General features: G+C 32.1%; 108 protein-coding genes (2 of these 108 cut by a window edge). 27 read left to right on the top strand and 81 right to left on the bottom strand.

Annotation, left to right across the window (positions count from 1 at the left end; all coding sequences use genetic code 11):
• Positions 1–72: the 3' end of a CvpA family protein gene (locus DK442_RS11920; RefSeq protein ID WP_109436109.1), read on the top strand. 435 nt of this gene lie to the left of the window's left edge; 72 of the gene's 507 nt are visible here — the last part of the coding sequence; its start codon lies off the left edge, out of view; it ends in the stop codon at positions 70–72.
• An 18-nt stretch (positions 73–90) separates the two neighbouring features.
• Here the strand turns inward: DK442_RS11920 and DK442_RS11925 are convergent, their stop codons facing one another.
• The 4 genes from DK442_RS11925 to DK442_RS11940 form a co-directional block, all read right to left on the bottom strand.
• Positions 91–1956: a SulP family inorganic anion transporter gene (locus DK442_RS11925; RefSeq protein WP_109436110.1), complete on the bottom strand. Its 1866-nt coding sequence runs from the start codon at positions 1954–1956 to the stop codon at positions 91–93.
• Positions 1957–2072: 116 nt separating this feature from the next.
• On the bottom strand, positions 2073–2699 hold the full coding sequence (locus DK442_RS11930; RefSeq protein WP_109436111.1) for a carbonic anhydrase family protein: 627 nt from the start codon (positions 2697–2699) through the stop codon (positions 2073–2075).
• A 28-nt stretch (positions 2700–2727) separates the two neighbouring features.
• Positions 2728–4308 carry a SulP family inorganic anion transporter gene (locus tag DK442_RS11935; RefSeq protein ID WP_109436445.1) on the bottom strand — a complete coding sequence of 527 codons (1581 nt, stop codon included), beginning with the start codon at positions 4306–4308 and terminating at the stop codon, positions 2728–2730.
• Positions 4309–4457: 149 nt separating this feature from the next.
• Positions 4458–4781 carry a hypothetical protein gene (locus DK442_RS11940; protein ID WP_109436112.1) on the bottom strand — a complete coding sequence of 108 codons (324 nt, stop codon included), beginning with the start codon at positions 4779–4781 and terminating at the stop codon, positions 4458–4460.
• Positions 4782–5066: 285 nt separating this feature from the next.
• On the opposite strand from DK442_RS11940, the gene DK442_RS11945 reads away from it, so the two are divergent.
• Positions 5067–7691, top strand: a complete 2625-nt coding sequence (locus DK442_RS11945) for a glycoside hydrolase family 2 protein (RefSeq protein WP_109436113.1) — start codon at positions 5067–5069, stop codon at positions 7689–7691.
• Between the two features lie 96 nt (positions 7692–7787).
• The gene (locus DK442_RS11950) at positions 7788–8189 is read left to right on the top strand and encodes a hypothetical protein (protein ID WP_109436114.1); all 402 of its coding nucleotides are present in this window, start codon (positions 7788–7790) and stop codon (positions 8187–8189) included.
• A 50-nt stretch (positions 8190–8239) separates the two neighbouring features.
• Here DK442_RS11950 and DK442_RS11955 read toward each other — a convergent pair whose 3' ends face one another.
• The 9 genes from DK442_RS11955 to DK442_RS11995 form a co-directional block, all read right to left on the bottom strand.
• Positions 8240–8542, bottom strand: a complete 303-nt coding sequence (locus DK442_RS11955) for a DUF1330 domain-containing protein (RefSeq protein ID WP_109436115.1) — start codon at positions 8540–8542, stop codon at positions 8240–8242.
• Positions 8543–8664: 122 nt separating this feature from the next.
• The gene (locus tag DK442_RS11960) at positions 8665–9414 is read right to left on the bottom strand and encodes a tetratricopeptide repeat protein (protein ID WP_109436446.1); all 750 of its coding nucleotides are present in this window, start codon (positions 9412–9414) and stop codon (positions 8665–8667) included.
• A gap of 12 nt (positions 9415–9426) precedes the next feature.
• The gene (locus DK442_RS11965; protein WP_109436116.1) at positions 9427–11196 is read right to left on the bottom strand and encodes a BatD family protein; all 1770 of its coding nucleotides are present in this window, start codon (positions 11194–11196) and stop codon (positions 9427–9429) included.
• 45 nt (positions 11197–11241) lie between these two features.
• Positions 11242–12144: a tetratricopeptide repeat protein gene (locus tag DK442_RS11970; RefSeq protein WP_109436117.1), complete on the bottom strand. Its 903-nt coding sequence runs from the start codon at positions 12142–12144 to the stop codon at positions 11242–11244.
• A 6-nt stretch (positions 12145–12150) separates the two neighbouring features.
• Positions 12151–13185 carry a VWA domain-containing protein gene (locus DK442_RS11975; protein WP_109436118.1) on the bottom strand — a complete coding sequence of 345 codons (1035 nt, stop codon included), beginning with the start codon at positions 13183–13185 and terminating at the stop codon, positions 12151–12153.
• An 88-nt stretch (positions 13186–13273) separates the two neighbouring features.
• Positions 13274–14278, bottom strand: coding sequence for a VWA domain-containing protein (locus tag DK442_RS11980; RefSeq protein ID WP_109436119.1), 1005 nt, complete (start codon positions 14276–14278; stop codon positions 13274–13276).
• A 2-nt stretch (positions 14279–14280) separates the two neighbouring features.
• Complete coding sequence (locus tag DK442_RS11985) at positions 14281–15945, bottom strand: LPXTG cell wall anchor domain-containing protein (protein ID WP_160114146.1); 1665 nt, start codon at positions 15943–15945, stop codon at positions 14281–14283.
• Positions 15946–15989: 44 nt separating this feature from the next.
• Positions 15990–16856: a DUF58 domain-containing protein gene (locus DK442_RS11990; RefSeq protein WP_109436121.1), complete on the bottom strand. Its 867-nt coding sequence runs from the start codon at positions 16854–16856 to the stop codon at positions 15990–15992.
• 69 nt (positions 16857–16925) lie between these two features.
• On the bottom strand, positions 16926–17927 hold the full coding sequence (locus tag DK442_RS11995) for a MoxR family ATPase (protein WP_109436122.1): 1002 nt from the start codon (positions 17925–17927) through the stop codon (positions 16926–16928).
• Between the two features lie 252 nt (positions 17928–18179).
• Here DK442_RS11995 and DK442_RS12000 point away from each other — a divergent pair, with 252 nt between their 5' ends.
• The 3 genes from DK442_RS12000 (at position 18180) to DK442_RS12010 (ending at position 20915) form a co-directional block, all read left to right on the top strand.
• Positions 18180–18938 (top strand): SDR family NAD(P)-dependent oxidoreductase, encoded by a 759-nt coding sequence (locus DK442_RS12000; protein WP_109436123.1) that lies wholly within the window; start codon positions 18180–18182, stop codon positions 18936–18938.
• Between the two features lie 85 nt (positions 18939–19023).
• Positions 19024–20160 (top strand): ATP-binding protein, encoded by a 1137-nt coding sequence (locus tag DK442_RS12005; RefSeq protein ID WP_109436124.1) that lies wholly within the window; start codon positions 19024–19026, stop codon positions 20158–20160.
• 26 nt (positions 20161–20186) lie between these two features.
• The gene (locus DK442_RS12010) at positions 20187–20915 is read left to right on the top strand and encodes a metallophosphoesterase (protein WP_109436125.1); all 729 of its coding nucleotides are present in this window, start codon (positions 20187–20189) and stop codon (positions 20913–20915) included.
• Between the two features lie 450 nt (positions 20916–21365).
• On the opposite strand, the gene DK442_RS12015 is transcribed toward DK442_RS12010, so the two are convergent.
• The 3 genes from DK442_RS12015 to DK442_RS12025 form a co-directional block, all read right to left on the bottom strand.
• Complete coding sequence (locus DK442_RS12015) at positions 21366–21896, bottom strand: tetratricopeptide repeat protein (protein ID WP_160114147.1); 531 nt, start codon at positions 21894–21896, stop codon at positions 21366–21368.
• Positions 21897–22039: 143 nt separating this feature from the next.
• Positions 22040–23437, bottom strand: a complete 1398-nt coding sequence (locus DK442_RS12020; protein WP_109436447.1) for an RtcB family protein — start codon at positions 23435–23437, stop codon at positions 22040–22042.
• A gap of 11 nt (positions 23438–23448) precedes the next feature.
• A complete protein-coding gene (locus DK442_RS12025; RefSeq protein ID WP_109436127.1) occupies positions 23449–24744 on the bottom strand; it encodes a PcfJ domain-containing protein in 1296 nt (431 codons plus the stop codon).
• Positions 24745–25397: 653 nt separating this feature from the next.
• Here DK442_RS12025 and DK442_RS12030 point away from each other — a divergent pair.
• A complete protein-coding gene (locus DK442_RS12030; RefSeq protein WP_109436128.1) occupies positions 25398–26537 on the top strand; it encodes an SPFH domain-containing protein in 1140 nt (379 codons plus the stop codon).
• Positions 26538–26591: 54 nt separating this feature from the next.
• The gene (locus tag DK442_RS12035) at positions 26592–27698 is read left to right on the top strand and encodes a DNA helicase PriA (RefSeq protein ID WP_109436129.1); all 1107 of its coding nucleotides are present in this window, start codon (positions 26592–26594) and stop codon (positions 27696–27698) included.
• A 5-nt stretch (positions 27699–27703) separates the two neighbouring features.
• Here DK442_RS12035 and DK442_RS12040 read toward each other — a convergent pair whose 3' ends face one another.
• From DK442_RS12040 to DK442_RS12085, 9 genes are all read right to left on the bottom strand, one after another.
• Complete coding sequence (locus DK442_RS12040; RefSeq protein ID WP_109436130.1) at positions 27704–28198, bottom strand: hypothetical protein; 495 nt, start codon at positions 28196–28198, stop codon at positions 27704–27706.
• A gap of 73 nt (positions 28199–28271) precedes the next feature.
• Positions 28272–31961, bottom strand: coding sequence for a T9SS type A sorting domain-containing protein (locus DK442_RS12045; RefSeq protein ID WP_109436131.1), 3690 nt, complete (start codon positions 31959–31961; stop codon positions 28272–28274).
• 327 nt (positions 31962–32288) lie between these two features.
• Complete coding sequence (locus DK442_RS12050; RefSeq protein ID WP_109436132.1) at positions 32289–32753, bottom strand: hypothetical protein; 465 nt, start codon at positions 32751–32753, stop codon at positions 32289–32291.
• 63 nt (positions 32754–32816) lie between these two features.
• Complete coding sequence (locus DK442_RS12055) at positions 32817–36503, bottom strand: T9SS type A sorting domain-containing protein (RefSeq protein ID WP_109436133.1); 3687 nt, start codon at positions 36501–36503, stop codon at positions 32817–32819.
• Positions 36504–36587: 84 nt separating this feature from the next.
• Complete coding sequence (locus tag DK442_RS12060; protein WP_109436134.1) at positions 36588–36959, bottom strand: hypothetical protein; 372 nt, start codon at positions 36957–36959, stop codon at positions 36588–36590.
• Positions 36960–37038: 79 nt separating this feature from the next.
• Complete coding sequence (locus tag DK442_RS12065) at positions 37039–38427, bottom strand: trehalase family glycosidase (protein WP_160114148.1); 1389 nt, start codon at positions 38425–38427, stop codon at positions 37039–37041.
• A gap of 103 nt (positions 38428–38530) precedes the next feature.
• Positions 38531–40084 carry an aldehyde dehydrogenase family protein gene (locus DK442_RS12070; RefSeq protein ID WP_109436136.1) on the bottom strand — a complete coding sequence of 518 codons (1554 nt, stop codon included), beginning with the start codon at positions 40082–40084 and terminating at the stop codon, positions 38531–38533.
• A gap of 159 nt (positions 40085–40243) precedes the next feature.
• On the bottom strand, positions 40244–40780 hold the full coding sequence (locus DK442_RS12075; RefSeq protein ID WP_109436137.1) for a 3-hydroxyanthranilate 3,4-dioxygenase: 537 nt from the start codon (positions 40778–40780) through the stop codon (positions 40244–40246).
• Positions 40781–41459: 679 nt separating this feature from the next.
• Positions 41460–42383, bottom strand: coding sequence for a nicotinic acid mononucleotide adenyltransferase (locus DK442_RS12085; RefSeq protein ID WP_109436448.1), 924 nt, complete (start codon positions 42381–42383; stop codon positions 41460–41462).
• A gap of 123 nt (positions 42384–42506) precedes the next feature.
• Here DK442_RS12085 and DK442_RS12090 point away from each other — a divergent pair, with 123 nt between their 5' ends.
• From DK442_RS12090 to DK442_RS12110, 5 genes are read left to right on the top strand one after another with little or no spacing between them, the layout of a single operon-like run.
• On the top strand, positions 42507–43502 hold the full coding sequence (locus DK442_RS12090) for an NAD(P)H-dependent glycerol-3-phosphate dehydrogenase (protein WP_109436139.1): 996 nt from the start codon (positions 42507–42509) through the stop codon (positions 43500–43502).
• A 41-nt stretch (positions 43503–43543) separates the two neighbouring features.
• Positions 43544–44005 (top strand): nuclear transport factor 2 family protein, encoded by a 462-nt coding sequence (locus DK442_RS12095; RefSeq protein ID WP_109436140.1) that lies wholly within the window; start codon positions 43544–43546, stop codon positions 44003–44005.
• A gap of 9 nt (positions 44006–44014) precedes the next feature.
• The gene (locus tag DK442_RS12100; RefSeq protein WP_109436141.1) at positions 44015–44473 is read left to right on the top strand and encodes a nuclear transport factor 2 family protein; all 459 of its coding nucleotides are present in this window, start codon (positions 44015–44017) and stop codon (positions 44471–44473) included.
• Positions 44474–44479: 6 nt separating this feature from the next.
• Positions 44480–45331, top strand: coding sequence for a sulfurtransferase (locus DK442_RS12105; RefSeq protein WP_109436142.1), 852 nt, complete (start codon positions 44480–44482; stop codon positions 45329–45331).
• A gap of 34 nt (positions 45332–45365) precedes the next feature.
• Positions 45366–46469, top strand: coding sequence for a glycoside hydrolase family 3 N-terminal domain-containing protein (locus tag DK442_RS12110; RefSeq protein WP_109436143.1), 1104 nt, complete (start codon positions 45366–45368; stop codon positions 46467–46469).
• Here the strand turns inward: DK442_RS12110 and DK442_RS12115 are convergent.
• The gene (locus tag DK442_RS12115; protein WP_160114149.1) at positions 46466–47089 is read right to left on the bottom strand and encodes a DsbA family protein; all 624 of its coding nucleotides are present in this window, start codon (positions 47087–47089) and stop codon (positions 46466–46468) included. The genes DK442_RS12110 and DK442_RS12115 overlap by 4 nt on opposite strands.
• A 69-nt stretch (positions 47090–47158) precedes the next feature.
• On the bottom strand, positions 47159–48034 hold the full coding sequence (locus DK442_RS12120; protein ID WP_109436145.1) for an SDR family oxidoreductase: 876 nt from the start codon (positions 48032–48034) through the stop codon (positions 47159–47161).
• A 150-nt stretch (positions 48035–48184) separates the two neighbouring features.
• Between DK442_RS12120 and DK442_RS12125 the strand changes: the two genes are divergently transcribed.
• Positions 48185–48517, top strand: a complete 333-nt coding sequence (locus DK442_RS12125; RefSeq protein WP_109436449.1) for a helix-turn-helix domain-containing protein — start codon at positions 48185–48187, stop codon at positions 48515–48517.
• Between the two features lie 12 nt (positions 48518–48529).
• Positions 48530–48928 carry a nuclear transport factor 2 family protein gene (locus tag DK442_RS12130; protein WP_109436146.1) on the top strand — a complete coding sequence of 133 codons (399 nt, stop codon included), beginning with the start codon at positions 48530–48532 and terminating at the stop codon, positions 48926–48928.
• A 21-nt stretch (positions 48929–48949) separates the two neighbouring features.
• Here DK442_RS12130 and DK442_RS12135 read toward each other — a convergent pair whose 3' ends face one another.
• Entirely contained in the window at positions 48950–49300 is a 351-nt protein-coding gene (locus DK442_RS12135; protein ID WP_109436147.1) for a hypothetical protein, read from the bottom strand.
• Positions 49301–49439: 139 nt separating this feature from the next.
• On the bottom strand, positions 49440–49745 hold the full coding sequence (locus DK442_RS12140) for a helix-turn-helix domain-containing protein (protein WP_109436148.1): 306 nt from the start codon (positions 49743–49745) through the stop codon (positions 49440–49442).
• Between the two features lie 173 nt (positions 49746–49918).
• Here DK442_RS12140 and DK442_RS12145 point away from each other — a divergent pair, with 173 nt between their 5' ends.
• The 5 genes from DK442_RS12145 (at position 49919) to DK442_RS12165 (ending at position 53685) form a co-directional block, all read left to right on the top strand.
• Positions 49919–50788, top strand: coding sequence for a GyrI-like domain-containing protein (locus tag DK442_RS12145; protein ID WP_109436149.1), 870 nt, complete (start codon positions 49919–49921; stop codon positions 50786–50788).
• A gap of 70 nt (positions 50789–50858) precedes the next feature.
• Positions 50859–51044: a hypothetical protein gene (locus DK442_RS12150; protein WP_109436150.1), complete on the top strand. Its 186-nt coding sequence runs from the start codon at positions 50859–50861 to the stop codon at positions 51042–51044.
• Positions 51041–51925 carry a sterol desaturase family protein gene (locus tag DK442_RS12155; RefSeq protein WP_109436151.1) on the top strand — a complete coding sequence of 295 codons (885 nt, stop codon included), beginning with the start codon at positions 51041–51043 and terminating at the stop codon, positions 51923–51925. The genes DK442_RS12150 and DK442_RS12155 overlap by 4 nt, the downstream gene beginning before the upstream one ends.
• Complete coding sequence (locus DK442_RS12160) at positions 51922–52275, top strand: SnoaL-like domain-containing protein (protein ID WP_109436152.1); 354 nt, start codon at positions 51922–51924, stop codon at positions 52273–52275. The genes DK442_RS12155 and DK442_RS12160 overlap by 4 nt, the downstream gene beginning before the upstream one ends.
• Positions 52276–52356: 81 nt before the next feature.
• The gene (locus DK442_RS12165) at positions 52357–53685 is read left to right on the top strand and encodes a DUF6624 domain-containing protein (RefSeq protein WP_109436153.1); all 1329 of its coding nucleotides are present in this window, start codon (positions 52357–52359) and stop codon (positions 53683–53685) included.
• A 9-nt stretch (positions 53686–53694) separates the two neighbouring features.
• Here the strand turns inward: DK442_RS12165 and DK442_RS12170 are convergent, their stop codons facing one another.
• Together DK442_RS12170 and dprA are read right to left on the bottom strand one after the other, a co-directional pair.
• Complete coding sequence (locus DK442_RS12170) at positions 53695–54540, bottom strand: tetratricopeptide repeat protein (protein ID WP_160114150.1); 846 nt, start codon at positions 54538–54540, stop codon at positions 53695–53697.
• Positions 54541–54702: 162 nt separating this feature from the next.
• Positions 54703–55806, bottom strand: a complete 1104-nt coding sequence (dprA, locus tag DK442_RS12175) for a DNA-processing protein DprA (protein WP_109436155.1) — start codon at positions 55804–55806, stop codon at positions 54703–54705.
• A gap of 143 nt (positions 55807–55949) precedes the next feature.
• Between dprA and DK442_RS12180 the strand changes: the two genes are divergently transcribed.
• Positions 55950–56954, top strand: coding sequence for an SPOR domain-containing protein (locus tag DK442_RS12180; protein WP_109436156.1), 1005 nt, complete (start codon positions 55950–55952; stop codon positions 56952–56954).
• Between the two features lie 170 nt (positions 56955–57124).
• Positions 57125–57637 carry an acyl-CoA thioesterase gene (locus DK442_RS12185; protein WP_109436450.1) on the top strand — a complete coding sequence of 171 codons (513 nt, stop codon included), beginning with the start codon at positions 57125–57127 and terminating at the stop codon, positions 57635–57637.
• A gap of 5 nt (positions 57638–57642) precedes the next feature.
• Here DK442_RS12185 and fabF read toward each other — a convergent pair whose 3' ends face one another.
• From fabF to DK442_RS12280, 20 genes are all read right to left on the bottom strand, one after another.
• Complete coding sequence (gene fabF, locus DK442_RS12190) at positions 57643–58890, bottom strand: beta-ketoacyl-ACP synthase II (RefSeq protein ID WP_109436157.1); 1248 nt, start codon at positions 58888–58890, stop codon at positions 57643–57645.
• Positions 58891–58940: 50 nt separating this feature from the next.
• A complete protein-coding gene (locus DK442_RS12195) occupies positions 58941–59489 on the bottom strand; it encodes a TetR/AcrR family transcriptional regulator (RefSeq protein ID WP_109436158.1) in 549 nt (182 codons plus the stop codon).
• Positions 59490–59604: 115 nt separating this feature from the next.
• Positions 59605–60834, bottom strand: a complete 1230-nt coding sequence (locus DK442_RS12200) for a murein hydrolase activator EnvC (protein WP_109436159.1) — start codon at positions 60832–60834, stop codon at positions 59605–59607.
• The gene (locus DK442_RS12205; protein ID WP_109436160.1) at positions 60831–61607 is read right to left on the bottom strand and encodes a DUF4292 domain-containing protein; all 777 of its coding nucleotides are present in this window, start codon (positions 61605–61607) and stop codon (positions 60831–60833) included. Before DK442_RS12205 ends, DK442_RS12200 begins: the two co-directional genes overlap by 4 nt.
• 6 nt (positions 61608–61613) lie before the next feature.
• Positions 61614–62957: a lipopolysaccharide assembly protein LapB gene (locus tag DK442_RS12210; protein WP_160114151.1), complete on the bottom strand. Its 1344-nt coding sequence runs from the start codon at positions 62955–62957 to the stop codon at positions 61614–61616.
• A 66-nt stretch (positions 62958–63023) separates the two neighbouring features.
• The gene (locus DK442_RS12215; protein ID WP_109436162.1) at positions 63024–64040 is read right to left on the bottom strand and encodes a sugar phosphate nucleotidyltransferase; all 1017 of its coding nucleotides are present in this window, start codon (positions 64038–64040) and stop codon (positions 63024–63026) included.
• Positions 64041–64214: 174 nt separating this feature from the next.
• Positions 64215–64649 (bottom strand): dUTP diphosphatase, encoded by a 435-nt coding sequence (dut, locus tag DK442_RS12220; protein WP_109436163.1) that lies wholly within the window; start codon positions 64647–64649, stop codon positions 64215–64217.
• Between the two features lie 30 nt (positions 64650–64679).
• Positions 64680–66131, bottom strand: coding sequence for an oligosaccharide flippase family protein (locus DK442_RS12225; RefSeq protein ID WP_109436164.1), 1452 nt, complete (start codon positions 66129–66131; stop codon positions 64680–64682).
• 49 nt (positions 66132–66180) lie between these two features.
• Positions 66181–66672: a hypothetical protein gene (locus DK442_RS12230; protein ID WP_109436165.1), complete on the bottom strand. Its 492-nt coding sequence runs from the start codon at positions 66670–66672 to the stop codon at positions 66181–66183.
• A gap of 150 nt (positions 66673–66822) precedes the next feature.
• Positions 66823–67329: a hypothetical protein gene (locus DK442_RS12235; protein ID WP_160114152.1), complete on the bottom strand. Its 507-nt coding sequence runs from the start codon at positions 67327–67329 to the stop codon at positions 66823–66825.
• Positions 67330–67491: 162 nt separating this feature from the next.
• On the bottom strand, positions 67492–68352 hold the full coding sequence (gene atpG / locus DK442_RS12240; protein WP_109436167.1) for an ATP synthase F1 subunit gamma: 861 nt from the start codon (positions 68350–68352) through the stop codon (positions 67492–67494).
• 42 nt (positions 68353–68394) lie between these two features.
• Positions 68395–69975, bottom strand: coding sequence for a F0F1 ATP synthase subunit alpha (gene atpA, locus DK442_RS12245; protein WP_109436168.1), 1581 nt, complete (start codon positions 69973–69975; stop codon positions 68395–68397).
• Positions 69976–70049: 74 nt separating this feature from the next.
• Positions 70050–70577: an ATP synthase F1 subunit delta gene (atpH, locus tag DK442_RS12250; protein WP_109436169.1), complete on the bottom strand. Its 528-nt coding sequence runs from the start codon at positions 70575–70577 to the stop codon at positions 70050–70052.
• Between the two features lie 6 nt (positions 70578–70583).
• Positions 70584–71084: a F0F1 ATP synthase subunit B gene (locus DK442_RS12255; protein ID WP_109436170.1), complete on the bottom strand. Its 501-nt coding sequence runs from the start codon at positions 71082–71084 to the stop codon at positions 70584–70586.
• Between the two features lie 97 nt (positions 71085–71181).
• Entirely contained in the window at positions 71182–71373 is a 192-nt protein-coding gene (atpE, locus tag DK442_RS12260) for an ATP synthase F0 subunit C (protein ID WP_164974874.1), read from the bottom strand.
• Positions 71374–71404: 31 nt separating this feature from the next.
• Complete coding sequence (gene atpB, locus DK442_RS12265; protein WP_109436171.1) at positions 71405–72481, bottom strand: F0F1 ATP synthase subunit A; 1077 nt, start codon at positions 72479–72481, stop codon at positions 71405–71407.
• A gap of 122 nt (positions 72482–72603) precedes the next feature.
• Positions 72604–72981 (bottom strand): hypothetical protein, encoded by a 378-nt coding sequence (locus DK442_RS28220; protein WP_160114153.1) that lies wholly within the window; start codon positions 72979–72981, stop codon positions 72604–72606.
• A gap of 66 nt (positions 72982–73047) precedes the next feature.
• Positions 73048–73311: an AtpZ/AtpI family protein gene (locus DK442_RS28610; RefSeq protein ID WP_235010951.1), complete on the bottom strand. Its 264-nt coding sequence runs from the start codon at positions 73309–73311 to the stop codon at positions 73048–73050.
• Positions 73247–73699 (bottom strand): polymer-forming cytoskeletal protein, encoded by a 453-nt coding sequence (locus tag DK442_RS12275; RefSeq protein ID WP_109436173.1) that lies wholly within the window; start codon positions 73697–73699, stop codon positions 73247–73249. Before DK442_RS12275 ends, DK442_RS28610 begins: the two co-directional genes overlap by 65 nt.
• 25 nt (positions 73700–73724) lie before the next feature.
• Entirely contained in the window at positions 73725–76373 is a 2649-nt protein-coding gene (locus DK442_RS12280) for a lipopolysaccharide assembly protein LapB (protein ID WP_109436174.1), read from the bottom strand.
• Positions 76374–76699: 326 nt separating this feature from the next.
• On the opposite strand from DK442_RS12280, the gene DK442_RS12285 reads away from it, so the two are divergent.
• On the top strand, positions 76700–77356 hold the full coding sequence (locus tag DK442_RS12285) for a DUF3592 domain-containing protein (protein WP_109436175.1): 657 nt from the start codon (positions 76700–76702) through the stop codon (positions 77354–77356).
• 50 nt (positions 77357–77406) lie between these two features.
• Here DK442_RS12285 and DK442_RS12290 read toward each other — a convergent pair whose 3' ends face one another.
• The gene (locus tag DK442_RS12290) at positions 77407–78102 is read right to left on the bottom strand and encodes an ABC transporter ATP-binding protein (RefSeq protein ID WP_109436176.1); all 696 of its coding nucleotides are present in this window, start codon (positions 78100–78102) and stop codon (positions 77407–77409) included.
• Positions 78103–78109: 7 nt separating this feature from the next.
• The gene (locus DK442_RS12295; RefSeq protein ID WP_109436177.1) at positions 78110–79582 is read right to left on the bottom strand and encodes a DUF5687 family protein; all 1473 of its coding nucleotides are present in this window, start codon (positions 79580–79582) and stop codon (positions 78110–78112) included.
• Between the two features lie 105 nt (positions 79583–79687).
• Between DK442_RS12295 and DK442_RS12300 the strand changes: the two genes are divergently transcribed.
• The gene (locus tag DK442_RS12300; protein ID WP_109436178.1) at positions 79688–80740 is read left to right on the top strand and encodes a ferredoxin--NADP reductase; all 1053 of its coding nucleotides are present in this window, start codon (positions 79688–79690) and stop codon (positions 80738–80740) included.
• A 37-nt stretch (positions 80741–80777) separates the two neighbouring features.
• Here DK442_RS12300 and DK442_RS12305 read toward each other — a convergent pair whose 3' ends face one another.
• The 3 genes from DK442_RS12305 to DK442_RS12315 all read right to left on the bottom strand — a co-directional run bounded on the left by DK442_RS12305 (position 80778) and on the right by DK442_RS12315 (position 83608).
• On the bottom strand, positions 80778–81836 hold the full coding sequence (locus DK442_RS12305) for a glycosyltransferase family 9 protein (protein ID WP_370444659.1): 1059 nt from the start codon (positions 81834–81836) through the stop codon (positions 80778–80780).
• Entirely contained in the window at positions 81823–82431 is a 609-nt protein-coding gene (locus DK442_RS12310) for a DUF4254 domain-containing protein (protein ID WP_109436180.1), read from the bottom strand. The genes DK442_RS12305 and DK442_RS12310 overlap by 14 nt, the downstream gene beginning before the upstream one ends.
• Before the next feature lie 256 nt (positions 82432–82687).
• A complete protein-coding gene (locus DK442_RS12315) occupies positions 82688–83608 on the bottom strand; it encodes a DUF6427 family protein (protein WP_255412227.1) in 921 nt (306 codons plus the stop codon).
• A gap of 125 nt (positions 83609–83733) precedes the next feature.
• Between DK442_RS12315 and DK442_RS12320 the strand changes: the two genes are divergently transcribed.
• Positions 83734–83964 (top strand): uracil phosphoribosyltransferase, encoded by a 231-nt coding sequence (locus DK442_RS12320; protein WP_109436182.1) that lies wholly within the window; start codon positions 83734–83736, stop codon positions 83962–83964.
• A 118-nt stretch (positions 83965–84082) separates the two neighbouring features.
• Here the strand turns inward: DK442_RS12320 and purD are convergent, their stop codons facing one another.
• From purD to DK442_RS12365, 9 genes are all read right to left on the bottom strand, one after another.
• A complete protein-coding gene (gene purD / locus DK442_RS12325; protein ID WP_109436183.1) occupies positions 84083–85354 on the bottom strand; it encodes a phosphoribosylamine--glycine ligase in 1272 nt (423 codons plus the stop codon).
• A 106-nt stretch (positions 85355–85460) separates the two neighbouring features.
• Positions 85461–86702, bottom strand: coding sequence for an O-antigen ligase (locus tag DK442_RS12330; RefSeq protein WP_109436184.1), 1242 nt, complete (start codon positions 86700–86702; stop codon positions 85461–85463).
• A gap of 212 nt (positions 86703–86914) precedes the next feature.
• Positions 86915–88267, bottom strand: coding sequence for an exopolysaccharide biosynthesis polyprenyl glycosylphosphotransferase (locus DK442_RS12335; RefSeq protein WP_109436185.1), 1353 nt, complete (start codon positions 88265–88267; stop codon positions 86915–86917).
• Between the two features lie 6 nt (positions 88268–88273).
• Positions 88274–89254, bottom strand: coding sequence for a UDP-glucuronic acid decarboxylase family protein (locus DK442_RS12340; protein WP_109436186.1), 981 nt, complete (start codon positions 89252–89254; stop codon positions 88274–88276).
• A 1-nt stretch (position 89255) separates the two neighbouring features.
• Positions 89256–90569, bottom strand: a complete 1314-nt coding sequence (locus tag DK442_RS12345; protein WP_109436187.1) for a UDP-glucose/GDP-mannose dehydrogenase family protein — start codon at positions 90567–90569, stop codon at positions 89256–89258.
• The gene (locus DK442_RS12350; protein WP_109436188.1) at positions 90566–91717 is read right to left on the bottom strand and encodes an MraY family glycosyltransferase; all 1152 of its coding nucleotides are present in this window, start codon (positions 91715–91717) and stop codon (positions 90566–90568) included. Before DK442_RS12350 ends, DK442_RS12345 begins: the two co-directional genes overlap by 4 nt.
• A gap of 55 nt (positions 91718–91772) precedes the next feature.
• Positions 91773–92966, bottom strand: a complete 1194-nt coding sequence (locus DK442_RS12355) for a glycosyltransferase family 4 protein (RefSeq protein WP_109436189.1) — start codon at positions 92964–92966, stop codon at positions 91773–91775.
• A gap of 9 nt (positions 92967–92975) precedes the next feature.
• Positions 92976–94562, bottom strand: a complete 1587-nt coding sequence (locus DK442_RS12360; RefSeq protein ID WP_109436190.1) for an alginate lyase family protein — start codon at positions 94560–94562, stop codon at positions 92976–92978.
• On the bottom strand, positions 94544–96664 hold the full coding sequence (locus DK442_RS12365; RefSeq protein ID WP_109436191.1) for a bi-domain-containing oxidoreductase: 2121 nt from the start codon (positions 96662–96664) through the stop codon (positions 94544–94546). Before DK442_RS12365 ends, DK442_RS12360 begins: the two co-directional genes overlap by 19 nt.
• A 164-nt stretch (positions 96665–96828) precedes the next feature.
• Between DK442_RS12365 and DK442_RS12370 the strand changes: the two genes are divergently transcribed.
• On the top strand, positions 96829–98622 hold the full coding sequence (locus DK442_RS12370) for a chitobiase/beta-hexosaminidase C-terminal domain-containing protein (RefSeq protein ID WP_109436192.1): 1794 nt from the start codon (positions 96829–96831) through the stop codon (positions 98620–98622).
• A gap of 131 nt (positions 98623–98753) precedes the next feature.
• Here the strand turns inward: DK442_RS12370 and DK442_RS12375 are convergent, their stop codons facing one another.
• The 15 genes from DK442_RS12375 to DK442_RS28615 form a co-directional block, all read right to left on the bottom strand.
• Complete coding sequence (locus tag DK442_RS12375) at positions 98754–99872, bottom strand: glycosyltransferase (RefSeq protein WP_109436193.1); 1119 nt, start codon at positions 99870–99872, stop codon at positions 98754–98756.
• A gap of 250 nt (positions 99873–100122) precedes the next feature.
• Positions 100123–100989: a hypothetical protein gene (locus DK442_RS12380; protein ID WP_109436194.1), complete on the bottom strand. Its 867-nt coding sequence runs from the start codon at positions 100987–100989 to the stop codon at positions 100123–100125.
• 84 nt (positions 100990–101073) lie between these two features.
• Entirely contained in the window at positions 101074–101838 is a 765-nt protein-coding gene (locus tag DK442_RS12385) for an AglZ/HisF2 family acetamidino modification protein (protein WP_109436195.1), read from the bottom strand.
• 3 nt (positions 101839–101841) lie between these two features.
• The gene (hisH, locus tag DK442_RS12390) at positions 101842–102456 is read right to left on the bottom strand and encodes an imidazole glycerol phosphate synthase subunit HisH (RefSeq protein WP_109436196.1); all 615 of its coding nucleotides are present in this window, start codon (positions 102454–102456) and stop codon (positions 101842–101844) included.
• The gene (locus DK442_RS12395; RefSeq protein ID WP_109436452.1) at positions 102453–103592 is read right to left on the bottom strand and encodes an N-acetyl sugar amidotransferase; all 1140 of its coding nucleotides are present in this window, start codon (positions 103590–103592) and stop codon (positions 102453–102455) included. The genes hisH and DK442_RS12395 overlap by 4 nt, the downstream gene beginning before the upstream one ends.
• A gap of 91 nt (positions 103593–103683) precedes the next feature.
• The gene (locus DK442_RS28225) at positions 103684–104190 is read right to left on the bottom strand and encodes a hypothetical protein (RefSeq protein ID WP_143917663.1); all 507 of its coding nucleotides are present in this window, start codon (positions 104188–104190) and stop codon (positions 103684–103686) included.
• Positions 104191–104984: 794 nt separating this feature from the next.
• Positions 104985–105839, bottom strand: coding sequence for an FkbM family methyltransferase (locus tag DK442_RS12405; RefSeq protein ID WP_109436198.1), 855 nt, complete (start codon positions 105837–105839; stop codon positions 104985–104987).
• A gap of 37 nt (positions 105840–105876) precedes the next feature.
• Complete coding sequence (locus DK442_RS12410; protein ID WP_109436199.1) at positions 105877–106857, bottom strand: glycosyltransferase family 2 protein; 981 nt, start codon at positions 106855–106857, stop codon at positions 105877–105879.
• Between the two features lie 17 nt (positions 106858–106874).
• Positions 106875–107717 carry an NAD-dependent epimerase/dehydratase family protein gene (locus DK442_RS12415; RefSeq protein ID WP_109436200.1) on the bottom strand — a complete coding sequence of 281 codons (843 nt, stop codon included), beginning with the start codon at positions 107715–107717 and terminating at the stop codon, positions 106875–106877.
• Between the two features lie 120 nt (positions 107718–107837).
• Entirely contained in the window at positions 107838–108926 is a 1089-nt protein-coding gene (rfbG, locus tag DK442_RS12420) for a CDP-glucose 4,6-dehydratase (protein ID WP_109436201.1), read from the bottom strand.
• A complete protein-coding gene (rfbF, locus tag DK442_RS12425) occupies positions 108920–109690 on the bottom strand; it encodes a glucose-1-phosphate cytidylyltransferase (RefSeq protein WP_109436202.1) in 771 nt (256 codons plus the stop codon). Before rfbF ends, rfbG begins: the two co-directional genes overlap by 7 nt.
• Positions 109691–109738: 48 nt before the next feature.
• Positions 109739–110776: a glycosyltransferase family 4 protein gene (locus DK442_RS12430; protein WP_109436203.1), complete on the bottom strand. Its 1038-nt coding sequence runs from the start codon at positions 110774–110776 to the stop codon at positions 109739–109741.
• 82 nt (positions 110777–110858) lie between these two features.
• On the bottom strand, positions 110859–112172 hold the full coding sequence (locus DK442_RS12435; RefSeq protein WP_109436204.1) for an oligosaccharide flippase family protein: 1314 nt from the start codon (positions 112170–112172) through the stop codon (positions 110859–110861).
• A 17-nt stretch (positions 112173–112189) separates the two neighbouring features.
• Positions 112190–113149, bottom strand: a complete 960-nt coding sequence (locus tag DK442_RS12440; RefSeq protein ID WP_109436205.1) for a hypothetical protein — start codon at positions 113147–113149, stop codon at positions 112190–112192.
• Positions 113131–114057, bottom strand: coding sequence for an O-antigen ligase family protein (locus tag DK442_RS28615; RefSeq protein ID WP_370444662.1), 927 nt, complete (start codon positions 114055–114057; stop codon positions 113131–113133). The genes DK442_RS12440 and DK442_RS28615 overlap by 19 nt, the downstream gene beginning before the upstream one ends.
• Between DK442_RS28615 and DK442_RS28620 the strand changes: the two genes are divergently transcribed.
• Positions 113972–114385, top strand: coding sequence for a hypothetical protein (locus DK442_RS28620; protein WP_167571897.1), 414 nt, complete (start codon positions 113972–113974; stop codon positions 114383–114385). The genes DK442_RS28615 and DK442_RS28620 overlap by 86 nt on opposite strands.
• On the opposite strand, the gene DK442_RS12450 is transcribed toward DK442_RS28620, so the two are convergent.
• Positions 114345–115343, bottom strand: the 3' portion of a protein-coding gene (locus DK442_RS12450) for a hypothetical protein (RefSeq protein WP_109436207.1). Its footprint extends 390 nt past the window's final position; the window shows 999 of its 1389 coding nt (coding positions 391–1389); the start codon falls outside the window, past its right edge; its stop codon occupies positions 114345–114347. The genes DK442_RS28620 and DK442_RS12450 overlap by 41 nt on opposite strands.

A 115343-nucleotide genomic window follows, 5' to 3' on the forward strand; every position in this document is an offset into this window, starting at 1 on the left:
GTTCGTAAACTAGCTCCTATGGTATTGCCTAGTATTTTAAAAAACACCAATAACAATTCTCAAGAAAGTTAATACGATCTGTATTAGGTCTTAAGAACTTGTAGAATCTTCTTCAATTGCATTGTTTAAATAGGCAATACAGGAGTCAAAATCTTTGAATACACGATCTTCAGGTATTAAATCTGGTACTATATCAATATTTTTGGCGAGATATAATGGTTGTTGCTGGATACCAACAATATGAGTTTTAACTCCTTTTTGTTCCAGACCAAAAATAATCTCTTCTAAAGTATACACCCCGGATTGATCCATATAAGGAACTCTATCCATTCTTAAAATTACATATTTTGCTGTTTCTGGGATTTGCATTGCTAGTTGCTGAAGTTCACTTGTAGATCCAAAAAACACAGGGCCATTAAGATGTTTAATAAATATATTTTCTTTAAGTTGCTTGGGTATATTAATCTCATCTTTCCATACGCTCTCTTTCAAATTATTACCTTCCAGACCCTCAAGAGATTCTACTTTGGATTTACTTGCAGTAACATCTCCCATTTTTTTCATAAACATTAAGGAAGCAATGACCAAGCCTATACCTACAGCATAAACTAAATTCCAAAAAACCGATAAAACTAAAACAATGATCATAATAGCCACTTCAATCTTTGGCATGTGCGGCATGGCTTTAAGTCCTTTATAATCCATCACTCCAATACCCACAGTAATTAGAATTCCTGCCAAAACTGCTGCCGGAATCTGAGATGCAACTGGCCCAAGAGCCAGTAAAACTATCAGTAGTAAAACACCTGCTATCATTCCTGATAATTTTGTTTTTCCACCTGCATTAATATTTACCACGGTTCTAATTGTAGCTCCTGCTCCCGGTATTCCGCCAAAAATTGCAGCAATACTGTTCCCAATCCCTTGTCCAATTAATTCTTTATTTGGCTTATGCTTGGTTTTAGTCATATTATCTGCTATCACAGAAGTCAACAAAGAATCAATTGCCCCTAAAAAAGCAAGAGATAAGGCTGTAAAGATATATGGCGTTACGGATGATAAGCTAAATTCTGAAAATATAGATAGATTAGGTATTGGAAATCCGCTAGGTATCTCTTCTATTGGTCTATATTTTAATCCAAAACCATAGGCTACTCCAGAAACTATAACCAAGGCAACCAATGTACTAGGTATTGCGGTGGTAATGCGTTTAAAACCATAGATAATAACAATAGTAACCAGACAAAGAATAAGCTCTAAATAATTAATATTAGACAATGCATTCGGCAAACTCTTTATAGCTCCCATAACTCCTGAGGCAGCGTTGCCTGCAAGAGTCACAGCTTCAAGATAAATTTCATCATGTGATATATTCTCTGCTCTTTTAATCGTTTCTTTAAAATCCTCAAGCACAAGAATACCTTCTCCTGCTTCATCTTTTAGAATTTTATTCAAAATCACCTCTTCTGCCTGTGGTTTGAATTGATTTACAAAAGCCTCATCTTCTTTTGGATAATAACCAAAAGCAGGTAAAAGTTGTGTAATTAATATCATAACTCCAATAGCGGTCATAAAACCCGAGACCACTGGATAAGGTATATATCTGATATATTTTCCTATTCCTATTGCTCCTAGACCGATCTGAATTATTCCTACCATCAAAAATATAGTAAGAATCGCTGGTAATGCTTTTTCAACATTTCCATCATTAGCACCTATTATACCAGCAATAACCAACATACTTACTGCTGTCATTGGCGCTGTCGGACCAGAAATCTGAGTATTTGTTCCTCCAAAAAGTGAGGCAAAAAAACTAATAAAAATTGCCCCATATAAACCCGCACTAGGACCTAATCCAGAAGATACCCCAAATGCTAGTGCTAATGGTAAAGCCACTATTCCAGCTGTTAATCCCCCAAAAGCATCTCCTTTAAAATTGCTAAAAAATCCTTTCATATATTCCTTTTTACTCTTTGTCCTTATAATAATAGTAAAACTATCAAAACAAATATAAAAAAAGTCAATGCATAAAGCATTGACTTTTTTTGATAAAACTTTAAGATTTGTTGTTCTTAGAAAAAGGTGACTTTTCCGTTGCTTATATCATACATTCCACCTACGATTAATATTTCTCCATTATCTTCCATGTCTCGAAGCACTTCGCTTTCTTTTCTAATATTGTCAATAGTCATATGAACATTTTTTACTGCTACTTCATTTACAAAATCAATATTCTTAGATGTTCTTAATGAAGTATCTTCTGGTTCTACAACTGCTTTAACTGCTGGTTTAATTTTACTGATTAGTGCAGTTAGATTACCTAGTTTTGCATCATCACAAGCTCCTTTTACAGCTCCACATGCAGTATGCCCCAAAACCAACACTAATTTGGTTCCTGCTAATTTACAGGCAAATTCCATACTCCCCAAAATATCCTCATTTACAAAATTTCCTGCAACTCTTGCGCTAAAAATATCTCCAATCCCTTGATCAAAAATTAATTCTGAAGATACTCTGGAATCAATACAGCTTAAAATTGTGGCAAATGGAAACTGACCACTTTTGGTGTCTGCTACTTGTTCTAACAAGTCTCGGTCAGATTTCATTTTTTTCTGAAATCTTAAGTTTCCTTCTTTAAGCAATTCTATCGCTCCTTTTGGAGTTACCATTGCTTGTGTTTCTTTAGTATATGCTTTCATGAATATAAAAATTTACGTTTGATTTGATTTAAACTGATTTTGGCCTAAGGTTAAAAAACTGGATATAACTATCAGGGTTTTCAACAGTACCTCGCTCAGAAATTAGCTTTATATCAATATTTTTATTCTTTGCTTTTTCAGAAAAATCCTCCAAAATTTCAATAATATCATTATCCAAATATCTTGTTTTCCTTACATCAAGAGTAAGATAAGTGTCTTCTGGTAATTGATCCAGTTCTTTTAAGATTGCTCCTTTATTAAAAAAAGTAACCTCTTCTGCTAGAGTCATAACAATTTTATGTTTTCCATTACTCTTATCTTCAATGTGCAAGAAATGGGAATTTTGATAACTTTTAATTAAAATTACTACAATTCCAACCATTAATCCAAGTCCAATTCCCATCAAAAGATCTGTAAATACAATCCCTATTACAGTAACAGTAAAAGGTAAAAATTGCTTCCAGCCCAGTGCAAACATCTTTTTAAACAATGACGGCTTTGCCAATTTATATCCTACAACAAGTAATACAGAAGCCAAAACCGAAAGAGGAATCATATTAAGCAACCTAGGTATTAAAATTACTGAAATGAGTAATAAAAACCCATGAATGATTGCAGACATTTTAGATTTTCCCCCGGATTGAATATTTGCAGAACTACGAACAATTACCTGAGTAATAGGTAATCCTCCTATCATTCCTGAAATAATGTTTCCAGTTCCTTGTGCCAGTAATTCTCTATTGGTAGGTGTCACATTTTTATCCGGATCAAGCTTATCGGTAGCCTCAACGCACAATAATGTTTCTAAACTTGCCACTAAAGCTATGGTAAATGCAGTAATCCAAATGTTTGGCTGAAAAATCACTTCAAAGTTAGGAAAGCTAAATTGACCCAAAAATGACGATACATCTTCGGGTATTGGAACACTAACCAAATGATTTGAAGAGATTCCCAGACCAGAACTATCTTTAGTTAAAACATAAAAAATAATACCTACGGCTACTGCAACCAATGGTCCTTGTACCAATTGAAAAATCCTGGCTTTTTTGACTAACACTTTATCCCATAATATGAGTATCCCTAAACCTAAGGCAGCTACTAATGTAGCACCTGGACTAATAAAGTTAAAAGAATTAATTATTTCTGAAAATGTATTCTCACCATCTATCTGGAAAAATGAGAAATCTCCTTCGGGATCAGAATCATAACCAAAAAAATGAGGAATTTGCTTTAAGATTATAATAATACCAATACCAGTAAGCATTCCTTTAATTACCGAAGAAGGAAAGTAATATCCAATAATCCCTGCTCTTAATAACCCAAATACCAATTGTATTATCCCTCCCAATACGACAGCCACTAAAAAGTTTTCATATCCACCTAATTCACCTATTGATGCAAGTACAATCGCTGCCAATCCAGCAGCAGGTCCACTAACACCTATTTTGGAACCACTTAAGGCTCCCACAACAATCCCTCCAATGATTCCGGCTATCAAACCAGAAAAAAGAGGAGCTCCACTAGCTAACGCAATACCCAAACATAATGGTAACGCTACAAAAAATACTACAATACTTGCTGGTAGATCATTTTTTAAATTCTTAAAAATGTTCATATTTATATAAATTAATTGCTCTTGTTAATCAAAATGATTAAAAAAAACTTGAGTAAAATTGATTTGATGTCATTTAAAACTGAAAAGACGTATCCCTAATAATCGAAAAGCTCGATTTTAAACATATAAGTTATCGTAAATTGCTATGAATATTTAGGTGGCGGTGTCTTATGTTCTAGATATACCAAAGAATTCAAAATATAAAACTCTGGATATTGTTTTATAAATAAATCTACCAAAGTAGCTTCTTTATCATCATAAAACTGCGAAATTTTGTCTTTTTCTTTGTGATCATCCTTCTCAGAGCTTTCCTTCTCTTTTTGTTCTGAATTATCACTCTCTTCAAGCACTACAGAAGTTTTATCTTCACAAGTGTAGAAATTGAATAATCCAACACTGTAATTGGTCATACTTAAAAGAAAACCAAAAACAATTAAAATTTTAGCTATTTGAAGTTTAGTTGTCACTATACAAAATTTTAAAATACTAAAATAACAGTATTACTTTCAAAAGTTGTTAAATGAATTGTAAAATTATTTAACAAATCTAGAACTCTATCGCACAAAATAGAGAAAAAGGAATGTATAAATAAATCATATGATTCTCGTTACAAAACAAATGTATTTTTGTAGTTGATTATGGTTTTAGAAATCAAACCAAAAAGGAATGAATAGAAAACTAATTACAAAATAGTATTAAGCCATAATTATAAGTATCTTTTTGCGCACAACAGATTATATGAAACTCGCTATATGAAAAAATATACGCTAAACTCAAGAGTAATACTCTTTACTATGATATTAATTTCTGTATGGGGATGCGGAATCGATTCTTCTGTTTCTGTAATTGAATTAAATAAAAATTGGAATTTCAAATCATCCACCGATACTCAATGGAATACTGCCAGTGTTCCTGGGACAGTGCATACTGACCTTATCACTCTTGGTAAAATAGAAGATCCCTATTACCGATTAAACGAGCACAATCTACAATGGATAGATAAAGAAAATTGGGAATATCAAAGCAATTTTAAACTTTCTAAAAACGATCTTGATAAACAACATATAGAATTAGAGTTTTTAGGTCTTGATACATATAGCAAAATATATCTTAATGATTCTTTATTACTCCAAACAGATAATATGTTTAGAACATATACTAAAGATGTAAAATCACTATTAAAAATTGGAGATAATAAACTACATATTCTTTTCGATTCTCCTATAAAAAAAGGAATTAAAAAATATGATGCTTTACCCTATAAAATCCCAGTATCAGATAATGATTTGTCAAAAATAGGAAAGGTCGAAGATGAAAAACAAGTAAGTATATTTACTCGAAAGGCAGGTTATCACTTTGGATGGGATTGGGGTCCACGCCTAGTGACTTCAGGTATATGGAAACCAATAAAGCTAAAAAGTTGGAACCATCATAAAATCGAAGATTTGTTTATACAACAAAATAGTATCGATGAAAAAGCAATGTTAACTGCCAAAATTGAAGTAGATGCAGATCTCGAAAACAAAAAAACTAAAGTTGAAATTTTTGTAAACCAAGAACTTATAAAAATCGTTGACACTCAAATCGCTAATGGAAAAAATAATCTTGAAATTCCTTTTGAAATAGAAAACCCAAAATTGTGGTGGCCTAACGGGATGGGAGCACAAGTTTTATATGATGTAGAAGTAAAAATAACCGCCGGTTCTTATATAGATACAAAATCACATAAGATTGGATTAAGGACTATTGAATTGGTTCGTGAGCCTGACGCCGTAGGTTCTTCCTTTTATTTTAAAGTAAACGGTCATCCTGTATTTATGAAAGGCGCTAATTACATCCCTCAAGATGTATTTTTAACCAGAGCCAAAAAAGAAAATTACATCCATATTTTATCATCAGCCAAAGAAGCGAATATGAATATGTTACGCGTATGGGGAGGTGGTATTTATGAAAACGATGAATTCTATGAATTATGTGACGAAATGGGACTCTTGGTTTGGCAAGATTTTATGTTTGCTTGTGCAATGTTTCCTGGAGATTCATCTTTTTTAGACAATGTTAAACAGGAAGCCATAGACAATGTAAAAAGACTAAGGAATCATACTTCTATAGCGTTATGGTGTGGAAATAATGAAATTCTTTCTGCCTGGGAAAACTGGGGTTGGAAAAATAAAGTAATTGAAGAACAATCAAAAGAAGTTGCTGATACCATTTGGAAAGCATATGATGATATATTTCATAATGTTCTTCCAGAAGTAGTTAATATGTATGATAACAATCGCGCATATTGGCCATCTTCTCCCGGTAGTGATTTTGGAGAAAAAGAATCTTTTGAAAAAGGAGATGCGCATTATTGGAAAGTTTGGTGGGGTAAGGAACCTTTTGATAATTATAATACTGCGGTTCCTCGTTTTATGTCTGAATATGGTTTTCAATCCTTTCCCGAATTAACAACAGTAGAAAAGTATACACTTCCAGAAGATCATGATGTGTATTCTGACGTGATGAAATCTCATCAAAGATCAAGTATCGGAAATGAAACTATAGAAGAATATATGCTTAGACATTATAAGAAACCCAAAGATTTTGCAAGTTTCTTATATGTTAGTCAACTATTACAAGCTCATGGGATAAAAGTGGGAATCGAAGCGCATAGAAGAAACAGAGATCGATGCATGGGAAGTCTTTACTGGCAAATTAATGACTGTTGGCCAGTAGCATCATGGTCAAGTATCGATTACTACGGAAAATGGAAAGCATTGCATTATACTGCCAAAAAATCTTTCCAAAACATATTAATTAGCTATGAAAATAAAAAAGATACTATAAATGTATTTGTTGTTTCTGACTCCTTAAAAAGTGTTCCTGCACTATTGAATATACGTTTACTGGATTTTGACGGGAATCAAATCAAAGAATGGAAGAAACAGCTTACTATTGATGAAAATCAATCTAAAAAATATCTGACAATATTAAAAAATGATTTTCTAAAAGAAGCATCTCATAACAATGTGGTATTGCATACCGAATTATTAGTTAATGAGCATATTTTATCTGAAAACACATTATATCTATCTCCTTATAAATCACTTGATTTTCCAGATCCTAATCTAAGTTATTCTATTACTGAAGACAAGGACCATTTTAAAGTACTGCTCAAAACCCAAAAAATAGCAAAAGATGTTTTTCTTTCTTCGGATTCTAATGCCAACTTCTCTGATAATTATTTTGATATGCTTCCCAATACCGAGAAGAGGATACATATTAAGAAAAGTGATCTAGAAACTCTTGAGTCTTTTAAAAATACCTTTAAAGTAATGACGCTGATCGATAGTTATAAAAGAATAAACCATGATAATAATATAGCGAACCACTAACGACTATTTTATTTAAATTAATAACCCATAGTTCTTTTTTATTTTTTTTAGTAGGGTATTTTTAGCTTCATCTGTTTTAGGAAAAAGAAATATATTATGAAGACTATGCTTATTTGTGTTTTTGCTTTCTTTAGTTTTTTATCTAGTATTGCTCAAAACACTAATACCAATAATGGTTTTGGAAATTTCAAAAACAACGTTTACCAAAGCAAAAACTTTACGAATTTTGTTAATGCTAACCATTATAATGCTACCAATTATACTTTTGGTTCATCAACAGGTTTTTATATGCACCATGATGACTACTTTCCTCCCGTATTAAGTCAGCAAATAACATCTAACATCTTAGTAGGGTTCGATACTAATGTAGCATGTCTAAATCCTGCAGCTTCTATCATGTTGACTTCGGGTAGTCAAAACACAGCCTATCAATTTTCAACAACCGAAATAGTAGTTGGAAGTGTTATTCAGGTATTAGAAATATTAAGTTGTTTTTAGATTCTAAACTGATTTACTAATAGTGCTTTCCATAAAAACAGCTAATGTAATTATACTTTCATCCCTTTAATGAGAAAACTTGATCGAATGGATTCTTCTTTAAGGTGTAAAAAATCTTTTCTTCGTTCATCTTTGGCAAAATTTACAAAGTCAGATTCAGATTCAAATGACAAGAAATGAATTTCATATGGTAATTCATCTTCGTGAGAAATAAAAGATTCTTTAGTCGGCCTAAGTCGATAAATTAATTTCCCTTTATAATCCTTCAATAACGGGATTGCTAACTCTTCAAATTGATGAAAAACCTCTTCTTTTCCGTCTTTTACAAAAATCATCATTGTCAAATAAATCATATTTTAAGTCGGTTTAAATCTTTTCCTTAGTTGAATACAGAAGCACACCAACTAGCAAGCACACTATAACAAAATAGTAATTTATTTTTATCTAGAGCAAGTATAAGGGTTTTGAAGGGTCTTTATAATTCTTTTAAATCTGTTGCAGGTATCCATCCGATTTTTCCATCGGCCAGTTTAATTTTTTTCCAATCATTCACTGTCTCGGTGACCTGTACCTTGGTTCCTTCGTGAAGCTCAAAAACTTCCTCACTTCTTAAATTTGGTTCACTTTTGATCGTAGTTTCCTGAGCAAAAATAATGGCAAATTGATTGTTTTTATTAAAATTATACTGTTTAAAGGCAAAAAAGACTGCAAATAGACTAAAGACTAACAATAACCACGAACTCGCAAAGAATAATCGTTTTTTGGAAGATATATGAGTAGTATAGTACAAGATAAATAAAATTACAAACAAGACAACGCAAATTACAGAAAACCATGCCCATCGATCGAAGCTAAACATATTAGTAAACTTCTTAATTATTTTCGAAATAAAACCCTCAGGAATTATATCTATAGCATCTATGGTTGCTTTTTGCGCAAACGCAAGATTGTTCTTAATATCATCATCATTAGGCTTTAATTTTAGTGCTTTTTCATAATAAAAAATACTAAACCCAATATTACTTAATTTATAATGGGCATTACCCAGATTATAATATAGAGAGGCTGATTCCTGACCAGTATCCAAAATTGTTTTATACGCATCGATTGCCTCTTGATACTTCTCTTGATTATATAGTGAGTTACCTCTCTGAAAGGCCTCTTCATCCTGAGCAAGCCCAGATGTAATGATTAAAAAAATTAGTATTTCGACTATCCTTTTCATCTTCATGCCTGTTTATAATTGTTTATCTATGGTTGCAATTACTCTAGAAGCCTTATCATAATCTTGTTGCATTGCCGAGGTAGAGGATGGCGTATATCTAGCAAACTCACAACTTTCCAGTAATGCAATAAATTCTATAGTAATGGTATCTTCTACACCACGTTCTTTGAGCAATCGTTGTATACGTTCTTTACTCATTTCACTGGTCTGTATATGTAATTTTGCTTTTAGATAGTTATGTAATGCCCGTTCCATAGCAATATAAAACTCCTTTTGATTCCCCAAATTCTTTCTAGCTTCTGAAAGGTATTTACGAGCCAGTTTATCTGCTTTACGAACCCTGTTTCCGCTTACATCACTTAGTCTTTCTTGTCTCTTTTTTCCAAAGAAAAGAAATAAAGGAATAGCTAATAATGGAGCAGTTAATGATAACCAGTACGCGGTAGATTTAAAAAAGTATTCTTTTTTAATAGGTTGAAGGTTTGCATTTAATTTTAGAAATCTAAACTGGCTTCCTGTTTGGGTTACAAGTTTTTTATTTGTGCTACCTTCTGATTCAGAAGTAACCACAGTATTTCCTCCATCAGGGCCATTTTTTACACTAATTACGATTTCATCTGATGAAATTCGTTTATAGGTTTCTGTTTTAAGATCGAAATAAGAAAATGAAATTGAAGGTATCGGATATTTACCTTTATACTGAGGTACCAAAGTATAGGTATCTGATATATCACCTGCCATCCCAGTTAGATTGGTACGAACTCTTTCATTATGCTGAGGTTCATATTGTTCTAATCCATTAGGTACATTAAGTTTTGGCAAATCAAAAAGCTTTAGATTCCCATTTCCTGAAACCGATACTTTAGCATCTAATGATTCTGTAGCATCTAATTCTTTTTTATTCGTTGTTACCTTAAAGTTAAATGATCCAACTGCTCCAGAAAAATCATCTGGTTTTCCTTGTGTTGGTAATGATTTTACATTAATTGTTCTATTTCCTGCTGCAACAGTTTTATTCACTGTGGTATACAATCTACCTCCAAAAATATCTCTTCTCTTTGTTGGTACATCTACAGAAACTGTTAAAGTAAGAGGTTCTATGTTTAATTTACCTGTCTTTTGAGGATATAATACTGTTTTACGCAGGATTACATATCGATATGGTTCTCCCTTATATTCTCCGTTTTCGATTTTAAGCTGTTTCATATCAATAGCTTGACTCCAAAAATCACTATACTTTGGGCTATCTAACTCTCTCCAGTTACTCACACTAATTCTTGGACTAACATATAGTTTATATACCACTGTTATTGCCTCGTTAAGATATGGATTTGCTTTAGACACCTCTGCAATAAGATGTAAATTCTCACTGGCAACAAAGTCTGTGTCATTACCGTCTTTGGGTTTATCTACCGCACCAGTTACCTCAATTTTTAAGGGCAAGGTTTTATACGTTTGCCCATCTATTTCTATAGTTGCCTGCTTTATAGTAAAGCTCCCTCTACGCGTAGGTTCAAGAAAATAACTAAACGTTTTGGCATATGATCTTTTACCATTAATCCAAGAATTACTAATTGATTGATTAGGTCCACCCACCACTGTAAAACCAGAAAAAGAAGGAGGTGTAAAATTATCTCCATCTTTATTCATTTCAAAATCCACTCGTAACCTTTCATTTACACCCAACTTTTTCTTGCTTACTTTCGCCTCAAATTTTACCTGGCCCAAAGCAAGATGCATTGTGCTTAGAAATAGCGTTAGAAAAATTAGTTTTAACTTCATTTTTTACTTGTTTCTTCTCTGGCCAAAAAGGCCTTTTCTATATTTTTACCAATCTTTATCTGTTCTGGTCTTTGCTCCTTTTACTTTCTTGGCATTGATCTTGTCCTGCACCTTCTTTTCCTGATTATTCATGGCTTCTAGCAAGCTCTTAACACGTTCTGGTGATAACTGTCCTTGAGGGCGTGGTTGTGCTTGCTCATCCTTTGGTTTTCCTTGCTCATCTTTTTGATCTTCTCCCTTATCCTTTTTATCATCCTTAGGTTCACCTTTTTCATCTTTCTCTTTATCACCTTCATTTTCTTTTTCCTCATCACCTTTATCACCTTTATCCTTTTTGTCATCCTTAGGATCTCCCTTTTCATCTTTGTCCTTTTCTCCTTCATCACCTTTCTCGTCCTTTTTATCGTCTCCTTCTTTTTTATCTTTATTATCGTCCTTCTTGTCTTTGTCTTTATCTTTATCTTTGTCCTTATTCTTCTCGTCTTCTTTCTGTTGCTGTTCCAACATTTTCTTTGCTAACGCAAGATTATATCTAGTTTCATCATCTTTTGGATTGCTTCTCAGTGCATTTTTATACGCTTCTACTGCTTCTTTATATTTTTTCTGCTCCATATAGGTGTTCCCCTGATTATGGAATGCTTTGTGCTTCTCTGATTTGGCCGTTGCCACCTTCGCCGCTTCTGTATAACGTACAGTCGCTTCATCATATTTTTCAGAAGTATAATATGCATTTGCCAGATTATACTTTGCAGTAGGATCTACTGGGTTTTTAGCAATGGCTTTTCTATACTCTCCTTCTGCTTCAGGAAAATTACCATCATTTACCAACACTTTATTACCCGTAGCAATAAACTGATTTGCTTCATTAATAGTTTTTTCACGGTTTTCTTCCTGAGAAAAAATTATCCCAAACTGAAAACATAATATAATACTTAAAACCTTCTTCATAACTCACTATTGTTCGTTGAACAGATTTAATTTTTTAACCCAAGATGTCTTTCTTTCTAATAAGAAAATATCTAAAAACAATAATAACAACCCTGCTCCCAGAAACCACTGAAATTGATCTTTAAAATCTGCAAATTGTTTGGCTTCGAATTCTTTTTTGTCCATGTTTTGAAGAATTTCGGTCACCTCTTCTACAACTTGCTTTGTATTTCTACCCTCAATATATACACCATTTGCCTCATTAGCAATTTCTTGCAATGTTGTTTTATTTAGCTTGGTTATCACAGTAGCTCCTTCACTATTTTTCTTATAGCTTTGCACAATACTATTCCGTTTTATAGGAATTGGTCCTCCTTTTTCAGATCCCACACCAATGGTGAAAATCTTAATACCTTCTTTGGCTGCTTCTTCTGCTATAACTTTTACATTACCCTGATGATCTTCCCCATCACTTACAATAAACAGCACTCTATTGGTTTGTTCTTCGTCGTTATAATACGTCTTTGCTAACTCTATCGCTTCATAAATAGCAGTTCCCTGAGAAGAAAGCATATCGGTATTCATCGATTGTAAAAACATCTTACCAGCAGCATAATCTGTTGTAATTGGTAATTGAGGAAATGCACTTGCAGCATACGCAATAATACCGATACGATCACTCGCCAAATTATTAATAATCTGAGTTACCAATTGTTTTGATTTCTCTAACCTGTTAGGAGCAATATCCTCTGCTAACATACTTTTTGACACATCCAGTGCAAAAACAACATCCACTCCTTCCCTTTTTACTGTTTCTAATTTGGTACCTACCTTTGGATTGACTAAAGCAATAATCATACATACCAAAGCTAGACTAATCACTATTATTTTTAAAACAGACTTGAAAGTAGATTGATTTGGACTTAGTTTTTTAAGCAATGCTAAATCTGCAAACCTTTTCTGTGTTGTTTTTTTCCACACTAAAACACCTAAAAACAAAATAATTAGTACCGGAACACCCAGTAATAACCATAAATATATTTTCTCTTCTAATAAATACATATTCTTTATACTAAATCTGCACTTTAAAACAAGTACACTTCAACAACCCTTCAACAAACTCAGTGCGAAAGTTTAATATGACCAAACATTAGATAAAACTTCTAAACACTGTATATCGAAGTAAAAACTCTATAAAAATCAGAAACCCAGCCAGCAAAACAAGCGACCTAAATTTTTCTTCATAATTATAAAATTTGAACTCTTCTATATCTGTCTTTTCTAATTTATCAATTTCTTCGTAAATCTGTTCTAACTTTTTGTTATTTGTTGCTCTAAAATATTTACCTCCTGTAGCCTTGGCAATTTCTTTTAATAAATCTTCATCAATTTCTACCTGTACTCTCCCATATTGAAAAGATCCATTGGGTAACATTGCAACCGGTGCAAGAGCCATCCCATTGGTACCAATACCAATCGTATAAGTTTTTATTCCATATTCTACTGCTAATTCTGAAGCAATTTTAGGATCTATAAAACCTGCATTATTAGAACCATCGGTAAGTAAAATAATTACTTTACTTTTAGCTTTACTATCTTTTAATCTATTCACAGAGGTTGCTAACCCCATTCCTATTGCTGTACCATTTTCTAAAACATTATCATATTTTACATCTTTCATACTACTTAGTACAATGGATTTGTCGCTAGTAATCGGTGTTTTAGTAAAGCTTTCTCCTGCATAGACTACCAACCCTATACGATCATTAGGCCTATCTTTTATAAATTCTGCTGCTACCTCTTTGAGCGCTTCTAATCGGTTTGGTCTAAGATCTTTTGCAAGCATACTTGCCGATACATCAATAGACATTACAATATCAATACCTTTGGTTGTTTTGGTTTTTGTAGATACGTCTACCGTTCTGGGTCTGGCCAAAGCAGTAATGATTAGTGACAACGCAATTAATCGAATTACAAATAACAATGGTTTAAGCTTAGTCAACCAACTTCCTGAAGTTTTAAACCCTTTAATACTTGAAATTTTTAACGCTGCCTGTTGCTTATTTCGTTTCCAAACATACCATGCTATTGCCAGCGGAAGTAATAAAAACAACCAAAAAAACTGTGGATTCTCGAATGTAAAATTTTCAAACATCGTTATTTGGCATTTCTAAGTTCAACAGAATTAATAATTCGTTCGGCAACATCTTTTGCATAGCGATCTTCAATATCATATACCAAAGTGATCTGCTGGAATCCTCCATTTTCTGCAAAATTCAACATCAGATAATCATTTTTTTGTTTCTTTTTGGTTACAGGGTTTACTATTTCCAGGCTTCCGAATACTTTCACTCCTTTTGCTCCACCCAAAGTCTCATACTCTTCGTCCTTTACAGAAATGTTCTTAGCTCCTAAGGCTTCAAAACTACCTACTACTCCTTCTACCACTTTATCTAATTTTACTTCTGTAGGCTGGTTATATTGAATTGTAGTTACTACAACATAAAAGTTTCCTATTAAACTTCCGTATATAAAAGTTTCGTTTCCTTTAAGAATTTGCTTTTGCTCATCAGACATTTGATATGCATTACGAATAAGCACTTTTGGTGTTGTAATTGTAACGGGAGGAGCACCGTATCCACTTGTAATCCATTCACTCTCTGCTAATTCTTTTGTAGGGTGACCAACTAATGTATCTTTAACTACATCATAACCTTTAACCAATATAAAAATGAGTAGTGTTATGGCTACCACAGCTACTCCTCCTAAACTCCCGAAAATAATTTTCTTCTTGCGTTTTCTTTCAGCAACTGCTTTTCTATATTCTTCATCTGCTAATAGCTCCTCTTCTGTTGGTTCTGGTATTGCACTCTTTGTTTTATGAATTACCTGTTCGATAACATTACGATCTGCTTTTGCGGTAATCACATCAGGTTTGGATTTGGCAAATTTTGCCATATCAGCAGTTTTTAAAACATTCTTAAGGTCTTCAACTGTATTTTTGTCCAAATTAAGACTACCCGATTTAATCTCTTCATCAAGTCGAGCTATCAATTCATCGGTAGTACTTTCCATTGCATGGTCATACACTTCTTCATCTATATATTTACGAGCAGTATCACTTAACTGCGAATAATATTCTTTATGCGAATCTTTTTCTAACAAATGAGACTCATCAATTCTCTGAAGTGCCAATATTGCTCTTTCATAGGCCGGTAACTCATCTTCTTTATTTGCTGCACGTTTTTTTCTTCTAAACACAAAAAAAGCAATCACTCCTAATAGAAGTAATGGAATACCGATCCATAAAAGCCATTTCTTCCAATTAAAAGTAAACTTAGCATCTACATCTACCAGAGGTTTAATTTCGTACATTTTTTGCTTGGTTGTATCTACCAAAACATCCCGAACTTCTACTTTAAGAGAGTCTGTAAAGAAAACCTGATCTCCTACCATTACTTTTTGTCTCGGTATGGTATAGTGACCAGAATCGAATTGAGTTAATCCATATTCTTTAACCAGATTAAATCGTTTTCCATTTCTGGAAGTATCTATTTTTTGAGATTCGATTACTTCGAGTGGTGTAAAAGTTTGCCCTTCTGGGAAAACAACAATTTGAGTTGAGTCTACTTCAACCTGCATTCTATATCGAATCTCGTCTCCAATATCTATTGTGGTAGAATCGATCGTTGCTGAAACCTGTGCGCTCCCCTTAAACCCTATAATCAGGAAGAAAAATACTAGAAAAAACTTTCCTACCTCATTTTTGTTCGCACACAACCATGGTCGTGACGCACTAAAAAGCGGAATAGAAAATCTCATATGTATACTTCTTAATTTATAATTCGTCATTCTTAAAATCTGCCTTATCCTCTTCTTTTAAAATATCCTAATAATTTTTTTACATAGCTTTCATCGATTCTACTGCTTAGTGAACCAGCTCCGCTTCTAGTAAAGCTATCTTTAAAATAATCAACTCTCTCATGATAATATTTACTATAATTTGTACGCGTCTTTTTTGAACTTGTATTCACTAATAGAAGTTCTCCTGTTTCTTCATCTTCTACCTGTACAATTCCTAGGTTTGGAATTTCTTCTTCTCTTCTATCATACACACGTATTCCTGTTACGTCATGTTTTCCTCCAACAATCTTTAATGTTTGTTGATAATCTTCTGTCATAAAATCCGAAAGAATAAAGACAATCGCCTTTTTCTTCATCACATTCGACAAGAACTTTAGTGCATTGGTAATATTCGTCTTTTTGCTTTTGGGTTCGAATTCTAATAATTCTCTAATAATGCGCAATACATGAGACCTACCTTTTTTGGGAGGAATAAATAATTCTATTTCATCTGTAAATAAAATCAGGCCAATCTTATCGTTATTCTGAGTTGCAGAAAAAGCTAAAGTAGCTGCAATCTCGGTAATAATTCCTTTTTTAAATTGCTCTTGAGTACCAAACAATTGGGATCCCGAAACATCTACCATTAACATCATTGTAAGTTCTCGCTCTTCCTCAAAAATCTTTATATAGGGCTCATTATACCTAGCGGTTACATTCCAATCAATATTACGAACATCATCTCCAAATTGATACTGACGCACTTCACTAAAAGTCATACCTCGCCCTTTGAAGGTAGAATGATATTCTCCTCCAAAGATATGATCACTCAGACGACGTGTCTTGATCTCAATTTTTCGAACTTTTTTTAATAACTCCTTGGTATCCATTGTCTTGATTTACGATTTATGATAAAGTGATTTATGATTCGAAAATCATAATTCTAAAATCCAAAATCTCTATGGTACTTCAATTTCATTTACAATTTTATTAATGATATCTTCAGAAGTTACATTTTCTGCTTCTGCTTCATAAGTAATACCAATACGATGACGAAGTACATCATGAATAATTGCACGTACATCTTCTGGTATTACATATCCTCTTCGTTTTATAAACGCATAACATTTTGCTGCAGTAGCCAAATTAATACTACCACGAGGAGAAGCTCCAAAGTTGATTAAAGGTTTTAATTCTTCTAGTCCATATTTCTCTGGATAACGAGTAGCAAAAATAATATCAAGGATATACTTTTCTATTTTTTCATCCATGTATACTTCTCTCACTGCTTTCTGTGCAGTAAGAATCTGTTCTATCGAAACTACTGCATTTACCTGCTCAAAAGATCCTTTTAGATTTGCTCGGACAATAAGTTGTTCTTCGTCTAATTTTGGATAATCAATTACCGTTTTTAACATAAAACGGTCAACTTGTGCTTCTGGTAATGGATATGTACCTTCTTGTTCTACCGGGTTCTGAGTTGCCATTACCAAAAATGGTTTATCCAAGGTAAACGTCTCATCACCAATAGTTACTTGTTTCTCCTGCATCGCTTCCAGCAAAGCACTCTGTACTTTTGCAGGAGCTCGGTTAATTTCATCTGCTAATACGAAGTTTGCAAAAATAGGTCCTTTTTTGATCGAGAAATCATTCTCTTTCATATTAAAAATTAAAGTCCCTGTTACATCTGCCGGCAATAAATCTGGTGTAAACTGAATACGACTAAAACTACCATGAACAGCTTTTGACAGGGTATTAATTGCTAATGTTTTTGCTAACCCCGGAACACCTTCTAATAAGATATGTCCCTGACCCAATAATCCAATTAGTAATCGCTCGACCATATGTTTTTGACCTACAATTACCTTGTTTATCTCTAAGGTTAGTAAATCCACGAAAGCAGATTCTTTTTCTATTTTCTGATTGATTGAAGCAATATCAATAGCACTATTCTCTTCCATCTATTTTATTTTTTTAAAGGCGTGAATTTAATACTCATAATCCAACATTGCAAATTGTAGAAATAATTTTCGCACTCCTGTTAATTCTTGGTTAAATGTACCCCGAAAAACCCACAATAAGCACAAATTTTACAGTATATTTAAACCTCTTTTGCAAAAAATTGGACATACCAATATTCATCATTTTCATGATGAGTTTACAAAAAGACGAAATACACATAGTCGTGTTGCAAATTTTAAAACAATAAATACATGCCGGCAAAGACAGCATTAATTACAGGAGCTACTAGTGGAATCGGAAAATCTACCGCTATAGAATTATCAAAACATAACATCAATCTTATTCTTTGTGGTCGAAGACAGGATCGATTAGATCAATTACAAAATGAACTAAGCAAAACTGTTGATGTACATACATTATGTTTTGATATTAGAGATAAACAAAAAGTTTTTTCTGCGATAGAAAGCCTTCCATCAACATTCGACTCCATTGATATTCTTATTAATAATGCCGGAAATGCACATGGTCTTGATCCTATACAAACCGGAAAACTTGAGGATTGGGATGCTATGATGGATATAAACGTGAAAGGATTATTATATGTTTCTAAAGCTATCATCCCAAAAATGATCAATCAAAAATCTGGTCATATTATTAATATTGGGTCGACAGCAGGAAAAGAAGTATACCCAAACGGAAATGTGTATTGTGCCAGTAAACATGCAGTAGATGCCATCAATAAGGGGATGCGTATAGATCTTAATACACATGGCATTAGAGTTGGAGCTGTTCATCCCGGACTAGTGGAGACAGAATTTAGTAATGTACGTTTTAAAGGAGACGACAAAAAAGCCGATAATGTTTATAAAGGATTTGATCCATTAACCCCAGAAGATATTGCCGATATTATTGCTTTTGTAGTTACACGGCCTTATCATGTTAATATTGCAGACCTTATTGTTCTCCCAACGGCACAGGCAACCAGCACGATTGTAAACAAAACTTTATAATTTCTTTATTCTCATTGCATTGCTAGCCCGATAAAAATGGCTAAGTTTATCTTGGGAAAAGTCTAAATTGCTATTTACGAAAGGAATGATCAATAAACGCCTCCTTATTAAAAACCTACTTGCACATAATGACGAGAATAGTTTTTATGATAAGAAGCGTAAGCTTAATATTGGCGAAAAAGAAGGTAAAGCCAAATTCTTAAAGCATATTTGTGCACTTTCAAACTCTAATCCTAAGAACAATTCATATATCGTAATTGGAGTTGAAGATGAGGATAATCAAATTATTGGAGTTGATTTTTTTGATGATAGTAAAATTCAAAATTTAGTCAATGCATATCTGGCTAATCCCCCAATAGTAAGCTATGAAAACATTCCGTTTCCACACTTACCCAGCGACAAAGTAGTTGGTCTGGTTTCTATTAGATCTCAAGGAAATAAAATGTGCTCTCTTCGTAAAAATATATGGAAATACTACGGTGGAGCAGTTTTTTTTAGAGACGGAAGTATTAGTATGCCCAAGGTGTTTGATCTTGAGATCAAAGATGTTAATTCTGAAATTGTGAACGCCATAGAAAGCCATGCTCAAAATAATATAGAACTTACTTTGGATGGGGTCTTTCATTTCATGAACTCAAGAACAGACTACAACCCTAATTATAAGGTGTTTAAAGAATATTTTGTTGTTTGTTGGGCAGGTAAAGAAAAAAGACAAAATGGAGAAACATACTATTCACGAGTGGATATTGAGCTAATTAATGAACATGTAAAATTATTCTACTCAGAGCTGGATGAAGTAAGTATATCATTAACCGATGATCGATTTAAAATTGTAGAATATGTACAATTAGGTTTACAAGACACATTTCAGTATTACCCTTTAGAAGAAGTTGTAATTACTTTTAAAGACAATGCTAGTTATGATATAGAAAGTAAACTTCTTTTTGAACCTCCTAAGTTTGATCGAAAGACATTATTTCATTTATATAATAGCAATAATGCACTCATTGAAAAAATAAAAAATAAAATTCCGTTATCAAAAAACGAAGCAAAAGATATTGTAAATCTTCCTGCTACCTATTTGTTGTGTTATTTTAATGATTTTAGCGAAGCAAAGGAAAAACTGGAAGAAGCAAAACCATATTTAAAATCCTATAACGATACAATATATTCACTTTGCAAAGAGAGCATTAGAATATTAAGAAAAGTACGATATAGTTAATACAAATCAATAACCACAGACCAAACATGGGTAGAACCTTAGTAATTGGAGATATACACGGCGCATTAAAAGCATTAAAACAACTACTCGTCAAGGCAGACGTAAATCAGGATGACACACTTGTTTTTTTGGGAGATTATGTAGATGGATGGAGTCAAAGCGCTCCACTAATTTCATTCTTGATTGAACTTAAAAAAACCCATAATTGTATTTTTATTCGAGGAAATCATGACGAACTTTGCTATACCTGGTTAACTCAAAAAACGTATAATCCCGAGTGGATGAAACATGGTGGTCAAGCCACAATGGACTCGTATGCAAAATTATCTCAGGAAGAAATCAATGTCCATCTTCTATTCTACAAAAACTTGATCAATTATCATATAGACGATCATAATCGATTATTCCTACATGCTGGATTCACTAATCTTAATGGACCAGACAGAGAATTTTTTAGTAAATTATTTTATTGGGATAGAACTTTATGGGAAACTGCCCTTGCTCTAGATCTCAATCTTAAAAAAACCGATCTAAACTATCCTAAACGACTACTCCTTTTTAATGAAGTTTACATTGGTCACACCCCTGTTACCAGGATTAATAAAACCACACCTGTACAAGCCGCTTGTGTATGGAACATGGATACAGGAGCAGCTTTCAAAGGACCATTAACCTTAATGGATATTGCAACCAAACAATTTTGGCAAAGCGATCCTGTATACCAATTATATCCTAATGAAAATGGGAGAAACTAAAGTTTCACACTAAAAAATTCAATGTGATATAAAAATTTTGGGGATTAATTCTACATTTCATTCACAATCAAGTAGAATGACGTAATAGTTCTTTTTCGAACAAGCTAGTTCTAGTGCTCGTTAAAAAAAATAATGAAGTAGGGTATCATTTTTGATAGACGTTATTATAATAATTGCATCTTCTATATACAATAAATGATTAAAGTTTATATTCTATGAAAACAATAATAAATTTTTTAGCGTACTTAATGATGGCTTTTTCCTTAATTTTTATAATTGCATCAGAAAAATTAGGTGTACTTCAGAAATCAGATTCTAAATCAAATTAACCCTAATATTAATTTCTGAATTATTTTTAGACAATATAAGATAATCAAAAAAACAAGTAAAACAGCCTGTTATCACAATCATTTGATAACAGGCTGTTTTTACAACATATCCAAACCTATCTTATTTTTTATTCTTTTTCTTCTTCTTAGATTTTGATGCCTTCTTTACTTCTTCTTTCTTAGATGTAACTCTATCAATTTCTTTATCAAGGAAACTTCTAAAATTAGTATTTAATGCAGAACGTTTAGCTGCTTTAAAACATTTTTTAGCAGTAGTATACATCTCATACTTTTCGAATAAGATTCCTTTCAAAAACTCTAAAGATGCTTTATCTGATCCCGGAATTGTAATCCCAATATCAAGTACTCTTTCTGCTTCTTGATAGTTATTTAACAGAATTAAAAGCTCTGCATAGTAATAATATGTTGGAGTAAAGGTATGATCCAAATGCAATGCCATCTGAAAATAAAATTTTGCATTTTTATAATCGTCCAATTGCTCCATGTAGATTCTACCCATTAAATAATGAGCCCCTACGTGAGTATTATTTGCTCCGATTACATATTGTAATTTCTCAATACATTGTTCTATATCAAAAGGATAATTATCCAATGCTTGTATATACAATACTTCTTGTGTATCTATTGCCATTTTATTTGTTTTTATTATTAGGGCATTACCACTCTGCTTAAGCAGAGTGGTCGGGCTATCCGTTATATCTTTTTTACGTATTCTCGACTGCATCAAACCCACGCAAAAAAGGATGCCACTCTTATCCCTAATGCAATCTGTATTTAATTTTTATCCATTCGTACAATTTTAGGAGTAAACATTCCAACAACTTCTACCAATTCAGTCTGATTAGCCATTACTTTATGAATGTCTTTATACGCCATAGGAGCTTCATCTAATCCACCACCTAACACCGTTACTCCATGATCTCGTAACATTTTTTTGACTTCACTACCTGTGAGCATTGTTTTTGCTTTTCGGCGTGATAACCGTCTTCCCGCTCCATGTGAAGCAGAATTTAACGAAGCCTCATTTCCTTTACCCCGTACAATAAATCCAGGAGCGGTCATTGAACCCGGAATGATACCTAAAACATTTTTTCCTGCAGGAGTAGCTCCTTTACGATGCACAATCATCTCTTTGCCTTCTACTTCTTCTTTCCAGGCAAAATTGTGATGATTCTCGATGACAGTTAGCGGTCTTGATCCTAATGCCTTGGATAATCGTCTATGGATATCATCATGACAAGCAGATGCATAATCCCCTGCTAAGTTCATTGCAATCCAATATTCCTGTCCATCATGAGTATTAAGGTCTAACCATGCTAAATGCTTCGCTTCCTGAGGTAAAGGATTTTGTTTCATCGCTAATTTTGTGTAATGCTTAGCAATGTTTGCTCCTAACCCTCGTGAACCACTATGGGATAAAATACCAAGATATTTCCCTGGTGGAATATCAAATTCATTATCAGGATCAGTGATTTCTACACTACCAAATTCTACAAAGTGATTTCCTCCTCCAGAGCTTCCCAGTTGTTTAAAGGCCTTATCCTTTAATTTTTTTACTGTCGGAATTTCACTAAACCCCTTATGTTCAAAAATCTCATGCATAGGAATATTTTTATGCACCTCATAGCCTCCAAACTTACTATGATCCCGAAGCATCTGTATATATTTATCCTTATGTCCTTCTAGATAGGAAACATTAATATCATAAATACTCAAACACATTCTACATCCTATATCAACTCCTACTCCATATGGTATTACTGCATTTTCTGTAGCTAGTACACCTCCGATAGGTAATCCATATCCCGAGTGCCCGTCAGGCATTAGAGCCCCTGCTTTGGCCACTGGTAGTTTCAGCGCAGTATACAACTGGTGTTTTGCTTCTTCCTGAATCTCATTTTCTCCAAAAATAGTAAAAGGTGCTCGCTGAGTATTCAGTTTTTGAGCTTCCACTTTTACCGGTTGCATTAATTCTTCTGCGATTTTTCCCATAATACCATCTCCTATGTATTTTTCGGGAGTTTTGAGTACAGTTTTTAATCGCTGTACCACTTTGTCTTTTCGGTCACGTTTATAATGCCTTAACATGATATCAATTGCAATACTAATTACTTTTCCTTGCGGATATCCTATTGCTATGAGGTCTTTTCCTCTTAATTTTAATTTTGCCATAATTTTTAAATTTAAAGCCATTTTGAAATCGAAAGACCTTCTGCAACTGCCCATTTGCCCATAATTTCCTTTGCTTTATTACTAATTGGTTTATTAAATCTTGCTTTTGACTGCACAATCATTCTATTCGATATGTTCACCTCGATTGTTGCCAAAATCTCTTCATAATTCAATACACTTTCTTTTCTCAAAGTAAAAATAGAAGTCCTTTTCCTGTAGCAGGAGGATGCATAACTAACCACACAGTGGTTCATTCTTCTTCCTTCAATTCTAAGTTCTTTTGTACTTCTTAATTCACTTAACCTATAAGTCACTCTTTTTTCTTCTTTTCCTTCAACAACAGTCAAAGGAGAAATTGAACTTGCTTCCCAAATCAAATCCTTACCTTGTTTGGAAGTTCTGTTGATCTCAATATGCCATTGATCAGAAGCTCTCATTAATGAGGTAATAGTTCGACCTTTAATAACATAAGAATCATCTTCGTCTATACAGTGATATAAATAATCTAGCAGTTCCCCTGTTTTTTGAAGATCTAACATCGTTTGTTTCGACATAAACTGAATTACTTTATCCCAGAAAAATTCATTTTCAAAATGATTTCTGCTCAAAAAAGTATTTGCTATATAGTCCGCAAAAACCTCATCTGCTCCGTACGATAAAGACTGTGCCCATCTTAATGCCATAAAGACATTATAATCATCTGGAGCAGTTCTAAAAAAATGAGCTCCTTTTTTAGTCAGTTGAATAGGGAGTTTTAAACTTCTTATACTACCACCATTTGTTAATTCAATAAACCAACTGATCTGCTTTTTATCGCTGGTAAACCAAGTGCTATATAAGAATTTAGGAACTTCATACTTCTCAAAACAATGTTCTAATAAGGATAGTATTTGTTTATCACTGTTATGGCTTTTTCTTTTCCAAGTTCTATAATCACTTTCAAAATGATTCGTATACCATGCCATATTAAATACTACATTAATATATCGTTGTTCTTGTAGTAAACGATAGCATTTGTTTTTATAGAGAAATAATAATAACTCCTTAAATCGAGTTCTTCTCATCATATATCTCCTTCGACTCAAGTTCTTAAAATAAACATGATAATGACTCGTAAACGGCACTATTCCCTGATGATCACTAGTCCCATTAATGTAGAATTCTTCTATGATTATTTCAAATGGAATTCGTCTGACTCTCTTATGATTTTTTAAAGCTTCCTGAAGCCGAATTTCTCTTTCTGAAGCTTTTTTAATTTCATCTATTCTATTTTTTTTGGATAGATGTCTTCTTTTATATGTTCCCATGATTGTAAACTCATTGAGTATTTTTAGTATTTGTTTTTATTAAACTTTATAGCTGAAAACACACTCCCGAGTCTACAGCCAATTTTATTGACTTACATTTCGTTTCATAAAAAAATTTAAGATTAGTAGTTGATCTCATTCGACGTCTCGAAAATATTGATCCATAAAAAAACCCTGAGTTTTAATGCTCAGGGTTTCAATTTTGAAAAGTATCGTGAATATTCACTAACTACAATATCTAACCATGAGCTGCCTTTGCACTCCAGGATTTATTTGATATGTATGTAGCTTGAACATTTTTTTAGTTTTTTAGACAATGTCTTTATGACTATTGCGATGCAAAAATATTCCTTTTTTTGAAAACTCAAAATTCAAATAGTTATTTATACTCATTCTAATTCAATTATTTAGAAGATTTTTCCTTTAACAAAGTGTCAGAATTAGAAGTATACTTTGCACCATACATTCTAATTTTGATGGTTATGTACTTCTGATATTTTCAAAAAAAAACTTCACGTATTTTATATTCATCTATCATATTTATTATTTTTAATGCCATATGAAATTGTCCTAAGTTAATTAAGTGGATATTCACTTAAATTATTATAGCATATTTTGTAGTTTTAAAACACGAATTTAAAATCAACTCATCAATGGGAATTTTTGACAAAATAAAGGAAAAGCTTAGCCACGAGTTTATCGATATTATAGAATGGTTAGATTATACAGATGACACCATTGTACACCGTTTTGAAAGATATCAAAACGAAATAAAAAATGGCGCACAACTTATCGTAAGAGAAGGGCAAACCGCGGTTTTTATAAATGAAGGACAATTAGCAGATGTATTCACACCTGGAACTTATACATTAAACACACAAAATTTACCCATTTTAGCTACGCTAAAGGGATGGAAATATGGTTTTAACAGCCCTTTTAAAGCCGAAGTATACTTCGTCAACACTCATCTGTTTACTGATGAAAAATGGGGAACCAAAAACCCAATTACACTTAACGATGATCGATTTGGCCTGGTAGAAGTTCGTGCTTTCGGAACCTATGCGTTTAAAATTAGCGACGCAGGAAAATTTGTTGTTGATATCGTAGGAACGGATGCAAATTTTACCAATTTTGAAATCAACGAACACCTTAAAAGTTTAATTTCTACACGTTTTACAGACACCATTGGTGAAGCTAATCTTCCTATAGAGTTGTATGCTGCTAATACTACAGAATTATCAGAAACTTGTCTCGAAGTGATGCAACCAGAATTTAATTTTGTTGGTATTTCGTTAGAAAAATTCTTTATCGAGAATGTCTCAATGCCAGAAGAACTTAAAAAAGAAATCTTCGAATACAGTAGAATTGATAAACTCGATCTTGACAAATTAACCAAGTTCAAAACCGCGAAAGCTATCGAAGCAGCTGCTGCTAACGAAGGAGGTACAGCTGGTGCTGGAATGGGTATGGGAATGGGATTTGTCCTTGCTCAACAAATGGGAGGTATGATGAGCCCTATGGCAGGGCAACAAGCACAGGTACAGCAACAACAAAACGCACCTGTTACTCCTCCACCGATGCCTGTTCAAGTACAGTATTTTTATGCATTAGAAGGACAACAAGCCGGACCAGTTTCTTTTGATCAACTCAAAGTACTATTTGCAAACAGAACCATCAATAAAGATGTTTTGGTTTGGAAACAAGGAATGGCAAATTGGACTCCCCTAAAAGACGTTGAAGAGTTAAAGTCATTTTTAGGAGGCAATACTCCTCCTCCATTACCTGGTAACTAAGAAAACTTCTCGAAATATTTAATCGATCTTGATACATATCGGGGTAATCATTTTATGGAAGAAGAAGAAAAAAAAGCAATTTCAGAACAAAAAAGGTCCTGTGTTAATTGTGGTGCAGAATTAAAATACAAGCCTGGAACCACAAACATTAACTGCGAATATTGCGGTCATCAGGAAACCATTACACAAGATGAGGATGGGTTTAAGGAATTAGAACTTAAACCTTACCTTTCTGCTATGGGTTCTCAATCCCATTCTGAAGAGATCATGATGCTTCATTGTAAAAACTGTGGTGCAAATCAGCACGTCGAAGAGAATTACAAATCACTTCACTGTGTATATTGTACCATGCCCCTGATTATAGAGGACGCCTATAAAGAAGATTGGATTTTGCCAGGAGCTGTTCTTCCTTTTCAGTTTGACCAGAAGAAATCTCATCAGATATTTTCAAAATGGGTAAAAGGATTGTGGTTTGCTCCTAATAAACTAAAAAAAGCAGCCTTAGATCCACAAAACACCAAAGGGTTGTATCTACCTTACTGGACATTTGATGCACAATTATATGCCGATTATACGGGAGAGCGAGGAACATATTATTATGTTAGTGTCCCATATACAACAACGGTAAATGGTAAAACAGTTACAAGAACAAGACAAGAACGAAGAACGAGATGGTCACCAACAAGCGGAAATATAACTGGATTTGTAGATGATACTTTGATCAAAGCTTCACATCAACGTAATAACGCTATCCCAAAAAAACTATCACATTGGAATCTCGATGCTCTTGAGCCTTTTAATACAAGTTATCTGGCAGGTTTTGTTACTGAAAAATATACTATTCCTCTGCAAGACGGGCATCTATCTTCTACTAAAGAAGCAGAACGTATTGCAAGATCCTGGGCAAGACAAGATATTGGTGGAGATACTCAAAGGGTACACAGTATTGATATGCGTTTAAGCCAAGAAACTTTTAAGCATATCTTATTGCCGGTATATATTAGTGCATATCGTTTTAATAGTAAGAAATATAATTTTTTCATTAATGGCCAAACCGGAAAAATCTCAGGAAGCAGACCCTACTCTTTTTGGAAAATCTTCTTTTTGGTGTTGTTTATACTTAGTATTATTTTAATCTTATTGTGGTTATCTAATAAATAAAATAATTAGTTAATTACTTTAAAGCTTGAAACAACATAAGCTGTTTGGCTCATATTCCTACATAATCCTTCTTCAACAATAAAAAAGAATTCTTGGTCTTTAATAAGTTTTTGTTTTAATACTTCAAAATCTTCGGCCATGTATTTTCTTATCCCAAATGTAATTTCTTGACCTGCAGAAATCATATTTACAATTCCAGAACCCGAACCTTTAACACTATTAACTTTTACTGTTACTATAGCTTTATATGATTTCCCACAAATAGAAGCATCCTTAGTAATTTTAGCTACAGAAGCTATAAGGTGCACCGTTCCTGGGTTAATTGGGTCCTGAGAACTAATATATGTTGGTTTTTTAATAGTTGGTGTATTAACGTTAGATCCTTGGTTTTCTACTTCTTTTTTTTGATAGTTCTGTTCTTCTTTTTTCTCCCGCGTATTACCCGTTGTTTTGCAAGAAAATAAGACCATCATCAATAAAAGGTATACTACTTTATCCATAGTGGTTAAATTAAAAAAAGGAGTTGAAATTTTCAACTCCTTTTTTATATTTTTATTTATTATACTTTCAAAATTATTTTTTGATCACTTTGAATTGTGTTGTTGTATTTTGTTCATCAACAACATTTACAAAATAAATTCCAGGTGCATTACTTGTTGCATCCCAAACAAAACCAGAACTTAAATCCACTCCAGACTGTGAGTAAATTTTACTTCCCATAAGATTATACACATCTACATTAACTTTTTTACTTGTTTTTTTGTTAAGCGTATCAAAGTTAAAAGTAAACCTATCGGCAGATGGGTTAGGCGAAACTATATTATCTGATCTGGTATCAATAGTTGCTAGAGGTTCAGAAACATTAGTTTGATTAGATTCTGGATTTTGAACTGTTCCAAAAATTTGGAATATTTGATCTATAGGAATCCCTGCGAAGGCAGCACCTGCAGATGTCCAATCCAAAGAACCAAATACACCTAATTCATCTCTAAATAATGCCTCATTACCAGTAATCTCACTTTGAGCTGACCAGAACCATTGTCTTGCTCCAGGATTAAAAGCTAAGTTTACATAAATCGATATCCAATAATTTCCGCTTTCTAAAGCTACTGGTTCTGCTAGTGCCAAATTAAGTGTAGTATCATTTGGCTCAGAAATTGGGGCAATTTGCCCACTATTAAATATTTCTTGACCAGGTACACCTTCGTTATCTTGGTATATAACTACTGTAGCATTTGTAAGTGCAGGACGATTATTTGCACCTCCAAACGCTAATATCCTTTCGATATTCCACGTAGTTCCTGTAGGTACTACAAAGTCATCTGCAGACTGTATTAATGCTCCAAAATCAGGGAAAAATTGAGAAATTGTTGACGTTACGCTTGCACCACCTTGATCATAAATCGTATTAACCACTGTAATAGTAAAACCTTCGGCTACTTGTTCATTGCCAGAAGTAGCTACCAACGAAATAGTTGCTTGGTCACCTACAGTCAACTCCTCACTATATACAAGTTTAATGGTATTACCTTCAAGCGTTGCCGTAACTAAACCAGGGTTAGAATTTTCAAATTCGATATCGATAGCCTCTCCATTTGATTGAACAAATAAATCAGTTATATCAATTTCTTCTGGTGAAGCTGCAACATTATTTATATTTAAATCTAAATCATCCAATAAATAAGATACGCTTAGCTCAGATTCTGGTAATTCGTTAATAATTGGGAATCTAGCACTAAACAATCCATTACCATGAGCTGCAACTGCAATAAATCCATCTTTACGGGTAACAACTTCGTCAGTAACTGCATTACCAATTGCAAATTGTTCTTTTCTCCAAACGGTATTTTCACCCATTAACCTATTCGTATAGTAAAGCCCTGTACTTGTAGCTGCATAGATTTTTTGTAATCTAGAACCAAAGAACCCTTGACTACCACCAAAAAATGCAGTACTTCTTACCGATGGACCATTACCAGACCCGTCTCTATTCTCTTCTAAGTTACCACTAATATTGGTCCAGGTTTCACCTGCATTTTCAGTTAAAAACAGACTGATAATACCATAGTTTGAAAAAGTAATAATAACTCTATCTGAATTGGATGGATCTACATTAATATCATTAACAGTTCCTATAGGTAATCCTTTTCCAGTAGTAATATCTATAACCTCTTGATCATCAATATTTGCATTATCCATTCTGTATACACCACCTTGGTTTGTGCCATAATACAATCTGTTAGCAACAGGATATTTTGATACGTCCAATGAAGAGATTCTAGTCCCAGCTGGTGTATCAGAATTTGGTAGTTCTACCCAATTATCCTCTAATTCATCTAAATTATTATTTCTCCACATTCTATTACCAGCAGGCAAATACATAATATTATCATTATTATGATCTAGGATAAACGGAGCAATAAAAAAGAACCCTGTAGCATTAGGTGGTGTCACACCTACAGATGAAACAAACTCTCCAGCTTCATTATAATTCTGTCTAAAAATATTTCCTCGCTGAGATGAAACATATCTTGTTCTCCCTCCATCGGCTATGGCGCTATAACCTCCATCACCACCGAACAACTCTTCCCAATCAGCCTCTGGATCTGTAGAGTTGGTATACCATGTACTATTATCCTGAAAACCAGCTAATAAATCATCGCTATTCGCTTCTGGATCAAAAGATACATGATAGGGTTGTGTAGTTAAATATCCATTATTTAAAGAGGTCCAATCTACAGGTTCTGCTCCTGCATTAGTTGCAGTAATGTCTTCGGTTACTGCTACCCCTCCGTCACTACCAGTTAATACTCTATTTGGATTAGAAGGATAAAATACTAACTCGTGCTGATCAGGATGCTGATCAGTATATACAGTAACATTATTTAATGGAGAATAACCAGCTATCCAGCTTTCTTGTCCAGCTGGAGTGGTAAATCCTGTTGTGGATCTATATAAGTTAGTCCCTCCTACAAATACCAAATTAGGATCAGCTGGGCTTACCTTTACAACCATATTATACCCAGTTTGTAGATTTAAATTTCCAACTCGGCCTCCAATTGTTGTAGGTAAGTTAGCTGTAAGATCTGTCCAAGCTTCTTCTGGAGTTTCTGCAGATGCATCATATCTGTATAGTACTGCTTCATTTCCTGGATTAAGATCTCTGGTCAGAAAGTAAACGATATCTTCGTTTGATGGATCAATTCCCGCCTTAGTTCTTCCATAGGCAGGTATAAAATTTTGTGGTGTAATATTTTCCCAAGTATCTCCACCATCTACAGATGTAAAAAATCCTGCATTTGGATCTCCTTCAGAATCTATATTTGCATATAGTATTCCTGTAGAGGTTACACTAATCTCTACATTATTATCAAAACCTGATTCAAGTACTTCAGTAAAAGAGTTTCCTCCATCCTGAGATCTCAAAAGTCCGTCGAAGGTAGCTACAAATAAATCACCATTAACAGGATTTACCACCAAAGAATTTATAATATTAAAAGGCGAATTAAAAGCACCGAGGTCAGTATTAACGGTAGCTCTTAATTGTTCCCAGGTACGTCCACCATCTTGTGATTTATATACTCCACTTCCTTGATAGAAAGCTCCTGTCCCTAAACTTGCTGAGTTACCTATATCTTCACCTGATCCATAGTACCATGTAAAACTACGACCGGGTCTTGGGTCTTGTACAATAGTGGTAATACTTGGACTTTGGAAACGTCTGGTCACTTTTCGCCAACTTTGTCCTCCGTTTTCAGAGCGCCATAGCCCTCCTGAAACTCCTCCGGCAAGGATTACATTTTCGTTGTTACGATCTATAGCTAAGGCTCTTGTTCTACCTCCTACATTCCAAGGTCCTCTGTTTTCCCAATATGAAAAACGCTTAGCATTGGATGATTTAGCAATACTGTTTAATGATTGTTTTGAATCATTACCAACTTGTATTTTGCCAGAAAACTGTATTTCAGCATTTCTAATTCCTTGAGGAATTTCATTAGAATAAGGATTCTTAAGTCTTTCAAACTCGAATTCTGCACGAGCAATAGCATCATCTTCTTTGTTTATAAGTTTTCCTCCATTCTTTTTTGCTCTACTGTTATAAATCATTTTAGCTTCTTTATAAAGCTTGTGAGCATCTGGTTTAGATTTTTTTTCGTTTTCCTTTACAGAAAGTTTTGGTTGTTGCGCATTTACTGAAATAATGGTTCCAACGATTGAAACCGCCCAGACAGAACGTCTGAGATAGAATAGTAATTTTTTCATTTTTTAAGCTGATTTGTGAGTAATCCGCAAATCTAAATTAAAATTTCGACTTTTTTTCTTAAAATTTAAGGAAATTTAGCAATTTATTAGTTTTTCCTTAATAAAACCTCTAGACTTTCGGTAATAACGTGACATATATCTTCCTCGACAATAACAGGGCTATTTTAATAGTAAGAAATATAGTTTTTTAATGGACAAACCAGAAAAATTTCAGGAAGCAGACTCTATCCTTTTTGGAAAATCTTCTTTTTTTGTATTGTTTATACTTGCTGTTATTGCTTCAATATATTGGATAACTGAGTTCCTAAGCTAAAAATCTTCACTAAATTAATTTATAATCTCAAAAGTAATAATCTCATATACCGTCTTAGCAGAGTCAAAACACAGTCCTTCTCTAACTTTAAACGAAACTTTCTGGTCTTTGGCCAATTTTTGTTTAAGAGCATCAAAGTCTTTCGAATGTAATTTCATAAAAGCAAAAGTAATTTCTTGTCCAGCAGAAATCATATTTACAATGCTCGAACCTAAACCTGTAATACTTTTTACCTTTACTGTAGTAACTGCATTATACTTTTGACCACAAATGGAGATATTCCTATTTACATCTTGTATTACTGCAACCAAATGTACTGTATTAGTTTCTAGAGCATCATGATGCTTAAGATCACTAAACTTAGGTTTTTCTACTTTAGGTTTCTGTTGGCCCTTTTCTGTTTCTTTTTCTTTGGCAACACTATTTGACTTACATGAAAATAGTCCTATGAATATTAATATATATAATATTTTATTCATTCTATAGAAATAAAAAAGGAGTTGAAAATTTCAACTCCTTTTAAGTTTATCATTATTAAAAAATTAATTTTTAATAAGCTTATGAGTAGTTTTAGTATTACCATTAGTAACTCTTGCAAAATATAGTCCGGATCTTGCATTTGATGCATCCCATATTTCATTAGTACTTGCATTCTTATTTGAATATATCATATTACCAATAGCATCATAAATTTCGATAACTCTAGGTTCATTTTCATTAGATTTTAATGAGGTGTCTTTAAAATTAAATGAGAATATATCAGTGGACGGATTTGGTGCAACTGTATTCGATATTTCTATAGTAGCTAATGGCTCTTCTACAGCCTCTGGAGTTGTTGTTCCATCAGTGTCATTATTAGAACCGTAAATTACAAATATTTGATCTAGTAAAGGTCTTCCTAACGCAGCTGAAGCAGACGTCCAGTCTGTAGCTCCTGTCCCAAATAAATCAATACTATCCCTAAAATGCGATTCTTGGCCAATTCCTCCTTCTTGAGAAGCCCAAAACCACTGCGTCACATCTGGTAAAAATGCTAAATCAACATAAACAGAAATCCAATAATTTCCTCCTTCTAATACAATTGCTTCTGGAAGTACTAAGTTTAAATTAGCATCATTAGGATCAGAAATTGGAGCAATTGTCCCACTGCTATATATCTCCTCTCCAGGAACCCCGGCATTGTCTCCATATATCACAACATTAGCACTAGTTAATTGAGGCCCTCCTCTTACAGTACCAAAAGTCAAAATTCTCTCAATAGTCCATGAGGCTCCCTCAGGAATACTAAAATCATCTGCCGATTGAGCTAAACCACCAAAATCTAAAAAGAACTGAGATGGTAATGTCGATACATTTTCTTCTATTTGATTATAGATTCCTCTTTCGAAAACTGATATTGTAAACCCTTCAGCGACACGCTCTTCTCCTGATGTTGCAATAAGCCCTATTGTAGCTTCAGTCACCTCAGGAATATTTTCACTAAATGAAAGTGTAACTGTATTTCCATTTAATGTTGCAGTTACCAATTCAGGGTTAGAATTCACTAATTCAATATCAATAGCAGCTCCATTAGAACTAGTAAACAAATCTGTTACATCTACTTCTAAATCTTCTAAAGCTTCATCAAATTCTTTTACTACTCGAATATCATCTAATAAATATGCAACACTTAATGTAGGTTCTGGTAATTCATTAAACACAGGGAATTTTGCACTAAATAATCCATTACCATGAGCTGATACAGCAATAAATCCATCTTTACGAGTCTTTACCTCATCAGTAACAGCATTACCAATAACAATGGGTTCCTTAATCCAACGTGTTCTTTCTCCATTTAATCTATTTGTGTAATATAATCCAGTACTTGTCGCTGCGTATACTTTTTGTAATCTAGCTCCAAAAAAGCCTTGACTACCTCCAAAAAAAGCAGTACTTCTTGCAGAAGGACCGTTTCCTGATCCGTCAGGATTTTCTTCTAGGTTACCACTAATATTAGTCCAAGTATCTCCTCCATTAGTCGTAAGAAATAAACTTATGACACCATAGTTAGAAAATGTAATGATAACTCTATCTGGGTCAGATGGATCAACATTAATATCATTCACAAATCCTTCTGGCAATCCTTTGCCCGAAGAGATATCAATTACATCTTGATTATCAAGATTTGCATTATCCATTCTATAAACACCACCATTATTCGTTCCAAAATATAACCTATTAGCTTCTGGATACTTAGAAACATCTAGCGACACTACACTAGAACCCGCAGGAGCACTTGTATTTTTAAGTTCTACCCAGTTTACATTAGTATTTGCATTTGAAAAAAGTGGAATCTCATCTAAATCATTATTTCTCCATATTCTATTGCCAATAGGCATGTACATGATATTATCATTATTAGGGTCTAAGATAAATGGTGTAACGAATGCAAATCCACTTGCTCCAGCTGGTTGTACTCTAGTAAATGACTCAAATTCTCCAGCCTCATTAAAATTAAATCTGAATACCACTCCCCTTTGTGCAGATACGTATCGTGTTCTTCCACCATCTGCGATAGCATTATACGACCCATCTCCACTAAAATCTTCTACCCAAGGCTCAGTTCCATTTGTAGAATTTGTAAACCAAGTACCATTATCTTGAAAACCTGCTAATAAATCATCACTATTTGCATCTGGATCAAACGAAACATGATACGGTTGTGTAGTTACATATCCATTATTCAAAGAAATCCAATCTACCGGTTCTTCTGCAGAGGTAGAAGTTGTAATATCTTCTGTTACAAATACTCCTCCATCATTACCTGATAATACTCTATTTGGATTTGAAGGATAAAAAAGGAATTCATGTTGATCTGGATGTTGATCTGGATATACACTAATATCATTTAATGGAGAATATCCTGCAATCCAGCTTTCTTGACCTGCAGGAGTTGTAAATCCAGTTGTAGATCTGTAAATATTAGTCCCTCCAATAAACATCAAATTAGAATCTGCGGGACTAACCTTAACTACCATATTATATCCTCCTTGAAGGTTTAGACTACCAACATCTCCACCTATCGTTGTAGGTAAATTAGCTGTTAGATCAGTATACGCTTCTTCTGGTGTAGCTGTAGCATCATACTTGAATAAAAATGCTGGTCCTCCCCCGCTCTGATTCTGGGTGAAGAAGTATACTATGTTTTCATTAGAAGGGTCAATTTCCATCACGGTTCTACCATAAGCCGCTGGTAAAAGGTCAGGAGTAATCTCTGTCCATGTATTTCCATCTGTAGTGGTGAAGTATCCATTATTAGGGTCTCCTCCAGAACTTATAGCGGCGTAAATTCTACCTGTAGATGTAATTTCAACTTCTGTTCTGTTATCATTTCCTCCTACTAACACTTCTTCAAATGAATTCCCTCCGTTTTGAGATCTAAATACACCATCCCATGTTCCTACGTAAAGATCCCCATTTACAGGATTAATATCTATAGAATTAATAATATCAAAAGCTGAGAGCGTCGTAATATCATCATCATTAGTAGCATTAAGAAGCCTCCATGTTCTTCCTCCATTGGTAGATTTAAAAATTCCTGTACCTCCAAAAAATGCTCCTCCAGCTCTTGCAGAATTACCAGAATCTTCTCCAGATCCATAATACCAAGTATTGTGTTGACCTGGTCTTGGGTCTTGTACAATACAAGTAATACTAGGAGATTGTCTTCGATTAGTAACCTTTCTCCAGGATTCACCACCATTAGTAGATCTCCATAACCCTCCTGAAACACCACCGGCAAGGATTACATTTTCGTTTGTTCGATCAATAGCTAATGCTCTTGTTCGACCTCCTACATTCCAAGGCCCTCTGTTTTTCCAAAACGAAAAGCTCTTCGAATTTGAAGATTTTGCTGCATTGTTAAGTAATTGTTTTGAATCATCTCCTATAGCAATTTTGCTAGAAAATTCATCCTCTGCTCTTTTAATATTAGAAGGAATCGAATTTGTATTAGGATTTCTAAACCTTTCAAAATCATACTCCATCCTTTCTATGGCATTGTCACCTACCTGTTTAGGTCCTTTAAGATTGTCATGAAGTTTAGTCATCTTATAAAGTTGATGACCCTTTTGAATTTTTTTGTCTTGATTAGCCTGCGTATGAAGCTGTTGCGCATTAACTGAAATAATGGTTCCAACGATTGAAACCGCCCAGACAGAACGTCTGAGGCAGAATAGTAATTTTTTCATTTTTTTAAGCTGATTTGTGAGTAATCCTCAAATTTAACGTAAAATTTCGACTTTTTTTCTTAAAATTTAAGGAAATTTAGCAATTTATTGGTTTTTTCTTAATAAAACCTCCAGACTTTCGGTAATAACGTGACAGATATCTTCGTTGACAATAATAGGACCGTTCGTGCTTGTAGTGTATCCGGTTTTATTTACCACAATTGTATATGTTCCTTTACGCTCATAAGCACCCACAAAGACATTAGTACCTATTATATTCTCAAGGGTTTCTACATATTCATTATCAGTTGCTACTACTTCTACCCCTTCTACCAAGAAAATATCATCCATAGCATCCTTAACGGTAATTTCTAACCCTGGTCTCGCTTCTAATGTACATAATACGGGATCTTCAGTCTTATCATCATCATTACAAGACAATAAAATAATACTAATTAGTAATAAAAGCTTCCTCATCTATTTTATATTTTTATACAATAGTACTTGTATATATTAAGATGCATTTTAAAAGTTAAGGTTGCGTTCTTTTAATGTTTTAGGAAATATACTCCTTATATACTGCAATAGGGATCAATGCAGTCCATCCACAAAAATCATTTTTGGACGGCATCCCATAAGAAACCAAATCAGGAGCGTAGTTTTCCCAAAAAGTATTAGTCATTTTAAAAACCTCTGCTATAGATTGATATGTTTTTTCAGCCAGTCGTTTTGCCAATTTATCCTGACCGCAAGCTGTTAGTCCTTTTAGCACCATATAGGTGGTAGGAGCCCAAACTCCACCACGCCAATAATCTCCCCAACCTTTATAGTCAGGATCATCTGCAGAAAGAGCAGGTAATGGTGTTCGTCTTCCAAATTCTTTTGGATTCTCGAGATGGGATAGAAATTTATCCATTCTATCTTCAGGAACAATTTTTCCTAATAGTGCCCAGTACATTCCGATATGTTTACGTTGTATTTGTTTTCCAAAACCCAGATCATAATAGATTTGATCTTCTTCATTCCAACAATGTTCATTGACAGCTTTAGCAATCATACTATGAATTTCTGTATACTTATTTATATCTTCAGACGGGGCTTCAATTAATCCCGAAATAGTGTTAAGCTGGTCGGCCAGCATAGCCATTTGGCAAGAGAAATCAACAAGTCTTCCTTGTTTGTTCCATACTCCTTGTAAAGTTTTTGGGTATTCTGTGATAAACATAGTTAAGCTTTCTTCACTACTAACATTCATCTTACCGATCTTTTCTCCAAGTTCGTGGTGTGTCATTCCGTTTCCATCATTGTTCCATCCCTCTGGATAACGCTGAATGTTATCCATTCCCATTCCTAGAGTATCGGCATAAAATAGATGATCTTCTGTTTGATAAGTCTTAACAAGAAATTCAAAATTCTTTTTCAGCGTTGGATATACTTTCCGTAATCGTTTTTTATCTTTTGTAATAGAATAGATCTCAAGCTCTGCAAATGCCAGTAATGGAGGGTTTATTGAAACTGGATGTTTCTTTGACCAAAGTGGTGATCCATTATGCCGATATTCTCTACATATATACCCATCTTCATCCATTTGATCGTAAAAATTATCCAGAGCTTGGTAAACGGGAAGTTCATCTAAATGATATTTTGCAAAACATACCATAAAACAGGTATCCCAAAGGAAGATGTTCTTAGAAAAAGCAGCATCTATAAACGGTTTTTTAAAAAACTCTTCGGTATCTCCGCCTCTCACTTTTGTTTTTGTGATTTCTAGTGCACGATCATACATTTGTTTTGATAATTCTGGAGTAATTTTAAATTCTGGAGGACAATCAAGTTCCTTTTCTTGTTTGGATACACTTGTTTCTGTATTGCAAGCATAAATACCCGAAATTCCTAATAGTCCCGCACTAGCCCCTAATTTTTTAGTGAATTCTCTTCTTTTCATAATAAACCCATTTGTTTTTATGAAGTTACTAAATAGAAAATGATCAACAAAAAAGCACTCCGTGTATGGAGTGCTTTTTACTATATTATCATAAAATATCGGGCTATAAATCAAATTTGATTCCTTGAGCCAAAGGTAATTCTGTAGTGTAATTTATAGTATTGGTTTGACGACGCATATAGACTTTCCAGGCATCTGATCCCGACTCACGACCTCCACCTGTTTCTTTCTCACCTCCAAAAGCACCACCAATCTCTGCTCCTGATGTTCCTATATTTACATTTGCGATACCACAATCTGATCCTGCATGAGAAAGAAAGCGCTCTGCTTCTCTTAAGTTATTGGTCATAATCGCAGAGGATAACCCTTGAGCTACTCCATTTTGAACATCAATTGCATTTTCGATATCGCCACTATATTTAAGAAGGTATAATACAGGTGCAAAGGTTTCATGTTGTACAATTTTAAAAGAATTATCGGCTTCTGCAATTGCTGGTTTTACATAACAGCCACTCTCATATCCTTCTCCAGAAAGCACTGCTCCATCGACAACGATTTTCCCTCCTTCTTCTACTACTTTTTCTAGTGCATTTTGATATCCTTTTACAGCATCTTTATCAATAAGTGGTCCTACGTGATTATTTTCATCTAATGGATTACCTATTCTTAATTGTCCATAAGCATCGACAACTGCATTTTTTACTTTATCATAAATAGATTCATGAATAATTAATCTACGTGTAGAGGTACAACGCTGCCCTGCAGTTCCTACTGCTCCAAAAACAGCACCAATTACCGTCATTTTAATATCAGCATCAGGCGTTACTATAATTGCATTGTTTCCTCCTAATTCCAAAAGAGATTTTCCAAGACGTTCTCCTACGGTAGCTGCTACTATTTTACCCATTCTGGTAGATCCTGTTGCAGAAACCAAAGGAACTCTCTTATCCTTAGTCATCATTTCTCCAACCTTATAATCTCCATTGATTAAACAAGAAATTCCTTCTGGAAGGTTATTTTCTTTTAGGACTTTTGCAATTATGTGCTGACAAGCGATACCACAAAGTGGTGTTTTCTCACTTGGTTTCCAAACACACACATCACCACATATCCAAGCTAAAGCTGTATTCCATGCCCATACTGCCACTGGAAAGTTAAATGCAGAAATGATTCCCACAATCCCAAGAGGGTGATATTGTTCATACATTCTATGTCCCGGACGTTCTGAATGCATCGTTAATCCATGTAACTGACGTGATAATCCTACTGCAAAATCACAGATATCGATCATCTCCTGAACTTCTCCTAAGCCTTCTTGATATGATTTTCCCATCTCATAAGAGACTAATTTCCCAAGAGGCTCTTTTAGTTTTCGTAGTTCTTCACCAAACTGTCGTACAATTTCTCCTCGTTGAGGCGCCGGCATAACCCTCCATGATTTGAAGGCCTCACTTGCAGTCTGAATTACTTTTTCATAATCTGCAGCTGTAGTAGTTTCTACAGTACCTATTAACTCACCATCTACCGGAGAATATGATGAAATTTTCTCTTCGGAAGAGAACCAATCAGAACCTGTAGATGTTCCTTTATTATGATTTGAAACACCTAATTGCTCCAGTGCTTTTTCAATTCCGAAATCTAATATTGCTGTTGCCATGATATGTTGCTTTTTGAAAAGGTAAAGATACTGTCTTTTACAGATAAATTAAATTTTGGTCGATTCTAAAGTTGATTTTGAATGATTTTTCAAAAAAAAGGCTTCAAAAAAATCAAATTAATAATAAAATACAAGAAGCCTAATAAATTTGACTTCTCATTATTCAGATACAAATCGTTTGTCCACAGACATTATAGTTCCACAATTATCACAAGTTCTTAAATCTTCATCTCCATAAAAATGTTTGAAATGTTTTAAGAAATCCTTTTCGATATCATCAAGCTTAAAATAAACATCATGTAATTTTGAATTACAATTGTCGCAGAACCATAATAACCCATCTTCTGCTTCTAGATCTACTCGTTTTCTTTCGATCACCAAACCAATTGACCCTTCATGACGAACCGGAGAATGAGGAACTTTGGCAGGGTGTAAATACATATCTCCTGGACCAAGACTCATTGTTTTCTTTTCTCCATTTTCCTGAATATGAACTTCGATATTACCTTCTAATTGGTAAAAAAGTTCTTCTGTCTCATTATAATGATAATCTTTTCTAGCATTAGGTCCAGCAACAATCATTACGATGTAATCACCAGCTTCTTTATATAAGTTTTTATTCCCAACAGGAGGTTTTAATGTATCTCTGTTTTCCTCAATCCACTGATTAAGGTTGAACGGTTTTTGAATTGCCATATATGCTACTTTTTTAGGAATATAAAAATAAGGAATTGGGACGGAATTTGATTCGTTTAATTCGACTTGATTAACTCTTCTTTTTATTTATAATTTTTCTGAATGATGTAACCAATATATATGCTATAATATGTGAAACTGCATTTATTGAACTTATCAACCATATGGGTTCTTCTAAAATTGGAAAAAAATTTCTAGGATCTTTGGTGCCATTTCTAAAAATGAAAATAGAAATGCTTGATAAGCATATTGACAAAATAACATATCCGATTTCTGGTATTTTTATTTTCTGTTTTCTATCTAAAAAATATCCCAATAATATTGCTAAAAAAGAAAAAAGACTTAGTAGCATCATAACGAAAAAAAATAGAATCCATACCTGAAAATAATTAAAAATATAGGAATATAGTGATGGAAATAATAATAGATGAATAAATGAAAAATAAAATATGTCTTCCTCTTTCTTCATAAAAACATTTGGCTTATGATATGAGTAATTCTAAAATTGTAAGACAGGCTTAATCTATATATAGTTACATGTTTTATTTCATTTTATGATATGTACTTCAGGAAGTGTGGTTAAAAAGAAATCGCTCAAACAAGATTTATCTTGTAGAGCGATTCCCAACTAAATAACCAACCAAAAAGTTTAATATTGTTTAAGTGCTAACCTTACTTTTTATTTTGTAAGCTTCATAAAGTCAGCTTTTTTAATTCTTTTTCTCTCATTCTGAGTAAGTTTACCCTTCTCAGCACTCTTAAACTGTATATGTCCTCTACCCACAAATCGGTATACAGTTTCAGAACTTGGATGAAACAATTCTATCTTGTTGTCATTGATAACGGATAATTCAAAGAATTCATTGTCCGGAGAATCGTAATCAAGTGTTAAAGTTTTCCTATCTAAAGTGTTAATAATGTCATTAATCTCGTAATGACCGCTATAATCGTAGAAGATATCATTAATCGGAATTCCATTTGCATCCTCAGAACTTTTAAAATTTTCTCCTGCTCCGAAATATTCGAACTTTAAATAATTTTCATTATCAAACTCATTCAATACCCCAAACTCACTTGTAAATATTTTTTCCCATGTTTCATATTCCTGAAGGAAATAATGAATATTATCATAAAACACCTGATCATAATCAAAACCATTACGCTGATAACCAACAAGGTAATAACTTGTATTTGTGACTCTATCGTATATTTCTATCTCATCGTCTGCAAATTGCGTAACTTCAAGCTCATACACTCCATCAATATCATGAGCAATATCCAAATTCATTCGAAAAGTATCGTAAGAGCCAACATCCAATCCAAAGCCATTTCCGTTATTTCCTAACCCTACCAAGTTATTATTGGCAAAAAATGTTCCGTTCCTAAAAGAAACTGTAAATGCCTTTTGTAAAAATGGGATCTCACCCGTTCCTTTTGTACGTTCTATATCTACATACCAAATCTCATAAGTGCTCAATACTGTATTCAAACTAATTACAGGTTCTTCTATATAAACATCTTCTTCGACAACTACCTCTGCAACGCAAGAAGTTAGTACCATTGAACCTAAAAAAATAACCGAAAGTAATTTTAACGTCTTCATAAGCTGTGTGTTTTCAATTTCATTTATGAAGAACCAAAACATGTGCCAAACTTATAATAAATTGATTATCAAGCTTTTATTTTGAAATGTATTTTCCTTATTTTTGACGCCTCAATCTTTTTTATGGAAAAAAATCCGAAATTTGCAGTCTTAGGTGGTGGTAGTTGGGCAACTGCTATTGTGAAAATGCTTACCGAAAATCTAAATGAAGTTGGTTGGTATATGCGAAGTGTATATGCAATAGAACATCTCAAAAGACAGCAACATAATCCTAGCTATTTAAGTTCTGTAGAGTTTAAAACCGAACAACTTAATCTAACTAATGATATTAATGAAGCAGTAGTAAATGCAGATTATTTGATTTTTGCAATCCCTTCTGCATTTTTACATAGTGAACTCGAAAAACTTACTTCTTCTCTAAAAGATAAAGTTATTTTTTCTGCCATTAAAGGAATCGTACCCGAAACCGGATTAATCGTAGGAGAACATTTTCATGATACATATGCAATTCCTTTTAACAATATTGGTGTAATCACAGGACCATGTCACGCAGAAGAAGTAGCACTAGAGCGTTTATCGTATCTAACGATTGCCTCTAATGATGAAGAAAAAGCCAAAATCATGGCCAATCATCTAAGCAGTTACTATATCAAATGTAAAGTAAGTGATGATATTATTGGTACAGAATATGCCGCTGTATTAAAGAATATTTATTCTGTTGCTGCTGGTATTGCACACGGACTTGGATACGGCGATAATTTTCAAAGTGTTTTAATGAGTAATGCGATTCGTGAAATGAAACGTTTTATCAAAAAAATACATAAAATGAAACGTAATATTAATAATTCGGCCTATCTGGGAGATTTATTAGTAACGGGGTATTCTACGTTCTCTCGTAATCGAATGTTTGGTAATATGATCGGTAAAGGATATACTGTAAAAAGTGCCCAAATGGAGATGAATATGGTTGCCGAAGGATATTATGCTGCAAAAACGGCATATGAACTTGATGCTACAAAAACCACTCGAACACCAATAATTGATGCTGTTCATGCTGTATTATATGAAAATAAAAATCCCAAAAAAGTATTTAAGAAACTCGCGGATAAGCTAGATTAATTATTCTTATCTTCATAGCTCCTATTTTTACTATACAATCTATGAAGGAACTTATTGAAACTTTCTACACAGCCTTAAATAATCGTGATGCTAATACTATGATCTCTTGCTATCATGAGGATATCATTTTTATAGATCCTGCTTTTGGAGAATTAAAAAGTGATCGGGCAAAAAACATGTGGAGAATGCTTTGTAAAAATGGAAAAGATCTCAAAATTGCATTTTCTCAAGTCGAAGCAGATGAAAACACAGGAAAAGCGCACTGGGAAGCTTGGTATACCTTTAGTAAAACTGGTAGACCTGTTCATAACAAAATCGATGCTCAATTCGAATTTATGGATGGTAAAATCATAAAGCATATAGATCATTTTAGTCTACATCGATGGGCCTCTCAAGCTATGGGTTGGAAAGGAAACTTGCTAGGCGGCACAGGTTTTTTTAAGAAAAAACTCATACAACAGACAAATAGAATGCTCGATAAATTTATAGCTTCCCGATCATAATACAAAAACATGAAAGAGCTTATCAAAACTTTTTATACTTCACTAAATGATCATAATGTCGATCTGATGATGTCATGCTATCATGATGAAATCATTTTTGAAGATCCTATTTTTGGGAAATTACAACCTGATAAAGCTAAAAAAGTTTGGTATTGGCTTTGTGAGAATGGAAAAGACCTGACTGCAAAATTTTCTGATATACAAATTGAAGATCAAAAAGGATCTGCATACTGGGAAGCGCGATATACTTTTGGTGATAGAAAAAGACCCGTTCTTAATAGAATAAATTCTTATTTTGAATTTAAAGATGGTAAGATTATAAAGCATGTAGATCATTTTAGTTTAAAACAATGGGCTTCTCAAGCTATGGGTTGGAAGGGAAAAGTCTTAGGGGGTACTTCATATTTTAGAAAAAAAATACAACATAGATCGAATCGATTACTTGATAAATTTCATATTGACTCGTAAAAACCAATGAAAAACTTAGAAATCACAACACCTCTTGTTTCTGTTAGTTGGCTCTCTAAACATTTAGATCATCCAGACTTAATAATTCTTGATGCTACCATCAAAAAGGTAACCTCTCATGATACTATCAAAAAACCGAATGTAAATATAAAAAATGCTCGTTTTTTTGATATTAAACACACATTTTCTGATACAAATACTGACATCCCTAACATGCTATCCTCTCCAGAAACATTTTCTGAAGCTTGTAGAGCATTAGGGATTAGCTCTCATCATAAAATTGTGATCTATGACAAATTAGGGATCTATTCTAGCCCCAGGGTATGGTGGATGTTTAAAACAATGGGGCATAATGCTGTAGCAGTGCTTGATGGTGGTTTACCTTCTTGGCAAAAAGCAGGATTACCGTGTGAACCCGAGGAAAACTCAATAAAGATTACAGCATCAGGAAATTTTGAAGCCACTTTAGTTCCCAATCTAATTCAGGATGCAGACGCCATAGTAAATGCAATGAATAATAATGACATTCTAATTCTGGATGCTCGCTCTCCTGGTAGGTTTACAGGTATCGAGCCTGAACCAAGAAAGAGTCTCAAAGGAGGTCACATCCCTAATTCTATCAATTTACATTACACCAAAGTGCTTAACAATGGTAAAATGCTACCTACTTCAGAATTATTAGAAATATTAAAACCCTTTTCTATTGAAAATAAAAAACTGATCTTTACATGCGGATCAGGAATCACCGCTTGTATACTTATGTTAGCTTCAGAACTTGTGGGATATCATAAGGTATCCATATATGATGGTTCCTGGAGCGAATGGGGGCAACTAGATGGTGTACCCATAGAATGTTAAATACAAATCAAAAGTACCTGCTTAATTATATACTATGAATTATTTTTTTCGATTTGCTTTTTGTTTTGGGCTTATAACTATACATACTTCTGCCCAGGAAATACCAAAATTTGGTTTACAGGACTTTTACACTAATAATATAGAATTAGATCGTACTGTTGATTCTATATTCGATGTACTTAGTGATCGACAAAAAGTGGCGCAAATGATCATAACTTCTGCTGGAGAATTAGGCAAATCAGAGGCTACTGTTCAAAAGTTAGCGTCACAGGATGCTATTGGTGGTGTAGTATTCTTAAAAGGCAGTAAGAAAAAGCATACCGAGAACATAAATACCCTTAATGCTATTGCCTCAAAAAATAAAACCCTACCACTACTGTTTAGTATGGATGCAGAGCCAAGTCTGTTTGCCAGTAGAATTAAAGGAGCCAAAGACGTAGGTAAAACTATTGATATTAAAAATGATACTCAATCAGATTCTGTTGTTAGCATTATCAACCAAGAACTTAGAGATATTGGAGTCCATCATAACTATGCCCCTGTTTTGGATATTAGTCCAAATAACGAGGCTATCAAGTCCAGAAGCTACGGAAGCAATAAAGATTCTGTAATTAATCTGGCAAATCAATTTATAAGATGTACTCAGGAAGGAGGAATTATTGCTACTGCAAAACACTTCCCTGGTCATGGTCTTGTAAAAGGAGATACACATAAACAGAGTGTATATATAGACGGACCTTTACAGGAAGTAGATAATTATAAAAAAATTATAGCAGATGGAGTACTTTCTATTATGGTCGCACATATTACAATACAAAATAATACAGAATATGGCACCGATGGATTGCCCTCTAGCTGTTCTAGAAAAATTATTACTGGCCTTCTAAAAGAAAAAATGGGATTTAAAGGTATTGTCATTTCTGATGCACTAAATATTATGAAAGCGGTCACAATTTTAGATAATGCACCTTTACTTGCTTCTAAAGCTGGTTGTGACTTGATCCTAATGCCACAAAATGAAATAAAAACGATTAATGCTATTCTTGCAGAAACAAAAACCAATCCTGACTATAAAAAACAAGTCATGCAATCTGTAAAAAAAGTTCTACGATTAAAAATTTGTGCTGGAGTCATTTAATGTATTATCTGGTCTAACTTTGTATCAAGCATATCAAAATCAACATATCCTCTGGATAGAATAATATCATCTGTACCATCTTTTAATACTACAGATGGAAATCCTCCAACTTCTTGGGAAGCAACATATGTAAACTCTTGTTGGGCCATTTTTATATATTTTTCGTCTCTCATTTTTAAATTGAGATCTTCAATATTTACACCAATTCCTTGTAAAATAGTTGAGTTCATACCAATATCGCTCGGGTCTATCCCATCAAAATAAATAGCTTTATGTAGCACCTGTGACAATTCTATTGTTTTTTCTGGATAATTCTCTTTTATAATACAAAGGGCAATTGCTGGAGGCAAAGAGTCCAGTATCATTGCATCATTTTCTAAAAACTTCTTTCCAAATTCTATCCCTGTTCTCTGTTCTACTGTTTTATAGGCTCCTTCTTTGATATAAGGTGCAATTTCATTAATTGCCCCTACTCTATGACCAATAAATAAACCTCCGCTTAGTATTTCAAAATCTACTTTGTCTTTATATTTCATGTAGATTCTATTCATTACCGGACTAAATCCATAACACCATCCACATAGGGCATCATAGTAATATGTAATTTTATATTTCTTCATTTTTTTAATTTCATTTCCGAATGGAAAAATAAAAAAAGCCTCACTGATCACAATAAGACTTTTGAAAGGTTAGTTAGCCCAACTCACAGAATCAACCCATTCATCAAGTGTCTGTGGTGTTACAGATAAAAGTTTATTTGTATTTTTAAAATCTTTTTTCAAAAATTCTGTTTGGTTTTGCTCTACATAACGATATAAATTAGAGATTTCTCTTGCTGCAAGTTCTCCAAATGCCGGAGCAAGTTGTTTTTCAAAATCATCAGGTAATACTCCTACAAAATTTACTGGTTTTTTGATCTTATCTGAAATTGCAGCTGCGATTTCTTCTCCAGTAAATAAATTGCCTCCAATAGGTAATGTCTGACCTGCTAATTCAGGTTTATCGATAGCAGATACTACATATTTTGCTAAATCTACATGACTTATCCATGGAACTTTTGTACCAGAAGTAACAGGATAAGGCAAGATATTATCATTTAAAATAACAGGGATAGACCATGGTGCTGCCAGATTATCAATATAAATATCCGGTACTAAGGTGATTACATTTAACCCTGAGGCATCAAATAACCTTTTCATCTCTACCTTTAGATTAAGCGCCAATAATTCTGTTTCTTCCTTTGGTAAATCAAAAGTTGCATTAAAAATAACAAGATCAACCTTTTGTTCTTTTGCTGCAGCAATAAAATTCGATGTATATTCTTTTGCAAGTTTCATATCAAAAAGTAGCGGAAACGTATACACAGCAACATTTGTATGTTGCAAAGCTTTGTTCAGAGCTTCTTTATCTCCTAACCCTCCCTCTATTACATCTATTCCCTCTCTCACCGGTACTCCTTCTCCTATTGTCCTCTTAAGCGTAGAAATTTTATGATTTTTTGCAATCAACTGTTGCGCAATGTTACCCCCCTGAAACCCGGAAGCTCCGGAAACAAAAATTTTCATAATATTTATTTTTTTTAGGTGTCTTTACGACACATGATTTTTTTAATATCTTTGGCAAAATTACAGCAGTACTGCATTTTTCACAAGTACTTACCTTTATGTATGGTACTTACATAAAAGTATGTAATACTGATTATCAAAATGTTATCAATGGAAAAAGATGAAAAAAATATTGAGGATTGCCCTGTAAAAGAAGCATTAAAGGTTATTGGAGGAAAATGGAGGTTACAAATAGTACACGAAATAGGAGAAGAAAAGAAAAGGTTTGGTGAAATGAAAAGATTGATTCCTGCCATTAGCGAAAAAATGTTAATTCAGGAGCTTAAAAATTTAACTGCTTATGGAATTTTAAACAGGAAAGCATATAAAGAGATTCCGCCTAAAGTGGAATATTCTTTGACAACTATCGGTAAAGAAATTCTACCTATTATAGAACAAATAGAGATGTTTGGAAGCAAGTTAATTAAAGATGAAAACCAATAAAACAAGTACTTTATGAGTACCTCAACAGGATTATCACAATGGCATCAATTTGTTAGAAATCGAGACTTTGCTGCCTTAGAAAGCCTTATTGCAGATGATGCTGTATTACATTCGCCAGTAGTCTGGACTCCTCAAAAAGGAAAGAAAATCGTGTGTATGTACCTTATTGCCGCTGGTAATATTATTGCCAATGACCATTTTCAATATGTTCGTGAAATAACAAATGGACAGCATAGTATTCTTGAATTTACTACTGTGATTGATGGAGTAATTGTAGAAGGTGTAGATATGCTTACTTTTGATAAAGATGGAAAATTAGCAGACATTAAAGTTATGATTCGTCCTTTAAAAGCAATACAGATCGTACATCAAAAAATGGGTGAGTTTCTGGAAAATATGAAAAAAAACTGAGTTTTTAGTCTGGCATTGGCCTTAAAGCATATTTTTTTGCTGAGTCTGAAGTCTAATTCGTAATGCTATATAAAAATCAAAAACAACTTGGTCTGTAGCAGCACTATCTTCTGCGTTTACCTTTATAGAATAACTACTTAAAGTCTTATGATACCATTCTAATAAGATATCGGTTCGATTATCAAAACCAATTAATGATAAAATTGCCGTGCCAAGTTCTACATTAAAAAAAGAGGTGTCAAAGCCTAATGTATTCAATTGATTCATAAACCTATTTCCTAGTAATTCATTTCTAATCAAAAACAAGATCAAATCCTGATGTGTTGACAATTTAAAATTTGGAAAATTCAGAGTTTCTAGGTCTATTTTCATTAGTTTATATTTTATTATTTCGCATGGTCAGAAATACCAACAAGAATTACCGGGTAGGAAATGTAACTCTTATCAAGAAAAATATCTTATCTTAAAAATACTCCTCAGTATTTTAGGAGTAAAATTCAAATCATCTTTGCTATTTTTTTAATGTTCTACGATATTCTGCCTTTTCTTCGGCCACTTTTAGAATTTCTGTAGAACAATTCATCTCATAGATCTGTTTTGCAAGTCGATCACTTATATATTCATTGTGCAATTCTTTTGGGTTTAACTCAAAAACCATTGCTAATCTATCAAGTCTCTTCTCATCAAAATCGCGTTTTCCATTTTCAATTTTACTGAGATTAGCAGAGTCCAGATCCAATTGAGCAGCTAGCTGAGTTAACGTTAACCCCTTCTCTGTTCTAAGTAATCTTATATATTCCCCAAAAGTTTCTTTCATTTGACTTGTCAAAGTTTGACAAATTTATTGTTTTTTTTAAGAATGAAGTAATAAATTTATGGTTTTATCCAGTTCTGCTTCTCTTATGATCTTATAAGTTTTTAATTAAACTGTCCAAAACAGACAACTATCAAATGATATTCTATTCGTATCTTTCTTAAAAATGATGTATAATGAGTAATCCTACACAACTCGAAAGATATAAATCTCTATTAAACTTTTTGGACAAAAGATTTAAGGAAGATATTACCATCAAGGACATAGAAGAAGTATCATTTTACTCTTATAGAAATATCAACAGAATTTTTCTTGCCCTACACCACGAAACCATAGGAAAATATATCAAAAGGATCAAGCTTGAAAAAGCAGCACAATATCTAAAGTATTCTGACACTTCTATTTCTGATATTGCCTTTAATATTGGGTATAGCGATATTGCAGCCTTTAGTAAGGCATTTAAAAATCAATTTAATTGTTCTCCTTCTCAATTTAGAGAAACTCAGGAACTCAAACTGCAAATACAAAAAAGAGCTGTTGATACAGATTACATACATAAAAAACCTTCAATAACATTTGAAATAGAAGAATTACCAAGTCTTGATATTCTTTACTTGACTTATCATGGGACCTATGAAAATATCGATGGTATCAAAAATACCTGGGAACAACTTGTTGATTATGCCTTAAAAAATAATCTTATCGATGATGATACTATTTGCATGGCAGAGATTTTAGATGATAATGATATTACCGACACAATTCATTGTCGATATAATGCTGCAATTGTTATAGAACTACCATTAAAATTTGAGGTAGAAGGGCTTTTTAGAACCAAAACAATAGCACCACAAAAGTATATCAAATTCCTCCATAAAGGCAGTCATGAAGATTCTCTAATTACTTATGATTATATCTATACCCATTGGATGACCGATATACAATTCGAACTTGTTGACAAACCAACTATAGAATTTTTCCTGAATGATGAAACCGATACTCCCGCAGATCAATTACTGACCGAAATTTATATTCCTATTAAATAAAGGATTGTCCAAAATTGACAAACACACAGATTGATCTTCCTATTATTTTTGCTTAATAAGCAAGAATAATATGAATAATCTTACATTTCAAAAGCATTGGTATTTAGGAGTTTTAGGATGTATTGGTTTCTACTCCTTTCAAGATGTAATCGATTTTTATCATGGTAATGGTTCTGTCTGGGAATTATTAAGCCTATTGTGGTTCCTTTGGTTCTTATATTTTCTTCCTCAAAAAAACAATAAAAATAAATTATGAATATCGAAGAAATAATAACTCTTTTTGAAAATTCGGAAGTATTGACATATATAGGATATTTCTTTATTCTAAATATTACGCTTACTCTGTTCGAAATTTTTCTGGATATTTTTACTGCCAAAGAACGCAGGTGGAAGGATACCGGAGCAAACATTATTATCTTTTTTCTTGGACAATTATTAGAAAAAACAATTTTGGGTTCTATAGGAATCATTTGCCTTTTACCCTTTTATCATCTTTCTCCATTTGAGATCGAAATGAATAATTGGACATGGGCTTTAGGTATATTAGTTGCCGATTTTACATACTATTGGATGCATCGATTAGAACACGAACATCGTATTTTATGGGCAAATCATAGTGTACATCATTCCTCAGAAGACTATAACTTATCTATAGCAATGCGATTAAGCATTGTCGAAAGCGCAATAGAATGGATTTTTCTTATTCCGATGATATTGATAGGGTTTAATCCTTTTCAGGCTATAGTGTGTTTAGTTTTTGTAGCCCAATATCAAACCTGGATACATACAGAAAGAATTGTCAAACTTGGATGGCTCGATGAAATATTTAATACTCCTTCTGTACATAGAGTACATCACGGTTCTAATGATATCTATATTGATAAGAATTATGGCGGAATTCTCATACTATGGGATAAGGTATTCGGAACTTTTCAAAGAGAAGAAGAAAAAGTAGTTTATGGACTCACAAAAAATATACACACTAATAATCCCATCACAATTAATTTTATTGAATACAAAAATATCTGGAAGGATGTAAAACAATGTAATACATGGAAAGATAGATTCAGAATTATTTTTGGAAATCTTATCTGGAGACCTCCTTATTTTAAGCAATCTGAAAAAAACAACATATGACTATTACAATAGCTAATCAACTCGTAGATTTACTAAAAGAAAAAAAGTTTTTAGAGGCTCAAGAGCAGTTATTTGCTTTGGAAGCAGTAAATATCGAACCAGAACAGTATCAGGAACGATCTGTAATTGGTTTAAAAGCCATGATTCAGAAAGAAAAGACATTTCTTTCGAATATAAAGCAATGGAATCGTTTTGAGGTTTCTAAACCTTTAGTGAGTTCAAATCACTTTAGCATAAGAATGATAACTGATGTCACATTAGTAAATAACACCGATGTCTGTATAGACGAAATTATTGTGTATGAAGTTGCAAACGGAAAGATTATAAAAGAACAATTCTTTTATCATTAAATTTATTTCAAAAGCAAATTCTATTCTATTTTTTTAAATAACCATTACCTTCCTTTGTTAGTGTTATTTAAATTAAATAGTATGAAAAACAATTCATTATCCGCAGTATATATATGCCTTTTGATTTTGATTTTCGGTTGTAATACACCTAAAAAAGAAAGTGAAAAAATTAGTAAGGAAGGATATACTACTAGCGGTCAAAATCCAAAATGGGTACGTAGTTTAATCAATGCATATAGAACTCTAAATGATGGTCAAAGTATTGAAGCTGCCAATCAACTATATGAAGCAGCAGAGCTTATGCCGAAAAAAAACTGGGAGATCTACTTTATGGCAGCAACTGTGTATGCTACCAAAAACAAAAATGAAGAAGCCTTTCAATCATTACATAAAGCGATACAAGCCGGACTTAGAGATTCTGTATTGACGGCCACCTATCCAAGCTTATCCAACCTAAGAAACGACTCAAGATGGAATACGCTACTACATACTATAAGTAATAATAGAAAGAAATATACACAGTCCATTAAAAATCCTGAGTTATTAAAAGAATTGGAAGAAATGTGGGCACAGGATCAACTTGCATTATCTCAATACGAAGAAAAAACAAAATCTCTAGATAGTAATGCTTCTGTAGAGGAATACCAATTACTTTTTAAAGCTGTCGAAGATCGATGGGAAATAAATAAAAATAAGCTCGATAGTATAATTGATATTCATGGTTGGCCCGGAAATGAACTTGTTGGAGAGGACGGAGCAAAAATCAGTTGGGCAATACCACAACATTACCCCGATGTTTTTTTTAAACAAAAATGCCTATCCCTAATCAAAAAAGCAATGAAAAAAGGAGATATGGATCCCAATCATTATGCAGAGCTCAATGACAGGATAGCAAGAGATATTTGGCAGAAACAAACCTATGGAGCAAGTATGGGACAAGGCGCCCCTCACCCTATTCAAGATCCTGCCAATGTAGATCAAAGAAGGGTAGCATTAGGGCTTCTAGAACCCATAGAGGTTTATGCCTATTTTCATGGCATCGAATATCAAAGACCTAGTCAAGAAGAAGCTAAAATAGCCTTAGCAACCTCACATCAAAAAGCACAACAAAATTTTAAAACCTTTAAAAAATTTATAGCTCAGAAAAATATTGATTCTGCAAATACACATATTGCAAGTGCAATATCATTTTACGGAGAACTTAGTAATGACCAACTCTATCAGGCATCATTATATCTTGCTCCTTTCGAGAATAAACGTTCTAAACGAATCTGTAAAAACATTCTAAAAGTTCTTGTCTGGAGGAAATGGGAGAATAGATTTAAAATAACTAAACAACCAGAATTTATTTCTTGGTATAATAAAAAGGAATGGTTAGAAATTACAGAACTCCTTCAGAAGAGTCAATAATTACTATTTTCAATCCTCAATATCAATTTCTTTCAGACCCAAACTATCAAAGAAAATATCGACATCAAAATCATTTTCAAAAGCTAATGTATAAAACATCTTAGCTTTTTCTTCATCTTTATCTACTTCCTCTCCCATAATATACATTGCTGCCAATTGTCCTGCCGCTTTACCATGGCCTAGATTTGCAGCCTTAGTATAATATGCTATTGCCTTATTAATATCTTTAGAGATACTTTCATATCCTGTAGCATAATATGTGCCTAGATTATATATTGCTCTAATGTTATTATTTTCTGCTGCTTTAACACACCAATCTATTGATTTTTGTGAGTTCTGCTCTACTCCCATACCATAATGATAATAAATACATAGCTCAAACATTGCATCTGCATTTCCTTTTTTAACAGATTGCTGAAGCGCAAAAAAAGAAGCTTCCAAATTTTCGGTATATGCGTATCCTTGATTTAGCATATACCCTTTAAGCAAATAAATCTCTCCGCTAGTATCTTTATCTTCGAGATCAGCGACTAAATCCTTAATTCTATCTGCAGGGATAGAAGTAAGTTTAGCGAAATATGCTATTCTAATATATTTAATCCACGCATCTATACCATATCCCAATTCTGCAGCCAATTTGAAGTAAGAAACTGCTTTTTCAGCATCTTGATCGACACCAATACCTCTATAATAAATCATACCTAACTCGTACCAACCTTCAGCATTACCAGAATTTCCTGACCTAGTATATAGATCAATCATTTCATCAACCATTTTGATATCCAAAATACCTATTACCAAATCTCCTCTCTCAATTTTTTCTTTAATTTCTTCAGCATTTTGATAATCTGTCATAGAATTTTTCTTTTTAGATGTTGAGCAAGAAACAAACAAAAACATTATAATTATACGTATTGATACTGATTTTATTATAAAATTTTTCACTTAAAAATCTTTAGTCTTTGTTTGTTAAATTTGATTGGTTTGATGATTAGTTATAGAATAAAAAGAATGTTCCTAAGCCACTTCAAATAATTTACCAGGTAATGGTTTTATAACTCCCTTTAATTCCATATTAAGCAATACAGAAGCTACTTTAAAAGTGGGCAAATCACATTGCAATGCGATAACATCTAATATTTCTTTTCCATTTTTATTTAGAAAATTAAAAATTTTCTTTTCGTCCTGTTCTAATTCTACAAATAGTTGTTTTTGTATAGCAGGCTGTTCTTTTTCATCAAGTTCCCAATTAAGCATGTAAATCAAATCCGCAGCGCTGGTTAGCATATGAGCACGCTGTGTTTTTATTAACATATTACAGCCTTTACTTAATGCATCATCTACGCGACCAGGAACAGCAAACACATCTCGGTTATACGAACTTGCAATTTCGGCAGTAACGAGTGAACCTCCTTTATCTGCACTTTCGATCACTACTGTTGCTTCACTAAGGCCAGCTATTATACGATTACGCCCCAGAAAATTTTTACGGTCAAAAGCATCTGTACTCCAGAAATCAGTAAAAAAACCTCCATTTTCTTCTAGTTGTGCTACATATTTCTTGTGCGCTTTGGGGTAAATTTGATTTAAACCATGCGCTAAACAACCTACAGTTTGAAGCCTATGTTTTATAGCAGTTTTGTGCGCAATAATATCCACACCATAAGCAAATCCAGATACAATAATGGGATTAATAGGAGCCAATGTTTCTATTAATTCTTCACAGAATTTTGCACCATAACTTGTTACTTTTCTTGTACCTACTATACTTAATATTTTTTTATGTTGAAGGTTAATATTTCCCGAAGAAAACAATACTACAGGACCATCAATACAATGTTTTAACTTCTCTGGGTATCCTTCCTGATCATATATTTGGTAATTAATATTATTTTCTTCTATAAATTTTAATTCATTTTCTGCTGCTTTGCGATGTTGTGGATTATGTAAGTCTTTGATCTTTACAGTGCCAATACCATCTATCTTAAGTAAGTTACTAGTTTTTTCAGTGAGTACTTCTTCTGCAGAACCCACCTCACGTATCAATCTTTTGATAGAGTTATCTCCTAAATTTGCTACCTTTTTAAGCGTTAGTAACGCCAGAAGTTTTTCGATGATCATGTAATGCATTATAAGTCAGTGCAAGAAACAAAAAAAACCAAACTGTTGATAAATTCAGAAACTATAGTTTCGATGGACTCCATTTTTTCATACCTTTGAAATGACTAATCACATTGAAGAAACAGCATATTTAGAAGGGGGCAATGAATAATACAGCCAAATACATAAGTGAATTATTATATAGATATGAATGTGTAATCATGCCAGGTTTTGGTGCGTTTTTAACAAGACGTCAACCGGCTACGATTCACGAATCTACAAATGCATTTTACCCTCCTCAAAAACTGATTTCTTTTAATAGTCAATTACAGAATAATGATGGCCTGTTAGCCAACTACATCGCTTCTGCAGAAAACATTTCTTATACAGATGCTGTGGCTAAAATCCAACGTTATGTATTATCGCTTAAGGAAAAAATGGCTCAAGGTCAGCGTATAGAGCTAGATAAAATTGGTTCTTTATTTACTTCTGTAGAAAATACGCTTCAGTTCGAACCTTCTCAGGAAGTAAATTATCTAAGTGAAGCTTTTGGATTATATTCATTTGCTTCTCCAGAGATCAATCGTGAAGTTGAAATCGCCAGAGAAGTTTATAAAAAAGAAGTTGAAGCAATTGAAGAAGTCACTCCTCTTACCTTCACTCCAGAAAAACGTCGTGAGCGACCATATTTACAATATGCAGCCGTTGCAGCCATAGTATTAGGTATTGGTGGATTCTTTGGTCTAAAACAAATTAGTGACAATACAGTAAGCTATAATAATCAAGAATGGCAAAAAGCCAATCAAGAGATTGAAAACAGAATTCAGGAGGCTACTTTTGAAATATCTAATCCCTTACCTACCATTAGTCTCAATATCGTAAAAGAAGAACAAAACACAACAACGGCTAGTACTAATGAATCTATAGAAGTATTATCTGGAAAATATCATATTGTTGCTGGTGCTTTTAGAATTAAATCTAATGCTAATAAAAAAGTTGAAAGCTTAAAAGCTCAAGGTTTTAATGCTCGTTTAATTGGAGTTAACAAGTATGGATTACACCAAGTAGTGTATGAAACTTATGAAAACAGATCTGAAGCACTACAAGCATTAAGAAAAATTAAAAATCAGGAAAGCCCAAAAGCCTGGTTATTCATTCAGGGAAATTAAAAATTATTCTAACATTAGTTTTTTACTGCATTTTATGCCTATCCAAATAGGTATATTCTCTATCTATTCTTATCTCTAAGTATTTACCTTAAAGCTAAGGATTAAATACCCTATAACTTATTTTCTCATTACGGTATTACCTCATATCTTTGTCAAAAATTAAAATGCCTATGGAAGCTAGAACCCCTTCAGAATCTCTTGCAATACTAACCGACTTTGTATTAACTGGAGAGACCAACTCACTTAATAATTTGTTTGGGGGAGAGCTTTTAGCACGTATGGATCGTGCTGCTGGAATCGCTGCTGGCAGACATTCTAGACGTGTTGTGGTAACCGCTTCGGTAAATCATGTTGCATTTAACAAGGCAATTCCGTTAGGAAGTGTTGTCACTGTTGAAGCCAAAGTTTCCAGAGCTTTTACTTCCTCTATGGAAGTTTATATTGATGTTTGGGTAGAAGATCGTCAGAGTGGAGAAAAGACTAAAGCAAACGAGGCGATTTATACTTTTGTTGCTGTAAACGAAAGTGGAACCCCTGTTGCTGTGCCTTCAATTAACCCGCAAACAACTTTAGAAAAACAACGATATGATGCTGCTTTACGTCGTAAACAATTAAGTTTGGTGCTTGCAGGAAAAATGAAACCTGATGATGCTACCGAGTTAAAGGCGCTCTTTGTATCATAATCTTTTTACATTTTTTTAAAAACTGTTATTGCATTGTGCCCTCCAAAACCAAATGTATTGTTCATAGCAATTTCAATATTCTTGGATATTGCTTTTTGTGTTATGATATTTAAGCTTTGAGGAATTTCATCTGAAATATGATCTGTATTAATTGTTGGTGGTATAACTCCGTCTGTGATAGCTTTAATACATAATATACTTTCTATAGCTCCAGCGGCGCCAAGTAAGTGCCCTGTCATCGATTTCGTTGCGCTTAACACAAGATTTTCAGGTGCACTACCATATACTTTGGAAATTGCTTTAACCTCGCTTAGGTCTCCTACTGGAGTCGAAGTCGCATGAGTATTTAAATAATCAACTTCTTGCGGATTAATCTGCGCCTCTTGTAATGCCAGTTCCATTGCTTTTGCAGCTCCAAGACCATCTGGATGGGTAGCGGTCATATGATACGCATCGGCAGTCATTGAAGCTCCCACAACTTCTGCATAAATCTTTGCTCCTCTTTGTTTTGCATGCTCAAAGTCTTCTAGAATAACAGCTCCAGCTCCTTCTCCCATTACAAAACCATCTCTCTCTTTATCAAAAGGTCTTGAAGCTATTTCTGGATGATCATTCCTTTTTGACATTGCTTTCATCGAACTAAACCCTCCTATAGAAGCTTCTGTAATAGGCGCTTCAGAACCTCCTGTGACAAATATTTTGGCCTTCCCTAATTTTATATAATTATATGCATCCATTATAGCAGAATTTGATGTTGCACATGCCGAAACCGTAGTATAATTAATACCCATTAGATTAAATTTCATAGAGATCATACCCGAAGCCATATTAGCAATGAGCTTAGGCACAAAAAATGGATTAAACCGAGGATTTTTATTGTTTAATGCATACTCTTTTACTTCATTTTCAAAAGTATTCATCCCTCCTTGTCCTGTTCCCCAAATGACACCTACGTCAAATGGCGAAATCTTATCCATGTCAATTCCCGAATCTTCAAATGCTTCTGATGCTGCATAAAGTGCATACTGAGTAAATAGATCGCTTTTTCTAATTTCGTTTCGTTCCAGATACTTTTGTGGCTCAAAGTCATTGATTTCGCAGGCAAACTGAGTTTTAAACAAAGAGGGGTCAAACTTTGTAATTTTTGAAGCTCCACTTTGACCAAGGATTGCATTATTCCAAAATTCTTCAACAGAATTTCCTAGAGGAGTCACTGCTCCCAAACCTGTTATTACTACTCTTTTTTCATTCATATATACATAAATTATACTTACTAATAAGTAAGTTTTATGAGTTAAAAAAACTACACTCCTTTTAATATGGAGGCTTTTACTGATTTAAAAATATTCTCCCTAATTACTTTATCAAGAATAAGAGAAGAAAGTAATGATGCTATGATAAGATCTGCTTTTTCATTAGGTTTTTCTGCAAAATTAAATTCTTTTTTGGCAAGTCCTTCTTTAAGCAGCTCCATCATCCATATTCTGATTTCACCACTCATTTCTGAAAGATTATCTTGCATATTCTCTGGTAATGATTCATAAGATGATCCCAAAGCTCCAACCAAACAAACCAGATTGAGTGATTGATTTTCTTCATATAACGCGATAAAATTATCCAATCTCTTCTTTGGAGAGTATTTTCTCCATTCTTCATCGTATTTTTGAAATTTCTTTCTTGATCTAATAATAATCGACTCCCCTAAATCAGATTTTTTAGGAAAATGATAATGTACAGCAGCATTTTTTATTTGTAATGGTCCTGATATATCTCTATAACTGAATGCATTATACCCTTTGGTTCTAATCAAATTTTCAGCCAGATCCAGTATCTCAATTCTCTTATCAGACATAGTTCCAAATATACTTACTTATCAGTAAGTATGCAACTTTAAAAATTAAGTTTATATTTCAAAAAAACTATCAAACTTAACTTTGACAACTTTTTTATACTGACCATTTAATAGATTACATCTTATAAATCCAACTTTGCGGGTTTAATCGCTTTGCATTTTGGTAGATTAAAAATTTCATGATTGCTCTACCTGTAGTTGGATTGGTACGTACTGCACCTATAGACTGTTTGGTTGCGACCTTATCACCCTCTTTAACTGTTATATTTTCTATATTATAATAGGTAGTGATATAATTACCATGTCGTATCTGAACTAATCGGCTGGCTCCTCTAAGTTTTTGTATTGCGATTACTTCTCCTTCAAAAATAGCTCTTGCCTTCTCTCCTGTTCTTGTTTCTATTTCGACTCCACTGCTATTAATTTGTATATTAGGTAATGTAGGATGTGGCTGACGTCCAAACTTCTTAGTTATTCTTCCTGTTCCCACGGGCCAAGGCAATTTTCCTTTATTCGATGTAAAATTATCGGCCAATATCTTAGCCTCTGCAGTCAGAGCAAAGGTCGTTGCTGAACCTTTTTTGGTAACTTTTTTACCTGCTTTCTTATTTGCCCTGGCTATAGCTTCTCTAATCAATTTTTCGATTGCTTTATCAATCGCACTAGCTTGTTCTTGTTTTTTCTTAATTTGTTTGGTATACGTCCCCGCTTTCTTCCTAATTGAAGCCATTAATATTTGTTGCTCCTTCTTCTCTTCTTTAAGATCTTGTTGCGCCTGTCTATTTTCTTCAATCAACCCTTGCTTATCCTTTTTTTGTCTTGAAAGATCAGTATTAAGCGCCTGAAGCTCTATCGTACTATTTTCAATCCGGTCTGCTTGTTCTTTTCGGTGCTCATTATACTGCTTCATATACTGCAGTCGTTTATAGGCCTGAGCAAAATCTGCAGAAGAAAGTAAGAACATAATTCGACTTTGATGAGATTTACTTTTATATGACTTGGTAATCATCTTAGCATAATCTTTTTTAAGAGCCTTAAGCTCTTTGCGATATGCATCTATCTTCTTAAAATTTGTATTAATCTCACGTGTCAACAAGTTTGCCTGCTGATTTGTAATTTTAATCAAATTCTGACGTGTACTAATCTGTGAATTGATCGTTTCAACTTCATCCAAAACAGAGCGCTCTTTAAGTTTATTATCAGCCCGCAATTGTTTCATTTGCTCAATTTCTTCTCTTAAGCGTTGACGTTCCTCTTCTAGTTGTTGTTGCTTGGTACTTTGAGAAAACAAGGGACCACAAACCAATAATAAACCAATAAAAAATATGACTTTTAAAAATCTCATTGAATAGTAACTTGCTTGTATCCTGATGGTATTTTAAACGGAAAACTTACCTTAGCATTGTAATCTACCGTTTTATATTCTATTTCAATTGTTGTTTTCCCTTTATCTTGTAAAGCTTCTATGTGAATTTCTTTAGGAAATTCTTGATTTCCTACCTTTTGATATGTTTTATAATAGATTGTTAAATCTCTATTTTCTGATGGTTGTTTAAGTTTTTGTTGAGCCATTTTAAAAGTATCTGGTCGTACTAAAAACAATCGCTCGAATAAAGCTAATTCTGTTTTAGGTTGTAATTGATAGGATTGATTCGTAATGGATGATTTATACTTATCATCCCTTAAGTTAAATAATGCTTGTCCCAAAAGCATTTGTTGTACTTTCTTAAAATCTAAGTCTGTTCCTAACCATTCACTTAACAACCTAAAATCTCCTTCGAAGTAGGTGCTATTGATTTTCTCATAATAACTTACTTTTTCTGGTGTAATTAATGCTTTTGCAAGTGTGATCCCTAACATTTTTACACTAACCCATATTCTTTTATCTTTTTCAAGACGTAACGTGGCGATAGGACTAAAGGATTTTTTCCCATCATCATATTTGACCTTTACCTTGGTATTAAGTGTTTCAAAATTGAAAGATCGGTTATAATGATTTGCAATGATTTTTTCTGCGCTTAATCTTTTTACACCTGATTCGGTCACACTTTTGGTACCTTTACAAGAATTGAGGGCAATCAAAGAAAAAAACAATAGACCAAAAAATATTCTGTTCATTAACTCTTATGATTTTTTCTGAAGTTGATTTACTTTTTCTTGATATTCTGAAGCTTTTGTTGCATCTCCAAGTTTTTGATATGCTGCACTAATTTGTTGATAAAAGTCTGATTCCATTTTAAGATCATCTATTACATAATCTATACCTGTAGTGAGAATTTCGATCGCTTCTTCTGCTTTTTCAAGATGAATAAGAGATACTCCATTTACCAAATAGAAAATAGGTTGTGCAGGGAATAACTCTAAAGCTAATTCACTTCCACTCATTGCTTTTTCATATCGTTTTAGATCCAATTGTAAAAGTAGAATTCTTCTTAATAACGAAAAATCATTAGCATTGCTTTTTATACCTCGTTCATAAAAATTAAGTGCTTGTTCTTTATCGTCCTTTTTAAAGTAATAATTTCCAAGTTCTGTAAATACTTTTCCATTCTCCTGACCATTAGAAAGCAAAGCAATAATATCGGTTAATTGAGATGCATACTGTGGATTTTTATCAATGAAGAGAAGAAAATCATTGACCACTTTAAATTTAGAATCCATATCTATTTTATTGCTTTTTAGTGCAATTTTCATAGATTGAATCGCTTCTTCTGTTTTATTTCCTTCTAGATAAAACTTATACAATGCCAAATGTACCAATTCCGATTTTGGCTTTTTCTTTAATAATAAAGTTGCAACCTCAAATGCTTTTTCTTTTTCCCCACTTTGACTATAAAGATAGATAAGATTAAGATAGTTTTGTTCTACCTTAGGCTTGTCTTTTATCATCTTTTCTAATCTGGAGATTTGATTATTTGGGTTTGTTATTTTTGAAGAAATGCGTTTTCGTAATCTACCTCTATACCCATCAACACCATATTCTTCATCCAGCTCATCAATTAAAACCAAAGCTTCATCATAACGTCTTTCAAGAAAATAGAGATTTGCCAATTGTTCTTTGAACATAGAATTAAAAGTAACCAGCTTTTCTACAACTCCTGTAGATTCTTTGTATTTTCGTTGTTGAAAATACACTTGAAACAATAGTTCCAATACAAATTTATCATTAGGTTTTACCTCTATTACTTTCTTAAAATTATCTTCTGCCTTTTGGTATAACTTTAACTCTAAATAATTTTTTCCCAGTTCAAAATACAGGTAATTCGGTTCTGGATCAATAGCAATACATTTCTCTAAAGCTTCAATCGCCTTATCATAATTGGTGATTGCTTTTTGCTTTAATGCTTCAAAAAAAGATTCTTGAAACTCATCTGAAACATTCCCCAAATCATCAATATTAATCTCTTGTTTGGGTTCTATATCCTGAGTATAACCAACATTATACCCTAATACAAAGAGTATACTCAAAATACAAATATGTTTCCAATAATTAATCATATAAAATTTACTGAAGTACTTTTACTTCATCACAAATTATTCCAAAATAGAATAGTCTCCTATGCTTACTGTAGTGAAGTTTCCATCATACACAGCATTATTTCCTATCATAGCATTGTCTAAGTTAGCATTTTTTATGACAGTTTTGGTTTGAACCAGACTATTTTTGATAGCTGTATTCTCGATTACACATCCATTCCCTATTGAAACGTTCGGTCCAATTGTTGCATTTTTCAGGGTTACTCCTTCTCCTATATAACATGGACTAATAATGGTAGAATTTTCCTGTTCTACCTGATCACTAACCAATTGTTCTCCATCATTCTGTAAAAACCCAAGCATCCTTGTATTGGTTTCTACAGTAACATTTTTATTTCCGCAATCCATCCACTCATCTACTTGTCCGGTTACAAAAACTTTACCATTACTCATCATTCTTTTGATGCCATCATTAATCTGATATTCACCACCATTAATAATGTTATTATCCAATACATATTGCAGTTCATTCTTTAGCACTGCTACATCTTTAAAATAATAAATTCCGATCACTGCCTGATCCGAAACAAACTCCTGAGGTTTTTCTACCAGTTCTACAATATGTTTGTTTTCATTAAGTTTTACCACCCCATATGCTTCAGGTTGTTCTACCTGTTTAACCCAAATTACAGCATCTGCCTCTTTATCGAGATTAAAATCTGCTCTAATTAGTGTATCTGCATATGCAATTACTGCAGGGCCTGAGAGGGATGCTGCAGCACACATAATTGCATGTCCGGTTCCTAAAGGTTGATCCTGTCTGTAAATAGATGCTTTTGCCCCCAGTTCTTCTGCTAATTTAGTTAAACTCGATACAACATCCTCTCCAAAAAAAGCAGGATCACCAAGTACAAAGGCAATTTCATCAATTGGTTCTCCCAAAACCTTAGCAATATCAGATACTAATCTGTGTACAATTGGTTTCCCGGCTACTGGAATTAAAGGCTTAGGAACAGTAAGTGTATGAGGTCTTAGTCTAGAGCCTCTTCCTGCCATGGGTACTATGATTTTCACTTGATTATTTTTTTAATGTTATTATTTTTTGTCTTATGGCATACATAACATATACCTATGTGCTAAACTATTTTCTTTAATCCAAAAACCTATTCTAGATACATTTTGTATTCTGTCATCTAGAACAGAGTCGAGAGATCAGTACTAAAAACGTCTAGAATAAACAGTTTTTAATTATTTAACTCCAGTACTCCCAAAACCGCCTTCACCTCTTGATGTCTCAGAAAGTTCTTCTACAACCTGCCATTCTGCACGTTCATGTTTGGCTATTACCATTTGAGCAACCCGTTCTCCATTTTCGATGGTAAAATTTTCGTTAGAAAGGTTTACTAAAATCACCCCTACTTCTCCTCTATAATCAGCATCGATAGTTCCTGGTGCATTAAGTACAGTAATTCCTTTTTTGGCTGCTAATCCGCTACGAGGTCGAACCTGCGCTTCATAACCTACTGGTAGCTCGATAAACAATCCTGTTTTTACAATCGTTCTCTCCAAAGGTTGTAACGTAATAGATTCTGTTATATTGGCTCTCAAATCCATCCCTGCAGAAGCGATAGTTTCATAATGAGGCAAATCATGTGATGATCGGTTAATAATTTTTATTTGCATAAGTACTTTACACTTTCAACCAGAAGTTGTTTATTTTTTTAGAATTTGTTTTAACTCTCTCTTTTCTGAGGCGTACAAAATTACTAAAAACACGAGTAACAATGGAATAGAAATCATATAATTACTATCAAAAATGTAAAACGAAAGAATCGAAAAACTGATAGAAAGCGTAAGATACATTCCTATCTTTTTTAAATTATAGGGGATTGGATAATATTTTCTTCCAAAATACCATGATAATAACATCATAGAGCCATAAGCAACTAATGTCGCTATTGCTGATCCAAGATAACTATACCTTGGTATTAAAATAAAATTTAAAAGCAATGTAAGTCCTGCTCCTACAACAGAAATATAGGCGCCAAATTTAGTTCGATCCGTAATTTTATACCATACCGAAAGATTATGATAAATACCAAGGCATAAATTAGCTAATACTATTATAGGAACAATTTTTACAGCTTCCCAATATGCCTGGTCTCTAATAATGAACACTTTTAAGATGTGAACAAAAATAACCACTCCTAATAAGATAAGGGCTCCAAAGGCCACAAAGTATTTTGTAATTCTCGCATACGTTTCTGGAGCATTTTTATTTTCAGAATAGTTAAAGAAAAAAGGTTCTATTCCCAGTCTAAAGGCTGTTGAAAATAACGTCATAAATAATGCCAGTTTATAACAGGCCGAATACACTCCAACAACATGTTCTGCAGTATCTTCTGGTAACAAATAGTCAAGTATAATTCTATCAAATGTTTCATTGATTGAAAATGCAACTCCAGCTATTAAAATTGGAAGTGAATACTTCATCATCCTTTTCCATAATACTTTATCAAAACGGTATTTAAGATTGATATAAAAAGGAACCAATAACAAAAGTGTTAATCCACTTGCCACCAAATTTGAAATGAAAATATAATTAATCTCATAATTATCAATGACAATACTTTTTAAGCTTGAAAAATCATCAGATAGTTTTTTTAGATATATCAATAGAAAAATATTCAATCCAAGATTAATAAATACATTTAAAATCTTTATAAATGAATATTTCATCGGTCTTTCATTTGCTCTTAGCCAAGCAAAAGGAATAATCACTAAAGCATCTAACAAGAGTATCCAGATAACTAAGACAATATAATCTTCTTTTATCCCGGTTAACATCGCAATTTGGTCCTTAAATAACAGCGCTAATGCAAAAAAGCCAAAAGAAGATATTAAGAGAGATATTGTCGAAGTACTAACAACTTTTTGTTTATCTGATTCTTTATTAAAAAAACGAAAAAAAGCAGTCTCCATGCCATAGGCTAGTATCACATTGAATAAAACGAAGTATGAAAATATGATAGAAACTTTTCCATATTCATTTGTCGGCAATACATCGGTATATAATGGAACTAATAAAAATGACAACATACGAGGAAGCACTGTCGCTACTCCATAGATAAAAGTCTGCTTAAAAAGTTTTTGAAATATGCTCAATTGGTGAATCTAATTGTAGTCGTAAAAGTACAATTTTTTATCGCCTAATTTACATAGGAAAGTTCTTTAAAACTATTTGTTTGAGGTTCTCTATTTTGAACAGTTTTTCTTCTCTGTTTTGGATGTATTGAAGCATACATTCATTTGCTTTAAGCTCGAAAGGGATTTTCCTTTCTATTTCTGGTAATTGGTTTTTAAACTCTTCTTTAGAATCACCGCTCATAATCAGGTCTTGCATTTTAGCCGGATACACGTAATTCCCTTCATATATATTTGGATTTGAATTCGTCTTCTTCAATTCAATTTTTTTACCTCTAAAAAAAGCATAAGTAAGCTCAACTTCATTGTTTTTTTCAATTTCAAAACTTACGAACAAGGTGGTGGGGCCATCAGCCATTCCCGAAGGAATTTCTTGAAAATAAGAGTCTTTGATTTGTAGAGAAGCTTTCATGTCTATTTTTTGACTACTTGCACATTGTGTAAAAGTAACTACTACCAAAAGCATCAATACCTTAATGCATAATGTTTCAAAGTTTTTCATAGTATTCTTTATTTATCTTATTTAAAGACAAATCTAATGCCAAAATTATTTTAACATTTGATAAAGATAGAAAAACGGCAGTATAATACCCAAAGTAAAGCCTAAGGATAAAGTCTTCAAATTTTTCAGGTATCAAAGTATATTGGATATTTATATTGCACTTTCTTGGTAAAATGAGGTATTGCACCAAGCCTTTTTCTGTGATATAACCTTATATCCCAAAAATATCCCATTGAATCCTTGTAAATATTTAATAGTAAAAACTCTCCTATCTTCTGATAAACTAATAATTTCGATTCCAAAATCTATTAAGTTTTCTTCTTTAATAAATTCGGTATTTAAATTTATTTCTTCCGTAGAAAACCCCCAAGTGATTTCGCTACTAGCCACATTATCTTCGCTCCCATTATAGATCCTAATTTCATCTATATTTTGTACAGAACTCTTATCCAAATCCAATGAACAATACACTGTACCAGATATGCCTGCATCTCCTAAAATGATTGATCCACGTAAAGGTCTGCCATCATCATTAGAACAAGAAAGAAGAAAAACCATACAACATTGAAAGATGATCAATAAAACTACCTTATTTTTTAATCGAGATGTTGTCTTTGGCTGAGGGTTAATTATTGTTGATTTATTATGTTTTTTCATGCTAACCATTTTGATTACGTATTAAGTCTTTTCATTTAAATAGTCTTAAATACATACAAATGGTTGCGTAAAAGGAAATCATAAAATACAGTCACAGGTATAATAATAAAGCCCACCAAAAAAGGGTGGGCTTTATTATTATACTAAAAACTTAATATAGTATTAGTTATTCAATGCTTCTGCACCACCAACAATCTCAAGGATTTCATTGGTAATAGAAGCTTGTCTTGCTTTGTTATATGACAATTTAAGTGCATCTCTAAGCTCTGTAGCATTATCAGTCGCTTTATGCATTGCAGTCATACGCGCACCATGCTCTGATGCAAACGAATCACGTAACGCTTTATACAATTGTGTTTTAAGCGACTTAGGTATCAATTGTTCTACAATCTCTTCCTTAGAAGGCTCAAAAATATAATCCAAATTTGCAGTTTCCTGACCAGCTACAGGCACAATAGGTAAAAACTGTTCTGTAGTAACATCTTGAGAAGCAGCATTTCTAAATTTATTGTATACAATTACGATTCTATCATAAGAACCATTAGTAAAATGTTCCATTAATTCTTCAGCAATTGCTGCAACATTAGTAAAAGTAAGATCATCATATACCTCACTTTTATTTGCAATTACAGTATGCGTTTTAGAAACTACATCATTAACTTTTTTACCAATCGTCACAAAATCTACTTGCTTACCAGCATATTCATTCTCATAAAGCTCTCTTACACCTTTAACGATATTAGAGTTAAATGCTCCCGCTAAACCACGATTAGAAGCAATTGCCACAATGAGCACTTTATTTACTTCACGTTGTTCTGCATATGTACTAGCGTTATCTCCTTCTAAAGAAGCGCTTAAACTCTGCAACAACTCAGTAAGTTTATCAGAATAAGGACGCATTGCAGTAATCGCCATCTGTGCTTTATTCAACTTTGCAGCAGATACCATTTTCATGGCACTGGTAATTTGCATCGTTGATGATACAGAGGTGATTCTACTACGTAATTCTTTTAAATTCGCCATTTTTTATACTTATGAATTCAGAATTCTTTATTCAGCGTTTAATTATGCTTTGTATTTTGCTGAAATCTCTTTACAAGCAGAAAGTAATACATCTGTTACTTCGTCTGTCAATTTTCCAGCCTTTAAAGTGTCTAAGGTGTCTCTATGTTTTGCATTAAGATACTCAATAAAATCACTTTCGAATTCTTTTATTTTATTTACAGGTACGTCCCTTAACAAGTTTTTAGAACCTGCATAGATGATCGCAATTTGATCTTCTACGGTATATGGATCATTTTGAGCTTGCTTAAGAATCTCTACGTTACGCTTCCCTTTTTCAATTACATTTAAGGTAGCAGCATCAAGGTCAGATCCAAACTTAGCAAATGCTTCTAGTTCACGGAACTGTGCTTGATCCAGTTTTAATGTACCTGCAACTTTTTTCATTGATTTAATCTGAGCAGATCCCCCCACACGAGATACAGAGATACCTACATTAATTGCAGGACGAACCCCAGAGTTAAATAAATCTGATGTTAAGAAAATCTGGCCATCTGTAATAGAAATTACATTGGTTGGGATATATGCTGATACATCACCTGCCTGAGTTTCAATAATTGGTAATGCCGTTAAAGATCCGCCTCCTTTTACTTTGTCTTTTAAAGAATCAGGAAGGTCATTCATATCTTTAGCAATACTATCATCTGCAATTACTTTTGCAGAACGCTCTAATAATCTTGAGTGAAGATAAAATACATCTCCAGGATATGCCTCACGACCTGGTGGACGACGTAATAACAAAGATACCTCACGGTATGCTACGGCCTGCTTAGATAAATCATCATAGATAATCAAAGCTGGACGTCCTGTATCACGGAAATACTCTCCGATTGCAGCACCTGCAAATGGAGCATATACTTGCATAGGAGCAGGATCAGAAGCATTTGCAGCAACGATAGTTGTATATGCCAATGCACCTTTATCCTCTAGTACTTTAGCAATAAGCGCTACTGTAGACGCTTTCTGTCCAATAGCAACATATATACAATATACTGGCTCACCAGCATCATAAAATTCTTTTTGATTTAGGATAGTATCAATACAAACTGTTGTCTTACCAGTTTGACGGTCACCAATCACCAACTCACGTTGTCCTCTTCCGATCGGCACCATAGCATCAATAGACTTGATCCCTGTTTGAAGTGGTTCGTTTACAGGTTGACGAAAAACTACACCAGGAGCTTTACGCTCTAATGGCATTTCGAAAGTTTCACCTTCGATAGCACCTTTACCATCAATAGGATTACCTAATGTGTCTACTACACGACCTACGATTCCTTCTCCAACATTGATAGATGCAATACGCTGAGTACGTTTTACAGTTACCCCTTCTTTAACTTCTGTTGAAGAACCTAAAAGTACTACCCCAACATTATCTTCCTCAAGGTTAAGTACAATACCTTCTAGTCCTGATTCGAATTCTACTAATTCCCCATATTGAGCATTAGACAATCCGTATACACGAGCGATACCATCACCTACTTGTAATACTGTTCCTACCTCTTCTAATGAAGCTGATGCTTCAAATCCAGATAATTGTTGTTTTAATATTGCTGATACTTCAGCAGGATTCACTTCTGCCATTTTATAATAGTTTAGGAGAACGAGTACAAACTCTCATTCTCTTATTATTAAATTTATATTTTAAAACGTATGTATTAATTGCTTAATTCTCTTCTTAAATTCGTAAGCTTATTTGCTATACTAGCATTATATTGTAAATCACCAACTCTTAGAATAAATCCACCAATAATAGCTTCGTCGATTATATTTTCTATTGTCGCCTCGTTACCTGTCAATTCTTTTACTTTGCTTAAAACTTTAGCCTTTAATCCTTTATCCAAAGGAACAGCCGTAGTCACTTTTGCTACCTGAGTATTATTTAATTGGTCAAACAAAACGATATATTGCTTTGCTACATCCCCTAATAAATCAACTCTTTTGTTTTGAACTAAAGTATCAAAAAGTTTTTGTGTAATATCCCCAGCGCCTTTAAATATCTCACGTAGTGAAGCTAGTTTTACTTCACTTTTGATCAAAGGACTACTCAATACCATTCTGAGCTCGGCGCTATCGCTAACAGTAGCGATAATACTTTGCATATCTTTCTGAACATCTTCAGTGGCTTTTTTATCTTGAGCTAAACTCAAAACTGCCTTCGCATAACGTATTGCTGCTCTACTCATGTATGATTAGTTTAAAGTAACATCTCCTAACATAGACTCAACCAATTCCAATTGTTTGTCCTTGTCAGCTAATTCTTTTCTCACAACTTTTTCTGCAATCTCTACAGAAAGTCCAGCTACCTGACTCTTAAGATCAGCAATCGCTGCTTTCTTTTCACTTTCTATAGTTGCTTGTGCTTGTGCTACGATTTTATCTGCTTCAGCTTGTGCTTCTGATTTTGCATCGGTGATCATATTTTCTTTAAGCTGTCTTGCTTCTTTAAGCATACCATCACGTTCTGCTCTTGCTTCATTTAAAATACGTTCGTTATCTGCTTGAAGGTTTTGCATTTCTTTTCTAGCTTCTTCTGCAGATTCCAGTGCATTTTTAATACCTTCTTCACGATTATTTACAGCTTCTAATATAGGTTTCCAAGCAAATTTTCTCAATAATAAAAGTAAACCTACAAAAAGTAATATCTGCCAGAAAAACAGACCGAATGAAAAATCATTTATTAACTTCTCCATAATTAATTATGTTATCTTTTTATCGTCTAATTTTTTAAAAATTTAAAATGAACAACTGCAACCAACCGTTACAGTTGTATCATCTGTACTAAATGAATTATGCAGCAAATAATGCAGCAAATCCAATTCCTTCAATAAGAGCGGCAGCAATAAGCATCGCAGTTTGAATCTTACCAGAAGCTTCTGGCTGACGTGCGATAGCTTCCATCGCAGATCCACCAATTTTACCGATACCTAAACCAGCACCAATTACTATTAAACCTGCTCCAACAATGTTTGGGATAGTCATAATTATATAATTAAAAATTAAACGTTCAAAACTAGTGATGTGCCTCTTCAGTTGCCATACCAAAGTATAGCGCAGACAACATCGTAAATATATATGCTTGTAATGCAGCTACCAATAATTCTAATATTGATAATGCAAACGACAATCCAAATGATAATGGGCTACCAATCCAACTTTTAAATAAGAACATCATACCGATGATACTCATGATCACTACGTGACCCGCAGTCATATTCGCATACAAACGAATCATTAACGAAAACGGCTTGATAAAAACTCCCAACAATTCTATTGGTGCTAAAACTACTTTCATAAAAGTAGGTACTCCCGGCATCCAAAAAATGTGACCCCAGTAATTTTTATTAGCAGTAAGGTTAGTAATTAAAAATGTGATTAGTGCCAAAGCAAATGTTACAGCAATATTTCCAGTGACATTGACTGCCAATGGCGTCATTCCTAAAAGGTTTAATAACCAGATAAAGAAAAACACTGTAAGCAAAAAGCTCATGTATCTTTTATAATTTTTCTCTCCTATATTTGGAATAGCGATCTCATCTCTAACAAAAAGCACAAGAGGTTCTAAAAAACGCCCAACTCCTGTAGGAATACCATTATTTTTCTTGTACGATTTAGCCAGACGGCTAAACATAAAAAACATAAGTAAACCAATCAACAGAATACTCACAACGTTTTTTGTAATTGAGAAATCTAATGGTTTTGTATTCGTTGCATGGTGATCCTCATCATAATTGATTGTACCAGATGCATCTGTTTTATAAATCTTTGAATGGTATAACTTATAATAATTGCCATCAACCTCGGCAATAGTTTCTCCATGATGAAATTTGGAAGAAGAGAAAAGCTTTAAACCATTATCCCATAAAATAACAGGTAATGGAAACCCATAATGCTTGTTTGCTTCTTTATCAGAAAATAATGTGAAATCGTGTGAGTCTTGAAGGTGATGATCTATAAATTCTTTGATTTCTGTTTTTAAATCTCCTTCTCCTTCGTTCCCCTCTTTTTTAGACTCTTTTGCGAATAGATTTGAGGTGGCAAAGGCCAAAGTAAAAATCAATAAAATTTTAACTACAGTACGGTTTTGCATTACACGTAAAATTTCGGTTCCTAAATTTCGGTGCAAATGTACATAATTAAGTTAGATTCTTAAACTATTTTTAGTAAATAAGTTCGAGATTATTACAAAAGAAATAAAACATTGAAAATCAATTATTTAATCGTATTCAAAATCTTGGAAACACAATACACCTCGAGAGCTAAACAGATTGCATAGGCAATAAAGAAATCCAGAAACACATTTTTATTGATATCCAAGTTGTTTAGATTACTTATCAGCAAAAAAACTCCAATCTTTACTAAACTTCCTGCCATAAAAATAAAACCTAGCTGGTCTTTAAACTTTTTACTGAGCACTATAATTGAAGATGTAAAAATCAATGTAAATATACCATTGAAGACATAGGAAAAGTTAATGATATCAGTATTCCTTTCTAGCGAAAAATAATTGACGATGCTGGTATGAGTAAAATAACCACCGATGATGATTATAACAAAAAGAAACAAAAAACGAACGAAGTTTTTCTTCATATACTTAATAAAATCTTTTGCTAATATAAACTGTATTGAACGAATGAAAAGTACAATAAGAAAAAATTAACGATCAGATTTATTAATTCTATTGAGTTGTTTAATTACCAGGTATATTGAAGCAGTTACTCCAAAAAGGACAAGACCCATCGTGAACCATTGTTTTTCTAGTTCATAATAGGCGTCCAATTTTTTACCTCCGTAAGCACATAGAAATATAGTACCCCCCATCTGAAAAGCTATTCCAGAAAGAGCAGCATATTTTCTAAGCTGACTTCCCTTGTCCTTGGGTTGCTGATTGTGCTTGTGGTTGTCCTGTTTTTTGCTCACTTTTTCCTAAAGATTTAACAGCTCCTTTCATAGAACAAGATGCATTAAAGTTTGCTCCTGGCTCAACGGCCAACTTACCTACAGTAACTTCTCCTTCAATATGTGCCGTTGGCTTTAATGATAAAGTATTTGAAACATTAAGAGTTCCTGCAAACTTTCCTTCAAAATCTGCATCAGAACATTCTAGTGTTCCTTTAATAAAACCAGAAGAACCTACTACTACTTTACCTGTAGTTTTGAATGTTCCTTCGATAGTACCTTCGATTCTAAAACCTCCTTCAGAAATAATATCGCCAATGATTTTAGTTCCTTCAGAAATTTTATTTTGATTGCGAGAAAAATCTGTGCTGTTGCCGTAGTCTCTTCCTTTTTTATTGTCTGAAAACATAATATACAGGGGGATTAAATAATTATTATTCGGTTTCTTCTTGTTCTGTTTCTATTGGTTTATATTCTTCCAGATTTTTATGAATCTGAAGAATTCGATAATTAGGAGATGCTATAATAAAAAATGGAGCATCTACTTTTTTATAATATTTCTTTTTTCTATTCCATTTGGTTAGATCAGCTCCTCGAGTATCTTCGGTTTTACCCAAAGAAAGGAGTTCTGCAAGACCTTCTGCTGCTAACTTATCACCTCTTGTATGTACAACTACAAATTGTTGATCTTTATTATATACATCAAACGAAACTTTCATTTTTTCGTACCTTAGCTCTTTAAGGATATTTTCTAAATGTTCCTTTAAACCTTGCGCCTGGTTATCCCCAAATGTTGAAAAAGGATAAATCAATTTATGATTTTTTTCTTCTTCCAAACCAGTTAAAAATTCACTATTCTGTACCTGAGGTATAGTAATTTGATAAATTAACTGTGCCTTTTTACCTTCTGGACTTTGTGGATAGTTTAGAGACACATAATTAAGCGCTTCTTTATATGCTTCAAACCCTCTGTAGCGACCTACAGCCTGAGCTTTTAATAACTCAAATTTAGGTAAGAATTCGTCATCTCCTCCAAATTTTGTAATTAACACATCACTCTCTTTAATAACCTCTGCATATTTCTGCTTTTGAAAATCATGGTACAATCTATTATACATAGATTTTGGGCTATTTTTATCATCTTCTAAAGTAGCATCTGGATTTTGAAGAATTTTAGCATACCTTGATTCGCTATGATTATTAATAATATCCTGTTTATAAGTATTTGACTTTGTAATATTTCCTTGTAATAAATAAATTTTATACAGGTTATATTTTGAAGGTATAATTAAGCGCTCTTCGGGATTACTTTGTAGCAAATTTTCTAACTTATCTGTAGACAAATCATACTCCTGAAATTTCTCTTTATATATTATACCTAATTGATAGTACGCAAAGTTTCTCTCTGTTTTAAGACTATCAATTACCACTGGATCGGTTGGTAATTGTGCTATATAGGTTTGAGGATCAAAAGCAGGATCTGTGTCAATAGAGTACTCTTCTTTAACCTCTTGCTCTACAGCAGAAACTGCACTTGGATTAGAAATACTTGAAACTCTCCAGTTATCTAGTAATTCTCTATTTCCATATGTTCTTTTAAAAGCTGTCTTCCCAAAAGCTACTGTGGTTTGATTATAAAAATAAAACGGACCTTCTTTACCCTTAGCACCCTGGGCTTTATTTCCTATTCCTGTGCCTGTACCAGGTTGATTAAATCTTTGCTCTACAGGTAATCCTTCTTTTATTTTTGCTATTTCTTCTGCTTTTGCTGCCAGAACAGCTTTTAGTTTTATCCTTTCTGTATACTCTGAATAATATGCTAATCTTTCTTCTGGGGACATCGCTGCGATAGTAATAATACTATCATTTGTTTTGGCTATTCCTTCATACAAAATAACATCATCCAGATTATCACGCTTTTTCTTTAAAACTCTATATCTTTTAGAATCTACCACCATTCGTTGAAGTGTACTATCATAATATGCCCCTGAGGCAGCATATTCTTTATTGTCAAAACTAATATCTCCTAAAGTGTAATAGTTTATAGATTCTAGATATTTGTCATCAGAATTTGTACGTAGTGATTTATTATAATACGCTACTGCCAAATCAATAGAATCTAATGTTTTAAAGTATACTGCCTTTTGATTATAAATTTTATCTAGAAAAGGTCTGTTTTCTCGATTCTCTTCGAGGTCTGTTAGCAATTCAAGAAACTCTTCCCTATTACCTGTTTCGTAATTAAAATTTCTAGCTTTAGCCATATATGCATTCAGCATATATTTTCTAGGCGCTTTTCGATTGAGTTCTATTACCTGATCAAAAGCATAGTTTGCACTATCTTTAAACCCAAGTTCATTTAGCAATTGTCCTTTGATATAAAGGTATCTCCCTTTTTCTTCGTTTTTCTTGGTATGAACTGCTGCTTTGGAAATATAGCTAACCGCAGAATCCTTTTGTTTAAGGTTAACATATGCCTGAGCTATCATAGCAATAGCATCTGCATAATCCTGAGGTTTCATATATTCTTGCGTTATCATTCTGTCGAGATCTTCGATAGCTTTATCATTATTATCGAGACGAAGATTTGCTTTGGCTCTCCAGACTTTAGCATGGTTAATTGTATTACTTGCAGGGTATTTATACAAGATGTAGTTAAATGCCTCTAATGCGGGCACAAAACGCTGCTCAAAATAGCGTGCTTTACCTAACAACAAAAATGCTTCATCAATCTTCGGATTACGTTCCTTTCCATCAATAAGCATACTGTGCTTTTGGATTGCTTTAACCGCTTTTTCTTCTGCTTTATCAAAGTTTTGATTAAGTACTTCATTAGGTAAACGAACATCTTCGCTCACAATCATTCTTTCTATAGGAAGGAGTTCCCAAAAATTATCTTTATAAGATTGTACAATGTCTTCTTTACCTGTATCAAAAGCCAAACGACCATTATACAAGGTATTATTTTTTGTAGTAACATCATGCCATGTACGATTCACAAACTTGTCCTTTTTACGAGAACAGGCAAATCCTACTATAACCAAAAGTAACACAAGGGTGATTTGTGATATTTTTTTTCCCAAACCAGATAATTTATAAGTGTGATAACTAAAAAAAAATCTTTTTAGTGTGTTTAAAGTGCACAAAAATATAATGTGCGTCGTAAAAATACATTTCTTTCGTTAAAAAACAGGTTGTTAACATATTTTTCTCCAAGGAGAAATGATTTTTATTGTATTTTCTTAGGTTATTAACAATCAACAGTAACTCATTGTATATCTCAAATAGCCATACCAAAAAAATAAATTTCACCGAAAACAGGGTAGTCCATATTCTTTTTCTTTATGATTTTTATCCCTTTTTGTAAAACTATTAATTTTTTAATTCAGTTTTTTAATTCAACCGCATCATGGACAGTATTTCTTTGACAAAAAATGATATTCAGCATATAAAAAGACTGCTTGATGCTAATAGAAAAATTGAGGCTATTAAATATATAAATGAAAATTATAAACTAGGTCTTAAAGAATCAAAAAAAATAGCAGATCTTGTAGAAAAAAAAGGTGATTTCCAATACAATTCAACTTCTTCTCAAACCCTTTTTATTGATCGTGAAAAAACAAAATCTAATAGAACAAATTCTATTGTTTTTCTTATAATATCTGGTATAGGATACGCGCTATTATTATTGGGATTATATCAGTTAACAGATAAATTACTTTTTATATCAGAAGCTAAGAAAGTTGATGGGATCATAATAGCTTATGATTCTCACCAAAGCCGTTCTGATAATAAAGTGACTACTATGTATACTCCAATTTTTGAATTCGAAGTACATGGAAAAAAATATAAACGAAAGACAGATACATCTTCATCTGCTCGCGAATATGTGGTAGGAGAAGAGATATCATTATATGTCAGTAATGATTTCCCAAAAAACAAAAAAGTATGTCTCGATGAATTCTGGGAAAAATTTGGACTCGCTACTGTAATTCTAATTTTTGCAAGTGCTTTTATCGGCATTGGATATATTTCCAAAAATGCTTTGGGGAAAAACTTTCCTTAATTAACGGTTTCGCACTGCATATAATTTAGTCTTAGAAGAAAATTAACGTATTACTTATTAAAATGCTCTTCTAGTTCTTTGAGTGTTTCTTCTGATCTGGCAATATCTTTTACTACTTCTCCTTTATCCAAAACAACGATTCGATCACAGACCTCGGTTACATGCATAAGATCATGACTAGACACTAAAACTGTGATTTCTGGATCTGCCGATAATTCTTTAATAATTTTTTTTAATCGTATCTGAGTCGTTGGATCCAAATTAGCAAAAGGCTCATCGAGAACAATCACTTCTGGATTTCCGATTAAGGCTGCAACTATACCTGCCTTTTTTTGGTTTCCTTTAGAGAGGTCTCTAAGATACTTTTTTTGGCCTAAAATTTCGCCGTGAAAGAAATCTTCGAACTGAGAAAGCAGTGCATCCACATCTGCTTTGTTTTGTCCTCGCAATTCTCCAATAAAATAAAAGTATTCTTCTGCTGTTAAATATCCGATTAAAAATGTTTCATCAATAAATGCAGAAGTGATGGATTTCCATTCTTCATTCTCGTTAACTTTGATCCCTTTATTTTCAATGTACCCAGAAGTAGGCTGAATTAGATCTAATAAGGCACTAAATAATGTTGTTTTACCCGCTCCATTATTACCAACCAGGCCAAAACTACCTCCCTTGTGTATCTCTAGGTGATCAATATTAAGTACTGTATTTCCTGTATATCTTTTGGTAAGATTATGTATTGTTATCATCCTTTACTTACTTTTTTTGTTTGTATGCCCAGATCGTTTTATACTTTTCTGTTCTATATATTTTTTCAATTTTACTAAAAACCGCATTTTTAAAGGCAAACCCTGCTACCCCAGCAACAGCAACCACAGCATACCCAGCATATGGACTATATGCATAATGGCCAATAGCATATAATATCATTGGTAGTGCCATTTTTGGAAGTGATAACAATAGTGTTTTGGCATTAAAAGCTTGTTTATCACCAAATGCCTTTTTATTACTTGTTAAATCAATTGGTGTTTTTACATACGCTCCTGCCCATAGGACTACATGAGAGTTTACACCAATATTATAAATAGCACCTACAATAATTGCCAAATACACATCCCATCCATAGTATAAATATCCAGATGCTAAAACAGTAGAGATCAAAGTTGCAATGACCATCAACCACCATTTTGAAGATAAATATTCTTTATACCGAATATTCTGGCTCATCATTAGGGGATAATATGAACTATCCCAACTAGGTACAAACTGCCCAAAACTTAATAGAAATCCTCCTGTAACAAAAATTGCTGCAAAAATTCTCCAAACAGGGCCTTCATAAGTTTCGACAGCCCCTGTAAAGAATAATAATCCATAAAACAGAAACAAAACACTCACCATCACGGTAGATCTTGCTCTTTTATTTCTCTTGATTAACTTGATATCATTCTTTAGAAAAGTTGCGGTTTTACCAAATCGATTTAACCATTCCAGATTCTCAGTTTCAACATTTTTTGCCTTTGTGGCAAGGCCAGCATCCAGGTATAAATCTTTTACAAAAGATCGAAAAGATATGATTACCAAGAACACTAATAGACTGATAGGAATTAGCACTAAAAAAGGAATGTTATATAATCCTTCAAAAAACGGCGCTGTATACTTTGTAATATCAAAATATCCAAAATACTGTAATCCAATGCATAATGCTAAAACGCCTCCTATAATAAATATGAGATTGTCTTTTTTATTCAGAATAATATTTAGAAAATTACTACTATAAATCAACGCTATCAGTCCTATATTCCAAAGTAGTACATTAACAATTGGATAATCCTGTTGTACTAATACCACAGAGAATGGTATAAAAAAGAAGGCATGAATAATATTAAAAAATGAGAATATGGTTTTTCCAAAAGCGAAAGAGACTATTTTTCTTTTGTTAAACGGAAGGATTAATAATGGTTTTATATTAATCACGGGCATTTTTTGTAGCGCATATCTAAATATGAGATCCATTACAATCCAATACACCATCAATTCATTTATAACCACTAAAGGATCTAGATTAAGTTTTTCCTCAATCAGGAAAAAAGCTCCTACTCCTCCAGACCCCATCATAACAATAAACCATAAAGCCCAAAACCCCATAAATAGTTTCATAAACAATCCTGAGCTCATTGAAGCTGATCGCCAGAAAGATTTCCATTGTAAAGTGATGAAGTGGGTTATCATAATTTAAGATGTATTTAATTATTTAGTAATCAAAAACATCATTTTGTTACAAAAATAGGCAGATTACTCACCTTGCATTTGTTATTTTTGCCAAAAAAAAGTGCAATGCCCGATTTTCATAAATTATCAATACAACAAATTACACGAGAAACTCCACAAGCTGTTTCTATAGGATTTGAAGTCCCTTCTGATTTAAAGAATACCTATTCATTTATTCCCGGACAATACATTACCATAAAAACAGATGTTAACGGTAAAGAAATACGTAGGGCATATTCTATTTGTAGCACACCAAAAAGCGGAGCATTAATAGTGACCGTTAAAGAAATACCAGAAGGAACGTTTTCTGTTATTGCTAATAATCAACTAAAAGCTGGTGATATATTAGAAGTACACCCGCCTGAAGGAAATTTTATACTTACAACAAACGCTGAAGCCAATAATACGTATGCGGCTTTTGCAGCTGGAAGTGGAATTACTCCAGTAATGAGTATGATTAAAACTGTACTCGAGGAAGAACCAAATAGTCGCTTTGTGTTAGTATATGGAAATAAGACTCCTGAAGAAACAATTTTTCAAACTTCATTATTAGAATTACAGTCAAATTATCCTGAACGTCTATTCATTGAATTTGTGTATAGTAGAGCTCAAGAAGAAAATGCTCATTTTGGCAGAATTGAGAAGCCTACTATAAATTATGTTCTTAAAAATAAATTTAAAGACACTGTTTTTGCTGGTTTTTATCTATGTGGTCCAGAAGAAATGATCAATACTGTAACCAGTATTTTAACTGAAAATGGTATTGAAAAGGATAAAATTCATTTCGAACTCTTTACAAGTAGCACCGAAGAAATAGAGATTGATGCTAATCTTGATGGAAAAACTAATATTACTGTAATCGTAGATGATGAGGAGTTTAACTTTGTTATGGATCAGAAAAAAACTATTCTTGATGCAGCCCTAGATGAAGATATTGATGCTCCTTATTCTTGTCAAGGTGGAGTATGTAGTTCTTGCATTTGCAAGGTTATTGAAGGCAACGCTGTAATGGAAAAGAATAGTATTCTTACTGATGGAGAAATAGCAGAAGGGCTAATTCTAGCTTGCCAGGCACATCCTACTTCTAATTTGGTAAAGATAGATTTTGACGACGTATAACCTTTCGACTTCGCTCAGGGTAAAGATTATAAAGTGATTATAGTTTATTCACTGCATCCACCACTATTTCTGGTTGGATTGTGTGCATTACTTTTTCATACCCAGGAGGTACTTTGTTTCCATAAATTGATGTCGGAATCTGATCATATTTTGCTAAATTAGGCAAAATAGCATGTTCTATTGGCTGTCCAAAAGGCATAAAACCAGCAAAAGGATGTGTTACTCCCCACAAAGTAATCGTTGGTATACCATACATTGCAGCAAGGTGAGCATTACCACTGTCCATAGATATCATTGCGTCTAAATTACCAATCAATTTTAGCTCATCTTCAAAAGATAGTTTATTTACTACATTGGTTACATTGGTGTATTTGCTTCCAATATTGTTTAAGATATCAGCTTCTCGTTTTCCTCCTCCAAAGAGAAAAATCTCAAATTTATCTTGATTATCTATGGTTTCAATGACCTTAATCATCAATTCCAAAGGATACGTCTTGCTTTCGTATTGAGCAAACGGTGCTATTCCCAACCACTTTTTGGTAGAATTCTGTGTCAATGAAAGAATATCTTCTGTTAATGGTTGCTTTTTGGGAAACTTATGGGTTTCAAGGTCAATAGGATACCCCAAAGCCGAAAATACATCGGCATATCTTTGATGCGTTGTTTTAAGTTGTTTAAACGCTTTATTCTGTGATCGAGTTAATGCTTTTTTCTCAGCTCTACCTTTATCTATTTGTGTAACTTTTATTCCTTTTAACGAGAATATTGTTTTTAATACGTTTGATCGTAATACATTATGTAGATCAGCCACACCACTTATCCCTAGTTTACCCAACTCATTTGCCAAACGAGTTAATCCTAAAACACCTTTATGTTTTCCTGTTACATCCGCATGATAGACTTCAAGATTTTCAATATCAGAAAATATAGGTTCAAAAAACTTTCTTGTAAGCACAGTGAGTTTTACATCAGGGTAAGTCGCTCTAAAAGTTCGAAGAACAGGAACAGTCATAGCAACATCACCCATTGCCGAAAGTCGAATAACCAGAACGTTCGTTTCAGATGTAGTTGGCTGTCCAGTATTACTTTTCTCCACGTAATACTGGGTTTAATTCATCATCATTATACATCTTCATCTGCTTATATACTTTCATATATTTATCTCCTTCTTTGATATCATTTAACAGGGTATCGATAGCTGTAGACAAATCTACTTGCTGTTCTAATAGTATATTTAATTTATTTTGACATGTAGCTTTATGCTCTTCTGAAGCTCCATCTCGAATGGTCTCTACATGCATATGATATACTTTTAACGCCAAAATAGACAATCTATCTACTCCCCAAGCTGGGCTTTCGGTATTGATAGTCGCATTATTTTTTGGGGTTACGTTTTTATATTGTTCTAAAAAATAACTATCAATATACTCTACCATATCTGTACGATCCTGGTTAGAAGCATCAATCTGTCTTTTTAACGTAAGTGCAGCAACTGGATCAATTTGTGGATCTCGTATGATATCTTCATAATGCCATTGCACGGTATCAATCCAGCATTTACGATATAACAAATGCTCAATAGCTTGTGATTTACTATCATATGGATTAGAGAATTCTTGATCCACACTATCAATCACGTGGTATTTTTCTATAACTTCTTTAAAAATGGAATTTGCTTTATCAGTAAACATCTGCGTTTTTATTTTTCTAAAATGTGTAACTATTCTATTGGTTCTATCCCTTTATATTTTTGATGTATCGCTTTATCTACTATACACCTCATATATACTGGTGCAAAGGTATTATATTTTGCAATAGTATTTAGCATCTTCTATTTCAATCTGTACTGTAGAAAATTATATAAAGTCTCAAATATTGAATATCGTCTTCTATCCTTCTAATACGTATGTCTCTTCTATAGCATTCGAGTACATTTGTTCTCAAAAATCAAAACAGTAATATGGTAAACGGAATTAATATAAATATCCAAATATTGACTTCTTTGGCAAACCGATTATAATTCATCTCAAGATATGTAGTCCCAATCAACGCAAGTGGTGTCGCCAAAAAAAATAGCTCTGAAGTATCTTTTTCTGGTGCAATAACGGCTATTGCTATAGCAATAATTAAATATGCAATAACCACTCTTAATATTGGTTTTGTATTAGCTGTTTTTCTTCCAAATTTAATAAGGTAGATAGAGAAAAAGAATACGATACAAATAGATAATACTCCTACAGAAAAAAGTGATTCTTTTGTGAAATATTCTCGAAATGAGAATGAAACAGAATCAACATATGTGGTAAAAGTAAAAAATGAATCATAAAAGAATAATGTAAAACAATTTGCAAATACATAGATCATTATAATTCCAATACCAGGTATTAACCAGTTTCTATAGTTATTGGGTTCAAAATACAATATTCCCAAAAAAACCAATGCTATAAATCCAATGCTCCAAAAATACGCTAGCGATGCTAAACCGATACATATAGAGGCATTAAAAATTTTAGCTTTTATATGTTTTTCATTTCTTAGGTGTAGAATATTCTGTACGGCTAATAATATCAAAATATTAGATAACAAAATCGGAAAACTTGTTAGTGAACTTGGCAGTATTGTGGTAAGAAAAGCAAACAATAGTATGGTAAATGTTCCTTTATTTGTTAAATCATTCTTTTGAGCTACAAAATTAAGTGCCAGCATAGGTAAAATATACAAAAAGACGCTCGCAATGACTTTTAAAATATAGGTGCTTTCTACCTCAAATCCCTTTTTATAGTGCGCTATACTAAAGAGTACTCCCATGTATAATGCCACGGCAATGTAATTAATGGGTTTTGATTTACTAAAAAAGCTTGATAACACTACTATTTTTTATATTTTTGCATCAAACAATTATTATAATTGTTTTTTATGTATTACAGAACTAATGTATAAAAAGTTTTTAGTTTACTCTTTAGACTTTTAAAAAAGAAAATATAGAACACATTATGAAAGATTTTTTTGGAGCTATCGAATCCCTATTTGTAGATGTATTGTTTGCACCTTTTGATGCATTAAGAGCATTAGAACTAGAAAGCTGGACTGCTGCTAATGTACTTAACTGGGTTTTTATGATTATTGGTTCTTTGGCTTTTCTTTATTGGATGAAAGAATTGAAGAAATTTAATGACAATGATGAAGAAAATAGGGATCCTAAAGCACATTCATTCCTAAATTAAACATCAGAAAAGTTTTATTTATATTAGAGATATAAATCTGATTATCAATTTATATAAAAGTCCCTATAAATTTTATAGGGACTTTTCTTATTTTAATCTTTTTGATGTTGATACTATATTATAAATCAAACCCCAGATCTTTCCTATAATACATATCCTCAAAATGAAGTTTCTCAATATTTTGATAGGATTTTTTTAATGCTTCTCTAAAATCTTCGTCAAACGAAGTTATTGCGATAACTCGCCCTCCATTTGTAACAACCTTACCATCATTCAAGGTTGTTCCTGCATGAAAAACAATAGATTCTGAGATCGTATCGATACCTGTAATCTCTTTTCCCTTTTGATACGCTTCAGGATATCCTCCTGAAACAGTCATTACGGTTGTAGCACTTCTTTTATCCAATTCGAGATTAATTTTATCCAATGATTGAGATCCGACATGGTTAAACAATTGAACTAAATCGGTCTTGACTCTTGGCAATACAGCTTCGGTTTCGGGATCTCCCATACGTACATTATATTCGATTACTTTTGGATCATCACCTACTTTAATTAGTCCGATAAAAATAAAGCCTTTGTAATCGATTTTTTCTTTTGCCAAGCCATCAACTGTAGGCTTAATAATCTGTTCTTCGATCTTTTTCATAAACACCTCATCGGCAAAAGGAACCGGTGAAATAGCTCCCATACCTCCTGTATTTAAACCTGTATCTCCCTCTCCTATTCGTTTATAATCTTTTGCAGTTGGTAGCGTTACATAATGTTTCCCATCTGTAAGTACAAAAACACTTAATTCAATGCCATCAAGAAACTCTTCGACAACTACTTTTTCACTTGCAGCGCCAAATTTTTTATTGGTTAGCATGTTTTCTAATTCAGCTTTGGCTTCTTCAATATCTTGTAAAATTAACACTCCCTTACCCGCTGCCAAGCCATCTGCTTTTAGTACATATGGTGCATTAAGAGTTTCCAGAAACTGTTTTCCTTCATTAACTGTTGTAGCTGTAAAACTTTGATAAGCTGCTGTGGGAATATGATGTCTGAATAAAAATTCTTTGGCGTATTCTTTGCTGCCTTCTAATTGCGCCCCTTCTTTAGAAGGGCCTATTACTACAATATCATTAAGTTGACTATCTTCTACAAAAAAATCACTTATCCCTTGTACCAGAGGGTCTTCTGGTCCTACAACAACCATTTTAATATTTTCTCGTAGTACCAAATCTTTGATTGCAGGAAAATCTGTTACTGCAATAGGCACATTGGTTGCAATAGCAGCAGTTCCTGCATTACCAGGAGCTACAAATAAAGTATCACAAAGTGGACTTTCTACAATTTTATAAGCAAATGTATGCTCTCTACCTCCTGATCCTAGTACTAAAATATTCATGATTTGATATAGCTTGTATTTATGCGCTCAAAAATAGTTTATTCGTAGTTGTATTGCTAATTGTTTTGTATAAAAACTTAAGATAATGGTATCAAGTCTATACGAACTAATTACGAATAATCCTGCTACTTAAAATACTCCTCTTTTTTAATAGTAGCGGTATCACAATAGAAAAGAATACAATTCCATTAAACCGAACCAGCATCGATTCAAACAATAATGATACGAACACAATCAGAAAGACAGAAAATTCATTTCGACTTCTTTTCATGCGCATCCCCAATACAATAAAAATAATAAGCAAAACGCTAAAACCTATAATACCGCTTTGAAGATACGTTTGCAAAAATTGATTATGGGCATTATACTTGTTTTCATGATTAGGCATATACCCTAACTCTTTATACTTTTTCATTAGAACATCATTTGCATCTCCTACTCCATAACCTAACATAGGGGCTTCCTTAATTAACTTAACACTAGCGTCCCATGCCAATATTCTGGATTTTTCTAAGGTTGTAGTTTCATAAGCTGCCTCTTTACTAAAATCTTTTACCCTCTCATAGAAATTAGTCACCCTAGGGTTCCCTAAAAACAATGCGACACCCATTATAAACACAATGATCATCATATACTTTTTTTCTTTATCTACAATATTGAAAATCAACAATAAAGACATCACAAACAGTATTAAATATGCCGCTATAGATGCTAATAAAAAAAGATAAAGAAATAATAATGTTACTACTACTAACTGAAATCGAGACCTTAATTTATTTTTAAGGTAATAGCTAAGTACTAACAAGATATATATTGAAACATAATTAGCATTTACAGATCTGGAAAAAACAGACCCTACAAAAAATTGAGACCAATTTTTTACTATCTCTTCTAAAAACATGAATACTCCAGTAATTTCTTTTATATCAATAAGGTATCGATATAAATTATTTGAAGCAATACAGATATTGATAAAAAAAGATACAATCAAACCAACAAGTAAAAAGTCAAATAACCTTTTTACGGTATTAGCATCCTCTTTAACAAATAAAAAAATAATTGGAAACAATAGTAGGGATAATGATCTCTGTACTAAATTCAATCCACTGCCCAGGTCGTCAGTATAAATTAAACTTAGAGTCATTATAGTAAAATACAAAGGAAAGAGAAGTACCGATTTATCCAATACAAATTTCTTTTGTGGTCTAAATATCATCATAATTCCAAAAACGATCGAAATTATAAAAAACGGAGTAGGGAGTGTAATACCTAACGGCATTAAAAAAAAAGCAATATAAAGACTGTTCCAAAAGGTCATTACTACCCAATGGTCTTCTTTATAGAACATACTGGTTGCCTGAGTTAGTATCTTGCCAAATTGCACTTGTTATATAAATAGATTATGAAGTGTTTAACGTTTTTTGAGGTTTTGAATTGTATTGTACTTACATAATCAAATGTACAGTATCTCCTGTTACAAGCAAAATACAAAAAGCTTCTGTTTTTTTAGATTATAGCTTTTTTATTATTCTGTTTTTATAATTAACCCTTCAAAACATACTAATATGCTTTTTCTTGGCCTTTTATAATATTAATTATAGTATCTAAAATAATTTTTAAATCAAGAAGAACAGACCAGTTTTCTATATAAAAAATATCATGTTTAATACGATTAACAATCTCCTCATCGTATTTTACTTCTCCTCTATATCCTTTTATCTGGGCTAAACCTGTTATGCCAGGTTTTACTGCATGGCGAAATACAAAATTATACTTATCTATCTTTTTTGCATAATCTTTGGTGTATGATATCATATGAGGTCTAGGACCAACTACAGACATATCACCTAGTAAAACATTAAAAAACTGTGGAAGTTCATCAATACTAGTTCTTCTCATGAAACGCCCTATTCGGGTTACCCTAATATCTTCTTTTTTAACCTGATCAAGCTCGACATGTTTCTTATATCTCATAGATCTAAACTTATAACATATAAACTCCTTATAGTTAATTCCATTTCGTTTTTGACTATAAATTAATGGCCCCTTGGATTCTAATTTAATAAATATGAAAAGTAATGGAGTTATCCAGGATAAAATTAATATGATAATTAAAATAGAGAAAATAATATCAAATCCTCTTTTAATAGTTCTATTAACTGCGCTATTTAATGATATCTCTGGAATTGATAATACTGGTAAATATTCATAATAATCTGTTGTCAATCTTTTAGAATAAATACGTTGTGAACTTGGGATAAATTTTAACACACAATAATTCTGATCTACATACTTCACGTATTCATTCATAATGTCGTCTGAAATTTCATCAATAGCACAATAAATCTCGTCAACCTCCTCTTCTTCCAAAAAATCAAAGCTATCTTTTATGGACTTTGAAAGTGTATCAGAAAACACCCCTAATACTTGATAACCCAAGTCTTTTTTTTCCTCAAAAATGGCCTTAAGTTGATTAGCACTTTTATTATTACCTATGATAATAACCCTTCTATTATTACCTCCCAAATATGATCGATATCTTTTTAAAGCATAGTATGATATTACTTTAATTATTCCAACTGTAGAAATAACAATAATAATGAAGTAAAGTGGTTCTTTACCAGAAAAAAGGTTGATCCTTAGAACTCCTAAATATGCATATATAAGTATTAGGATTACCGTTGCCTGGCGAAACAAAAGCGAAATAATTGTAATAGCTTTTGTAAATCGATATACTTCATAAAAATCGAGTAAATATGCTGATACTAGCCAGATTGTCCCCAAAAAGACATAGAATTGATTAGAAACAATACTACTTAAAAGGTAGTAAGAGGAGATAAATAAAATAATCAGATCTATAACAATAAGTATTGGCCTAATTAAGTATGAATATCCCCCTCTTTTGTGATGCATTGGTTATTAAGAATAAGACGAAAAATCTTTATGATCGCTTTTCTGAAGTTCTTCTTTAGAAAACCCTTTAAAATATTCAAGTGTTAGTTTCATTCCCTCTGACCTGCCCATTTTGGGTTCCCAGTTTAATATTTCTTTAGCCTTAGTAATATCCGGTTGTCGTTGCAACGGATCATCAACTGGTAGTGGTTTATAGATTACTTTTTGATCTGTTTCTGTAAGTCTTACTATTTCTTCGGCAAATTCTTTAATAGTGACCTCATCAGGATTACCGATATTAACTGGGTAAACATAGTCACTAAGAAGCAACTTATAAATCCCTTCTACTTGATCGTCGACATAACAAAAAGATCGTGTTTGCATACCATCTCCAAATATTGTTAAATCTTCTCCTCTTAATGCTTGTCCGATAAATGCCGGTACTACACGGCCATCATTTAACCTCATCCTAGGACCATAGGTGTTAAAAATACGCACTATTCTTGTTTCAACTCCATGATAGGTATGGTATGCCATTGTTATTGATTCCTGAAAGCGTTTTGCTTCATCATATACTCCTCTAGGGCCAATTGTATTAACATTACCATAATATTCTTCATTTTGAGGGTGTACTTGAGGATCTCCATATACTTCACTTGTCGATGCTATTAAGATTCTCGCGTTTTTCTCTTTTGCCAGTCCTAAAAGGTTGTGTGTGCCTAAAGATCCAACTTTTAATGTCTGAATAGGTATTTTAAGATAATCTATCGGACTTGCTGGTGAAGCAAAATGTAATATATAATCGAGTTCACCTGGTACATGAACAAATTTGGTAACATCATGATTATAAAACTCAAACTGTTTTAATTTAAATAGATGTTCTATATTTTTTATATCCCCTGTAATCAAGTTATCCATGGCAATCACATGAAACCCCTCTTTGATAAATCTATCACAAAGATGAGAACCTAAAAAACCCGCTGCTCCTGTAATTAAAACTTTTTGCATTTTATAATATTATATCTTTTCTACCAATAGAAAAATAAGAAACTCCTTCTTTTTCGACATCACTAATGTCATATAAGTTCCTACCATCAAAAATAACATTCTCTTTTAGGCTATCTTTTATTTTCTTGAAATCAGGAGTTCTAAAAATACTCCATTCTGTACAAATAATCAATGCATCAGTATTATCAAGTGCTTCATACATTGTTTTTGAAAATTGAATTCTATCCTCATATTTTCTTTTAACATTATCCATTGCTTCAGGATCAAATGCTTTAACCTTAGCTCCTGCATTTAATAATTCATCGATAAGATATAATGCTGGTGCTTCTCTTATATCATCGGTTTCTGGTTTAAAAGCCAGACCCCAGACAGCAAAAGTTTTATCATCCAAATCATTATCAAAATATGTTTTTATTTTTGGGAGTAATGCTGTTTTCTGCTTTTGGTTCACTTTAATTACTGAATCTAAAATCTGAAAGTCGTAGTCTACATCTTTTCCTGATTTATGAAGCGCTTTTACATCTTTTGGAAAACATGAACCTCCATATCCGATACCTGGAAACAAAAACCTTTTCCCAATCCTTGAATCTGTTCCCATTCCTCTTCTTACTTTATCTACATCTGCACCAACTTTCTCGCAATAATTAGCAATCTCATTCATGAATGTAATTTTTGCTGCCAGAAACGAATTAGCTGCATATTTAGTAAGTTCTGCAGACTTCTCATCCATTATGATAATTGGGTTACCTGATCTAACAAAAGGTTTATAAAGTTTTTCCATTAGTTCTGTTGCTCTTTGAGAGCTAGATCCTACCACAATTCTTTCTGGTTTCAAAAAATCATCTACCGCAAACCCTTCTCTTAAAAACTCTGGATTCGAGACAACGTCAAAATCGCATTTTGCATTTTTTGCAATAACTTCCTGTACTTTTTCTGCTGTACCTACAGGTACTGTACTTTTATCTACAATAACTTTATATTCTGTAATTCTTTTTCCTATGTCATCTGCTACACCCAAAACATAAGATAAATCAGCCGAACCATCTTCATCTTCAGGAGTTGGTAATGCTAAAAATATAATTTCTCCATGCTCTAAGCCTTCTTCCAAAGATGTCGAAAAAGTAAGCCTGCCTGCTTTTATATTTCTATCAAAAAGTACATCAAGGTGTGGTTCATAAATAGGCACTTCACCATTTCGCATTTTCTGAACTTTTTGTTCATTTATATCAACACAAACTACTTCATTACCAGTTTCTGCTAAACATGTTCCTGTAACCAAACCTACATATCCGGTACCTATTACTGATATTCTCATTTATCTTTTTTACTCTTTTTTACTTTTGGTTTTAAATTTTCTTTCATAGCATCTACCTTTCTTTTAAATAAAATTTTTTGCTTTAAAGAGGTAAAATTATAATTAAACCTAAAAAAAATAAAACTCAAAATTATTACGCTAACCAACAACACTATAAATAATAGTAAATTCTTGGTAGTACTCCCCAAAATAATAAATAATACTACAAATATTAAATTAAAACCACCTATTAAATAACTAGCCTGTTTATGAGATAGACCCCAGTAATCTATAAGAACATGATGTGTATGATTTCGATCAGGTGAAAAAGGACTTTTCTTATTTGCAATTCGTATCGTAAAAACTCTGGCCGTGTCAAAAAGTGGTACGATAAGAATACTTATTGCAATTAATGGGATGTTTTCCAGAAAAAAAGGTAACTCAGCTGAGGAAGAAGGCTTTAAAGCTAAAAATTTCAATGTCATTATACTGATAATAAAACCAATAATTAATGAACCCGTATCTCCCATAAATATCTTTTTATTTGCTGATACATTATATCCAAAGAACGCGAGTAAACATGCATTTAAACTTATCGTAATCAGCGCATAGAAATATTCTTTAGTGAGATAAAAAATTGTGGTATAAATGATCAAAATTACAATTCCAACAATCGAAGCTAATCCATCTATCCCATCAATAAGATTATATGAATTTATTATAGTAACCATAATAAAAACGGCTATAAGAAAATAAATGTAATACGGTATTTCTTCTATATTAAAAAATCCATTAAGAGAATGTATGGTAAAGCTATCACTTACTACAACAAAAGATACTGCTAGAAACTGGGCTATTAATTTTGAACCAGGGGATAAAACTACTAAATCATCTTTAAGACCAATAATAAACAAAATTGTAAGGCCAGGGATGATATGTATAATTTCACTATTTGTGTCCCAACTACTAATAAAGAATAGACCTATAATCAATGTATAGTAAAACGCTACTCCTCCTAAACTTGGTGTTTGTACTTTATGAGAACTTCTATTATTAGGAGCATCCATTAACCTTTTGTATGAGACAACCCCAATAATTTTGGGTATTGTTAAATATGTCAACAAGAATGACCCTATAAAAATTAATATTGCTGTTTCTAGAAAATTCAATTAAGTATAGCTTTTGAAAATATGGTAAAAATAGAGAAAGTTTTTATATTAAAATTTAATCCTTAATAAACATCATCATTTTTTTTGCCAAATTCTTTCTATCAAAGTCTGTAGTTAGTTTCTGAAAATTTTGAGTATTGGTATTTTTTGTTTTCAATACCTCTATTTTATTCAAAAATTCTTTTTCATTTTCCGGTTCAAAAGCTTCTCCTATACTATATTGTTCCACCAATTTTTTTGCTTCTCCCTCAACTCCTAATAAAATTGGTTTATGCATAGCACTTAACTCAAATATTTTTGATGGTAAGACATGTTTAAAAGTATCTGATTTTTTAAGATTTACAAGAGCTATATCAATAATTGAAATATAGCCTGCAACTTGTTTTTTAGATACTGAAGGTAACATAGTAACATTATCTAGTTTTAATGAATCTTTGATTTTTAACAACTCCTCTTTTTTAGCTCCATCTCCCAAGAAAAGAAAATGTATTTGTTTGTCTTTAATCTTTTTTGCACAATACAAAATAAAATCCAAGGCGTGTGCCATACCATGAGTACCGATATATCCAATTATAATTTTATCTTCAAGTTTTAATCTTTTTAATATTTTCTTATCTTTTTCAACAGGAGTAAATAATGTTGTATTAACTCCATTCTTAATTATTTCTATTTTTGATGCATTAATTTTGTGTTTCTCACATAAGATTTCTTTAAACGAATCTGTTACCACTACAATTTTATATGCTTTATTGTACATTTTTTTCTCTAGAAACTCAAAATATTTTATTGCGGGGTTTGTTTTCATAGCACCGACAGCTTTTATTGATTCTGGCCATAAATCTCTAACCTCCATAATCCATTTCTTTCGTTTCCAAAACGCTAACCACCTGCCAGAAATTGCTGTAAAAAACTGTGGTGATGTTGCCACAATAAGATCTGTTTTAATAAATAATCCTACAAGAAAAGAGCTGATCATAAAACTTACATAATCAAGAATTCTTTTTAAAAACCCTTTATTAGCACTGATGTATGTCCATACACGAATAACTTTTATGCCTTCAATAATCTCTTTTTGAAATAATTTATTTTTGTATCCCCCAAACACCTTTCCTTTTGGAAAATTTGGAGCACAAGTAATCACGGTAACATCTATACCGTCCTTTACCCATTCTTTGCAATGCTCGTATGTTCTGGTCGCAGGTGCATTAACTTCGGGAGGGAAGTTATCAGTTAAAAAAAGTAACTTCATTTTGCTAATTTATAAATCTATTCTGGTTGATAAGGTAGTATTGAAATATACTTTTATTTTTTTTGCTTTCTTAGTACTATTAAAACCTAGGCAATATTGATATTCTTCTTCTTTAATAACAACCTCATTACCTTTAAAATGAATGGTTACTCCATTATTTATCAACTCGATTTTGTTATTTAAAATACGTATTTCTTTTACATCAGGATGAAAATGAAAAAATGCTACTTGTTCTTCATCAACTTTTTTAGAAATTATATCTTCTATCTGTATTATGTTAGTTTCATGAGTCGAAAATCTTCTTGTATGAATAATCCCCAAATTCTTATATCCATTATGAGCGGCTTCAATTGTATTGTCTATCTCTTTTAACTTGATGATTTTTGCTCTCTTCGCTACTCTAAATCCATCCCAAACTTTTGTTTGGTCTTGATTTCCTATTTTCACAGTATTATGATATGAAGTACCTCGTTCTTTTAATCTTCTATCATTTTTCTCATAAGTAGAGATTCCTGGGTCTACAAGTATTGGCTTACTCCTTACATATAACTCAAAATTAAAAGTATCAGAATGGGCATGACCAGGTTGATAATCTGGCCCGATATTACCAACATCTATAAATAATTCATAGTTTTTACTTCTAAACATTCGATATCCAGAAGCTCTAAGCTTTTCTTTTTTTCTTTCTAATCCTATTTCTTCTGCAAATTGAAATAATTGGTCCGATTCTGGAGCAATCTTATATGCACTATCATTTACCATTGGGATAACTCCATTACAAAAAGTAATCTCTTCTAACCAAGAACGCATAAGTGATGCTTTTCCTTTTAAGAATAAAAGTAGGTTATCTTCCTGCCATTTATTTAATTGAATAAGACGAATACAATCTAGTATACGATGAAATAAAATCTGATGATACATAGGTGATAATTCAAAATGCGCACCATCACTTAAGATTTGTTCGGTAAGCTCTTCAGTTAGAATTTGCTTTGCCTTTTTATATAAACTTTCATCTTTAAAATAATATGCTCCAAACAATAAGGAATATCCATTTTCTAATAAATGGTTTCCGAGCAGATGATATTCTAGGTTATGAATTAAAGTCTCGTAATGATTATATAATGTTTGATTAATTTTGACCTCTGAGATTTTATTTTTGGATAAAAATTTAATCCAATTGATACCTCTCAGAGAAATAGGGTAAGGTTCTTTTCCATCCTTTAAATTGCTTTCGTTTTCTATATAATCATTAATTAATTTTAAACCTTCGCCAGCAGAACAATCTTTTTGATTTAAAAAATCAAAATAATTCAAATTATAGGTCCAAAGTTTTCCAAAGTCGGCATAATTCCAATTTATTTTATCTGTAAACTGGTGAGGCAAATTAAGAAACGTAAACCTATTCTCTTTTATAAAACTATTGGTGTATAAAAATGAATCATGCCAATTTAAAGGATGAATTTCTTTTTTTAATTCCTTTACATAAATTCTTTTAAAAAACTTATTACGAATCAAATAATATAACTGATAATAAATCTGCTTGAATTTAAGGTGTTTTACGGTCTGTAGGAGCAGTTTTATTTTATTTCTATCCATTTTCCTTGTTTAAGAGATTCGATTGCTGCAAACGAAGCTCTTGTAGTATTTACTATCTCATCAAAAGAAATAATTGGATTCCCTCCTTTTTGTTGTTGTTCGATAAGTTCATTAAATTGATTATAATGTCCTTTATCTTGTTTGGATGAGGTATTTCTTCCTCCCTTAAAGCCAAATGCTTTTAACTTTCTCCAATTATCCATAATCAAAGTACGTTCTTGAGAGTATATCTCTACTCTTTCTTTAGAATAGGCTTTACTTCCATTTGCAAAATAATTGATCACTGCATTGGTTCCATTTTCATATCTTAATAGAATACTTGCGTTATCTGTATTTTCTTCTGGATTAGCTCCCATTGCATTCATACAAACTGCTGTTATTTTGCTACCTGCAAAGTATGTACAGAGATCAATATAATGACATGCTTCACCAATGATTCTTCCTCCACCAACTTCCATATCATGAACCCAAACATCAGCAGGGATAAAACCAGCATTCATTGTAGCAACGATATTAATTGGTGTCTTGTCGTTTCCTAAAAGCTTTTTCATCTTTTTTGCCAAGGGAGCAAAACGTCTATTAAATCCAACAGAAACATTTACATTTTGTGTATTATATTCTGCAATGATATCTTCTAATTCTGAATTAGTAAGCGCTAATGGTTTCTCTACAAAAACACTTTTAGAAGCTTTAAGGCTTTCCAAAACCATTGAAGCATGCATATTGTGTTGTGTAGTAATCAATACTAAATCAACATCATTGTCTTCTAAGATTTCTTTATAATCAGAAGTAGAATTTGCAATATTATGACGTTTGGCCATTATTGTAGAAGACAAACCACCAGAACTTGCAATATATTTTACATCAGCATTTATTTTTTTGAGGTTAGGAAGTATTGTAGAGCTTGTAAAGTTTCCTGCACCAATGATACCAATAACTCCTTTTTTACCTTCAAAAGATTTTTGAGCTATGGTCACAGTAGAAGTAGCTTCTTCTGTGCTATCATACTCAAGAATCGAAGCTATCGATCTTGAATTTTTCATATCGCCATAAATCTTTTGATACTCTTTTAAAGGTATTCGCTCTGTGATTAATGGTTTTACATCTAATGTTCCTTTGGAAATTGCTGTTAATATGGCCTCAAAGTTTCTTTTCTCTGTCCATCGTACATACCCGATCGGGTAATCATTTCCTTTTTGCTCATATTCTTCATCGTATCGTCCTGGTCCATAAGAACAAGATACCTGAAAAGAAATTTCTTTCTCATAAAAATCTGCTCTGCTTATATCTAAACCTATAACACCTACCAATATGACTCTACCTCTTTTTCTGCACATATTGGCAGACTGGGATATAATTTCATTACTCTTATTAGAAGCGGTAATAATAACGCCATCTGCACCGATTCCTTCTGTATATGATTCTACAAATTTTACCTGATCTGTACCCTCAGCAGGGTTTATGGCTATAATGCCTTTTGCTTTTGCAATTTTTACTTTCTCTGGATCAAAATCAAACCCAATAACATTACATCCATTAGCAAGCAATAATTCTGCAGTAACAAGACCTATAAGTCCTAAACCCACCACAACCATAGTTTCTCCAAAAGTTGGATTTAATAATCGTATTCCTTGCAAACCAATAGAACCTATTACGGTAAAAGCGGCTTCTTCATCTGTTACGTTACCAGGGATTTTAGCTACTAAGTTTTTGGGAACATTTACATATTCTACATGATTACCATTAGAGGCTACTCTATCACCCACCTTAAACTCTGTAACTCCTCTACCTACAGCAACAACTTCACCAACGTTACAATACCCTAAGGGCAATGGTTGGTTCAACTTATTAAAAACTGCATCCATTGTAGGTTTAAGCCCGTCTGTCTTTACTTTGTCTAAAACCATCTTAACCTTATCTGGTTGCTGGCGTGCTTTCTGAATAAAATTTGCCTTACCAAATTCTACTAACATCCTCTCGGTTCCTAACGAAACTAATGATTTGGTGGTTTTGATAAGCACATGTCCTGATTTAACCTTAGGCACTGGTACTTCTTCTAAAATCGTTTCTCCGTTTTTAAGATCTTGTATGATTTGTTTCATCTTGATTTAGTAGTCTTTTCAAAGATTTTGGCAAAATTACAGTTTAATCAAATAAACTAGTCAATTTCACTATAATAATTTTAAATTTGTTTGTTTAACTATAATTAATACCCCATCCTATTAGTATTATATTATTATCAAGTATAAACTAATTGTTTTATATCATGAAAAAAACACTATTTCAAATTTTTATTCTACTTTTTACAATATCATGTCAAAAAGATGAACTTGATCAAAAACATAACATTGATGGGTTTGTACAAAAAGGGCCTTTTATTCAAGGCGCAGAAGTTAGAATTCAGGAATTAAGTGTAGATCTAATTCCTAATGGTAAAACATATTTTACAGAAACGAATAATGATTTTGGATCATTTAGTTTAGATAATGAAATTACAGAAGGTTATACTGAATTTGTTACAACTGGATTTTATTTTAATGAAGTTACCGGGAAATTATCAAATGCACCTATTTCCTTAAGAGGTATTGGTTATGTAAATAGTTCTCAAAAATTTAATTTAAATATTCTTACAACCTTAATTGCAAAAAGAATTAAGCATTTAATTATAAACGAAAACTATTCTTTTGGTGATTCTAAAATAAAAGCACAAAAAGAGGTTTTAAAAGTTTTTTATATAGATTTTTCAGATGATACTATCCTCTCCTTTGAAGAAATGGATATCTCTGGGAATGAAATAAGCAATTCTATTTTACTTGCCGTTTCTTGTATCTTACAATATGATAATTCTGAAGCAGAGTTATCAGAACTAATTCAAAAAATAAGTTCTGATATAGAAACTGATGGTGTTTTGGATTCTGAATCTATCCTCAATGAAATTAAAAGTAATTCTATGTTATTAGACATAAATTCAATAATAACTAACTTGGAAAGCAGATATAATCATTTAGGTATACAAATTACTATTCCATCTTTTAAAAACTACATTGATAAGAATGGCGATGGAATAATAGGAATTCATGAAGTGGCTGACCCTGAATATATTTTTGATGGTACTCATGAAGATCATCAAAATACAGGTCCTTATATTGATGATATCGAGTTAACAATAAAAAGTAATACTGAAAATGCGAAAATTTATTATACTCTTGATGGACAAGACCCCACTATCAACTCAAATCTATATACGTCTCCTATAATTATTAAAGGAGATCCAGATGGTAATATGACAAAGACAACAATAAAATCATTTGCTATAGCAGAAAATTTAGAAGCAAGTAACATAATTGAGCAAACTTTTGAAATTCTATATCCAGATGTTAGGGCTCCATCATTTAATTATTTATCTGGCACTCACAATAATAGTTTGTCAATTGAATTAACTTCTCCTTTTCCTATTTATTATACTCTTGATGGCTCTACTCCAAATACCGAATCTAAGTTATACACTACCCCTATACCCATCAATTGTCTAGATTGTATTTCTGTAATAAAAGCGATGGCTAAAAGCCCTGGGCAAAGGCAAAGCATTGTATCAACAAGTATTTTTAAAATTGATGAGTCGTTTAACCCAAATGACCCAGATATCATTTTGTCAAACCTCGAAGAGGCAAAAACAAAACTTCTTGGTACTTGGATAGGTTACGTAGAAAATCCATTCATTAATAAAAGTTACGGCGTGAAAATTGTTTTTAATTCTGATAATACATACAATACCCAAGTATTAGGGAATAATGAACGTGAATACCTTACTGTAAGTTATGCAAGTGTCTTTCATTATGACGATATCTTTGAAAATGATCCTTCCTGGAGTCGATTCTATGAAATCAATACTTTATTTGATACCAATTCAAAAGTTAATGGAGAAATAAAGGTAGGTCCAAATGATATTAACATATTAGATATTCGACTTTCATTTAACAATAATTTTAAAGGTTTAAATTTGATTGCAAAATTTAAGAATGCATCCAATTTAATTTATCATTTAAGTAAATTAGAATAAATAGTCTATTGTATCTGCGATAACAGCTTTTTATAATAATATTTTCTTAGTGAATAATTGTACTCGTAAATATTATCAAGTAAACAGCTAGATAATATTGTTCAAGAAGGTTTGTTCTAAAAAAATAAAAACTAATTCAATAAAAAAGATTCTAGTTTCTTATAATCATCATTGCCATAGTAGATGTTTTTTGGCAAAAGAGTAAAATTACTCAGTATTTCTTTTTGATTATCAATTAAAAACCTGACTCCTTCTTCAATTTCAGATTTAATTCTATAATCCACAGAAAAGCCAATACAATTTTTTTTTACAATTTCTTCTAAATAAGTGTTTGAACTGCATAATATTGGAACTTTGAATGCCATACATTCATAAAGTTTATTTGGCAAAGCCAGACGATTATTTAAAGATACCTGATTACTATCATACACCAAATACATAATATCCAGTGATTTATATATTTTATGGATATCGGTAAAAGCATTGTAAGGTCCAAAATATTTTATATTATCATATTTTTTAGCATATTCCTCAACTAAGTTCTGATACAATCCTTTGCCATAAATATGAATTTCAATTTTTGGATCTTCCTTATATATCTCGAAGAGTTTAAAATACTCGTTTTTTCTTAGTAGCAATCCCACAATACCAATTACGGTTTTATTGTCTTTTGAGTAAATCTCAGATGTATTTGTTTCTAAAAATGAATGCATTAATTTATTTTCTAACACAAAAACATCCTTTTTAAAAAAATCGTTAAAATGATAACTCAGGTATTTCTTAGAACTTACTATCAATTTGTCTAAATAATTTATATACAACCATTTTTCAAAACGACAAATCATCCGATCTTTTAAGCTAGATTTAAAAACATACTCACGAAGATCAGAAATATCTGCAATAATTTTACAGTCCTTAGTTTTTCTAAAAAATAAAAACCTTGAAAAAACAAAAAGAAACAAGATGTCAAAATTGTTAACTAGAACTATATCATAGCATGTCTTATGAATTCTCATTAATCCGTTGGTAGCTAATATGTATTTAATTAGACGCTTTAAAGGTTGAGAAGCATTTGGGATTATTCCCAAGTTAATTTTATTAAGTATTGATTTTTCAATAGAAGAATCAATATTAGGAAGTGTTTTTCTTTGAAAATAAACTAAATCTACCTTATTATTTTTTGCTAAAAAATTAATGTATTTTATAAATCTAGCATCTGGTTGATGAGATATAAAAATTAAGATTTTCACTTCGTTTGGTTTTAAGATCTTGTATGATTTATTTCATCTTGATTATAAGTAGTCTTTTCAAAGATTTTGGCAAAATAACTGTCTAATCAAATAAATTAACCTGTTTCTTGCTATAATTTTACATTTGTTTAGTGAAGTTACCCTAAACTATATTTGAAAAGAGGGCCAACTTAAATAAAGTTAGGCCCTCGGTATATTTATTTACTTTTTAAGCTAATGTTATACATTAGTTATGGATCACATCAACAAATTACTCTTCGTAAAAATATTCATAAACAGCTGTTCCATTTTGAGAAGTTCTTTCTAACTTTGACGGTAGGCCAAATGAAGAAAATTCATAATCAAAAACGATTTCTTCTCCACTAGAATAAATGATCTTTTTTAAAAAAGGATTTCCTTTTCTGTTCATTACTTTTTCTATGTTAAAATCATGTACTAGTAAATAATTATTAATATCATCTCCCACATAAAAACCGTTATCTCCTTCACTATAAAAAAATTGCTTCTTATAATTATCATAATAAACGTATTCTAAATAAGATCCATCATTCTTATAACATTTTATAGGTTGTGAATTACTGTTATAAATTATAGAATCAGTTATGATGTCGTCTTCTACTCTTTTATAAATAATATGTTCTTCATTAAGATAATATTTTACTATACCTTTTAATGTTGGTTCATGATTATCACCAGTAAAATCACCTAATATAGAATCAATAATAACATCTCTATTAAAATAAAAATAGTTATGAGAATTATCAATACTCCCATCGCCAGTATCAAAAGAATCCTCAAATCTTATTATTTTATTATCTATATCATAATCGAAATAATAAGTTCTACCATCATTTGGTCGACGATTAGATTTCAACAAACCATTATCACCATAAGAATAAGAATGTGTACTTATTACACCTAGATTACTACTTTTATAAACTATACTATCCATACGTGGAATATTTTGATTATAAAACCTAAACCATTTACGAGGATTGGATATAGGTACATCCCAAGTTATTTTTTCAATCGAGGTGTAATTCGTAACTGGTGCATCATCGCTAGAACAACCTATAAATATGAAGATTAAGAAAAGTAAACCTATTATTGTTTTCATTATTATCTTTTTAAGATCATTTGTTATACACAAGTGTATGTAATATTATCACAATATGTTACCTCAAAAAAGACTTTACTTAGCTTATTTTAACAATTCTTTAATCTCAGAACGGTTGGGATAATTTATCAAAACGGCTTTATACTTGCCTTTAAAAACAAATATACTCCCTGCAGCTACACCTATAACTTTATATTTTTTAACAATCTCTTTGATATGGGTCAGTTCTCCTGCTCCTCCCAAAACTGTCATAGGGATATTGATTGCAGATCTCACCAAGTCTATCAATTTTAAATCGTATCCTTTCATCATTCCATCATTATCAATAGAATTAATCACGATCTCGCCTACTCCTAATTTTTCAAATTGTAACGCCAATTCTTTTGGATCTTTACCCGTGGTTTTTGTTCCGTTATGTGTATACACTTGATATTTTCCGAAAAGGCCTTTCTTTTTAACATCTAAGACCACTATTACACTTTGTACACCAACCGCCTTTGCAATATCAACAATCAGATTCGGATCATCTATTACTGCAGAGCTCAAAGCCACCTTTTCTGCCCCTAAATGAATAATTTTTTTGGCTTGTTCTACTGTTTTTACTCCTCCTCCATAGCAAAGCGGCATTCTAGACTCATTGGCCAAATTCTGAATCATTTGAAAATCAGGCTCTCGACCTTCTTTTGTAGCGTCAATATCGAGAACAATTAATTCATCTACTTCTTTTTCATTAAATATCTTTACAGCATTTATGGGGTCTCCCACATATTTTGAATCTTTAAACTGAACTGTCTTTACTAACCCTTTATTTCTGACTAATAAACAAGGGATTATTCGCGATCTTAACATAGTTTATAAGTTAGCAAAGTTTTTAAATAGCTGGATTCCGTTACTATGGCTTTTCTCTGGATGAAATTGCATCCCAAAAACATTATCATGATTAACAGCTGATGAGAATTCATCTCCATATTGAGTACTGGCAAGTCTATCTTCTATTGAATTGCAAGAAAAATAATACGTATGTAAAAAATAGAACCCATAATCAAAATCTATACCTTCAAAAATTTTATTTTCTTCAGTAGGCTCTATACTATTCCACCCCAAATGCGGCAGATATGGTTTTTGAGTAAATTTACTACTATCAAATTTTTTCACTTCTCCATCAATATACCCTAACCCAGCTAATTGTCCTTCTTCGCTTTTTTTTGCCAAAATCTGCATCCCAACACAAATTCCCATCACAGGAATCTTTTCTTCTAAGACCAAACGATCCAATTCTTTTTTAAAACCAGATTTAATTAATTGATCCATGGTTTCATCAAAAGCGCCAACTCCAGGTAAAATTAATTTAGTAGCATCTAGAAGCTCCTCTGGAGTATTAGCCACAAGACATTCTATATTTAATTGCTTATAGATATTTAATATCGCCTGGATATTACCTGACCCATAATTAACTATTTTAATCATCTTTTACCTCCTCTTTCTAATCCAATTAGACGCATCACTTTTGCTCCAATATTATAAATACTTTCTTGTGATTTATAATCTTTATATGTTTTATTAGGAGCATCCATATAACCTTGTAGTTCTTCTATAGATATTCCTAATTTGTTTGCTATAAATTCAAAATCTTGTTTAATTGTTTCTGGATCATAAGCTGGCTTCTTTAACTCTTCCAAAGCATCTTCTCTTGTCATTTGCCCAGTAAGTATTAAACTAGAAAACTGAACTTTACGTGTATCATACCCAAATTTTTTGGGTAACCAGTATGCTTCATAAAATCTCGTAAAACGAGATTCGAAATGTTTCTGTGGATATTTCTGATATCCAAATTTATCGACTAACTCTTGCATAGCATCATCCTTATGATAAGGAATGTAGTCTAAGGGCCTTATTAACTTTATTCCTTTTAAATATGGAAGATATACCTTATGCCATAAAATATTAGTTACTGGATAATCTTTTAATTTACCAGTACCATGCTTTTTAAAGATATCTTTTAATTGAATGGAATCTGATTGATAATACATCCACTCTAATGGGTTTCTAACACATTCTGTCGAATAATTTCCTCCTGTTAAAATATGTTTGATCTTATGCTTCGAAGCAAACTTATACATTGTTGCAAAAAAAGCATGATCCTGAGGAGTATCTATATGTGGAACACCTGATTTAAAATAAGCTAACTGTAAATCCTTTATTTCTTCCCAATTGATTACTTCGGTATATAAATCCAACCCTAATCCATCAACCAAGCGTTCTATGTTATTGACTGCAATTTGAGAATTCCAACCGGCATCAACGTGAAAAACCAAAGGGCGAAGGCCATATTTTTCTTTCATCATATACAAAAGATAAGAACTATCAATACCACCGCTCATACCCATCAAACAATCAAAATCTTTTCCTTCTCCCTCTTTTTTAATTTTAGAGACGATTTCTTTTAGTGCATTATGACCTCTTTCATCGGTATGCCAATTGGGTAAAATGTCTTTATAATAGGTGTTGCAATGGTCACAAACTCCCTTTTCATCAAAAAGAATTTTTGAATCTGTAGTATCCATCACACAGTTTGTGCAGATTTGATATTCTATTTCTGTCATTACCCTTATTTTATTTTTTTCAATATCTTTTGTTACATTAGGCAAAAATCAACAAATTAATATATTCTAACAAAGATATTTTATATATTATTTATTCAATTAATTCTGAATTCAATTGATTGTTATTCAAAACATTAATCCACTGGAAAACCATATAAAAAAACATCATTCCTGTCACACTTATAAATAATGCTCCGGAAAAAAAACTAGTGATCAAAATATTCATTAATAAACATACTGATAATCTATTTGATCTATTATAAAAGTACTTTTTAAAAAGTAACCAAAAAACAAATACGCCTATTAGACCAAAAAACATAAATACATCAAAAAATTCAAATTCAATTTTATGTTTTTCGTACTCTCCTATACCAAAAAGATAATTAAGTGTATTCCATTCATGAATCATATAATCTATAAAATCAGTCAGCATTGTGCTTCTTTTAGAAGTTAACGTTCCTAATAAACCATAGCGATTATATACATTCTCCCAAAAAGGGAACATTTTAAAAATAAGTCTCCCTATATTATTTTTAAAAAAAATAAGTCCTATTATTGCCGAAATCACGCTAAAAAATAAGATCTTTTTTTTCTTCATCACAAATATTACATGAGTGATTGATAATAAAAACAAAAATAGCAATATCGATTTTTTTCCTATTAATAACGATATTGAACTTATTATAATTAGTTTTATTAAATACCTCTTCTTTTTATTTAATACGTATTCATAATATAAAATTGAAATACAAAAAATATAGTAATATGCTGCTTCTCCATTTTTGGAAAATATACCATCATATCCAAAGCGAAGAGAATAAGGATATGATCTAAAAAATTCGATCTCGAAAAGGTATCCGATCAGTATTAAAACAGAATTAACATATATTACATTTTTAAATATTTTTACAAAATCTTGAAAATCTTGAAAATTAATTTTTGCAGATTTTATAAAGACAATAAATAAATAGATAAATATATATCTGTTAAAGTAGTAAATATTTGTTATAACGACAGTGTAATCAAAATAGCTTTTGCTTATTATATTACTAATTAAAAAAGCAAAAAACAGAATCAATCCTAACAATAACGCATAATGCTTTTCTTTTTTTTTAATAATATAATAAAGCATTATACATTCAAAAATTAATTTAATAATTCCAGCAAACCTATTTAAAGATGCATCAAAATAAATGAAAATCTTGGTAATAAGATCTGATATAAAAAACATTAGCACAAAAAGCATTAATACTTTTTGTGCTAATGTTTTATTTCTATTAATTATTTTTGAAAAACTAAGATCACCTATCATAATTCTTTATCAAAAATTATTTTTTGAATCTATAGTAATATCAATTATTACTCAGTTTATGGATCAATATTTGTATCCATTTAATTTTTCTTGTCAGTAGCATTTAATACATAAGTAAAATCGGCTAAACCATCATAATAAATCAATTCATAACCATTTGATCGTAACATATTATCTATTCTTTCAAAATCAAATTTTGCTCGTTTAGAGGGTACGTTTAAGCCATCAAACTCTACACAAACTTGTTTTGGAAAAATTTTGTCATCAAGCATCTTTTTAATTACCTCGATTTCGGCTCCTTCTATGTCAAGTTTTAATAGTTCTATTTGATTGATTTTATATTTATTTATAATATCACTTAAAGTTAAAGCATTAACCTTAATGTGTTCATACTCATCACCTTGTTTATAATCGTTTTGAAAATTAACCAAAGAATGCGATACATTAGCTTTATTTACTGGTAAATAAAAATTTAATGTAGTATTCTCTGTCCATAAAGCAAACTTTTCTAAAACCAATTGATCCTTGTTAACCCCAGTAAGATCATACATTTCTAGTAGGTGGTCATTTTCCTTATTTACTTGATCAACACCACTGTTACCATTTTCAATTTGTTCAATAATTTTATCATAATGATCAATTGCTCTTGGCGTAGGATCTAACATGATAATAGTTGCATTATATTTTTTAGCAAATTCAATATCAAATGAAATATCTTCACCAACACCACAACTTATTATTGTTGAATTCTTAAGGGTTGGTCTATCAATAAATACCTTTTCTCCATAGTCGGTACCTAATTTTATTGTTGTATGCTTATTATTTAGCACAATTTTTGGTCGGTAGTACTTATATTTTATTTTACCAACTATTGCCCTAAACACACCGTTTATTCCTTTGTTTTTAATTCTTAATACAATGTTTTTCAAGTTCATAATTAGTTAGTTATTCATTGATATAGTTAAAATAAAATTAAGCTCTAATTAAATTTATAATTTGGTAATACAGTATTATATAAAATAAAATAATGGTAGTAATAATGTTCTTTTTTAAAAAAACAAATTTTAAAAAATTAAATGATTTGTGATTTTTAAACATTAGATTGAAATTTTCTTCGAGATTTGGGTCATTTTTCAACATATTAATCCTCATTTTAAAGATATATTTAGGATAATATTCATACATCATAATCTTTTCAACGTCCTCATTATTTTTACTCGAAACTTTTTTATCTAAATATTTTCTATACAATTCAAAAAACTCTTTCATGTATATATCACTGAAATTTGTTTTTTGATCAAAATCTGAATTATCCTTTTTGCATGCTATAATTTTTTCATTTATGATTGAAAAATTATTTCCTTTAAGCAATACATTAAAAACTACATGAAGATGCGCAAAATTTCCTGTAAAACTTCCACTGGATTCAATATATTCTGATTTGATAACATAAGAAGATAAAAGTCTAAACTGTAAAATTGTCTTCTTCAAAAAAACCTCTAAACTATAATCTTTGGCTGTTGATCTAAACTTTTTTGTGTTTTCTGGCGGAAGCTTATCAAAACCAAAAGCTTTACAAAAAAGCAAATCTGTTTTTTTATCTTCAATGGAATCTAAAATTAAATCCAAACCGTGTTCTATAATAAAATCGTCATCACCTATTAGCATTGTATATTTCCCAATAGTTCTTTTGAAACACAACTCAAAATTTCTCTCCCACCCTAAATTTTCCGAATTTTTATAATACCGAATTGGTAACCCTTGGTTTATATATTTTTCTACAACCTCAGAGGTTTGATCAGTACTTGCATTATCACAAATTAAAATATCAATTTTTTCAGTATACTGATTTTTCAATCTTTTTAGATTTTCATCAAGAAAAGTACATCTATTAAATGTTGGAATTGCAATTGTTAAGATTTTATCTTGCAAAGGTGCTTTTATATCATCCATATTTACTAATATAAAATTTAAATGATTTGTTTTAAATACTCGGTAATCCCGTTAATTGGTTCTCTAAAAGAGGCAGTGTTCAAATCATCATTTTTTAAGTAATCATTCTGAAATTTATCCTTGTAATCTATATTCTTTAAGCCAATTTTTAACAATTGGTTCATTTCAAAAAAACTAAATATTTGAGTAGCTAAATCCTTTAACCTCATCCCATTTCCATAAGTCATTTCAAAAACCCCATTAGTATCTTTAATTAAAAGATCATAAATCGAAGCAGTTACATCATCATAGTGATGATATTCTCGAATTTGCTCTCCAGATGTCATCTGAAATTCTGTTTTATTCTTAATTGCAGAAAAAATTTGTCCTAAAAACATAAACTCATTAGGGTAATCTTTACCATACAAAGTATGCAGTCTAAAATGAGTTATCCTATGTTTATCCTGAACTAGCTCTTCAATTCTACTTGATAGCTTTATTTTACTATTAACATAATTATTATTAGAAGAACCCATCTTCTCAAATATAGTTCCGAAAGTTACAATTCTAGCATTGTATTTTTTAAGAGCTTCAATAATGTTTAATGGCAAATCATAATTTATTTTTAGTATTTGTTCATTTGAAATATTTGGATTTAAAATTGCCGCTGGAATGAATATTATAGAATTTTCAGAAATTTCTTTTTCAAAAAAATCATGTATTAATTCTTGCGCATCAACCCCAACCCAATATTTATACGTTTCCCTATATATATCAATTATATTATGATTTACATATTTTTCTTTTATAGATTGCGATAATTTTGATGAGGCTCCAACAATAAATATATTTCTCTTCAATTTCGAATTATCAATTTTCATTAACCAACTTTATAGCTTAATATTTTTTTCACAAAGCCCTTTCTCTAAACTTATACAACCAGAACTTATTTTAAATTTGTTCTATATTTTTCTTGAGATATAGTTTTATTGCTGACGTTTTTAGTCTGCTAAAAAATATTCTTCTATTTGTTTAAAAGAAATCTCTCTTGCATCTTCACCATTCATAAAAGCCTTATTCCATTGAACTGTCTTTTCTAAGGTTGTAGAGATATCCCATCTTGGGAACCATTTTAATTCGTTTTTTGCTTTTGAACAATCTAACTTTAAATAATTTGCTTCATGAAAGTCATTACTAGGAGTAATAGAATATGAGGCTTGATCACCCCACATACCACATAGTTCACTAACAATCCATTCTACATTTCTTGAATTTGATTCATCCGGTCCAAAATTCCAGGCGTCACAATATTTTTTTTCGCCTCTAGATGCTTTCTCAATTAAAGTTAAATACCCGTACAAACATTCTAAAACATGTTGCCAAGGTCTTATTGCTTTAGGGTTTCTAATTTCTATTTTTTTATTATCAATAATAGACCTTATAAAGTCTGGTATTAATCTATCATCTGACCAATCTCCGCCACCAATAACATTTCCAGCTCTAGCTGATGCTAGTGCCATTTTATGGCTCTCAAAATTTTCAGGATTAAAGAAGGAGCTTCTATACGATGATGTAACTAATTCTGAACACGCCTTACTGCTTGAATAAGGATCCTTACCTCCCATCGCTTCATTTTCTCTATAACCCCAATGCCACTCTCTATTTTCATAGCACTTATCTGTAGTTACATTAACAGTAACTTTAACACCACCGACCTCTCTAATAACTTCGAGTAGATTAATGGTTCCCATCACATTTACTTCATAGGTTTCCATTGGTTTTCTATATGATTCTCTAACCAATGGTTGTGCGGCCATGTGTATTACGATATCCGGTTTTATTTTATTTACTACATCAAATAATTTTGAATGATCTCGAATATCTCCTATATACGATGTTACTAGTTCATTAATTTTAGCACTTTCAAATAAATTTGGTTTTGTATAAGGGTCCAATGCGTATCCATACACATCTGCTCCTAATTTACTAAGAATTAAACTCATCCAAGACCCCTTAAATCCAGTATGTCCTGTGATTAGAATTTTTTTTCCTTTGTAATAGCCTTTAAAAAGGTCCTGATATGTTACCATTTTTTCCAAGGAGCATTATTTGTTGAAACCATCTTTTCTAATTGATTTTTATCTCTTAACGTATCCATTGGTTTCCAAAAACCTTTATGTTTATAAGCAAATAACTCTCCGTCCTTTGCCAAATTTTCAAGAGGTTTTCTTTCAAAAATAGATTCATCATCATCTATGTAATCAAGAACTTCTGGGTTACAAACAAAAAAGCCTCCATTTATCCATGCTCCATCTCCTTTTGGTTTTTCTAAAAATTGTGTAACCTCATTATTATCTTTAATAATTAAAGCACCAAACCTACCTTCTGGTTGAACTGAAGTCATGGTAATAGCTCCCGAGTGGGATTTATGGTAGGAAACTAATTCTTTAATATTTACATCAGACACACCATCACCGTATGTTAACATAAAAGGTTCGTTTCCTATATAATCTTTAGCTCTTAAAACTCGACCTCCAGTTAAGGTGTTTAGTCCTGTGTCTAATAATGTTATTTTCCATGGCTCTGCATTAATTTTATGTATCTCAGTCTTATTCTCTGATAAATCAACTGTAATATCAGATTGATGAATAAAATAGTTCATAAAATATTCCTTAACGATATACCCTTTATATCCTAATAGAATAACAAAATCATTATAGCCATGATGAGAATAACTTTTCATAATATGCCATAAAATTGGCTTCCCTCCAATTTCAACCATTGGTTTAGGTTTAAGATGGGTTTCTTCAGAAATCCTTGTTCCTAAACCTCCTGCTAATATTAGTACTTTCATTCTAAAAGCTTTTTTAAGTTTTATCTGTATTGTAAAAAAATATTTTTGTTATTTTTCAATGGCTTTTGCCATGTTTTTTGCCATGTTTTCAATAGTACAAAAATTTGTATAATATTCATATGCAAATTCTCCTAATTTTCTAGTATACTCAATATCATTACTTGTTTTAAGTAAGATTTGTTCTAATGATTTTACATTATCATCGCAAAAAAAACCATTTTTTTCATGCTTAATATTTGTTTTCTCGCCTCCACTTATGGCATTTCTTTTAGTAACAAAAGGAACACCAAACCCAAAACTTTGGAGTACTGCTAAACCTGCTTGACCATAGGACACAGAAACTATAGCCTTTTTGTAAAAATCAATTAACTTATCTGTATCATCTACTCTTCCGACAAAAACAACTCTTTTATCCAAATGCAAATCACTTACTAAGTTTTTTAAATACCCTTCCTCTTCTCCATCGCCCACAAAAACCAAGCTAATATCTTTTGCTATATTGTTTTTTATATTATCAAAAGCCTTTATTAAAACATCATTTTGTTTTCTTTTGTTTAGACTTCCCACAAACAATATCATGTTTTTATTTTCATGTAAATAACATTTTTCTCGCTTTCCTACATCAAAAGTATTATTTGCTACAAATAGTTTATTCTTATCAACACCAAGCTTAACAAAGCTTTCTTTTGCATCTTCTGTGTACAGAATGCTACTGTATTTTTTATTGGTTAAATATAATCTTATTTTATTAGCTATTTTATTGTCTGTAACCCATGCTCCCCACCAGATAAACTTTGTTCTTCTTTTATGAATATACATTGTGATTAAATTATTTATCCAACGAATATCAAACATTGAAATAATTGCATCATAATGATCTTTTCTAACTTCAGAAAGAACTTTTGGTTGAATATAAAAAGGCCCTATCTTTCTCTTTTTACATATGATTTCATTGTAACGATCATCTTCAGTAACAGTATGTGTTCCGGAATGCAAAATTGTTACCTCATAATCTTTAGATAATTCGTTATACAATGCTTTTCTATAATGTAAAATGGTGTTTTGTAGTATTAGAACCTTTTTCACTTATTTATTTTTTTGCTTACAAGAATTACAGAGTCAATAATTTGGCAAAGATAATTATTCGTATGTTTAATAATAGGGTTTATTAATTCAACTTTAAGATTCTTTTTTTGAATAAATATAATATCATAATTAATGCTGTAATTATATATCCAACCAACCAAGATATTGATAAAGAACTCGCCTCTTTATAAAAAGAGAACATTATCCAAGCAATCAAAAGCAAAATCGATTGTCGAATAAGTTTAAATATAAAAATCATTCCCGTTTTTGACTTTGAGATATAAACATGTTCTAGCACACCTATAACACTCATTGGTATACAGGAAAAAACTAAGATAGTCAACACCTTTTCTCCTCCCTCAAAACTTTCTCCATATAATCTGAAAACAAAGGAAGAGAAAACAGAAATCAAAATAGAAAATACTAGTGTTATCCCAATATTGAATATCAAATTGAGTTTTAATATCTTATTATAATTTTTGACATCATTCTCTTGATTGGATAAAAAAGAAAGAAGTACATTAGAAATAGCTCCTGGTAGAAAAAGAATCATTTGGGCCCATTGATTAGCTGAGTTAAATATTCCTACTTCTCCATAATTTGTTTTATACAGCAAAAGATAAATTAATAGCCAATTAGTAACAGAATATACCCCTTCACTTAATGCCAATGGATAACTGAATTTTAGCATTTTCTTTATATAATCAATTGACACTTTACTATCTCTTTGATCAATTCCTAGTTTAAGAACTTCTTTATTAATTAATTTTCTATTCAGAAACCAATTAAAGATAAGACCAAGTGTTAATCCAACAAGAGCACCATTCAAACCTCCAAAATACGTTGTTATAATCATTACCGGAAATGAAAACAGGCCAACGATAACATTAACTCTTGCCATTTTTTTAAATGCTTCTAAACCGCCCAAAACGCCAATTTGGTATACATTCATTGCATTAAAAAATAGAAAAACCCCAGATATTCTCAAAGGAATTATTAAATTCTCAGATTCAAGAATATATTTAGAAATTAATGGGGAAAAAATAATAATCAGTATTCCCAAAAAAGAACCTGTAAACAAAGTTATTTTATTTGCCGCCAAAATGACCTTTCCTATTTCAGGCAAATTATTTTTCTTTTTATCGGCTATGTATTTAGTTACTGTTAAGCCTAGTCCAAAAGTCGCCATTAGGCTAAATACAGATAATGTAGTTTTGATAACAGATAACTCTCCAAAACTAAAATTTCCTAAAAATCTAGCAATAAATATAGAAGACAACAGGGATAAGCCTTTTACAACAACATTTCCAAAAACCGCCCAAAAAGCTCCCTTTACAAATCTGTTTATAATAGAATCATCAAAACGAAACTTTGATATTATGGATTTAATTTTCAATGTAAGTTCTTAAAACGTTATTTTTTAGTATCATAATTCAAGAGTTTGAAAATTTTTAAATTTCCTTTTCTATCAGAGAATGTTATTTTAGAATCTAATAATGTTGAATGAAGAATATAACTTTTGCTTTTCACCTTAATAGAACTACTTGTGTTACTATCTATTTCCACAATCTTTAGAGTACCATCATAACTAGAAGTCAGTATTCTATTTTTAGAAACTTTAGAAATTGATGAAATAATATTATCATGAATTTTTATTGAATTTATAAAAGACAAGTCCTTTAGGTTTAAGAATAGAATATTTCCGTCAATATCACCAACAACTATTTTATCATCCAAAATTTTTATAGAACTTAGATTATTTGCCTTTATTCTTATTTCTTTTCTCTTTTCTCTTTTATTAATATTCCAAACTATTACTTTGTTATCATTACCAATTGTAACTGCATATTTTCCATCCAGAGTAATATCAAAAGACCTTATAATGTCATTATGACTTCCCAAAAGAGTGGGTTTGCAAAATTCATCTTTTATATCCATCAGCATTATCTTACCGTCATGACCAACACTTATCAGCAATGTCGTATTGGGTACAAATTTAACTTTATTAACATCATCAACATGCAGCTTTATAGTTTTAAGTAAATTTCTATTATTAATATCCCAAATATCTACATCTCCAGAATAAGAAGCAGTGGCTAAAAAATGTTCATTACTATCAAAATCCATAGATTTAATTCCACCATTTTTTCTTGAAAAAATAAGAGTTCTCTTTTGAGGATTTAATAAGTTCTCCAGGTATATAGTTTGATTATTATAACTCAATCTTGCAAAATAGTGATTCTTACTATAGCTGAATGTTCTAATACTAAAATTTTCTTTATATTTTTTTATTAATTCAACCTCTATACTTTCTTGAGAAAAAAGAAAAGTAGATAAGCAGATAAGTAATATAGTTAGTTTATATTTTTCCAACTCAAACCCTTATTAATTAAACAAAAAAAGAAGCAAAAAAAGACAATTCCGTGTTGTCTAACTAAAATTGATTCAAATGACATAGCAGAAATTAAGCATATAATAAAGACCACTATACTTTTATTATATGTTTTTTTATACTGAATAAACAATTTTCTAATTAACAAAAATAGAATAGAGAACAGAAGTAAGCCACCTGTTAATAACGATTCCAAAAATTGATTGTGAGCATTATAGCCTTCATCAATTCCTTCGTCAAATCCATTAATATAATATGAACGCTCCAACTCAATTTGTTTATCTCCTATACCATGTCCAAAATAAGGAGACTCCAATACTGCATATAAGGTAGATTTCCATATTTCAAATCGAACTCCTAATGATTCTAAACTATTTCTATTAATCAACTTTTCAAATACATCATTTATTGTAAAGATCAAATCAAATCTTATAAAAAAAATTATAAAAAGTATTGCAATAACACTAGCATAAATTATTAGACTTCTATTTTTTCTTAATTTAAAAAACCTTAAAACAAAAGAGGATAAATAGAAAAAAATGGTTACACATAAAGATAATATTGCTGATCTACTTTTTAGGAAAAAAACAGATAAAACAAAAATCAATAATAAAGTAGTTTTGACAACAGTTTTTAATATGTAATACTTTCCTTTAACATTAAAATATTCTATTAATAGTACAAAAGAAAAGACTAAATACATCGCAAAATAAGTTGGATGAATATCAATTATTTCTGTAAAATAAAAAGACCCTTTTGTAAGAGGTAAAGGATCCTTTGTATAAATAGCAAATAAATAACAGATGAATAGTGCAACAATATTTGATATTACAAAACTATATATTACCGATTTTAAAACCTTAATAGTTATTTCCTTTGATAACTGCATAAATATTAAAGGAAATAGAATGAATGCTAACAGACTTCCTATCTTTTTAAAACCAACATATGCGTTTTCTGAATATAATATTGATATTGAAAGAAAAAGAAAATATAAAATTAATAATCCTCCTTCTTGCCAAATAAACGAAAAACCTCTTCTTTCAATTATAGAAAAAAAAAGAGTAAATATTGCCAAAACCATTATTGAAATGGAATTAACATTGAAAACAAAAGCAAATGGAATAGTTGCAGATACTACAGAAAATAATATATATATAATTTTATCCAATTTCATCAACCTTTATTTAGCAAGATTTTGGTTGTTAACTTTATAAATACCGAAAATACTGTTGCCAGAATTATAAATACAGTGAACATATCTAATCCTGATCCTCTAAATAGTACTAGAGTTGTTTGATAAAAATATAATAAAGGAATGAAGTTTATTATATCTCCATCTACGATTAGTGATCTTATATTTAAATAGACTGAATTAAGAATTATAAAAAATAGAAAGCCTACAAAAATTCCAAAAAAATGGAAATTCCAAAACATTTCAGATTGAAAACTGATAGGCCAAGAACCTCCTTTACTTCTATAATTTGATGAAACAGTAACTGTATAATGATGGATAATACTCCTTGGTTTAAAAGAAACCATTCTCCTTGGTATAAAAATAAAAAATGGTTTTATTAATGTTTCTCCATATGTTATTTTTTCTGGGTCTTTGAGTATAGTTTGAATCGCATTATTCGAATGAAAATAAGTATATGAAATTTCTAGATTATTCATAAATGCAGGGATGAATTCCTTGGATTGAATATAATCAAAGACATAACCATTTGCCTCCAAAAAACTTTTAGGTTTATATCCTCCATATCCTCTAAAAATTGACATCGCTAAGATTAATTGTAATAACAAAAGGATAGAAAAAGACAATAGTGCTACTTTTTTCAAGTTTAACTTCACTTTAAAATTTCTTGATTCGAGAAGTAAAATCGGTAATAATAGAAATATAGAATTTCTCTTATTCTCCCAAGATATTGCAGAAAAGAAGGCTATAATAATCAAATACCCAATTAATCTTTTTGTTAAACTAGGAAATCTAGAAAAACATACAATAATAATTAAAATCCCTAATGTTTTTGGAATTATAGAAAAATCTCCATCCCCTCCTAAAAAATCCAAGCTAAGATCGAAATAAGAAAACGCTAAGACTATCGTCAATCCAATAAGAATTAGTACTCCGTTAGAATACTTTTTGAAATCGCATATCAGTTTAAATCTTGAAAA

The organism is Aquimarina sp. AU119 (assembly GCF_900312735.1).
GTDB lineage: Bacteria > Bacteroidota > Bacteroidia > Flavobacteriales > Flavobacteriaceae > Aquimarina > Aquimarina algiphila.

Coding starts and splice junctions, on each gene's coding strand:
- DK442_RS11925 (WP_109436110.1), bottom strand. CDS start 1,956: ATGAAAGGATTTTTTAGCAATTTTAAAGGAGATGCTTTTGGGGGATTA.
- DK442_RS11930 (WP_109436111.1), bottom strand. CDS start 2,699: ATGAAAGCATATACTAAAGAAACACAAGCAATGGTAACTCCAAAAGGA.
- DK442_RS11945 (WP_109436113.1), top strand. CDS start 5,067: ATGAAAAAATATACGCTAAACTCAAGAGTAATACTCTTTACTATGATA.
- DK442_RS11950 (WP_109436114.1), top strand. CDS start 7,788: ATGAAGACTATGCTTATTTGTGTTTTTGCTTTCTTTAGTTTTTTATCT.
- DK442_RS11955 (WP_109436115.1), bottom strand. CDS start 8,542: ATGATTTATTTGACAATGATGATTTTTGTAAAAGACGGAAAAGAAGAG.
- DK442_RS11960 (WP_109436446.1), bottom strand. CDS start 9,414: ATGAAAAGGATAGTCGAAATACTAATTTTTTTAATCATTACATCTGGG.
- DK442_RS11965 (WP_109436116.1), bottom strand. CDS start 11,196: ATGAAGTTAAAACTAATTTTTCTAACGCTATTTCTAAGCACAATGCAT.
- DK442_RS11970 (WP_109436117.1), bottom strand. CDS start 12,144: ATGAAGAAGGTTTTAAGTATTATATTATGTTTTCAGTTTGGGATAATT.
- DK442_RS11975 (WP_109436118.1), bottom strand. CDS start 13,185: ATGTATTTATTAGAAGAGAAAATATATTTATGGTTATTACTGGGTGTT.
- DK442_RS11980 (WP_109436119.1), bottom strand. CDS start 14,278: ATGTTTGAAAATTTTACATTCGAGAATCCACAGTTTTTTTGGTTGTTT.
- DK442_RS11985 (WP_160114146.1), bottom strand. CDS start 15,945: ATGAGATTTTCTATTCCGCTTTTTAGTGCGTCACGACCATGGTTGTGT.
- DK442_RS11990 (WP_109436121.1), bottom strand. CDS start 16,856: ATGGATACCAAGGAGTTATTAAAAAAAGTTCGAAAAATTGAGATCAAG.
- DK442_RS11995 (WP_109436122.1), bottom strand. CDS start 17,927: ATGGAAGAGAATAGTGCTATTGATATTGCTTCAATCAATCAGAAAATA.
- DK442_RS12000 (WP_109436123.1), top strand. CDS start 18,180: ATGCCGGCAAAGACAGCATTAATTACAGGAGCTACTAGTGGAATCGGA.
- DK442_RS12005 (WP_109436124.1), top strand. CDS start 19,024: ATGATCAATAAACGCCTCCTTATTAAAAACCTACTTGCACATAATGAC.
- DK442_RS12010 (WP_109436125.1), top strand. CDS start 20,187: ATGGGTAGAACCTTAGTAATTGGAGATATACACGGCGCATTAAAAGCA.
- DK442_RS12015 (WP_160114147.1), bottom strand. CDS start 21,896: ATGGCAATAGATACACAAGAAGTATTGTATATACAAGCATTGGATAAT.
- DK442_RS12020 (WP_109436447.1), bottom strand. CDS start 23,437: ATGGCAAAATTAAAATTAAGAGGAAAAGACCTCATAGCAATAGGATAT.
- DK442_RS12025 (WP_109436127.1), bottom strand. CDS start 24,744: ATGGGAACATATAAAAGAAGACATCTATCCAAAAAAAATAGAATAGAT.
- DK442_RS12030 (WP_109436128.1), top strand. CDS start 25,398: ATGGGAATTTTTGACAAAATAAAGGAAAAGCTTAGCCACGAGTTTATC.
- DK442_RS12035 (WP_109436129.1), top strand. CDS start 26,592: ATGGAAGAAGAAGAAAAAAAAGCAATTTCAGAACAAAAAAGGTCCTGT.
- DK442_RS12040 (WP_109436130.1), bottom strand. CDS start 28,198: ATGGATAAAGTAGTATACCTTTTATTGATGATGGTCTTATTTTCTTGC.
- DK442_RS12045 (WP_109436131.1), bottom strand. CDS start 31,961: ATGAAAAAATTACTATTCTATCTCAGACGTTCTGTCTGGGCGGTTTCA.
- DK442_RS12050 (WP_109436132.1), bottom strand. CDS start 32,753: ATGAATAAAATATTATATATATTAATATTCATAGGACTATTTTCATGT.
- DK442_RS12055 (WP_109436133.1), bottom strand. CDS start 36,503: ATGAAAAAATTACTATTCTGCCTCAGACGTTCTGTCTGGGCGGTTTCA.
- DK442_RS12060 (WP_109436134.1), bottom strand. CDS start 36,959: ATGAGGAAGCTTTTATTACTAATTAGTATTATTTTATTGTCTTGTAAT.
- DK442_RS12065 (WP_160114148.1), bottom strand. CDS start 38,427: ATGAAAAGAAGAGAATTCACTAAAAAATTAGGGGCTAGTGCGGGACTA.
- DK442_RS12070 (WP_109436136.1), bottom strand. CDS start 40,084: ATGGCAACAGCAATATTAGATTTCGGAATTGAAAAAGCACTGGAGCAA.
- DK442_RS12075 (WP_109436137.1), bottom strand. CDS start 40,780: ATGGCAATTCAAAAACCGTTCAACCTTAATCAGTGGATTGAGGAAAAC.
- DK442_RS12085 (WP_109436448.1), bottom strand. CDS start 42,383: ATGAAGACGTTAAAATTACTTTCGGTTATTTTTTTAGGTTCAATGGTA.
- DK442_RS12090 (WP_109436139.1), top strand. CDS start 42,507: ATGGAAAAAAATCCGAAATTTGCAGTCTTAGGTGGTGGTAGTTGGGCA.
- DK442_RS12095 (WP_109436140.1), top strand. CDS start 43,544: ATGAAGGAACTTATTGAAACTTTCTACACAGCCTTAAATAATCGTGAT.
- DK442_RS12100 (WP_109436141.1), top strand. CDS start 44,015: ATGAAAGAGCTTATCAAAACTTTTTATACTTCACTAAATGATCATAAT.
- DK442_RS12105 (WP_109436142.1), top strand. CDS start 44,480: ATGAAAAACTTAGAAATCACAACACCTCTTGTTTCTGTTAGTTGGCTC.
- DK442_RS12110 (WP_109436143.1), top strand. CDS start 45,366: ATGAATTATTTTTTTCGATTTGCTTTTTGTTTTGGGCTTATAACTATA.
- DK442_RS12115 (WP_160114149.1), bottom strand. CDS start 47,089: ATGAAGAAATATAAAATTACATATTACTATGATGCCCTATGTGGATGG.
- DK442_RS12120 (WP_109436145.1), bottom strand. CDS start 48,034: ATGAAAATTTTTGTTTCCGGAGCTTCCGGGTTTCAGGGGGGTAACATT.
- DK442_RS12125 (WP_109436449.1), top strand. CDS start 48,185: ATGGAAAAAGATGAAAAAAATATTGAGGATTGCCCTGTAAAAGAAGCA.
- DK442_RS12130 (WP_109436146.1), top strand. CDS start 48,530: ATGAGTACCTCAACAGGATTATCACAATGGCATCAATTTGTTAGAAAT.
- DK442_RS12135 (WP_109436147.1), bottom strand. CDS start 49,300: ATGAAAATAGACCTAGAAACTCTGAATTTTCCAAATTTTAAATTGTCA.
- DK442_RS12140 (WP_109436148.1), bottom strand. CDS start 49,745: ATGAAAGAAACTTTTGGGGAATATATAAGATTACTTAGAACAGAGAAG.
- DK442_RS12145 (WP_109436149.1), top strand. CDS start 49,919: ATGAGTAATCCTACACAACTCGAAAGATATAAATCTCTATTAAACTTT.
- DK442_RS12150 (WP_109436150.1), top strand. CDS start 50,859: ATGAATAATCTTACATTTCAAAAGCATTGGTATTTAGGAGTTTTAGGA.
- DK442_RS12155 (WP_109436151.1), top strand. CDS start 51,041: ATGAATATCGAAGAAATAATAACTCTTTTTGAAAATTCGGAAGTATTG.
- DK442_RS12160 (WP_109436152.1), top strand. CDS start 51,922: ATGACTATTACAATAGCTAATCAACTCGTAGATTTACTAAAAGAAAAA.
- DK442_RS12165 (WP_109436153.1), top strand. CDS start 52,357: ATGAAAAACAATTCATTATCCGCAGTATATATATGCCTTTTGATTTTG.
- DK442_RS12170 (WP_160114150.1), bottom strand. CDS start 54,540: ATGACAGATTATCAAAATGCTGAAGAAATTAAAGAAAAAATTGAGAGA.
- dprA (WP_109436155.1), bottom strand. CDS start 55,806: ATGATCATCGAAAAACTTCTGGCGTTACTAACGCTTAAAAAGGTAGCA.
- DK442_RS12180 (WP_109436156.1), top strand. CDS start 55,950: ATGAATAATACAGCCAAATACATAAGTGAATTATTATATAGATATGAA.
- DK442_RS12185 (WP_109436450.1), top strand. CDS start 57,125: ATGGAAGCTAGAACCCCTTCAGAATCTCTTGCAATACTAACCGACTTT.
- fabF (WP_109436157.1), bottom strand. CDS start 58,890: ATGAATGAAAAAAGAGTAGTAATAACAGGTTTGGGAGCAGTGACTCCT.
- DK442_RS12195 (WP_109436158.1), bottom strand. CDS start 59,489: ATGTCTGATAAGAGAATTGAGATACTGGATCTGGCTGAAAATTTGATT.
- DK442_RS12200 (WP_109436159.1), bottom strand. CDS start 60,834: ATGAGATTTTTAAAAGTCATATTTTTTATTGGTTTATTATTGGTTTGT.
- DK442_RS12205 (WP_109436160.1), bottom strand. CDS start 61,607: ATGAACAGAATATTTTTTGGTCTATTGTTTTTTTCTTTGATTGCCCTC.
- dut (WP_109436163.1), bottom strand. CDS start 64,649: ATGCAAATAAAAATTATTAACCGATCATCACATGATTTGCCTCATTAT.
- DK442_RS12230 (WP_109436165.1), bottom strand. CDS start 66,672: ATGAAAAACTTTGAAACATTATGCATTAAGGTATTGATGCTTTTGGTA.
- DK442_RS12235 (WP_160114152.1), bottom strand. CDS start 67,329: ATGAAAAAACATAATAAATCAACAATAATTAACCCTCAGCCAAAGACA.
- atpG (WP_109436167.1), bottom strand. CDS start 68,352: ATGGCGAATTTAAAAGAATTACGTAGTAGAATCACCTCTGTATCATCA.
- atpA (WP_109436168.1), bottom strand. CDS start 69,975: ATGGCAGAAGTGAATCCTGCTGAAGTATCAGCAATATTAAAACAACAA.
- atpH (WP_109436169.1), bottom strand. CDS start 70,577: ATGAGTAGAGCAGCAATACGTTATGCGAAGGCAGTTTTGAGTTTAGCT.
- DK442_RS12255 (WP_109436170.1), bottom strand. CDS start 71,084: ATGGAGAAGTTAATAAATGATTTTTCATTCGGTCTGTTTTTCTGGCAG.
- atpE (WP_164974874.1), bottom strand. CDS start 71,373: ATGACTATCCCAAACATTGTTGGAGCAGGTTTAATAGTAATTGGTGCT.
- atpB (WP_109436171.1), bottom strand. CDS start 72,481: ATGCAAAACCGTACTGTAGTTAAAATTTTATTGATTTTTACTTTGGCC.
- DK442_RS28220 (WP_160114153.1), bottom strand. CDS start 72,981: ATGAAGAAAAACTTCGTTCGTTTTTTGTTTCTTTTTGTTATAATCATC.
- DK442_RS12275 (WP_109436173.1), bottom strand. CDS start 73,699: ATGTTTTCAGACAATAAAAAAGGAAGAGACTACGGCAACAGCACAGAT.
- DK442_RS12285 (WP_109436175.1), top strand. CDS start 76,700: ATGGACAGTATTTCTTTGACAAAAAATGATATTCAGCATATAAAAAGA.
- DK442_RS12290 (WP_109436176.1), bottom strand. CDS start 78,102: ATGATAACAATACATAATCTTACCAAAAGATATACAGGAAATACAGTA.
- DK442_RS12295 (WP_109436177.1), bottom strand. CDS start 79,582: ATGATAACCCACTTCATCACTTTACAATGGAAATCTTTCTGGCGATCA.
- DK442_RS12300 (WP_109436178.1), top strand. CDS start 79,688: ATGCCCGATTTTCATAAATTATCAATACAACAAATTACACGAGAAACT.
- DK442_RS12310 (WP_109436180.1), bottom strand. CDS start 82,431: ATGTTTACTGATAAAGCAAATTCCATTTTTAAAGAAGTTATAGAAAAA.
- DK442_RS12320 (WP_109436182.1), top strand. CDS start 83,734: ATGAAAGATTTTTTTGGAGCTATCGAATCCCTATTTGTAGATGTATTG.
- purD (WP_109436183.1), bottom strand. CDS start 85,354: ATGAATATTTTAGTACTAGGATCAGGAGGTAGAGAGCATACATTTGCT.
- DK442_RS12330 (WP_109436184.1), bottom strand. CDS start 86,702: ATGTTCTATAAAGAAGACCATTGGGTAGTAATGACCTTTTGGAACAGT.
- DK442_RS12335 (WP_109436185.1), bottom strand. CDS start 88,267: ATGCATCACAAAAGAGGGGGATATTCATACTTAATTAGGCCAATACTT.
- DK442_RS12340 (WP_109436186.1), bottom strand. CDS start 89,254: ATGCAAAAAGTTTTAATTACAGGAGCAGCGGGTTTTTTAGGTTCTCAT.
- DK442_RS12345 (WP_109436187.1), bottom strand. CDS start 90,569: ATGAGAATATCAGTAATAGGTACCGGATATGTAGGTTTGGTTACAGGA.
- DK442_RS12355 (WP_109436189.1), bottom strand. CDS start 92,966: ATGAAGTTACTTTTTTTAACTGATAACTTCCCTCCCGAAGTTAATGCA.
- DK442_RS12360 (WP_109436190.1), bottom strand. CDS start 94,562: ATGGATAGAAATAAAATAAAACTGCTCCTACAGACCGTAAAACACCTT.
- DK442_RS12365 (WP_109436191.1), bottom strand. CDS start 96,664: ATGAAACAAATCATACAAGATCTTAAAAACGGAGAAACGATTTTAGAA.
- DK442_RS12370 (WP_109436192.1), top strand. CDS start 96,829: ATGAAAAAAACACTATTTCAAATTTTTATTCTACTTTTTACAATATCA.
- DK442_RS12380 (WP_109436194.1), bottom strand. CDS start 100,989: ATGAAAACAATAATAGGTTTACTTTTCTTAATCTTCATATTTATAGGT.
- DK442_RS12385 (WP_109436195.1), bottom strand. CDS start 101,838: ATGTTAAGATCGCGAATAATCCCTTGTTTATTAGTCAGAAATAAAGGG.
- hisH (WP_109436196.1), bottom strand. CDS start 102,456: ATGATTAAAATAGTTAATTATGGGTCAGGTAATATCCAGGCGATATTA.
- DK442_RS12395 (WP_109436452.1), bottom strand. CDS start 103,592: ATGACAGAAATAGAATATCAAATCTGCACAAACTGTGTGATGGATACT.
- DK442_RS28225 (WP_143917663.1), bottom strand. CDS start 104,190: ATGAAGAAAAAAAAGATCTTATTTTTTAGCGTGATTTCGGCAATAATA.
- DK442_RS12405 (WP_109436198.1), bottom strand. CDS start 105,839: ATGAACTTGAAAAACATTGTATTAAGAATTAAAAACAAAGGAATAAAC.
- DK442_RS12410 (WP_109436199.1), bottom strand. CDS start 106,857: ATGGATGATATAAAAGCACCTTTGCAAGATAAAATCTTAACAATTGCA.
- DK442_RS12415 (WP_109436200.1), bottom strand. CDS start 107,717: ATGAAAATTGATAATTCGAAATTGAAGAGAAATATATTTATTGTTGGA.
- rfbG (WP_109436201.1), bottom strand. CDS start 108,926: ATGGTAACATATCAGGACCTTTTTAAAGGCTATTACAAAGGAAAAAAA.
- rfbF (WP_109436202.1), bottom strand. CDS start 109,690: ATGAAAGTACTAATATTAGCAGGAGGTTTAGGAACAAGGATTTCTGAA.
- DK442_RS28620 (WP_167571897.1), top strand. CDS start 113,972: ATGAATAGTGCAACAATATTTGATATTACAAAACTATATATTACCGAT.
- DK442_RS28615 (WP_370444662.1), bottom strand. CDS start 114,057: ATGCAGTTATCAAAGGAAATAACTATTAAGGTTTTAAAATCGGTAATA.